Source organism: Proteiniclasticum sp. C24MP (genome assembly GCF_043951855.1).
In the GTDB taxonomy this organism is placed as follows: domain Bacteria; phylum Bacillota; class Clostridia; order Clostridiales; family Clostridiaceae; genus Proteiniclasticum.
Genome location: NZ_JBINJW010000007.1, coordinates 1 through 115,343 on the forward strand (window position 1 = coordinate 1; position 115,343 = coordinate 115,343).

At 44.3% G+C, this 115,343-nt stretch carries 102 protein-coding genes, 1 pseudogene and 1 riboswitch (1 of these 104 running past the window's edge); of the genes and pseudogenes, 73 read left to right on the forward strand and 30 right to left on the reverse strand.

Annotated features, from left to right (window positions below; translation table 11 throughout):
- The coding region (locus tag ACHAL6_RS07035) for a hypothetical protein (RefSeq protein ID WP_395269609.1) at positions 1-276 on the forward strand (276 nt) is incomplete at its 5' end.
- Positions 277-345: 69 nt separating this feature from the next.
- On the opposite strand, the gene lepB is transcribed toward ACHAL6_RS07035, so the two are convergent.
- Complete coding sequence (lepB, locus tag ACHAL6_RS07040) at positions 346-894, reverse strand: signal peptidase I (RefSeq protein ID WP_395269610.1); 549 nt, start codon at positions 892-894, stop codon at positions 346-348.
- Positions 891-1,055 (reverse strand): hypothetical protein, encoded by a 165-nt coding sequence (locus ACHAL6_RS07045; RefSeq protein WP_395269612.1) that lies wholly within the window; start codon positions 1,053-1,055, stop codon positions 891-893. The genes lepB and ACHAL6_RS07045 overlap by 4 nt, the downstream gene beginning before the upstream one ends.
- A gap of 216 nt (positions 1,056-1,271) precedes the next feature.
- On the opposite strand from ACHAL6_RS07045, the gene ACHAL6_RS07050 reads away from it, so the two are divergent.
- The 4 genes from ACHAL6_RS07050 (at position 1,272) to ACHAL6_RS07065 (ending at position 5,790) form a co-directional block, all read left to right on the forward strand.
- A complete protein-coding gene (locus tag ACHAL6_RS07050; protein ID WP_395269613.1) occupies positions 1,272-1,667 on the forward strand; it encodes a hypothetical protein in 396 nt (131 codons plus the stop codon).
- A 283-nt stretch (positions 1,668-1,950) separates the two neighbouring features.
- On the forward strand, positions 1,951-3,066 hold the full coding sequence (locus tag ACHAL6_RS07055; protein WP_395269615.1) for an aldo/keto reductase: 1,116 nt from the start codon (positions 1,951-1,953) through the stop codon (positions 3,064-3,066).
- 123 nt (positions 3,067-3,189) lie between these two features.
- Entirely contained in the window at positions 3,190-4,191 is a 1,002-nt protein-coding gene (locus ACHAL6_RS07060; RefSeq protein WP_395269617.1) for a hypothetical protein, read from the forward strand.
- A 90-nt stretch (positions 4,192-4,281) separates the two neighbouring features.
- Complete coding sequence (locus tag ACHAL6_RS07065) at positions 4,282-5,790, forward strand: gamma-glutamylcyclotransferase (protein WP_395269618.1); 1,509 nt, start codon at positions 4,282-4,284, stop codon at positions 5,788-5,790.
- A gap of 93 nt (positions 5,791-5,883) precedes the next feature.
- Here ACHAL6_RS07065 and ACHAL6_RS07070 read toward each other — a convergent pair whose 3' ends face one another.
- The 3 genes from ACHAL6_RS07070 to ACHAL6_RS07080 form a co-directional block, all read right to left on the reverse strand.
- Positions 5,884-7,209 carry an NCS2 family permease gene (locus tag ACHAL6_RS07070; RefSeq protein WP_395269620.1) on the reverse strand — a complete coding sequence of 442 codons (1,326 nt, stop codon included), beginning with the start codon at positions 7,207-7,209 and terminating at the stop codon, positions 5,884-5,886.
- A 234-nt stretch (positions 7,210-7,443) separates the two neighbouring features.
- A riboswitch (purine riboswitch) is annotated at positions 7,444-7,546 on the reverse strand.
- Between the two features lie 181 nt (positions 7,547-7,727).
- Positions 7,728-8,231, reverse strand: coding sequence for a 3-isopropylmalate dehydratase small subunit (locus tag ACHAL6_RS07075; protein ID WP_395269621.1), 504 nt, complete (start codon positions 8,229-8,231; stop codon positions 7,728-7,730).
- A gap of 2 nt (positions 8,232-8,233) precedes the next feature.
- The gene (locus ACHAL6_RS07080) at positions 8,234-9,490 is read right to left on the reverse strand and encodes a 3-isopropylmalate dehydratase large subunit (protein ID WP_395269623.1); all 1,257 of its coding nucleotides are present in this window, start codon (positions 9,488-9,490) and stop codon (positions 8,234-8,236) included.
- 507 nt (positions 9,491-9,997) lie between these two features.
- Between ACHAL6_RS07080 and ACHAL6_RS07085 the strand changes: the two genes are divergently transcribed.
- The 6 genes and pseudogenes from ACHAL6_RS07085 to ACHAL6_RS07110 all read left to right on the forward strand — a co-directional run.
- Positions 9,998-11,176, forward strand: coding sequence for an NADP-dependent malic enzyme (locus tag ACHAL6_RS07085; RefSeq protein WP_395269624.1), 1,179 nt, complete (start codon positions 9,998-10,000; stop codon positions 11,174-11,176).
- 100 nt (positions 11,177-11,276) lie between these two features.
- Entirely contained in the window at positions 11,277-11,540 is a 264-nt protein-coding gene (citD, locus tag ACHAL6_RS07090) for a citrate lyase acyl carrier protein (protein ID WP_395269626.1), read from the forward strand.
- Positions 11,533-12,399, forward strand: coding sequence for an HpcH/HpaI aldolase/citrate lyase family protein (locus ACHAL6_RS07095; RefSeq protein WP_395269628.1), 867 nt, complete (start codon positions 11,533-11,535; stop codon positions 12,397-12,399). Before citD ends, ACHAL6_RS07095 begins: the two co-directional genes overlap by 8 nt.
- Entirely contained in the window at positions 12,396-13,901 is a 1,506-nt protein-coding gene (citF, locus tag ACHAL6_RS07100) for a citrate lyase subunit alpha (protein ID WP_395269629.1), read from the forward strand. Before ACHAL6_RS07095 ends, citF begins: the two co-directional genes overlap by 4 nt.
- Before the next feature lie 45 nt (positions 13,902-13,946).
- Positions 13,947-15,236, forward strand: coding sequence for a 2-hydroxycarboxylate transporter family protein (locus ACHAL6_RS07105; RefSeq protein ID WP_395269630.1), 1,290 nt, complete (start codon positions 13,947-13,949; stop codon positions 15,234-15,236).
- A gap of 83 nt (positions 15,237-15,319) precedes the next feature.
- Positions 15,320-15,448 (forward strand): annotated as a pseudogene (locus ACHAL6_RS07110) (D-2-hydroxyacid dehydrogenase); the annotation flags it as partial.
- 164 nt (positions 15,449-15,612) lie between these two features.
- On the opposite strand, the gene ACHAL6_RS07115 reads toward ACHAL6_RS07110, so the two are convergent.
- The 3 genes from ACHAL6_RS07115 to ACHAL6_RS07125 form a co-directional block, all read right to left on the reverse strand.
- A complete protein-coding gene (locus ACHAL6_RS07115) occupies positions 15,613-16,107 on the reverse strand; it encodes a DUF1893 domain-containing protein (protein ID WP_395269631.1) in 495 nt (164 codons plus the stop codon).
- Positions 16,085-16,609 carry an ECF transporter S component gene (locus ACHAL6_RS07120; RefSeq protein ID WP_395269632.1) on the reverse strand — a complete coding sequence of 175 codons (525 nt, stop codon included), beginning with the start codon at positions 16,607-16,609 and terminating at the stop codon, positions 16,085-16,087. The genes ACHAL6_RS07115 and ACHAL6_RS07120 overlap by 23 nt, the downstream gene beginning before the upstream one ends.
- Before the next feature lie 166 nt (positions 16,610-16,775).
- Positions 16,776-18,089, reverse strand: coding sequence for a DUF362 domain-containing protein (locus ACHAL6_RS07125; RefSeq protein WP_395269634.1), 1,314 nt, complete (start codon positions 18,087-18,089; stop codon positions 16,776-16,778).
- 278 nt (positions 18,090-18,367) lie between these two features.
- On the opposite strand from ACHAL6_RS07125, the gene ACHAL6_RS07130 reads away from it, so the two are divergent.
- The 6 genes from ACHAL6_RS07130 to ACHAL6_RS07155 all read left to right on the forward strand — a co-directional run bounded on the left by ACHAL6_RS07130 (position 18,368) and on the right by ACHAL6_RS07155 (position 23,484).
- The gene (locus ACHAL6_RS07130; protein ID WP_395269635.1) at positions 18,368-19,351 is read left to right on the forward strand and encodes a dipeptidase; all 984 of its coding nucleotides are present in this window, start codon (positions 18,368-18,370) and stop codon (positions 19,349-19,351) included.
- Positions 19,352-19,453: 102 nt separating this feature from the next.
- Complete coding sequence (tsaA, locus tag ACHAL6_RS07135) at positions 19,454-20,155, forward strand: tRNA (N6-threonylcarbamoyladenosine(37)-N6)-methyltransferase TrmO (RefSeq protein WP_395269636.1); 702 nt, start codon at positions 19,454-19,456, stop codon at positions 20,153-20,155.
- Between the two features lie 113 nt (positions 20,156-20,268).
- Complete coding sequence (locus ACHAL6_RS07140; RefSeq protein WP_395269638.1) at positions 20,269-20,988, forward strand: DUF2249 domain-containing protein; 720 nt, start codon at positions 20,269-20,271, stop codon at positions 20,986-20,988.
- A gap of 171 nt (positions 20,989-21,159) precedes the next feature.
- Complete coding sequence (locus ACHAL6_RS07145) at positions 21,160-21,594, forward strand: NusG domain II-containing protein (protein ID WP_395269640.1); 435 nt, start codon at positions 21,160-21,162, stop codon at positions 21,592-21,594.
- A gap of 580 nt (positions 21,595-22,174) precedes the next feature.
- Complete coding sequence (locus tag ACHAL6_RS07150; RefSeq protein WP_395269642.1) at positions 22,175-22,750, forward strand: helix-turn-helix domain-containing protein; 576 nt, start codon at positions 22,175-22,177, stop codon at positions 22,748-22,750.
- Positions 22,751-22,827: 77 nt separating this feature from the next.
- A complete protein-coding gene (locus tag ACHAL6_RS07155) occupies positions 22,828-23,484 on the forward strand; it encodes a rhomboid family intramembrane serine protease (protein WP_395269644.1) in 657 nt (218 codons plus the stop codon).
- 275 nt (positions 23,485-23,759) lie between these two features.
- On the opposite strand, the gene ACHAL6_RS07160 is transcribed toward ACHAL6_RS07155, so the two are convergent.
- From ACHAL6_RS07160 to ACHAL6_RS07170, 3 genes are all read right to left on the reverse strand, one after another.
- A complete protein-coding gene (locus tag ACHAL6_RS07160; protein ID WP_395269646.1) occupies positions 23,760-24,095 on the reverse strand; it encodes a hypothetical protein in 336 nt (111 codons plus the stop codon).
- On the reverse strand, positions 24,095-25,423 hold the full coding sequence (locus ACHAL6_RS07165; RefSeq protein WP_395269648.1) for a DUF1576 domain-containing protein: 1,329 nt from the start codon (positions 25,421-25,423) through the stop codon (positions 24,095-24,097). The genes ACHAL6_RS07160 and ACHAL6_RS07165 overlap by 1 nt, the downstream gene beginning before the upstream one ends.
- Before the next feature lie 133 nt (positions 25,424-25,556).
- Positions 25,557-26,531 (reverse strand): alpha/beta hydrolase, encoded by a 975-nt coding sequence (locus tag ACHAL6_RS07170; RefSeq protein ID WP_395269650.1) that lies wholly within the window; start codon positions 26,529-26,531, stop codon positions 25,557-25,559.
- A 92-nt stretch (positions 26,532-26,623) separates the two neighbouring features.
- Between ACHAL6_RS07170 and ACHAL6_RS07175 the strand changes: the two genes are divergently transcribed.
- Complete coding sequence (locus tag ACHAL6_RS07175) at positions 26,624-26,926, forward strand: YciI family protein (RefSeq protein ID WP_395269651.1); 303 nt, start codon at positions 26,624-26,626, stop codon at positions 26,924-26,926.
- A gap of 155 nt (positions 26,927-27,081) precedes the next feature.
- Here ACHAL6_RS07175 and cls read toward each other — a convergent pair whose 3' ends face one another.
- The 3 genes from cls to ACHAL6_RS07190 form a co-directional block, all read right to left on the reverse strand.
- Positions 27,082-28,659, reverse strand: a complete 1,578-nt coding sequence (gene cls, locus ACHAL6_RS07180) for a cardiolipin synthase (protein WP_395269652.1) — start codon at positions 28,657-28,659, stop codon at positions 27,082-27,084.
- Between the two features lie 110 nt (positions 28,660-28,769).
- On the reverse strand, positions 28,770-30,155 hold the full coding sequence (locus tag ACHAL6_RS07185; protein WP_395269654.1) for a sensor histidine kinase: 1,386 nt from the start codon (positions 30,153-30,155) through the stop codon (positions 28,770-28,772).
- Positions 30,145-30,885, reverse strand: coding sequence for a response regulator transcription factor (locus tag ACHAL6_RS07190; protein WP_395269656.1), 741 nt, complete (start codon positions 30,883-30,885; stop codon positions 30,145-30,147). Before ACHAL6_RS07190 ends, ACHAL6_RS07185 begins: the two co-directional genes overlap by 11 nt.
- Positions 30,886-31,051: 166 nt before the next feature.
- Here ACHAL6_RS07190 and ACHAL6_RS07195 point away from each other — a divergent pair, with 166 nt between their 5' ends.
- Entirely contained in the window at positions 31,052-31,741 is a 690-nt protein-coding gene (locus ACHAL6_RS07195) for a hypothetical protein (RefSeq protein WP_395269658.1), read from the forward strand.
- 222 nt (positions 31,742-31,963) lie between these two features.
- On the opposite strand, the gene ACHAL6_RS07200 is transcribed toward ACHAL6_RS07195, so the two are convergent.
- Both ACHAL6_RS07200 and ACHAL6_RS07205 read right to left on the reverse strand, forming a co-directional pair.
- Positions 31,964-33,319 carry an alpha/beta hydrolase family protein gene (locus ACHAL6_RS07200; protein WP_395269660.1) on the reverse strand — a complete coding sequence of 452 codons (1,356 nt, stop codon included), beginning with the start codon at positions 33,317-33,319 and terminating at the stop codon, positions 31,964-31,966.
- Positions 33,316-33,801: a lipocalin family protein gene (locus tag ACHAL6_RS07205; RefSeq protein WP_395269662.1), complete on the reverse strand. Its 486-nt coding sequence runs from the start codon at positions 33,799-33,801 to the stop codon at positions 33,316-33,318. The genes ACHAL6_RS07200 and ACHAL6_RS07205 overlap by 4 nt, the downstream gene beginning before the upstream one ends.
- A 277-nt stretch (positions 33,802-34,078) precedes the next feature.
- On the opposite strand from ACHAL6_RS07205, the gene ACHAL6_RS07210 reads away from it, so the two are divergent.
- From ACHAL6_RS07210 to ACHAL6_RS07240, 7 genes are all read left to right on the forward strand, one after another.
- Positions 34,079-34,957 carry a hypothetical protein gene (locus ACHAL6_RS07210; protein ID WP_395269663.1) on the forward strand — a complete coding sequence of 293 codons (879 nt, stop codon included), beginning with the start codon at positions 34,079-34,081 and terminating at the stop codon, positions 34,955-34,957.
- Between the two features lies 1 nt (position 34,958).
- Complete coding sequence (locus ACHAL6_RS07215; RefSeq protein WP_395269665.1) at positions 34,959-35,528, forward strand: hypothetical protein; 570 nt, start codon at positions 34,959-34,961, stop codon at positions 35,526-35,528.
- A gap of 41 nt (positions 35,529-35,569) precedes the next feature.
- Positions 35,570-36,019, forward strand: coding sequence for a hypothetical protein (locus ACHAL6_RS07220; RefSeq protein ID WP_395269667.1), 450 nt, complete (start codon positions 35,570-35,572; stop codon positions 36,017-36,019).
- A gap of 51 nt (positions 36,020-36,070) precedes the next feature.
- A complete protein-coding gene (locus ACHAL6_RS07225) occupies positions 36,071-36,535 on the forward strand; it encodes a hypothetical protein (RefSeq protein WP_395269669.1) in 465 nt (154 codons plus the stop codon).
- A 372-nt stretch (positions 36,536-36,907) separates the two neighbouring features.
- A complete protein-coding gene (locus ACHAL6_RS07230; RefSeq protein ID WP_395269671.1) occupies positions 36,908-38,116 on the forward strand; it encodes a helix-turn-helix domain-containing protein in 1,209 nt (402 codons plus the stop codon).
- A gap of 201 nt (positions 38,117-38,317) precedes the next feature.
- Positions 38,318-40,090, forward strand: coding sequence for a beta-glucuronidase (gene uidA / locus ACHAL6_RS07235; protein ID WP_395269673.1), 1,773 nt, complete (start codon positions 38,318-38,320; stop codon positions 40,088-40,090).
- 153 nt (positions 40,091-40,243) lie between these two features.
- On the forward strand, positions 40,244-41,695 hold the full coding sequence (locus ACHAL6_RS07240; protein ID WP_395269675.1) for an MFS transporter: 1,452 nt from the start codon (positions 40,244-40,246) through the stop codon (positions 41,693-41,695).
- A gap of 190 nt (positions 41,696-41,885) precedes the next feature.
- On the opposite strand, the gene ACHAL6_RS07245 is transcribed toward ACHAL6_RS07240, so the two are convergent.
- A complete protein-coding gene (locus tag ACHAL6_RS07245) occupies positions 41,886-42,329 on the reverse strand; it encodes a pyridoxamine 5'-phosphate oxidase family protein (protein ID WP_395269676.1) in 444 nt (147 codons plus the stop codon).
- A gap of 314 nt (positions 42,330-42,643) precedes the next feature.
- Between ACHAL6_RS07245 and ACHAL6_RS07250 the strand changes: the two genes are divergently transcribed.
- Positions 42,644-43,696 carry a zinc-binding dehydrogenase gene (locus tag ACHAL6_RS07250; RefSeq protein ID WP_395269678.1) on the forward strand — a complete coding sequence of 351 codons (1,053 nt, stop codon included), beginning with the start codon at positions 42,644-42,646 and terminating at the stop codon, positions 43,694-43,696.
- Between the two features lie 120 nt (positions 43,697-43,816).
- On the opposite strand, the gene ACHAL6_RS07255 is transcribed toward ACHAL6_RS07250, so the two are convergent.
- Positions 43,817-45,655 carry a BCCT family transporter gene (locus ACHAL6_RS07255; RefSeq protein WP_395269680.1) on the reverse strand — a complete coding sequence of 613 codons (1,839 nt, stop codon included), beginning with the start codon at positions 45,653-45,655 and terminating at the stop codon, positions 43,817-43,819.
- Positions 45,656-46,316: 661 nt separating this feature from the next.
- Between ACHAL6_RS07255 and rsgA the strand changes: the two genes are divergently transcribed.
- The 7 genes from rsgA to ACHAL6_RS07290 all read left to right on the forward strand — a co-directional run bounded on the left by rsgA (position 46,317) and on the right by ACHAL6_RS07290 (position 54,530).
- On the forward strand, positions 46,317-47,441 hold the full coding sequence (rsgA, locus tag ACHAL6_RS07260) for a ribosome small subunit-dependent GTPase A (protein ID WP_395269682.1): 1,125 nt from the start codon (positions 46,317-46,319) through the stop codon (positions 47,439-47,441).
- Between the two features lie 59 nt (positions 47,442-47,500).
- Positions 47,501-48,397: an SDR family oxidoreductase gene (locus ACHAL6_RS07265; RefSeq protein ID WP_395269684.1), complete on the forward strand. Its 897-nt coding sequence runs from the start codon at positions 47,501-47,503 to the stop codon at positions 48,395-48,397.
- A 195-nt stretch (positions 48,398-48,592) separates the two neighbouring features.
- On the forward strand, positions 48,593-50,539 hold the full coding sequence (locus tag ACHAL6_RS07270) for a BglG family transcription antiterminator (RefSeq protein WP_395269686.1): 1,947 nt from the start codon (positions 48,593-48,595) through the stop codon (positions 50,537-50,539).
- 407 nt (positions 50,540-50,946) lie between these two features.
- Complete coding sequence (locus ACHAL6_RS07275; protein WP_395269687.1) at positions 50,947-51,264, forward strand: PTS lactose/cellobiose transporter subunit IIA; 318 nt, start codon at positions 50,947-50,949, stop codon at positions 51,262-51,264.
- A 25-nt stretch (positions 51,265-51,289) separates the two neighbouring features.
- Positions 51,290-51,592, forward strand: coding sequence for a PTS sugar transporter subunit IIB (locus ACHAL6_RS07280; RefSeq protein ID WP_395269689.1), 303 nt, complete (start codon positions 51,290-51,292; stop codon positions 51,590-51,592).
- A gap of 14 nt (positions 51,593-51,606) precedes the next feature.
- The gene (locus ACHAL6_RS07285) at positions 51,607-52,890 is read left to right on the forward strand and encodes a PTS sugar transporter subunit IIC (protein WP_395269690.1); all 1,284 of its coding nucleotides are present in this window, start codon (positions 51,607-51,609) and stop codon (positions 52,888-52,890) included.
- Positions 52,891-52,994: 104 nt separating this feature from the next.
- The gene (locus ACHAL6_RS07290) at positions 52,995-54,530 is read left to right on the forward strand and encodes a glycoside hydrolase family 1 protein (RefSeq protein ID WP_395269692.1); all 1,536 of its coding nucleotides are present in this window, start codon (positions 52,995-52,997) and stop codon (positions 54,528-54,530) included.
- Positions 54,531-54,765: 235 nt separating this feature from the next.
- Here the strand turns inward: ACHAL6_RS07290 and ACHAL6_RS07295 are convergent, their stop codons facing one another.
- Entirely contained in the window at positions 54,766-55,281 is a 516-nt protein-coding gene (locus tag ACHAL6_RS07295) for a GNAT family N-acetyltransferase (protein WP_395269694.1), read from the reverse strand.
- A 117-nt stretch (positions 55,282-55,398) separates the two neighbouring features.
- Positions 55,399-56,196, reverse strand: a complete 798-nt coding sequence (locus ACHAL6_RS07300; RefSeq protein WP_395269696.1) for a class I SAM-dependent methyltransferase — start codon at positions 56,194-56,196, stop codon at positions 55,399-55,401.
- Positions 56,197-56,487: 291 nt separating this feature from the next.
- Between ACHAL6_RS07300 and ACHAL6_RS07305 the strand changes: the two genes are divergently transcribed.
- From ACHAL6_RS07305 to ACHAL6_RS07315, 3 genes are all read left to right on the forward strand, one after another.
- Positions 56,488-56,805 carry a hypothetical protein gene (locus tag ACHAL6_RS07305; protein ID WP_395269698.1) on the forward strand — a complete coding sequence of 106 codons (318 nt, stop codon included), beginning with the start codon at positions 56,488-56,490 and terminating at the stop codon, positions 56,803-56,805.
- Positions 56,806-57,057: 252 nt separating this feature from the next.
- On the forward strand, positions 57,058-57,348 hold the full coding sequence (gene relB / locus ACHAL6_RS07310; RefSeq protein WP_395269699.1) for a type II toxin-antitoxin system RelB family antitoxin: 291 nt from the start codon (positions 57,058-57,060) through the stop codon (positions 57,346-57,348).
- Positions 57,348-57,593 carry a type II toxin-antitoxin system RelE/ParE family toxin gene (locus tag ACHAL6_RS07315; RefSeq protein WP_395269700.1) on the forward strand — a complete coding sequence of 82 codons (246 nt, stop codon included), beginning with the start codon at positions 57,348-57,350 and terminating at the stop codon, positions 57,591-57,593. The genes relB and ACHAL6_RS07315 overlap by 1 nt, the downstream gene beginning before the upstream one ends.
- A gap of 228 nt (positions 57,594-57,821) precedes the next feature.
- Here the strand turns inward: ACHAL6_RS07315 and ACHAL6_RS07320 are convergent, their stop codons facing one another.
- Complete coding sequence (locus ACHAL6_RS07320) at positions 57,822-59,825, reverse strand: methyl-accepting chemotaxis protein (RefSeq protein WP_395269701.1); 2,004 nt, start codon at positions 59,823-59,825, stop codon at positions 57,822-57,824.
- A 590-nt stretch (positions 59,826-60,415) separates the two neighbouring features.
- Between ACHAL6_RS07320 and ACHAL6_RS07325 the strand changes: the two genes are divergently transcribed.
- The 5 genes from ACHAL6_RS07325 (at position 60,416) to ACHAL6_RS07345 (ending at position 64,382) form a co-directional block, all read left to right on the forward strand.
- Positions 60,416-61,108: an Ltp family lipoprotein gene (locus tag ACHAL6_RS07325; RefSeq protein ID WP_395269702.1), complete on the forward strand. Its 693-nt coding sequence runs from the start codon at positions 60,416-60,418 to the stop codon at positions 61,106-61,108.
- Between the two features lie 468 nt (positions 61,109-61,576).
- Complete coding sequence (locus ACHAL6_RS07330; protein WP_395269703.1) at positions 61,577-62,230, forward strand: DUF4230 domain-containing protein; 654 nt, start codon at positions 61,577-61,579, stop codon at positions 62,228-62,230.
- Positions 62,231-62,232: 2 nt separating this feature from the next.
- A complete protein-coding gene (locus ACHAL6_RS07335) occupies positions 62,233-62,859 on the forward strand; it encodes a DUF4230 domain-containing protein (RefSeq protein ID WP_395269704.1) in 627 nt (208 codons plus the stop codon).
- Positions 62,860-62,921: 62 nt separating this feature from the next.
- A complete protein-coding gene (locus ACHAL6_RS07340) occupies positions 62,922-63,749 on the forward strand; it encodes a hypothetical protein (RefSeq protein ID WP_395269705.1) in 828 nt (275 codons plus the stop codon).
- A gap of 117 nt (positions 63,750-63,866) precedes the next feature.
- Complete coding sequence (locus tag ACHAL6_RS07345) at positions 63,867-64,382, forward strand: hypothetical protein (RefSeq protein ID WP_395269707.1); 516 nt, start codon at positions 63,867-63,869, stop codon at positions 64,380-64,382.
- Between the two features lie 239 nt (positions 64,383-64,621).
- On the opposite strand, the gene ACHAL6_RS07350 is transcribed toward ACHAL6_RS07345, so the two are convergent.
- Both ACHAL6_RS07350 and ACHAL6_RS07355 read right to left on the reverse strand, forming a co-directional pair.
- Entirely contained in the window at positions 64,622-66,481 is a 1,860-nt protein-coding gene (locus tag ACHAL6_RS07350; RefSeq protein ID WP_395269709.1) for an ABC transporter ATP-binding protein, read from the reverse strand.
- The gene (locus tag ACHAL6_RS07355; protein ID WP_395269710.1) at positions 66,478-68,283 is read right to left on the reverse strand and encodes an ABC transporter ATP-binding protein; all 1,806 of its coding nucleotides are present in this window, start codon (positions 68,281-68,283) and stop codon (positions 66,478-66,480) included. Before ACHAL6_RS07355 ends, ACHAL6_RS07350 begins: the two co-directional genes overlap by 4 nt.
- A gap of 599 nt (positions 68,284-68,882) precedes the next feature.
- Between ACHAL6_RS07355 and ACHAL6_RS07360 the strand changes: the two genes are divergently transcribed.
- Positions 68,883-69,599, forward strand: coding sequence for a uracil-DNA glycosylase family protein (locus ACHAL6_RS07360; RefSeq protein ID WP_395269711.1), 717 nt, complete (start codon positions 68,883-68,885; stop codon positions 69,597-69,599).
- A gap of 399 nt (positions 69,600-69,998) precedes the next feature.
- Here ACHAL6_RS07360 and ACHAL6_RS07365 read toward each other — a convergent pair whose 3' ends face one another.
- Positions 69,999-71,219, reverse strand: coding sequence for a helix-turn-helix transcriptional regulator (locus tag ACHAL6_RS07365; RefSeq protein WP_395269712.1), 1,221 nt, complete (start codon positions 71,217-71,219; stop codon positions 69,999-70,001).
- A gap of 246 nt (positions 71,220-71,465) precedes the next feature.
- Between ACHAL6_RS07365 and ACHAL6_RS07370 the strand changes: the two genes are divergently transcribed.
- From ACHAL6_RS07370 to ACHAL6_RS07420, 11 genes are all read left to right on the forward strand, one after another.
- Positions 71,466-72,986, forward strand: a complete 1,521-nt coding sequence (locus ACHAL6_RS07370; RefSeq protein ID WP_242694069.1) for a sugar ABC transporter ATP-binding protein — start codon at positions 71,466-71,468, stop codon at positions 72,984-72,986.
- Between the two features lie 9 nt (positions 72,987-72,995).
- On the forward strand, positions 72,996-73,955 hold the full coding sequence (locus ACHAL6_RS07375) for an ABC transporter permease (RefSeq protein ID WP_207599379.1): 960 nt from the start codon (positions 72,996-72,998) through the stop codon (positions 73,953-73,955).
- A gap of 17 nt (positions 73,956-73,972) precedes the next feature.
- The gene (locus tag ACHAL6_RS07380) at positions 73,973-75,247 is read left to right on the forward strand and encodes a hypothetical protein (RefSeq protein ID WP_207599380.1); all 1,275 of its coding nucleotides are present in this window, start codon (positions 73,973-73,975) and stop codon (positions 75,245-75,247) included.
- Positions 75,248-75,348: 101 nt separating this feature from the next.
- Entirely contained in the window at positions 75,349-76,623 is a 1,275-nt protein-coding gene (locus ACHAL6_RS07385) for a hypothetical protein (protein WP_207599380.1), read from the forward strand.
- Between the two features lie 26 nt (positions 76,624-76,649).
- Positions 76,650-77,684, forward strand: coding sequence for an ABC transporter permease (locus tag ACHAL6_RS07390; protein ID WP_207599381.1), 1,035 nt, complete (start codon positions 76,650-76,652; stop codon positions 77,682-77,684).
- Positions 77,681-79,435 carry a glycoside hydrolase family 3 protein gene (locus ACHAL6_RS07395; RefSeq protein ID WP_395269713.1) on the forward strand — a complete coding sequence of 585 codons (1,755 nt, stop codon included), beginning with the start codon at positions 77,681-77,683 and terminating at the stop codon, positions 79,433-79,435. Before ACHAL6_RS07390 ends, ACHAL6_RS07395 begins: the two co-directional genes overlap by 4 nt.
- Positions 79,436-80,275, forward strand: a complete 840-nt coding sequence (locus ACHAL6_RS07400; RefSeq protein ID WP_207599383.1) for an HAD family hydrolase — start codon at positions 79,436-79,438, stop codon at positions 80,273-80,275. It abuts the gene before it with no gap.
- Between the two features lie 129 nt (positions 80,276-80,404).
- Positions 80,405-82,618 (forward strand): glycoside hydrolase family 2 protein, encoded by a 2,214-nt coding sequence (locus ACHAL6_RS07405; protein ID WP_395269715.1) that lies wholly within the window; start codon positions 80,405-80,407, stop codon positions 82,616-82,618.
- Between the two features lie 56 nt (positions 82,619-82,674).
- Positions 82,675-84,141: a beta-xylosidase gene (locus ACHAL6_RS07410; protein ID WP_207599385.1), complete on the forward strand. Its 1,467-nt coding sequence runs from the start codon at positions 82,675-82,677 to the stop codon at positions 84,139-84,141.
- A gap of 85 nt (positions 84,142-84,226) precedes the next feature.
- Positions 84,227-84,466 carry a sulfatase-like hydrolase/transferase gene (locus tag ACHAL6_RS07415; RefSeq protein ID WP_207599386.1) on the forward strand — a complete coding sequence of 80 codons (240 nt, stop codon included), beginning with the start codon at positions 84,227-84,229 and terminating at the stop codon, positions 84,464-84,466.
- Positions 84,467-84,528: 62 nt separating this feature from the next.
- A complete protein-coding gene (locus ACHAL6_RS07420; RefSeq protein WP_395269778.1) occupies positions 84,529-84,882 on the forward strand; it encodes an SPASM domain-containing protein in 354 nt (117 codons plus the stop codon).
- Positions 84,883-85,302: 420 nt separating this feature from the next.
- Here the strand turns inward: ACHAL6_RS07420 and ACHAL6_RS07425 are convergent, their stop codons facing one another.
- A complete protein-coding gene (locus ACHAL6_RS07425; RefSeq protein ID WP_395269716.1) occupies positions 85,303-85,911 on the reverse strand; it encodes a TetR/AcrR family transcriptional regulator in 609 nt (202 codons plus the stop codon).
- A 244-nt stretch (positions 85,912-86,155) separates the two neighbouring features.
- Here ACHAL6_RS07425 and ACHAL6_RS07430 point away from each other — a divergent pair, with 244 nt between their 5' ends.
- The 5 genes from ACHAL6_RS07430 (at position 86,156) to ACHAL6_RS07450 (ending at position 96,268) form a co-directional block, all read left to right on the forward strand.
- On the forward strand, positions 86,156-87,904 hold the full coding sequence (locus ACHAL6_RS07430; protein ID WP_395269718.1) for an FAD-dependent oxidoreductase: 1,749 nt from the start codon (positions 86,156-86,158) through the stop codon (positions 87,902-87,904).
- A 597-nt stretch (positions 87,905-88,501) separates the two neighbouring features.
- A complete protein-coding gene (locus tag ACHAL6_RS07435) occupies positions 88,502-89,545 on the forward strand; it encodes a Wadjet anti-phage system protein JetD domain-containing protein (protein WP_395269720.1) in 1,044 nt (347 codons plus the stop codon).
- Positions 89,538-91,157: a hypothetical protein gene (locus ACHAL6_RS07440; protein WP_395269721.1), complete on the forward strand. Its 1,620-nt coding sequence runs from the start codon at positions 89,538-89,540 to the stop codon at positions 91,155-91,157. Before ACHAL6_RS07435 ends, ACHAL6_RS07440 begins: the two co-directional genes overlap by 8 nt.
- Positions 91,144-91,854, forward strand: a complete 711-nt coding sequence (locus ACHAL6_RS07445; protein ID WP_395269723.1) for a DUF6063 family protein — start codon at positions 91,144-91,146, stop codon at positions 91,852-91,854. The genes ACHAL6_RS07440 and ACHAL6_RS07445 overlap by 14 nt, the downstream gene beginning before the upstream one ends.
- A complete protein-coding gene (locus ACHAL6_RS07450; protein WP_395269724.1) occupies positions 91,841-96,268 on the forward strand; it encodes a hypothetical protein in 4,428 nt (1,475 codons plus the stop codon). The genes ACHAL6_RS07445 and ACHAL6_RS07450 overlap by 14 nt, the downstream gene beginning before the upstream one ends.
- 134 nt (positions 96,269-96,402) lie before the next feature.
- On the opposite strand, the gene ACHAL6_RS07455 is transcribed toward ACHAL6_RS07450, so the two are convergent.
- Both ACHAL6_RS07455 and ACHAL6_RS07460 read right to left on the reverse strand, forming a co-directional pair.
- Entirely contained in the window at positions 96,403-98,118 is a 1,716-nt protein-coding gene (locus tag ACHAL6_RS07455) for a DUF2075 domain-containing protein (RefSeq protein WP_395269725.1), read from the reverse strand.
- Between the two features lie 154 nt (positions 98,119-98,272).
- Complete coding sequence (locus ACHAL6_RS07460) at positions 98,273-98,608, reverse strand: nucleotide pyrophosphohydrolase (RefSeq protein WP_395269727.1); 336 nt, start codon at positions 98,606-98,608, stop codon at positions 98,273-98,275.
- 371 nt (positions 98,609-98,979) lie between these two features.
- Between ACHAL6_RS07460 and ACHAL6_RS07465 the strand changes: the two genes are divergently transcribed.
- From ACHAL6_RS07465 to ACHAL6_RS07475, 3 genes are all read left to right on the forward strand, one after another.
- Positions 98,980-100,350: an exonuclease domain-containing protein gene (locus tag ACHAL6_RS07465; RefSeq protein WP_395269728.1), complete on the forward strand. Its 1,371-nt coding sequence runs from the start codon at positions 98,980-98,982 to the stop codon at positions 100,348-100,350.
- 118 nt (positions 100,351-100,468) lie between these two features.
- Positions 100,469-100,876, forward strand: a complete 408-nt coding sequence (locus ACHAL6_RS07470; protein ID WP_395269730.1) for an HIRAN domain-containing protein — start codon at positions 100,469-100,471, stop codon at positions 100,874-100,876.
- A 34-nt stretch (positions 100,877-100,910) separates the two neighbouring features.
- Positions 100,911-102,530 carry a DUF2569 family protein gene (locus ACHAL6_RS07475; protein ID WP_395269732.1) on the forward strand — a complete coding sequence of 540 codons (1,620 nt, stop codon included), beginning with the start codon at positions 100,911-100,913 and terminating at the stop codon, positions 102,528-102,530.
- 115 nt (positions 102,531-102,645) lie between these two features.
- On the opposite strand, the gene ACHAL6_RS07480 is transcribed toward ACHAL6_RS07475, so the two are convergent.
- Complete coding sequence (locus ACHAL6_RS07480) at positions 102,646-103,044, reverse strand: 23S rRNA (pseudouridine(1915)-N(3))-methyltransferase RlmH (protein ID WP_395269734.1); 399 nt, start codon at positions 103,042-103,044, stop codon at positions 102,646-102,648.
- Between the two features lie 130 nt (positions 103,045-103,174).
- On the opposite strand from ACHAL6_RS07480, the gene ACHAL6_RS07485 reads away from it, so the two are divergent.
- Entirely contained in the window at positions 103,175-103,627 is a 453-nt protein-coding gene (locus ACHAL6_RS07485; protein WP_395269736.1) for a MarR family winged helix-turn-helix transcriptional regulator, read from the forward strand.
- Positions 103,624-104,634 carry an aromatic acid exporter family protein gene (locus ACHAL6_RS07490; RefSeq protein WP_395269738.1) on the forward strand — a complete coding sequence of 337 codons (1,011 nt, stop codon included), beginning with the start codon at positions 103,624-103,626 and terminating at the stop codon, positions 104,632-104,634. Before ACHAL6_RS07485 ends, ACHAL6_RS07490 begins: the two co-directional genes overlap by 4 nt.
- Before the next feature lie 146 nt (positions 104,635-104,780).
- On the opposite strand, the gene ACHAL6_RS07495 is transcribed toward ACHAL6_RS07490, so the two are convergent.
- Both ACHAL6_RS07495 and ACHAL6_RS07500 read right to left on the reverse strand, forming a co-directional pair.
- On the reverse strand, positions 104,781-105,176 hold the full coding sequence (locus ACHAL6_RS07495) for a hypothetical protein (RefSeq protein WP_395269740.1): 396 nt from the start codon (positions 105,174-105,176) through the stop codon (positions 104,781-104,783).
- Between the two features lie 206 nt (positions 105,177-105,382).
- Complete coding sequence (locus ACHAL6_RS07500; protein ID WP_395269742.1) at positions 105,383-105,721, reverse strand: helix-turn-helix domain-containing protein; 339 nt, start codon at positions 105,719-105,721, stop codon at positions 105,383-105,385.
- A gap of 156 nt (positions 105,722-105,877) precedes the next feature.
- Here ACHAL6_RS07500 and ACHAL6_RS07505 point away from each other — a divergent pair, with 156 nt between their 5' ends.
- The 9 genes from ACHAL6_RS07505 to ilvD (ACHAL6_RS07545) form a co-directional block, all read left to right on the forward strand.
- Entirely contained in the window at positions 105,878-106,081 is a 204-nt protein-coding gene (locus ACHAL6_RS07505; RefSeq protein WP_395269744.1) for a helix-turn-helix domain-containing protein, read from the forward strand.
- 275 nt (positions 106,082-106,356) lie between these two features.
- A complete protein-coding gene (locus ACHAL6_RS07510) occupies positions 106,357-107,286 on the forward strand; it encodes an AEC family transporter (RefSeq protein ID WP_395269746.1) in 930 nt (309 codons plus the stop codon).
- Positions 107,287-107,674: 388 nt separating this feature from the next.
- On the forward strand, positions 107,675-108,370 hold the full coding sequence (locus tag ACHAL6_RS07515; RefSeq protein ID WP_395269748.1) for a FadR/GntR family transcriptional regulator: 696 nt from the start codon (positions 107,675-107,677) through the stop codon (positions 108,368-108,370).
- A gap of 49 nt (positions 108,371-108,419) precedes the next feature.
- Positions 108,420-109,502: a TRAP transporter substrate-binding protein gene (locus ACHAL6_RS07520; RefSeq protein WP_395269750.1), complete on the forward strand. Its 1,083-nt coding sequence runs from the start codon at positions 108,420-108,422 to the stop codon at positions 109,500-109,502.
- A gap of 81 nt (positions 109,503-109,583) precedes the next feature.
- Entirely contained in the window at positions 109,584-110,117 is a 534-nt protein-coding gene (locus tag ACHAL6_RS07525) for a TRAP transporter small permease (protein ID WP_395269752.1), read from the forward strand.
- Positions 110,117-111,391: a TRAP transporter large permease gene (locus tag ACHAL6_RS07530; protein WP_395269754.1), complete on the forward strand. Its 1,275-nt coding sequence runs from the start codon at positions 110,117-110,119 to the stop codon at positions 111,389-111,391. Before ACHAL6_RS07525 ends, ACHAL6_RS07530 begins: the two co-directional genes overlap by 1 nt.
- An 83-nt stretch (positions 111,392-111,474) precedes the next feature.
- The gene (gene ilvD, locus ACHAL6_RS07535; RefSeq protein ID WP_395269779.1) at positions 111,475-113,190 is read left to right on the forward strand and encodes a dihydroxy-acid dehydratase; all 1,716 of its coding nucleotides are present in this window, start codon (positions 111,475-111,477) and stop codon (positions 113,188-113,190) included.
- Between the two features lie 30 nt (positions 113,191-113,220).
- Complete coding sequence (gene dgoD / locus ACHAL6_RS07540) at positions 113,221-114,369, forward strand: galactonate dehydratase (protein ID WP_395269756.1); 1,149 nt, start codon at positions 113,221-113,223, stop codon at positions 114,367-114,369.
- 16 nt (positions 114,370-114,385) lie between these two features.
- Positions 114,386-115,343, forward strand: the 5' portion of a protein-coding gene (gene ilvD / locus ACHAL6_RS07545) for a dihydroxy-acid dehydratase (RefSeq protein ID WP_395269758.1). The gene runs 713 nt beyond the window's last position; the window shows 958 of its 1,671 coding nt (coding positions 1-958); the start codon lies at positions 114,386-114,388; the stop codon falls past the right edge of the window.

Genomic DNA, 115,343 nt, shown 5'->3' on the forward strand with positions numbered 1-115,343 from the left:
GCTACTATGTTTGAAGAAAGAAATAAGAGAATATGGGAAAAAGTCAGACCCAAAGGAAAGAAGTCCTATCTGATTCGACAAGGGATCAAGTATGCACTTCTGTATTTCATTTTATTCTCATTTCTGGCGCCCCTCATTGATCACGGATTTTCAGAGATTTATTTTACATCCGAAGGCTTTCGAAACAGGGTGATCGTCATGGGTATTTTCACACCCGTGGCTGGATTATTTCTGGCTTACACTTCCTGGAGGTACCTGGAAAAGAAATACAGATAGAGCCAACAAATGTTACAATGAAAAGAGCTTCAGAAGAGATTTTCAGATCTCTTCTGAAGCTTTCTGATTTCAGTTTACGGCCAGTGCCACAGATTGAATGTGCTCCATATGGAAGGGGCCCCACGCGCGGGAATCGGAGCTGTACAGCCTGTTGTCGCCCATGAGAAAATATTCCTCTTCATCCAGGGTCATGACAAGGTCGTCTTCCCCGGGTCCGCTGTAGTAGGCATAGGGTTCACTGAGAAGTTCATGGTTGATGTATACCTGATCTCCATCTATGCGGATGGTTTCTCCAGGGAGTCCGATGATCCGCTTCACGATGATGAGAGGTACACCGGAATCTTCCACAGGGATTCCCTGGTAGATCACCGCAGCGCTGACGATGTCTCCACGTCTGATTTCCTTGAACTCCGGATCGATGTAGAGAATCCTTGAATCCTCTGTGACGGCTTCATGCATGGATTCTCCGACGATATTCGTGTTCACATAAAGGCCTAGATGCATGAGGATACTTAATGTGGTGATGAAGCCCAGAAGCAGGGCTAGAATCGTCAGAGAGGAAAGAAGAAAGACCAGATTTCCTTTAGACAGTTTCCTGTTCATCCATTTTGTGCTCATAGATAGAACCCTCTCAGCAGAAAGAGCAGCGTGCCCAGAATCCCAAAGAGATAAGCAGCTGGCAGAAGTCTAACCGCATATCTCAGGAAATCTCCATTGGTGTATGCTTTTGAGGCTGAAGCATCAGAGGTGCTTCCTGTAGGTGTTTTCTCTCTATTCATGGACTTCTTCTCCTCTCATGTTAAAAGAGTTATTTCATATAGTATCATTATTAAGCATTGCTATATGAAAATCAAGACGAATGTAAAAGAATCAGAAAGGAAGAGCTTTTGGCTAAAGAAACTTTTATGCTTAAAGCGTTATGATGTCTACTGTTGAAAGAAAACAGAAAACAGGCAAATAGAAGAAAGTATAGAATTTCAGGGAGCGGATGAAGGATGATGGAGAAAGTAAGAAGATTTATGCAGGGGCGCTACGGGGTGGATGAACTATCGAGGTTTCTGATGTTTTTAAGCATCGGGATGATTTTTCTGGGAGGAATCACGGGAAATGGACTTCTGAACCTATTAAGCGTTGTCTTCATCGGCATCGCCTATGCGAGGCTGTTATCCAGAAACTTCTACAGGTGCTCCTCGCAGAACCAGAAGTATCTCAAGCTCAGATATAAAGTCATGGGCAGATGGAGCGGATTTCTGACAAGGTTCAGAGAGAGAAAGATCTACAGGTTCTACAGCTGCCCGAAGTGCAGCCAGAAGGTGAGAATTCCCAGAGGGCAGGGAAAGGTGAGAATCACCTGTCCCAAGTGCAGCACTGAGTTTTCAGGAAAGAGCTGATAGGGTAATAAATGCATAGAGGAGGACATCGCTTTGCGGTGTCCTTTTCCATACCGCTGATTATTTCTGACATTCTGACAGAATATGCAGAACGCTTGTATCAGTGGAATGAAAGGAAAATTCAGACCTTTTTAAGCATATGGCGTTAAAGAGAGAACCGGTTATGGTAAAATACTTATAGGAAAAGAAATATTTATGTTAAAAAGTCATCATGCATCAGAGAAAAAGACTGAGTGCAGGATGCTCAGGGGAACACTTACGAAAAGCATTAGGGGGGTATAGTATGGAAAAGAGAAAATTTGAAAAACTGGGGGTTTCACCTTCACTACTAGGATACGGGTGTATGCGATTTCCGGTGAGGGACGACAAGACCATAGATGAGGAGAAGGCTCAGGCGCTTCTGGATCACGCCATAGAAAATGGCGTCACCTACATCGACACAGCCTATCCTTATCATGACCAGCAGAGCGAGACCTTTGTGGGAAAGGCACTATCAAAATATGACAGGGACAGCTACTACCTGGCCACAAAGCTTCCAGTCTGGATGGTGAAGGAGACTTCAGATGTCCGGAAGTACTTTGAGGAGCAGCTGCGAAGACTTCAGACGGACCATGTGGATTTCTACCTTCTTCATGCCCTGAACAAGGAAAGATGGGAAGACATCAAGAGACTGGATATGATCCGTGAAGTGGAAAAGCTGCGGGAGGAAGGAAAAATCAAGTACATCGGATTCTCCTTCCATGATGAATACCCTGTGTTTGAGGAGATTCTCACCTACAGAGACTGGGATTTCTGCCAGATTCAGCTGAATTATGTGGATACGGTGATTCAGCAGGGCATGAAGGGATATGAGCTCACCGAGAAGCTGGGTATTCCTGTGGTCATCATGGAACCCGTAAAGGGCGGAGCTCTGGCAAAGCTTCCTTCTGTCATGGAAGACATCTTCCATGAAGTGAGTCCGGAAAGATCCGTGGCTTCCTGGGCATTCCGCTATGTGGCGACGCTGCCCAACGTCAAGGTCATTCTTTCAGGTATGACGGAGATGAGTCAGCTGGAGGACAACCTTCAGACCTTTGGGGACTATAAGGCGCTGCGCTCTGAAGAGATGGAAGCCGTGGAGAAGGTCACGAAAATCTACAGAAGCAGGCAGAAAAATGAATGCACAGCCTGCGGATACTGCATGCCATGTCCCTTCGGTGTGAACATTCCGGGGAACTTCAAGATCTGGAATCATGGTGCCATTTATGAGGATCTGGCTGGAGCAAAAGAGAACTACAAGAACATGGACCCATCCAAACGAGCAGACATGTGTCAGGAATGTGGGGCCTGTGAGCCGCAGTGTCCTCAGTTCATCACCATCATCGATGATCTGAAGCGTGTGGCCCTGGAGCTGGGCTGATCGGTCACATTGCATGTGAGAAGAAGTCCATGAGGTCTTTAAAAGAATAATAATCTGAAGCCGTCTATCTCTTTTGGAGTGGCGGCTTTTATGCTATCAGAATGAAAGCCATGGAGGAAAAAGATGCCTGAATCAAGTGTAAATGAAGTTATTGAAAGATTCCTTTCCCAGCCCATGTACAAAAGATACTTTACCGGCAGTCCCTTTGCCAGAAAAACAATCCATAATCTCTTTCAGCTCCTGAAGCAGAACTATAGGGAAGAAGAGATTCTGGAAGACGTCATGGACGATGCCATGAAGGAAACGGTGAAGTCCTATACCAGTAGTAAAGGCAGTGCCATCCGCATTTTCAGGAAATTCCTGGAATTTCTGAAGGACGAGTACGGCCAGGAGCTTCAGATCTCTTTTCCGGAAATTGATATCTCCAGTTCCTTTGAACGGCAGATGTATCTGGCCAAGATGGTGCAGTTTGAAGCGCTCAATATGGAGGATCTGGCGGATAAGCTATGGGTCAGTAAAAGAACCCTGGAGGAGGACCTGGGCAGAATCCGTGGAAAAGGGACGGACCCCATCCGGGTCTGTGGAAAGACCTTTGAAGTGAAGGAAGTGGAGCGGAGAAACGGAAGAATCCACTTTGCCTCCACCGTCCATCCATTGTTTCTGACCTTTAATCTGACCCAGGTCATGGCTACGCTGAAGGGACTCCAGGCCATGTCCATGGAACCCGCCATGAAAACCTACGCCATGGAGTCTGCAGCCTCCATCTGGCAGCAGCTTTCAGTTTATGCAAAAGAGAGGATCTTCTACGTGCTGACGGAGATCATGCCTGAGGAAATTGTCTGGTACAAGGAGCTGGACCAGGTGGTGGCGGATCTTTTTCAGACGGAATATGAGATGGGGACAAAGGATCCATCAGCAGTCCTTATGGACTGCATCAAGAACGGGAAACCCTTCCATGTGGAGTACCTGACTGGGGAGGAGAAATCCGTCTTCTACACGGGCTGCACCGTTATTCCCAGATCCTTCGGAGAAGGTTTCTTTGCGGTGGATTCAGACCAGGGAAGACAGGTTCTGTATTTTGACAGGGTACTGAAAAGCGCCTATACGGAAGAAGGTCTCATCTAGAAATTGAAGCCGGGCTTCATTTCCCGACAGCCTGCTGTGTATTACGATGGTATCAGGATACAAACACAAATAAGCAGGAGGTACATTATAATGAAAAACACATTTTACAGACCACAGGAAGTCGATACCAGACGCTTTGAGGAAATCATGAAGGAAATGAAGGCAAATCTGAATCAGATCATTTCAGGAGAGGTGGAAAAAGAGGAAGCACGCTCCTATGCGGAAAACCTCATCAGAGAGGCAAAGCCACTTGAAAAGAATCCGGAGATGATGTTCTGGGGTTTCAGTGACCCGCAGACCATGCCCAGTGATTCCAGAGTGCGCTACTTCTATACCCCAAGCTATCTGGCGGTTTCCACTCTGGCATACATGAGGCTTTACGGACCAGAGGAAGCGCATCTTCTGGAAGGATTCCAAGAGACCCTGAGGAAAGGCCTTCTGGGAGCCACGGGCAGAGCCTTCAGCGGAGCTGGGCATGACGGCCTGAAAGGGATGATTGAAGCCTTCGATCTCTTTCAGGAAGCGAAGATCCACCACTTTGTGGATGCCTATCCGGAAATCTGCCCCGCCTTCACCAGTCTCTTTCTGAAAACCAGGTCCTACCTCACAGAGCTTGTGAAAAAGGACAAAGTGAGAAATGCCTATGGAGAAGCGTATACCGAGGAGGCGAAGAGCGTCCTTCTGGACATGAAAGACATGGAGACGGAAGCGGTGGTGTTTGTCTACGGAACGCTGCTTAGAGGAATCAGAAACCATGATGCCTATCTTCGAAGTGCGAAGTATCTGGGGGAAGCGAAGCTTAGTGGATATGGACTCTATGATCTTGGAAGCTACCCGGGCATCAGGAGAAAGCAAGGGAATCGGGTGAAGGGAGAAGTCTACGCAGTAGATCGGAAAACACTGGAGCGCCTCCATGAACTGGAGGGAGAAGGTAGCTTATATGCCTATGAGGAGGTCATGGTGGAAATGGATGGAAAGGAAATGCAGCATGTGGGTACCTACAGGTATCTTCATGAGGTGAAGGAAGAGAATCAGATTCCTTATGAGGAACAGCCCTATGGTAAAGAAAGGAAAGAGAAGAATCTTGTCTGGTACGCGGCCTATGGTTCCAATATGCTGGAGGAAAGGTTCCTGCACTATATCCATGGCGGCTGCTTCAGAGGAAAAGGCAGAAATCAGAAGCCCTGTGCGGATACCTCCAGTCCAAGAGCAAAGAGAGCCTATGTGTTTGATCACGACATGTACTATGCCAAAGAATCAGGAGCCTGGGAACATGGAGGCGTCTCCTTTCTGGATGTGACAAAACCTGGTAAAGCCTATGGCGTGGCGTATCTCATCACAGAAGAGCAGCTGAATCATCTCTGGATCGAAGAGAACGGGGGACATATTCCAACTCCGGGTATCAGCTGGTATGACCATAAAGCGGATCTCGGAACCATGGACGGATATCCGGTGATGACCGTGACAAACAGAAGGGTCCTTGAGAAGAATGAACCTGGAGAAAGATACAAGAATGTACTCATGGAAGGGCTCAGAGAAAACCATAAGGAGCTCAGTGAAGAGGAAGTCAGGGCATATGTAGAGTCAAGAAACAGATGAATGGAGTAAAATAAAAATCAGATCAGCGCCTTGGGGAGGCACTGATCTGATTTTTATTATTGAAGGGCTATGAAATAGTTCAGTTCAGATCCCTTATCTTGGCAGGAATGCCAGCTTCAGGACGAATATGATGGCCAGGAAGTAGACCAGAGGATGAATCTCCTTGGGTTTTCCTGCCGCAAGCTTAGTGATGGGGTAGAATATGAGTCCTGCACCGATACCGTTGGAGATGCTGTAGGTGAATGCCATGATCGCCAGGGTAAAGAATGCTGGGAGGGATTCTTCGAAATCATCAAAGTTGATGTTCTTGATGGTGGTCATCATGAGTACGCCCACGATGATCAGTGCTGGAGCAGTTGCCTGTCCTGGTACCATCAGCGCAAATGGAGCAAGGAAGATGGCCAGAAGGAAAAGGATTCCTGTGGTCACTGCAGTAAGACCAGTCTTACCGCCTTCTGAAACACCGGCTGCGGATTCCACGTAGGTTGTGACAGTGGATGTTCCAAGAAGAGCACCAGCTGCTGTAGCTACGGCGTCAGCCATAAGCGCTTTGTTCATGTTCGGCAGCTTTCCGTTTTCATCAAGCATACCAGCTTTTGCGCCAGTTCCGATGAGGGTTCCGATGGTATCGAACATATCCACAAGTACGAAGGATAATACGACAACAAAGATGCTGCTGGCCACAGCGACGAAGCCGCCGCCCATGCTTAACAGGTCTGAAAAACCTGGGTTCAATGCTTTACCGAAGGTAGGCATGATATTCAGGGAGAATGCATTCCATGTGGTATCGGTGACGCCCATGGGAATACCGATGAGTGTCGTGATGATGATACCAAGAAGCAGTCCGCCTCTTACTTTTCTGGACATAAGAACAGCTGTGATCACAAGACCGATGACAGCAAGAAGAACCGTTGGCTGTGTGAAATCACCAAGGGTGATTAAGGTAGCAGGTGAATCCACGACGATTCCGGAGTTCTGGAAACCGATGAAGGCGATGAAGAGTCCGATTCCGGCGCCGATGGCGTGCTTTAAGGAGTTCGGAATGGCTTCCACGATGGTTTCTCTGAAACCTGTGACGGTCAGGAGAATGAAGAATAGTCCGGAAATGAATACGGCAGCAAGAGCTGCTTCCCAGGTGTAACCCAGGGTCAGGACCACGGTGTAGGCGAAGAATGCGTTCAGTCCCATACCCGGTGCCTGTGCGAAAGGAAGTTTCGCATAAAGACCCATGATCAGCGTACCTATTGCTGCAGAGATACAGGTTGCCATGAATACTGCGTTGAAATCCATACCTGCTTCAGCAAGGTAGATGGGATTCACGACCAGAATGTAGGCCATGGTGACGAAAGTGGTGATACCGGCAATTACTTCAGTTCTGACTGTGGTGTTGTGTTCCTTTAACTTAAAGAAATCATTCATTGTTTGCCTCCTCGATTTTGCTTTGATTTGGTTGAAGTCTGAAAAACACTCTTATAACTTTATAAAAATCTAAACACATATATAATTTCTCCGGTTCAAAAAAATAGAGCTCGGAAGGATAGGCCTGTGATACAAGTGAAACCTATCCGTCCGGGCTTTTCTCCCATCGGTGTGACATTGAAGTCAATGTCTGTATCGCTCGGACCAGCTTCTCCGACGGACGAAGAACGGAACCCTAGATACACTTTCACTCATAGTAGGATATTTTACGGTCATCCTGTAGAGACTGTCGAACCACATTATCGGACATTATATGAGTTATTTTCATTATTCAATTCATGTGTTTATAATACCAAATGATACGGAACAGGTCAAACGTTTTTTAATAAAAATATTTTAATGTTCGTGTTTTATTTTTTGAAAGGAGAGGAAGAGTGTGAAGAGGGGATTCCTCTGCATGCGGAAGAAATGAAAAGAAGCCGCCGGAATCCGACAGCTTCTGAATATTTAATTGAGGCTTAAATGAGATCTCTTCCTTCCCGCATCATGTCCTTGATGCCTCCATGGGAGAGAATCTTCATGGCCATATCTCCAAGCATTTCCCCCTGAAGAACCTTTCCTGTGGAAAGTAAGGTTACGGTACCTTTTCTCAGGTCCACTTCAATTTCCTCTCCGTCTTTAAGAACCTTATAAAGTCCTTTGACCACCAGCAGGGGCAGACCAAGATTGATGGAGTTTCTGAAGAAGATTCTGGCGAAGGAGTCTGCGATGACCAGGGAAGCACCCATGTTAAGGAGCGCGATGGGGGCATGTTCTCTGCTGGAACCGCAGCCGAAGTTGCTTTCAGCAACCACGATATCGCCTTTCCTGAAATTCTTCGGAATTTCAGGATCCACTCCCTCCAGGCAGTGAGACCCGATTTCTTCAGGACTTACGATTTCAAGATATCGACCCGGATAGATCTGGTCCGTATCAATATTTTTTCCTAGAATGAGGACTTTTCCTCTTATGATTTCCTGCATGATTACACCTCCTCCAGATCATCAGGATTCGTCAGATATCCTGTCAGCGCAGAAGCTGCAACTGCTCTAGGTGATGCCAGATACAGGTCTCCTAGAGGACTGCCCATTCTACCAGGGAAGTTACGGTTGGATGCTGTAACGCATACTTCACCAGGAGCGATGACTCCTTCATGAGCACCCAGGCAAGGACCGCATCCAGGCGTTGAAATGGTTGCCCCTGCCTGCATGAGATCGGTGAGATATCCTTCTTTTATGGCTTCTTCCATGACTTCGCTGGAAGCAGGAATCACAAGAAGTCTCACATCATGGGCGATCTTCTTGCCACGCAGCACATCCGCCGCGGCTTTCAGATCCTCAAGTCTACCACCGGTACAGGTGCCGACGAAGCACTGATCCACTTTGATTTTCTCATCGGATGTGAGAAGGAAAACATTATCCACACTGGCAGGTCTTGCCACCTGAGGATGAAGTCCTTCCACGTCGAAATGATAGGACTCGGCATATTCAAAGTCCGGATCGGAATGTACCACTTCAAAAGGTGTTTTCACTCTTTCCTTCAGATAGGCCAGCACTTTATCATTGGGCTGCATGTAGGCGGTCTTTGCGCCCATCTCCACAGCCATGTTGCATAGAACCATTCTTCCTGGGACATCCAGTGTCTCCACGTAGTCTCCAGTGAACTCTATGGCCTTATACACCGCACCGTCTGCTTTGATCTTCCCCAATACATGCAGAATCACGTCTTTTGGCATGACGCTTCTGGAAGGATTTCCGGTGATTCTGATTTCAATGACTTCAGGTACTCTCATCCAGAGTTTTCCGGTCATTAGAACTGTTGCCATATCTGTGGCACCGATGCCTGTACCCAGTGCACCGAATGCGCCGTGTGTGGTTGTGTGGGAGTCTGTGGCAAGAAGAATCATGCCAGGATATATAAGTCCAGCTTCAGGCATAACCTGATGACAGACACCTGCATTGATGTCAAAATGATGGGTGAGATTCTGTTCCCTGGCAAAGGCTCTCATCTCTTTATGGATCTGAGCCGCCTTCATGGTGGAAGCTGGAGCATAGTGATCAAAGACGAAAGCGACCTTGTCCTTATCCCATACTGTGGTACCTTCCATTTCTCTGAATGAGTATACGGTCTGCAGATACAGATCGTTGATTTCCGCAAAATCGATCTTAGCCATGACAATCTCTCCGGTGGAGACATGATCCTTTCCGGCAGCCTTCGCCATGATTTTTTCTATAGCGTGCATAATTTTCCCCCTTCTATACGATACACTGCCAGAACAGGTGTCTGTTCCGGCTGATTTAAGAAGTAGTATATCATACCGGTAATTTTTAAGGTAGTCGATTATATGGATTTTTAGCAGACACTGCATAATTATCAGAATGATAAAATTTCTGGTGAAAAATCATAGAGAAATATTTAAAGGCTGAAAAATTGAATGTGAAAGAGACACTCCATACAAATTGTCTCATTTTATGTCGATTTCAGAATAAAGCTGCGAATCTTTTGTGAATCAAAGTAAAAATGAACATTGTGTTATAAGGCTGGATGGGCTCATGATCTGCAATGACGGGTTTTTATCCTCAATGTAAACCATACAGTGCTGAATTATCAGATTGATAACACGGATATATCAAAGCTGTTAATTCGTTTACACCTCCTGGAATATATGTTAATATTCTATTAATGATAATATTTAACAGGTGCGGAAGCACAGCATGTTATGAATATGATCGGGAGAGTGGAGGAAATAATGGCTAATTATTATGAAATTGCACTAAAAAAACATGAGGAATGGAAAGGTAAGATCAGTGTGGAACTGAAGGCACCTCTGGAGACGAAAGAGGATCTGTCTATTGCATATACTCCTGGTGTGGCTCAGCCTTGTATCGAGATTTCGAAAAATAAGGATGATGCATATAAATACACATGGAAGGGGAATATCGTGGCAGTCATATCTGATGGAACCGCCGTATTAGGACTGGGAGACATCGGACCGGAAGCGGCGCTTCCTGTCATGGAAGGAAAGGCAGTTTTATTCAAACGTTTCGCAGGAGTCAATGCAATTCCCATTGTGCTGGATACGAAAGATCCGAAGGAAATCATTGAAACCATAAAGCGTATTGCACCCACTTTCGGTGGCATCAATCTGGAAGACATCAGTGCACCCAGATGTGTGGAAATCGAAAGAACCCTGATAGAAGAGCTGGATATTCCGGTATTCCATGACGATCAGCATGGTACAGCCATCGTGGTCACATCAGGAATCATGAATGCACTGAAGCTTGTGGGAAAGAAAGCGGAGAACTGCACGGCAGTCATTTCCGGTACAGGTGCAGCAGGCAGCTCCGTCATCAAGATGATGAAGAATCTGGGCATTGCCAACATTTATGCCTTCAATAAAGAAGGTATCCTGAATAAGAGTCAGATGGAGAACTACAACTTCGTTGAAAAGGAAGTTGCAGAGATCACCAATAATGAGAATGAGAACCTGACCATGGCAGAAGCCATGACCAAAGCGGATATTTTCATTGGTGTCAGTGCGCCGAAAGTCATCACCAAGGAAATGGTCGCCACCATGAAGAAGGATGCCATCATTTTCGCCATGGCGAATCCGGAGCCTGAAATCACCTACGAGGATGCGGTAGCTGGTGGAGCGAGAGTTGTGGGAACAGGACGTTCCGACTTCCCGAACCAGGTGAATAATGTGCTGGCCTTCCCGGGACTCTTCCGAGGCGCCCTGGATGTGAGAGCAAGAAAGATCACGGAAGAAATGAAGCTTGCTGCGGCAGAAGGCATCGCATCTCTGATATCCGATGAGGAGCTGAGTGAAGAATATGTGATTCCCAATGCCTTCGACCCAAGAGTAGCTGAAGTGGTGGCCAAAGCCGTTGCTGAAAAAGCGAAGGAACAGGGCCTTGCCAGAATTTAAGAGGAACATGAGGATGAATTGAAATGATTCATCCTTCTCTTAGGAAAAATGTGAAACCGTTAACAAGTTAAACAGAGTAAGAAAGAGTGTGAGGTAGGAAATGGAAATCAGAAAACAGGCTATAGCCGGAACACTGCAGTCCAATGACTGTCAGGTTCGTATTGTGCCAGGAGAAGGTGGAATCGACCTCTCCATTGAGAGTTCGGTCATGGAGACCTTCGGGAAGCAGATTGAAAAAGTCATAAGAGAAACGCTTGCGAGACTGAATGTGGAGCAGTGCAGAATCCTCGTGGAGGATCGCGGAGCTCTCGATTACACCATAAGAGCAAGAGTGGAAACGGCGGTGAGAAGAGCGTATGAGTAGAAGAAGTTTACTGTTTATGCCTGGAAACAATCCGGGAATGCTGACTTCAGCAGATTGCCTTGAAGCGGACTCCATCATATTCGATCTGGAGGATGCGGTTTCCTTGAAGGAAAAGGATGCGGCAAGAATTCTTGTGAGAGAAGCTCTGTCCTTTCTGCCTATGCAGGGTGTGGAAGTGACTGTAAGAGTGAATCCGCTGGATTCACCGTACTGGAAGGAAGATCTGGAAAGCATCATTCCTGCAAAGCCTGACGGAATCGTCATTCCGAAGGCCAGCGTGGAATCGGTTCAGACCATGGCGAAGGAAATCGAGAGACTGGAAGAAGTCCATCATACAGGGAAGAAGACAAAACTGCTGCTGATCATCGAAAGCGCCATGGGACTCATCGATCTTAAAAACATCATCGAGTCCTCGGACCGTATCGATGCGATACTGCTCGGTGCAGAGGATCTCTCCAGTGACATGGGCATCAAGAGAACCAAGGAGAGCAAGGAAATAGAGTATGCCAGATATCTGGTGGCCACCGCTGCAAGAGCCTACAGGATCGATGCACTGGATACGCCCTATACGGATATTGATGATGTGGAAGGCCTGGAAGCGGATACAAGATTTGCCAAGTCCATCGGATTCGGCGGCAGACTGGCCATCAATCCCCGCCAGATCGTGACCATTCATGAGGTGTTCTCACCTACACAGGAAGAAATCGAAGAAGCGCAGATCATAATCTCAGAAGCGGAAGAAGCGGAGAAGAAAGGTCTTGGCGTATTCAGTTATAAAGGGAAGATGGTGGATCTGCCTGTGATTAAAAGAGCAGAGCAGATTGTCGACTCTGCCAGGAAATGGGGGTTAGTCAGATGAGAAATTCAATAGGAAGAGAAGGACTGGACAGACCATACGAGGGACCCTTCAAGAATGTGAAGGCTCACGAATTCGTCTCTCCGAAAAAGGATCTTGCGAAAAGACCGGTCTTTTCTGAAAACCTGGATGAAGTTCTGGACAAGCTGGATCTTCATGACGGAATGACAGTAAGTTTTCATCACCATATGAGAAATGGAGACTATGTGCTGCCCATGGTCATGGAAAAGCTTCATGAAAGAGGAATAAAGAACATGACGGTTGCAGCCACTTCACTGTTTCCCTGCCATGCGTGCCTTGTGCCCATGTTTGAAGATGAAACAGTGACCAAAGTCCTTGCATCCTATATCTCAGGACCTGTTGGCGTTGCCATCAGCACGGGCAAGGTGAAGGAAATCTGCCATATGACCACTCATGGAGGAAGACCCAGAAGCATGCTTGAAGGAGAAGTGGTTGTGGATGTGGCTTTCATTGCAGCACCTGCAGTGGATGCCAATGGCAGTCTTACAGGTTCCGAAGGACCTGCATCCTGCGGGGTGCTCGGTTATGCCCATGCGGATGCCGAAACGGCGAAGCAGGTGGTAGCCATCACGGACTACACAGCAGAGACTGTGAACCAGCCTGAAATTCCAGGACATCTGGTGGATTATGTGGTGAAGGTGGACTCCATAGGAGATCCTAAGGGAATTGTCAGTGGAACGACACAGATCACCAAGGATCCGGTGGGGCTGAAGATCGCACGTGATGCGGCGAAGCTCATAGAACACAGCGGACTGCTCAATAACGGAATGAGTTTTCAGACAGGAGCAGGGGGGATTTCCTTAGCTGTGGCCAATGAGCTGAAAAAGATCATGAAAGAAAAGAAGATCACAGGATCCTTCGCATCAGGTGGTATTACGGATTATCTGGTGAATCTCCTGAAAGAAGGTTATTTTGAAAAGTTGTATGATGTTCAGTGCTTCAATCTGGATGCGGTGGAATCCATCAAGGTCAACGAGAACCACATCAAGATGAGTGCGCATACCTATGCGAACATCAACAATCCGGATAACATCGTGAACAAACTGGATGTGGTGATTCTTGGGGCCAGTGAAATCGATCTGGATTTCAACGTCAATGTCACCACAGGAAGCGATGGCATCATTCTTGGTGGTTCCGGCGGACATGCGGATACAGCGGCAGGTTCCAAGCTTTCCATCATTGTATCCAAGCTTGTGAATTCCAGAATCAGCTGCCTTGTGGATGAAGTGACCACAGTAACCACACCTGGGGAAACTGTGGATGTACTGGTCACGGACCGCGGGATTGCCATCAATCCGAAGCACAAGGAGCTGATTGATAAACTGAAAGAGGAAACCAGTCTGAAGATCATGGATATCCACGAACTGAAGAAGATTGCGGACTTCTATACAGGAATTGCGGAAAAAAGGGGAAAGAGCGACCAGATTGTTGCGGTCAGTGAATACCGTGACGGAACCATTCTGGATGCGATCTACAAGGTATAGTCACTCAAAGAGTGTTTATATAATATTATATTAGGGGGAACTTATATGAAAGACACAAAAATCATGGGACTCAGCATCCCAGTCTACTTGGCCTTACTGGTCGTAGTAGTGGTCGGAATTATTCTTGATGTATTACCTGGCGGTATGATCGGTGCTTTCGCATTCATGATGGTGGTAGGCGCACTGCTGAACCTCATCGGAAACAAGACACCAATCATCAACACATTCTTCGGAGGCGGACCAATCGTTATTATCTTCGGTTCCGCAGCACTTGTTTATTTTGGTATTCTTCCTGAGTCCGTGACAGAGAATGTGAACACCTTCATGAAGGGTGGCGGATTCCTGGACTTCTACATCGCAGCACTCATTACAGGTTCTATTCTAGGAATGAGCAAGAAGCTTCTTATGAAAGCAGCCATCAGATACTTCCCAACCATTTTAGGAGCAGTTGCGGTGGCACTTGCACTGGTTGGCGTCGGCGGTCTGATCTTCGGATACACCTTCTTTGAATCCATGGCTTATATCGGTATTCCGATTGTAGGTGGTGGAATGGGCGCTGGTGCCGTTCCGATTTCAGAAGTATTCGCATCTGCCATGAATGTTCCAGCAGAAGAAATTCTGTCAAGACTGGTTCCTGCAGTGGCTCTTGGTAATGCCATGGCCATCGTTGCAGCTGGTCTTCTGGACAAACTCGGAAAGAGCAGACCTTCCCTATCCGGTAACGGTAAGCTCATGGAAATCGGAGAAGATACAGATCTTCATGCAAAAGATGAAGTATTCACACCTTCCCTGACAGACTTCGGAAAAGGTATTGCCATCGCTGTGGTATTCTTCGTATTCGGTAGAATCGTCGGATGGGGATTCGAAACCGCATTCGGACTGGATATCCATTCCTATGCATGGATGATCATCTCCGTAGCTGTAGCCAAGGCAATGAACCTTCTTCCACGTGAACTGGAACAGGCTTGTGCTTCCTGGTACAACTTTGTGGCCAAGAACTGGACATCCGCGCTGCTTATGGGTATCGGTATCGCATACACGAACCTGGGACAGGTTATTGATGCATTATCCCTGCAGTTCATCGTTCTTGTTGCACTTGTCATCATCGGAGTCATCATCGGATCCATGGTGGTTGGTAAGATGGTTGGGTTCTATCCAATCGAAGCTGCCATCACTGCAGGACTATGTATGGCGAACATGGGAGGAACTGGAGACGTTGCTGTTCTTACAGCAGCAAACAGAATGGAACTGATGCCATTTGCCCAGATCTCATCTCGACTCGGAGGAGCCTTCATCATCCTTCTGGCCACTCTACTGGTGCAGATGTTCTTCTAAAAAAGCAGTTCAGAAAGTCTCCGATTTTTCGGAGGCTTTCTTTGTCTTTAGCGATAATCGTATATGAGGAGGAAGTGGAGAAAGCGAAGAATCTATTCATCGCGCCTCACATCTCCTGGGCACCCAAAGAGACAAGGAAGCGGCTCATGAATCTTGCAGTATTAAATCTGAAGTCTTATCTGGAAGGCAAGCCGGTGAATGTGGTTTCCTGATCTTCCGGTCCTGATGCAGTAAGGAAGGTTTAATGAATGATTTCAAAACAGAAAAGGAAGAAGCGCACCTGTTTTGATGCGCTTCTTCCTTCTTTTTCTTAAGAATAATCCGGATCTTGTGATCGGCCTTTAAAATATTGACTGGTTAATGCGGAATCACGGTGTCAGTGATGATAATACGGCGCGGCTTCCAGAGCAGAAAAGGATATATCGTTATCGACGGTCTTTTTACCTGCCATGAGTATTCTTATGGCTGCTCTGATGTTCTCCAGCGCCACCTGGGGATCATTGGTGTCCAATACGGATTGCTCCAGCGGACACATTCCGTTTTTCTCCCTGTTTGTGATATAGGGAACCACGGTTTCTGCATGGAGCATTACACCATGAATTTTCGCAGCCTCCACCGCAGCTTTACTTGCCACAGGCGTATGGATGGTTTTAATGCCCAGCAGTACAGACAGGAGAAGGGCGGCTTTTCCGATGACCTTGTCGATGAGCAGAAGATCATGCGCAATAGATCCTTCCGGATATTTCTCCATGAACTCCAGCAGCGGCTTTACGCCGATGCTTTGGGAGCGGTGAAGAAGCTTCTCCCCACGGTAGATGAGACATGCGGCATTTTTTTCTTCCAGAAGTCTAAGCATTGTTTCTGACAACATGTTCACCCGCCTTTTCAAGAAGTCTGATCATTGCAGGGATGAAGAGAAGCTGAATCAGCATTCCAGGGATTCCAGTCAGGAGTGCTCCTGTGAAATAGGCAGCAGGTGAGATTTTCAGTCCCAGCAGCGGCTGCAGTGTAAACACCGTCAGGGCAAGAAACACTCTTCCCACGATCATGGAAAGAATGAGTGAAACATAGATATTCAGTTTCTTCTTCTGATAGAAGAAGCCTGCAGCAAATCCATAGACGGTGACCTCTACAATCATGAAGTATAGAATGGGGATCACCGGCATACCTGTAAGGAAGGAGCTGAAGATCGGTGCCAGAAAACCGATGAGTGCACCCTGAATGCCACCCAGATAAAGCCCCGCCAGGAGCACTGGAATGTGCATGGGCAGGAAGACCGGTCCGGTTCCTCCGAACAGATGGAAGATCTGGGGCAGCAGGATACTGAAAGCCAGAAATAGAGCCGTATAGGTTATTTTTCTCGGATTTGACATAAGTACCTCCATGGATTCTGATTCCGGAAAGAGCGTTTTTGCTCTGTTCCAGATCGGGGATAATCGGATGTTATGATTTCCATAAATAAACATTCTATCATATTTCTGTAAATGTCATTACAGGAAGGAAAGTCTCAGCTTTTACAGAGAGACTTTCCTTTTTCCATTATCTCACGAGTTCCTTTTCTTTTGCAAGGCTCTGGAGATCTTTGTTCAGCTGAGAGAAGATATAGACAGGTGCACAGCCGGGATAATAGGTGACACTCTTGGCCAGTTCTGCTGCCTGCTCCACTTTTTCTCTGCTTGGGAAGTATTTCCAGCAGTCTCCTGTAATGAAGAGGTTCTTGCCGATGGCCATTTCTGGTTCAAAGTCCGGTACGCCACCACCGATGACCATGACAGCTCCGTTCTCCTCTACAAACTTCTCCATGTCGATTCCAGTGTTCACGAAGGAGTCCAGTGCGCCACGAACGTTGACATAGCAGCCTGGGCAGGTCTGCTGCGCAAATACGGTGATGTCTTTATACATACCGATGGGGTCTCCATTGGGACGTTTGAAGAATCGTTTCACGGATGCTACGGATTCACCGACCACTTCAATCCTGTTCAGGTCGATTTCACCCAGCTTCTCGGTTCCTGCACACCTGATGGCAGGAACTTCCATGGGTTCGAACCCCATGATGGTTGCGCTCACAGCATCCACTGCCACAGTATCCGTACCTGCAATGACCAGATTCATTTCCACTGGGGTTCCGGCATGAGGACCCTGGCCTTCCATACCGATGAGTGCGTCTACAATGGTGAGATCCGCTTTTCGGATTCTGTACATGTCGGCCATTTTCTGTCCCAGATCCACACGATGCACGCCCTGCTGTTCTCCGGATGGATGAACATTGGGCACAATGCCGTTCCAGTTCTTGAGTCCTAATGTCACCGTTCCGGCCAGATGGACCTTAAGTTTCGGAAGATTGATGACTACATCCGCATCAAGGAAAGGCTTGAAGACTTTAGCGTGCCGGAAGAAGGTGGCTCCTTCAATATCCACATCCACAAGAGGTTCCTCATCGAAATAGATGATCCGGTCTGCTCCACCAGCAATGGCAGCGGCGGTCATGCCGGCGGCTTCCAGAGCGGGTCTTGCTTTTCCTACATGCATCCCTAAGGAAGGATTGTCACCGATCCATACAGCTTTCGCTTTGGAATAGGTCTTGAAATACCAGACCACAGCTTCGATCATACGGGGATCCACCACGGCAAAACTTTCAGGTGGGGCAAGGAAGGCGATGTTCGGCTTGATGAGGACGGTCTGCCCTTCCTTCACAATGGTGTCAATAGAACCGACAGCCATCTCGATGGATTCCTTCACCGCTTTCTTGATCAGTTCCAGATCATCCTGTCTACGTTCGAATTTTCCAGCCAGAAAAGATGCATTTCCGGGCAGGTGACCACTTTTCACTACAGAAACAACGGGTTTTGACATGATATAAACCTCCTTGTTTTTCTATCACATTGGAAATACTACGAAAAAACACCTGACACTTATACCTTCACTATAGCAATAAGGAGTCTGGAATCAACTGGTGTACAATGTGAATTGAATGCGAGAGGAAATCTGTTAACTTCGTGACAAAGGTTTAAACAATCTGATAAAGATATGAACAAGAAAAAAGAGATTTTCTTCAAGAAAGGCAGGTTTATTTGTTCTATTTAATTCAGTAGGACTATAATAGAAATAAATAAAGCAGCAGGAAAGAAGGGATGAAGATGAAAGCAGTGGATCTCCATTGTGATACGCTCATGGCACTGAATAAGGCGAGATTAAGCGGCATTGAGAAGACATTCGGTGAGAATGATCTCCATGTGGATCTCGGAAAGCTGAAGAAAGGCGACTACCTTCTTCAGTGCTTCGCGGCGTTCACAGACGCCAGAAACAGCCATTCATACCCCCTTATGGAAGCGCTGCAGGAGATTGATGTCTTTCATCAGATCATGAAAGAGCATGTACATGACATGGCACCGGTCTACCGTTTTTCCGACATAGAGAGAAATCGTGAAGAGGGAAAGATTTCAGCCCTTCTATCCATCGAAGACGGAGGCATCACGGAGGGAGATCTTTCGGTCCTTCGCATGGTCCATCGTCTGGGTGTCCGCATGATCACCCTCACCTGGAACTATGAGAACCCCATCGGGTATCCAGCCACGAACTTCGGGAAGGAAGAGTCCGGTTCATCTAAAGGACTGAAGGAACAGGGGATAGCCTTCCTTTCTGAAATGGAAAGGCTGGGCATCATGGTGGATGTGTCTCATCTCTCTGATGAGGGCTTTTATGATGTGGCAAGGTATGCCGGAAAGCCCTTTCTTGCCAGTCATTCTGATGCAAGAAGTCTATGCAGTCATCCGCGAAACCTCACGGATGACATGCTGAAGGTTCTGGCGGAAAAAGGCGGGCTTGTGGGCATGAACTACTACTTCGGCTTTCTGGATGAGGATAGAGACAGGCTTCAGGGCAGAGGAACAGCGGAAACGGTGGTGGATCATATAGAACATGTCCGGAATGTGGCAGGCATTGATGTCATCGCCCTGGGCTCGGATTTTGACGGCATCGAGGAGACGCTGGACCTTGAGGATGCATCGAAAATGCATCTTCTGGTGGCTGCCTTGGAGAGAAGAGGGTTCAGGACTGGTGAAATCGAGAAGATCTTCAGCCTCAATGCGCTGAGGTTTTTCAGAGAACTCCTGTGAGCGTGAGCGGTAATTGGGAGAACTGGCTCGTCTACGAGGGAGTATCATAGTGCAAGGAAACAGAGGACAGAATAGAGAGACATGAACAGAAGGGGTATGAAAATGAGTACAGAGAAGAAAAATATCATAGAAATAGAAGTCATTGCGAGGATTCAGACGGATTTTCCTTCTAAATTCGGTATTCCCAGGCAGAGCGGTCTGGTGAAACACCTGGAAGGAAGAATCGTTTTTGAACCGGAGTACAGAAGTGAGGCGGCGGTGAAGGGCATCGAGCACTATTCCCATCTGTGGCTCATCTGGCAGTTTTCCGAGAATACGGAGAAGGGATGGTCCCCAACGGTGCGTCCTCCCAGATTAGGAGGGAATACCAGAATGGGGGTCTTTGCCACACGCTCGCCCTTCCGGCCCAATCATCTGGGTCTTTCTTCCGTGAAACTGGAAAGAGTGGAGATGGATGAGAAACTGGGGCCTGTTCTCTATGTAAGGGGGGCAGATCTTATGGATAACACGCCTATTTTTGACATCAAGCCCTATATTCCCTATGGCGACAGCCATCCGGATGCCACATCAGGCATCTTCGAAGAAGTGGAAAAGGTGAGGCTGCTTGTGGATATTCCAGAAGCGCTTGTGGACAGAATCCCTTCCGATAAGTTGGAGACACTGAAGGAAGTACTGGCGGAAGATCCGAGACCTTCTTATCAGAAGGACCCGGACCGTATCTATGGTCTTTCCTTTGCAGGGAAGAATATCCGGTTTCGCGTGGAGGAAAGGCGGCTTCTGGTGGTGGAAGTGGAAGATCTGTAGGGCATGGGAGCTAGAACTCCGCTAAGGGGGGCAGGTTGAAGAAATGAGAAGAGAGAAGTATGTGCTGGATTCACTCAGAAGGAAATGAAAAACCGAAAACTGGAGGGAGTATCATGAAACAGGAATGGGAAGATCGGATCAGTACATTCAAAGTGCTGGATGTGAGAGAACTGGAAGGGAATATTCTGCCTATGATTCTGCATCAGGCGGAGTCTGTGGAAGTGGGGCAAGGCATCACCATCATTCAGAGTTTCGAGCCGAAGCCTCTGTATGCTTCCATGGAGAAGCTGGGATTTACTAATCATCTGGAGAAAGTTTCCCCAAGTGAGTACAAGGCAAGCTTTTTCAGAGTGAAACTCGGTGAGAAGATCTATCCGGATGGATCGGACATGCCTCTGAAGCCTACGGCGCTTCTCAACTACAAGGCGGTGAGTGAGGAAATGGCGGAGACAGCCGTGAATTTCTGGCAGATGATCTGGGACAAGGAAGAAAGCGCCCTCTCCCAGAGAATGAAGCTTCTTCTCTCCATGAGCAATGCCGTGGGCGCCGGAAGACTGAGACAGGCCACCCGGGAACTGATCAAATCCTATGCGCTGGGCACCAGCGTGGCGGAGCTGGATGAGATTTTCGAGCTTTTCGCCTGGAACCAGGGCATCGGGCACTTCTCTTCTGAAATAGGACCTTCTCCCTTATTCAATGCGTACCGTCTCATCAAAGAGAAGGAAAAGGAAGGGCTTTCACGGGAAGAAGTGGTGAAGGCTGTCATGGAGAAATTCGGGGAGGCCAATCCAAGTGTAAGCACTCTGAGCAGGCTACCCAGGAAGGATCCATAAAAGGGGCCTGTGATAATGTGAAATATCTGGCAGAATGGTTGTGCCTCAGCTGAAGATACTGTATAATTTCTAGATGCGAATGATTTGCGTTTAGCGCGGATCTGTTCAGAAGGAGTGAGAAGAGACTCTCACTGTCGCACTTCTTTTCATAGAACACCATGGGAGGCCAATATGCTGAGAAAACTTCACGGGAGTGGAATAGCACTCCAAGCAAAAAAGTGGGATGTGATCATCCTGTTCTCACTGATCCTGATCAGTTTTGTTCCTGCACTTCTGTTTCATTTCACTACTTCTACAGGTGGCGGAGAAAAGCGCATCATTGTGGAGAAGGATGGCAGAGAAATCTTCAGTCACAGCCTGGAGGAGGAAGGACAGAAAAATATAGCTTTTCCGTTTGAACACAATGGGATAACCTACGAAGGAAAGCTGGAGATCAAAGACGGATCTGTGATGCTGCACAGACTTCCGGAAGAAATTGTTCCTCTATCCATTCATGAGGATATGGGCTGGATCAGCAAGTCCTATGAAATCATTGTGGCACTGCCCATTAAGCTGGTCATAAAGATAGCGGATGATGTGTATAATGAGATTGATGTCTCCACCTGATGAAAAAAGCTCAGAACTTGAGAATTGTAATATTGCAGGATTTCCTGATGAATCAACCCCGTAATCCATGGATGAGAAGTGGATTACGGGGTTTGTGTGTTGATATTCAGCTCGAAACTCGGGAAGGGTAAATTGGATTTTGATTAAACCCTGCAGTGAGGGAAGGTTTTTCTTTCAGTTCTGATTATTGATATGGTATACTTTGCATATATAATATTTGTCTGATCGCCTGCTGAAAAGTAAAAGGCCATGAACAGCCTGCTGGTGATGATCTTAAGTCGCCATACAATAGGCCGGACTATGGTGAAGACAGGTAGAATTACGAAATCACTTTCAGATGATCTGTTCGATGGGAAGACTTCTCTGAAGAAAAAGACTTCTTCAAGGTAGACCGCAATGTCGTCGCGGATACTTTGTGATCAGGATCTGAAATCCCTGCAAGAACTGTGACAGCTAGATCCTAAGCACCTGTCAAAAACCGTTGACAAAGAAAAAAAGGGCAAATATAGAGCATGTAAAAGACTTTTGATGGCGAAATCTCATGAATTTGAGTAGAGTGGATGATGAAGGAGGGGAAGAAATGGAACTCGGAAAACAGATCAGGAAATATCGCAACGAAATGTCCATATCTCAGGATGGACTTGCTGAGAGAATTTTTGTATCCAGGCAGACAATCTCTAACTGGGAGAATGACAAAAGCTATCCCGATGTGAACAGTCTTATACTTCTGAGTGAAGTCTTCGAAACCTCCATCGACAATCTAATCAAAGGAGATATTGAAGTTATGAAGAAACAGGTACAAAACGAAGATCAGAAGAAGTTCGAAAAACTGAGCAATGTATTTGGAATACTGCTTGCTCTAGTGATCCTATCACCCGTGGCGCTTGTCCATTACCTGGGCGATGTGGGCATAGTCATCTGGGTGGTTCTGGCGGGGGTCACATTCTATGTTGCAGTGAAAGTGGAAAAAAAGAAGAAAGAGTATGATATCCAGACCTATCGTGAAATCATCGCCTTCACACAAGGAACGGGGCTGGATAACCTTGCAAAGGCAAGGGAAGAGGGGAAAAGACTGTATCAGAAAATCCTGCTGGCTTTAGGAGCAGGTCTAATGACGCTGATCATTGCAGGTATATCTGCAATGCTTCTGAAATGAAAACCGAAGGAAAGCATACAGGGGTTAAAAAAAGAAATGCAAAAGCTTAAGATGCGCTGTGAATTGGAGGGTGCGGAATGAGACTTAGAAAATATCTGCTGAATAATCAGGCTGTGGTGACATTGGTTCTGATCAATCTTGTCGTTTATATCCTATTGAATGCGTTTCCTGGCCTATCTGGCGTGTTTCTCCTTGATCCGGACCTGTCCATGGTCATGGAGAAACCCTGGACTGTAGTGACGGTGTTTTTTTCTCATGAAATTCATATTCATGTTCTGCTGAACATGCTGCTGGTCCTTGTTTTCGGGACACAACTGGTTAGGGAGACCCATGCGAAAGTCATTTACTTCATCTATATTCTATGTGGCTTGATTGGCAGCTGGACGATTCTAGGGTATACCTCTTTTGTGGAGTATACTGGTGGACCCATCGCAGGAGCTTCTGCTGCATCTTTTGGAATTGTTGCTGCGTATGCAGCGATCCGACCTGATACAGTCATCTTGCGATCCAAATCCAAGTATTGGCTGATTGCATTATTTATTGTGAATGCAGTTCTGACAATCCAGAATCCATCAGTTTCAGTCGGCGGACCTGCTCATGCAGCAGGTATTGTACTAGGATTCATTATTGGCAGGCTGCTTCTGAGAAAATTGAAACCCTTGAAGAATGCAGGTCAAAGCAGCCCGGACGATAAAAGCATGCAAGAGGATCGAAGAGAGACCGTCTCAAAATGAATTCTTTGTTTCAGGTCCTGGCTTGACGGCGCTTTCATACTGATTGATTAGAGGGGACCCTTTCCACTGGTGTGCAGTGACTTTGCGGCTGGAAAGGGTCTTTTTTGCGTTCTTCCAGGAAATCCTGTAGAGCACCCATGAGCGATCAGCTGCACCTTTGTTCGGGCACCTTTATGCGGTCAAACCATGTATAGAAGAAAGGAAACAAGAGGATCTCTGTGCATCCTTTTGTTTCCTTTACATGTGCTGTTATTTCGAATAAAAAGAGATGTTTTTCAGTAGCTTCTTTTCACGTTCACTGTGAGCACTCCATTTTCATAGACTGCGGTGCCGCTGTCCACAAGAGAACCCAGAAGTCGAAGTTCCTGACGTTTTCCTGTGGCACCCAGAAGTCCCCAGTAATATTCTTCGTATTCCTGCTTCCGAGGTTCATTGAGAAGACTTTCCAGACTTTCGAGATCTCTGGGAGGCGTATCTGTTGTTCCGGTAACGGTGATATCCATTTTTTCATCATCTGCAAAGAATTTGATGTCCATCTGGTCGATTTCATGATGGATGAAGTATCCGATGACTTCTTCCAGTATTTTTACGGATCTGATTCTGTTCTGCATTAGCGTTCATCCTCCCAGGTATTCGTGTTGATTTTCAGAGAATCCAGGATGGGGACCAGTATTGCGGCCACAAATCCACCTGAGAATCCGTTGTTGTAGAGGTTCATGCCTCCATGAAGATAGCCCACATTCATGACCACGGCCATGTGGAGAAATCCTGCCAGGATTCCGGGCACAATGCCGTAGGCACCGGCGATGGGGGCAAGGGTTGTGGCGAAAAGGGCTGCCAGGAGAGAACCGATGGACGTCACTTCCCACATGAAGACGAGATTGGCCAGATAGATTCCTGCCATCACCGGAAGCACGTTCTTCACATGCTTACCGAAGGCGCCAAAGCCCACCACCGTGAAGATTCCGCCCAGGATGGGACCGTTCAGTGTTCCTCCAGTGAGAATCACATACCCTGTGGAAATGAATCCCAGAAGCCCCATATTGATGAGGGTCACGGGAAATCCGTCTGATGCCACAAAGTCGGATACCAGCCGTCCGGGGTGGGCGAAGAGATGACCAAGTCCCTTTCCGATATCCTGACAGGTTTCGAATCCATAGAGAACCATGGAAAGAAACAGGATGGTGAGATACACCGCAAGTCCCTGCATATGCCCTTCAAGAAGAATGGCCGTGGGCGGATTGTTGAGGTTTATTCCACGCAGAAGACTCATAAAGAGAAGTCCCACGATGCCGGAGGTGAATCCGATGTTGTAGAGGTTATACCCTTGGTGGAATCGTATGAAATGGTTGGCTAAGGGCGGCAGGATGAATCCTGCGGTGACTCCTGCAAGAATCCCCAGAGGCAGACTAAGGACGGGGTCCAGAGCGAAGTCGAAGGAGATCTGGCTCACAAGAGGGCCTAATGCAGTACCGAAAAAGGCAGGCAGAATGAATTTACCGAAGGGCTCCTTCTGATACTTCGAATATAACATAACGCCTCCCATGATGGGCCATATGTTATAGAGATTCTTTCCGAAGAAAGCAAATCCTCCTATGGTGAATACAGCTGCAATCAGCGGTCCGCTGACGGAGGTATTGCTTCTCATAGCGATGAAGATGGAAAGAAGCATGAGGATACCGCTGTTTACAAAGGCGGAGCCGATGTTTCCCACTGCCATGTAGTCGGTGAGAAGAATGCTGGATGAGGTCATAATTCTTCCGAGGCCTGACAGAATCTCCATGGGGCTGTTGAACAGGAACCCTGTGACTAAAGTCATGAGGGATACGAAGACCAGGTAGCGGATTCTATGCTTTTCTGGAATGTCCGGAACATTTGAACGTGCTCCAGGATGTTCCATGGATGAGGGATTACGAAACAGAGATGATAAAAACGGCAAATGGACTCCTCCTTCTTTGGCTGAAAGTTTTTTTCAGTATACCAGAAAGGGGTATCTGGGAAAAGAAAAAAATCCACGCAGCACGTATAATTTACACAATGGAAATATCTCCTCCCTGATTTCCTGCAGGGAATCAGGGCTGCGCAGCGGTATAATGGTCTACAGCATAGCCGAATCCATCCAGAAAGAAGGTGGTGGCCTCTTCACTGATGTTCGCTCTGGGACAGATGAGGTCGAATCCGTGGTAGCAGCCCTTATAGAGCCTGAAGCTTACTGGAACACCGGCGTTTCTGAGATTCTCCATATAGGCTATGGTTTCATCTCTGAACGGTTCCAGGTCTCCCACAAAGGATAGTGCAGGAGGCAGAGCGGAATAATCCCTAGCCAGGGAAGGAGCCGCGTAAACTGGGAGCACTTCCCCGTAAAGATCGCCCAGATAGCGCTTCCATGCAAAGGAATTGGTCTTCTGATTCCAGATGGGTGCATTGTTCTCCTTTGCGGATTCTGTGGTCCCGGAAGGGTCGATCATGGGATAGAGGGGCATCTGAAACGCGATGTTCACTTCTTTCCTGTCTCTTGCATAAAGTGTAAGGGCTGCTGCAAGACCGCCTCCAGCGCTTTCACCACCCACCATGAGCTGATCCCTTCGGATGCCGAGCTCTTTTGCATGGTCCTTCATGTAGAGAAGTGTAAGATGGGCATCCTCCAGAGCAGCTGGATAGGGCGCATCTATGGAGAGGCGATAATCCGGTGCGAGGATGACACAGGGCTTTGTATCCATAAGTCTTTTGCAGGTGCCTGCACTCTGCTCCGGAATGCCCTGGGCATAGCCTCCCCCATGAAGCCAGAGTACACCCGGCACCAAGCGGCCTGGCTTTTCCATGGGCTCGTAGATGCAAAGACGTAGCCTGGAGCCGTTTTTACGAAGGAGATGCACTTCCTTCTTCTTCAGTCCTTTCTTTCCTCTTCCTTTCAGGAGGGAAGTGAGTCTTCTGGCCCGCTTCATGGACCGGAGAAAGCCTCCTTCACTTCTGCTCCTCATGAAAAGATCAAAAAGATAGCCTCTTCTTCTCAGCTGGGGATCAATCATTTCTCTGTTCACTTTCATAGGAACTGCTCCTTTTCATAGCCGTGTGAGGCTGTTTCTTACTTCAGATGATATACTAGAAAGAAAGCGAAAACAATCGGAGGAAGCAGAAGATGAGAGAATATATCTATGTGCTGAAACTGAAGCCGGAGTATCATGATGAAAAGAGCTGGACCGGAGAACATCATGAGATCATCCAGGACCACTTTAAGAGGCTGAAGAAGCTCTGTGAGGAAGGAGTTGTGGTCACAGCAGGAAAGACAGACGCTGTAGACGAGAATGGATTCGGGATTGTGATCTTTCAGGCGGATAATGAGGAAGAAGCCCGAATATTCATGAAGAAGGATCCGGCAGTCATGAAGGGCATGATGACAGCGGAGGTGTTTCCCTACAGAACCGCGCTGCTGAAGAAGTAAGGTTTCAGAAAAAAAGAAAAGACGCCCATGAAATTCCTGCCTGGTCATGAGCCAAGCGGAAACAACATGGGCGTCTTTGAGACGAATAAAACAGGTCCATGGTATGCATAAGGTGACAGTAAATGGGCACTTCCGGAATAAGGCGATCTGCCTTTCTAAAGAAGAGGGGCAATGGCTTTCAATATGATGCCGGTGGCTTTTCGGGTGAGCTTTTCCTTTTTCATGGTTTCTCTTGTCACCATCTTGCAATTTGGCAGAAGCTTCAGAAAATCCTCTTCGATTTCTCCGATGCAGTCCACACCATACATGTATGTGGCGCATTCAAAATGGTGATACAGACTGCGATAATCCAGGTTGATCGTACCCACGACGGCTTCCTTATGGTCCGCCACGAAGCTTTTGGCATGGACGAAACCGGGGCTATACTCATAGAGCCGGACACCGGCATCGATGAGGGCTCCGTAGTGCGTAAAGGCCAGAGCATAGGGCGTGAACTTGTCAGGGATTCCTGGCAGAATAATTCGGACGTCGACCCCACGCTTTGCAGCAAACATCAGGGCGTTTTCAAGCTCTCCGTCCAGAATGAGATAGGGTGTCATGATGTAGACATATTTCTGAGCCCGGTTCAGAATATCGATATAAACCTGTTCTCCCACTTTTTCACCATCCAGAGGCAGATCTCCGTAAGGAAGGACAAAGCCTTTTGCATCTTTCCTGGATTTTGTGGGGAAAGTCAGAGAATAGTCGAATTCCTTCGTTTTCTCTCTCAAGGACCACATCTGCAGAAACATCAGGGTGAAATTTCTGACAGCATCTCCCTGAAGCATGATGGCTGTATCTTTCCAGTGCCCATACTTTTCGATTTCATTGATGTATTCATCGGCCAGATTGACTCCGCCGTTAAAGGCGGTATGACCATCGATGACCAGAATCTTCCTGTGATCTCGATTATTGTAATGGGTGGAGACGAAAGGGGTGATGGGCGCAAAAACTCTGCACTGGATGCCCAGTTCCTCCAGGCGCTTGGGATAATCACTGGGTAGAGTGGAAAACTCACAGGTGCCATCGTACATGACACGCACATCAACACCCTCAGCGGCTTTTCTGGCCAGTACTTGAAGGATCTGACCCCACATTCTTCCTTCCTGAATAATAAAATACTCGAGGAAAATGAAGTGCTTTGCCTGCTCCAGCTGAAAAAGCACTTCTTTGAACTTGTCCTCTCCAAGGGGAAAATAGGTTACTTCTGTGTTGCCGTGAACGGGATAGCAGCCGCTTCGCGCGACATATCTGGACAGGGAGGCAGCACCTGGACTGGCGAAATGCAGATCATCAGAGATTTTTTTGTTCTGTGGAATCTTGTCTCTTGTCTCCTCAACAGACTTTGTAGTTCTGGATTTCAGCGTGCGATGACCGATGTCCCTCTGCGTATACAGATAAAAGAGTGCACCGAAAATCGGCAGCAGCATGATGATGATCAGCCAGGTGATCTTTCCGGTGGGATCCAGACGGGAATTCAGAAGGTATAATACCATGAGCAGCGTAAAAAGGAATGTACCACCATAGATCTCAGGCAGGAAATTTTCAAACCACCTGAACAGGCTGAACAGCAGGAAGAGCTGAAGCAGAAACAGGACCAGGATAATGCCTAGTCTACTGAAAATCGTTGAAAAAATTCCTTTTCGTCCCTGTTCCACCAGGTGAATGCCCATACCTTCGTTTTCATTTATCATAATATCACCTTCTTTGTATAGAATTAAAATCGTACTTCTAGATTACCACATTATCCGATTCAGTTTAGAGTTCCTGTTGAAGAAGGTGACTCCATAGAAAGAATGCAAGTTCATTTTTTAAGTTTCAGTATGATTTTCAGTCCTCCCTGAGGGCTGTTTAGCACATCAATGCTTCCTTCATGTGCAAGGATGATGTCCTTTGCGATGGCCAATCCAAGACCGCTTCCTTCACTCCTTTTCTTTGTGTGCGTTCCGCGGTAGTATCTTGTGAATAGTCTGGGCAGCTCCTCTGGATCCACACCTATGCCATCATCTTCAATGGTGAGGGTTACCCAGTGGGGATCAACAGCTTCCAGATGAACCAGAACGGACACAGGCTTCTCATTGTGCACAATGGCGTTGTGAATGAGGTTCAGCAGCACTCTCTTGAACAGCCTTCGGTCCAATGACAGATGGACTTCTTGTGCTGTATGTGTGAAGGATAAATCCAGTTCGTTGAACTTCGTGTTCAGCACATCAATGAGAATGGTCTTAATTTCGGTAATCAGATCCACGGACTCTAAATGCAAGGGCAGCTGATGATGCTTCAGTCTCATGGCGAGATTCAGATCGTTCAGAAGATTTTCTATGTACGTTCCTTTTTCCAGGATGATGTTTCTGTATTTTTCACGCTCTTCAGCGCTCAGAAGGTATTCGGAATCGCCAAGAAGATCTCCATACCCGATGATGGAGGTCAATGGGGTCTTGATGTCATGGGACAGGTTAGAGATCCACTCTTCTCTTGTGACCTCTGCCAGAGCTCTTTCCTGATTGGATGTTTCAAGCTGGGTGGAAAGGGTATTCAAGGCTATCTCCACGGTCTCAAAAATACCTTTTCCGGATTCATCTGTCTCATAGTAGCCCTTTGACAATCGGATGATTCGATTCCCTATGAGGTTCACGGGCTGACTGATCCGGAGTGCGTAGATATAGCTGATGAAAAGGAGCAGAATGAGATTCATGCCGACAAGCCAGATGGGATTATAGGCCAGGTCCACCAGATCCACGTTGTAGGTGTACTGCTTTCTGCTTACTACATCCGGATCCATGAACAGCAGAAAGGTGTAGTCTCTGTCATCGATTTTCTGTGCACTGATGAAAGCGGTTGTGGATGGACTCTCATAGAGGCGGATCAGCTCTTCAGGGCTGTAGGAATTCTGTGTGTCTCTGAAATGGTTGTTTAACTGAAGAACCTCCTTCAGTTCCTGATCGATGAGCTGAAATCCGATTCCTTCGTTTTCGAGATAGATAGCCAGATCGGGATCCGCAACGATTTCGGAGGAGGCGTCCGCGTATATACCTTCCGTAATTCGGTTCATATAGGGATCGGGATTGAAATGGTAAAGCTCCTCATTCTGGTAGACTGAGTTACTCATGTACAGCACGTTGATCAGCACGAGAATAAGCGCAGCGATAAAAAAGGAAACAGCATAATGAATCATGATTCTACGCTTCATACTTCCTCCGATCCAGGACAAATTTATAGCCTAAGCCGATGACAGTCTGAATCCACTTTGGCTTCGATGGATCTTCTTCAATCTTCAGACGGATTTTTCTGATGTGCACGGAAATGGTATTGTCGAATCCTATGAAATCTTCCTCCCATACATCCCGGCAGATCATTTCCTTGCTGAGGATGCGATTCGGATTTTCAATGAAATAGAGCAGCAGCTTCAGTTCCTTTGCTGTAAAATCAAGCAGCTGACCTTTCTTCCAGACCTCTCCAGCATCCGGGTCTACGCAAAGATCACCGAAACAGTGTTTTTCTTTTCTCTGCGGTTCATGTTCCGGAATTGGATTTGCACTCAGATGTTTCAGTCTTGCTTTGACACGGTAGGCAACCTCTTTGGGGCTGAATGGCTTTGTGATGTAGTCTTCAGCCCCTAGGGCAAATCCCAAGAGGCGATCCATTTCTTCATCTTTTGCGGAGATGAAAAGAATCAGCGTGGACTTTATTTTCTGAAAGGCACCAAACAGTTCAAATCCGTCTCCGTCTGGAAGCATAATGTCCAGAAGCACCAGATCAGGATGGATTCTTTTAAATGTATCCAGGCCGCTCTGGGCCGTAGATGCTGTAAAAATATGCTCGAATCCTTCTCGCTTTAATACAGCTGATAAGAGATCGGCGATTTCCTCTTCATCATCGATGATGAGTATTACGGGTTGTTCTTTTCTCTGCATCATCATTTCACTCCTCGTATTTTTCTGCAATTCTATCATACCCTTTTTTCATCCCCTCTAAACAGAAATATGGAGATTTAAGATGGATTTATGACAGGCGTAACGTGAGCTTCACCATGGGATAGTATACTGATGCTGTTGTCACAAAAGTATACCTACGAAGGAGAATACCATGCAGGCTATTATGGAACCAATTTTTCATGTCAGTTATCTGTCCAGCGTAATCATCATTGGAATGATCATGCTCATAAAGTCCGAAAAGAATCCGTATTTCAGATGGTTTGGCATCATGGCGATCACCCTGGGCTTTGGGGATGCGTTTCACCTGATTCCAAGAATCATAGCACTTTGGACCACAGGCTTTGAAAGCCATGCGATATCACTGGGGTTCGGCAAGTTCGTCACCTCCGTCACCATGACGATTTTTTATCTGATTCTGTACAAGCTCTGGAAAATCAGATATGAGGTCAGGAATGCACATAGACTGGATATCGGGATGTGGAGTCTTGCCACACTCCGGGTCGCTCTTTGCTTCTTTCCTCAGAATCAGTGGTTTGTCTATAACCCACCCGTCTCATGGGGGATTTACCGTAATATTCCATTTGCTGTCATGGGGATCATCATGATCATACTGTATTACAGAAAAGGGAAAGAACGAAAAGACAAGGAAGCGCTGAAGATCAGTGCGGCAATTATCCTGTCATTCGGGTTCTATATTCCCGTGGTGCTCTGGGCACAGGTGAATATGCTCATCGGTATGCTGATGATTCCCAAGACGCTGGCCTATCTTTGGATTGTGTTTATCGGCTATGCTCAGTTCAGGAAAGAAGTTAAGCCGGACGCCCAGAAAATTGCATCCTGACCGCACAAGTCACACCGTTCTCTTCTGGCTTTCATGCAAGAGGATTCCTGTGAAAGAGATGCAGAGACAGAAAGTGCACTTCACAATGAATCAGTCAAAGAACAGAAAACACCTCCGCGTTTTATGGAAACTTACGCGGAGGTGTTTTCTGTTTTGTCACTTCAGGGTGTGTCAGGTTCGCCGGAAAGAGCTTTTCTGGTTTTCTATAGACGAGCGCTTCCTTTACCGGATGCCCACAGGTATAAGGCTGTCATTACTTTCCATGATCTCCTCCAGATTCAGAGACTCCAGTCCGCTCTGATTTCTGAGGCTGGCATCAAAGAATTCCAGGAGAAGCTTCTTCTGGAGAGAAATGGCTTCTCTGCCACCCATGTCACCGGAGAATCCGACATACTTGGCCAGAGGGGAGTACATGTAGGCCATGGAGAAGTCCACATGGTTGGTCTTGTTCATCTGCAGGAAGGTTCCTTTCTCCGAGGCGTAAAGCAGAGCGCCTAGCGCCACGTTGTTTGGCCCCTGACTCCACTGCTCACTTCGGATGAAGAGGGCAGGTATGGAAAGTCCCTGGCTGAGCACTTCCTTGTCCAGAGGATTCACCCAGGCATCCAGTCCCAGAAGGGCTTTGATGCGGTCGTCTTTCAGCGCTGCATGAACATCACCGCCACCGCCGGTGGAGTGCCCCATGACGCCGATGGAGGACAGATCCATCCGGTTTCTGAAGGTTTCATCTTCGCTGTTTCTCTTCTCCAGATCATTCAGCACACTGATGACGTCTTCTCCATAGGTTGTCACCAGAAGATTGGATGCTTCTGCAAAGCGCTCCTCACCGTATTCTCCTGGAAGGGCATCAGGATCCAGATAGGCCACGGTTCCGTCAGGCAGTCTCACAGCCTGGGATCCGTAGGTATGGTCGATGGAGACGGCGATGAATCCGTTTGAAGCCAGCTCTTCCGCAAAGTCCGTATGAAGCTCTCTGAAACCCTGCCATCCATGGGAAATGATGACGACAGGGTAGCTTTCTCTTTCTTCGCTTAAGGGTGCACTCAGGTAGGAATTAGACTTCATGTCTGCCGTATGATCCAGCATGAAGAAGGGGAAGCGAAAGCTACTTGCCAGCTGCCTGGTGAGGACAGTGCCTTCTGTGATCCATCTTGCTTTTTCATAGCCTGTCGTCTCCTCCGCTGGATACCAGATCTGATACTTGATTCTTCTGAAGTCCTCCGCTTCTTCCGTGTAGTGTTCCGCTCGGGAACGGTCTTCCAGATCGTAGATTCTGGTTCCGATCGCAAAAGGACCGGTGGGAAGAGGAAGGGCATCCTTCGGAAAAGAGACGAGAGAAATAATGGACAGTATGATGAGGAAAAGTCCCATGCCGATCATCCATCTTCCACCTCGTGCACCGATTTCCACTCCCCTCCAGTGATGGAGTGCAGAAAGGATGAAGTAGAGGGCTATGGTGAGATAAAGGGGATACAGCTGCCATCTGGGTTTCATGATGAAGAGCTGGAGAACAAGGAGGAGAATCAGAAGAAGGCCTATGATTTTCCATTTTTCAAGAAGAAACGTCAGCGTGTTCATGATGCATCCTGCCCTTTCTGGTTTGTCTTTCTGATGTTCTCCACGGGAAACCCATGGTGCTTCAGAAAGCGAAGGATTTCCATGAGATCTTCTTTTCTCATCTGGGGTGTTCTGGACAGAATCCACAGACTGCTTTTCTTCTCCCCCATGACCACAGCATAGCGGTAATCCTCAGCCAGTCTGATGACGTTATAGTCCCCTTTGAAGGGCCAGAAGAACTGCACATGCAGGCCTCCGGTGCATGCTTTGTCTCTTGGCCAGGCTTTTCCCTTGATGCCTCTTTTCTTTCCGTTCTTATAGCCTTTGTTCTCCACACGGATCTTTCCGTCATTCCCCATGCGATAGGTTGCCGTGACATGCGTAAGACCCATTTGGCCTCTGGCTGGCAGCTTTCCGATTTCATACCATAGCCCCAGATATTTATGAAGATCCAGGCTGCACAGAAGAGGAATCTTATTTGTATCCTGTATTTTTCTCTTCACTGATTTCACCTTCCTTGTATATTGAACTGCTTATGAAATTCTATAGGATATTTTCTTCATGTTACCACAAAATAATGACGAGGAAATGAAATATGGGAGAATCATTTCAGATTGCAGTGAACCCGGTTTTCATTGTATCTCATAGGAAAACATATTATAATTTCAATATAGAAAGAATAAATAAATTAAATGGAGTATAGTTCTATTAACGTAATACGCTCACGTAAATATCATAATAGATATAGCGTGTTTTCAGTATAGAAAAGGTGGGTGAAAAATGGAGAAGAACAACAGAATCTTTAAGGGCATACTGATTCTTGCTGCAGTGCTGGTTCTTGCAGGATCGGGTAGCTTATATTACTTCAGGCTGGATACGCCTGTTTTCTTTTCGCATTACTATGATCTCAGGGTCCAGCGGGAGAATATGTATGCGGAGGACATTGTGCTGAGGTATGTCACCAACGCCTACGACAGAAGAGTCGTTACAGCAGTGGAGATCCCGGAGATGCCGGGCGTTGCGCTATGGGCATCGGAAGGGGAGCAGGCGCAGTTTCAGTGGGAAATGGATGAGAAAAGCATCCCGGGTGAAATCATTGGAAGATACAGCGTCCGAAAAGTATATGTGCGAAACTTCTCCATTCCGGAAGAGGTGGAGGTGGATGGAAAAGTCATCCGAAAACTGAAGGTGCAGTTTGATGATGGCAGCGAAATGATGGTGGATATCGGAGAGCTTCATCTGTATGAGCATCAGCGGAAGGAGGAAGAAAGTCCCTATGAACATGTCTCTTCTTCCGGATCCTCCGATGGTACTTCACTGACGGTCTATAGAATCCTTGAGGAGCTCACCCTCACGGAGGCGAAGAGTTTTCTGGCGGAAAAGCTGAAGGATCGTCTGGACTGGAGAATCGACGAGAAAGTGCCAGAGGAAGCCGTGGGTCATGTCTATGGAGAAAGAAGCATCCTGAATGTATCCTCTGAAGTTCTGGCTGGAGAGAATATACAGGACGCCTATGCGGTTTTTGATGTCCAACCGGTGCTCACCTTTATCGATGGAGAAGGGAAGCTCTATACTCAGAGATTTTATAATATGAGAAGCCAAGAGGAAAACTACAGCTTTTCGGGGCTTCGGGCGTTCATCCGAGAAAGGGGGAGATGAGATGAGTAAGGGATACAGAAAAATATTCTGGGGCACGATCCTCGTGAGCTTTCTATCCCCTGGGGGAAGCATCTCCCTGGTCTTTGTACTGATCGGATGGACCATACTGATATCGGGTATCGGTGCCCTTGCTGAAAGCTCAGCCTCTGGCAGCTTTAAAAGACTGGAGAAAGTCGCCATTGCGGCAGCTGCAGTATCCCTCTTCGGTGGGGTCTTATATGAGCTGCTGCTCATGAGGTTTCCGCCAATCGTCTATTATCCTATTGTGGTGATGTCCGTCGAGCTCATCCTCTTTCATGGAATCTTTGCCGCGTCTTATGAGCATTTCAGTGGAATGGAGGATGCAGGCACTGCCAGGATGATTCAAGAAAAGGACCGAAGCTATATGGTTCTTATGGGCATTGCGCTGGTCGTTCTTTCCGTCTTCTATACATTCAATCATTCTATCACAGGGATTCTTGGATTTTTCGCATCGCTCATTTCTAAAATCTATCTCCTTGGCGGTATGCATGAGCTGAAGAAAGCATGTGAAGAGGAGAAAAGCATTGAAGAAGAGCAGCCGACAGCGTAGTGACAGGGCGTGCATTCCAGATCATCAAGGAGGAAGAACTTTTGAAGAGAAAAAATATCATTCTACTTAGCATAGCCATCATCATTATTGTCATCATAGGAGTCTATGCACTTTATCCTCAATCGCTGGAGGATGTGGTTTCTTCTGAGGAACGTCTCTATGTGCTTCATCATTTTCATGATGTGGAGGATGGTGAGCCTATAGTGGAATTCAAGGAATATGAATTCGAGAAGGGATCGGAGAAAGCTCTGAAGATCAGGGAAATCCTTGGAGGATATACTTATCACAGAGGACTTCGGGTCCTTTCCTGGGATAATGACTTGGGCATCAGCAGAGAAGGAAACTTCATTCAGATCCTTTCCGGCAGCAATACCCTTTCCTCTGGCGGTACAGGTGAAATTTTGATGAATAGCAGGATCTATTCTATAGATTACTGGGGAAGAAAGAAGAACAGAGCGCTTCTGGAAGAGATTCTTGATGTGCTGGAGTAAGAGTATAGAGGCAGGGCGCATCCCAGCCGATAAAAGGAAACTGGAGGGCGTATGAAAAGGAAAGTGGAATATATACTGATCACACTGATTCTCATGGGCGTGACCTACTGGGTTTTCTTCGCAGTACCGTTTAAGACGGATATGGAAAAGAGGATTCCTGTAAGGATTTATGAAGGCGGGGAGCATGTCATGGATTCAGAGGTGCTGATAGAAGGGGAGATCGGGAAGTATCTCTTTTCAGGCAAGCAGCATTTCACTGGAAAGTTTCATCTGCTGGAGCTGCCGGAAGAGACCACAGACAGCTACATCACCTGGATGGTGAACTCAGACATTCAGAAGATACAGTCCACTTCCGCACCCAGAGGGGAGACCATCCGAATTGATAAATGGATGTTCATCGACAAGGAGATGGATTCCTTTGTGTTCTATTTTGAGGATGGAGAGAAGATGGCTGCCACATCCGGAGAACTCATGGAGTGGTTCAGGGAGAACTTCAGATTCAGCAAGGAGTCATAAACAGGATAACTCTGAGCATAGAGTATGGAAACGGTGATACGGTGTCAGGTGCGTGCAGATCAGTCCACGTACTGAGAAATTCATGAAATACAGGGAAGTGAAAGACCTGGAAATGTATATGCCATGGGCAAAATGGCTGTAGTTTCCTGGTCTTTATCAATTTTAATGGAGTTATGCTATCCGCGGCAGAGCGTAAGCGTTTTTACTGTACTCAGTCAAGTCTTTATGATAGCAATAACATCAGGCACTCTTGTGCGATGAATAGGAAGCGATTATCATAGAGGAATATACAGGAAAAGAGTTCGAAGCTGGAGGAGATTCGAAATGGAATCTGACGGATAGCTGAAAAGATACGTAAGGGAGTGAATAAGGATGTATGTGATGGAGGAGCTGTATGACGTATGCACGTCACTGGGAAAGAGCATTGGCATAGAGTTTGCCCTGGTTGATGCCAAGGGGAAGGCAAAGTTTCGAATGGCCATACGAAAAGACGTGACGCTGTTCAAGTATCGAAGTCAGTATAAAGAGCAGATCATAGAAGCATTGACCGAAGCCGATGAAAATGTCGTACTTGTTTTCACCGACAATCTAGGCGCCCAGTACCTTGCGGTAGGCACTTCAGTAGAAAACATGCCTTATTACCTTATTGGAGGACCTTTTCTGTCCATGCTGATCACTGAAGAGAATCAGCACAGAATCATTCAGGAGAATCAGATTCCTCTAGAGGACCAGCATTATCTTTATGAGGCCATTAAAACCATGAAGATCCTCAATCTCGAAGAGTACACATCCATAGCAAAAATCATGCTCTGGATTATAAGAAAAAATCATTTCGACGCAGAACTGATCTACAGTATGAGCAGCAAGGTGAACTATGACAGGGAAAGACCCAGAGAGATTGAAGAGTCCTTTACCATAATCGATGAAAGGTATCGTATGCAGAATAAAATGATGCATTACGTTTCCATGGGGGATGGGGAAACGGCCAAGAAAATGGGTGGAAAGACGGTGTATGACTTCAGCTATCGTGTTCCGGGAGATCCCATGCGTGCCATGAAAAATCAGTATCTGACCTTCAATACGATTCTGAGAATAGCCTTGGAGCGCGTCGGTGTCACACCACTTTCCCTGCACCAGCTGTCTGATAATATGGCCATCCTCATTGAAGCAACCAACAGTGTCGATCAGATCATGTCCATGGGAAACAGACTCATCGATGAATACAGTAAGCTGGCCAAAAGGCATCATACACGAGGCCTGACCAGAAACATCCACAATGCGCAGCGATATATCGATAACCATCTGTCAGAAAAGATTCATCTAAGTGAGATTGCAGAAGAGATCGGAGTAAATCCGTCTCACTTGTCCAGACAGTTCAGGAAGGAAACAGGAAAGACCATAACTCAGTTCATTCACTCCAGAAGAGTGGAGAAAGCGAAAACCCTGCTGCGACTGAATGAGTCTAGTATCACAGAAGTAGCGGTGAAATGCGGATTTGAAGAACTGAATTATTTTTCGAGAGTGTTCAGACAGAATACAGGCTGCACACCGATGGAGTACCAGAAGCAGCATAAACGATAAAGAAACCGAGTCATGAGCCCCTAGTAGCAGGATTGTTCTCAGGGGAATTCATGGCTCTTTTTCTTATGTATTTTTCAGAAAAAACTGAAGAAAAGAGCAAAATAAGGCTATAAATGCAAAAATAGTACAAACGGGAATCGTTATCATATCTTATAATCAGTTCAGTTAACTAGAATATGTAGAAAGTGAGGAAGTCAGTTTATGCTATATCCTATCTCAACACAAACAAGAACAGTGATGGATCTTTCCGGTATCTGGAAGTTCTCTCTGGAGGAGAATCATGATCCTAAGATTCCTCTGACTGCTGACGAAGTCATGGCGGTACCAGGGTCTTTTAACGAACAGGGCGTGATCAGAAGGATCAGAAATCATGTGGGGTCCGTATGGTATGAAAAGGATTTTGAAGTGCACCAAACGCTCCAGAAGGAGCGGCTGGTGCTTCGATTCGGCAGTGCGACCCATCAGGCCAAGGTTTATGTCAACGGAGAGCTTGTCATGGAACATAAAGGCGGATTTATGCCTTTTGAAGCAGAAATCAATGCATTTCTTCAGCCAGGCAAGAACAGGGTCACCGTCGAGGTGAATAACATTCTGGATTATACGACTCTGCCTGTGGGAAACTATTCGGAGAAAGACGGAGTGAAGAAAAACGCACCGAACTTTGATTTCTTCAATTACGCCGGCATTCACAGACCGGTGAAAATCTATTCCACGCCGAAGAGTCATGTGGAAGACATCACCATCACCTATGAGGTGAAGGGAGAAGATGCTGAGGTTCATTTCAAAGAGACTGTTCAGGGAGACCATGACCGTGTAAGATTTGTGGTAAGAGATGAAGAAGGCGCAGTGGTCTGCGACACCTATGAGAAGAGCGCTGTGATTCCAGGGGCGAAGCTGTGGAATCCACTGGCGGCTTATCTCTATGAGGTGGAAATCCATGTGGAGAAAAACGGAGAGACGGTGGACCTCTACAGAGAGTCCTTCGGCATAAGAACCGTGGAGGTGAAGGACAATCAGTTCCTGATCAACGGAAAGCCCTTCTATTTCAAAGGTTTCGGCAAGCATGAAGACTTCTTCGTCAATGGAAGAGGACTTAATGAAGCATTGAATGTGACGGATCTTAATCTGATGAAATGGCTTGGGGCCAACTCCTTCAGGACAGCTCACTATCCATATTCCGAGGAAATGATGAGACTGTGCGACAGACAGGGCATTGTGGTCATCGATGAGACACCTGCTGTGGGCATCATGCATGGATTCAACTTTGCGCTCTTTGGCGGAGATGGTGAGAAGAAGAACACCTATGATGTGATGAATACCACAGAAGCCCATGAACAGGTTCTGAGAGAACTGATTGCCAGAGATAAGAATCTGGCATGCGTGGTCATGTGGTCTGTAGCCAATGAAGCAGCTACACAGGAAGAAGGAGCTGATGCGTATTTCGCGCCGCTCATCCAGCTGACAAGAGACCTGGACCCTCAGAAGAGACCTGTGACCATGGTTCTCATCATGATGTCCATGCCCCATAATGACCTGGTATCCAAATACCTGGATGTCATCTGTCTCAACCGGTACTATGGCTGGTACATCAATACCGGAGAGCTGGAAGAGGCCAAAGCGGCTCTGCGCAAGGAACTTTCGGCCTGGAAAACAGCTTATCCGGATACACCTGTGATGTTCACAGAGTACGGAGCGGATACAGTGGCAGGATTCCATGCTGTGGATGACATTCCCTTTACGGAGGAGTATCAGGTCAGATATCTTCAGGCCAATCATGAAGTCTTTGACGAGTTTGATCATGTGATCGGGGAACAGATGTGGAACTTTGCGGATTTTGAGACCTCCGTTGGCATCATCCGCGTCCAGGGGAACAAGAAAGGACTCTTCACCAGGCAGAGACAGCCGAAGATGGCAGCCCATACCGTAAGAGAAAGATGGATGAAGATTCCGGATTTTCACTATAAGAAGAGATAGACTATAAATTCCTACACCATGACAGGAGAGAAGAGCAGTGCATCTTGCCTTCTCTCTCCATGAGTGTTCCTGTTCATTGTGTGTTATCCTATTTTTCAATATTTTTTATCATTGAAGTAAACGTTTAAATCATATATATCGGGAGGAAATAAAATGGAAACCAGAAACCAGGTCATATACAACAGATCCTCAAATCTTCAGATCGGACTTTTTGTTTTAAATAATACCGCGACAAATCTCTATATGTTCTTCATGATGTTTGTATCCTACTATGCCACAGGTGTAGCGGGACTGCTAGTAGTGGCGGTCACAAGCATTATGACCGCCATGAGAATTTTTGACGGATTCACGGATCCGCTCATCGGCTTCATTATCGACAAGACGGAGTCCAAAATCGGTAAATTCAGACCCTACATGGTCCTTGGAAACATCATCCTGGCTGTCAGTGTGATTCTTCTTCACGGGACAACACATCTTGTGCCTCAGAACATGAGACTGCTCTATTTCGTATTGATCTATTCCATATACATCATTGGATATACATTTCAGACAGCCTGCACCAAGGCTGCACAGACCGTTCTGACCAATGACCCGAAGCAGAGACCTCTGTTCACACTCTTTGATGGAATTTTCAATACCGTTGTTTTTGTGAGCGGACAGTTTCTGGTATCAGGTGTCCTGGTTCCAAAGCACGGAGGATTCACGGAAGGATTCTTTAATGAAATGATGATCGGCATTATTTCAATCTCAGCCCTGTTCACCGCTTTATCAGTGCTTGCCATCTGGAAGAAGGACGTGAAGGAGAACTGGGGAGTTCCCTCTGATGTGCAGATACGACTGAGAGACTACTGGCCCATCATTAAGGGAAACAGACCTCTTCAGATGCTGATTGTTGCGGCTTCCACGGATAAACTGGCAGCTACCGTAAGACAGAACTCCGTAACAGTCATCATGCTTTACGGCATCCTTCTAGGAAACTATGCCCTTTCAGGGACACTTGGCCTCATCATGACTCCGCTTACCATCGTCTTGACTTTTGTTGGTATCGGATATGCCAGAAAGCTGGGCCAGAAAAAGGCTTATGTCACTTCAACCTGGATTTCAGTGGCACTGAGTATTCTTCTAGTCATATTCTTTGTGACAGCGGATCTTACGACCATTTCTCTGTCCAATCTGAATCTAGCAACCCTGATCTTCATGGCACTGATGGTTCTGCAAGCAGGCGCCATGTCCATCGGAAGCAACATCGTCATCCCAATGATTGCAGACTGTTCCGACTATCAGACCTATAAGACCGGTCAGTATATTCCTGGGATGATGGGCACCATATTCTCCTTTGTGGACAAGCTGATTTCAGCCTTCAGTGCCAGTATAGTAGGCGTCATGGTGGCTTTCATCGGATTTAGAGATCAGCTGCCCACTGCAGAAACTCCTCTGACAGGTCCCATTTTCTGGATGACCCTGTTCTTCTTCGTAGGTGTTCCAGTACTAGGCTGGCTGGCATCTCTAGTATCCATGAAGTTCTATGATCTGGATGGAAAAAAGATGGAGGAAATCCAGCAGGCCATTCACGATATGAAAACAGCAGTAGAACCTACTGCATAAACATACTACCCAAAAAAACTGTCAGCTTCTTCAAAAGAGCTGACAGTTTTTTTGGGGTAAATAGAAAAAGTAGATTCACTGATTTTCTGAAAGAAGCTGCTTTGACTTCTGAATTCAGCATACGATGAGTTTCATAATGCGAAACCCATTCTGAAAAGGAATCGCAGAAAATGGTTGGACAAGTTATCTGCTAGTCATCAGATAGGCTCACATATCTGGCATCGCTTACGCCATCCAGATAGAGGAAGTTTGTGATGTCCACCTGCACGATGCAGGAGTCATCCATTTCCGTCAGCGCGCGTAGGCTGGGATGCTTCCGGACCAGTTTTTCGATGATCTCAAGTGACCAATCTCTGTCCTTGATGATGCTGGCATGACCGTAAACGGTCAGAGCCTTCACCTGGGGCTGCCTTTCGGTGATCTTCTCTCTGGTGTCAATAAGAAGGCTCACTTCCGGATTCTCCACGATGCTTGCATATTTCGTGCTTCCTTTCAGTGTGACCATATAGAGCTTTTGTGCATCCTCGTCCGTCATGTAGAGCATCAGGGAACTGTTGGTTCGCAGGTCCTTGCAGGTGGACAGCACGCAGAAGTTGTTTTCCTTCACCATGGTTTTGCATAGACTGATATTCATGATACACCCTCCATTCTCAGTTTTCTTTTTCTAAGTATAGCATGCAGATGTCCGGTGACAGGTGGTCTAAAAGAATATTTCCTGAAAACTTTATGATCTCTTCACTCCTTGTGATCGAACCGATTTGATGAGAAGAAGGTTCTTAGAAAGAAAAAGGGTCTATTTAGCTGAGAGAAGGTTTGCGGTCCTAAGCCATACAATCCTGAAAGTTGATTTTCAGCTGATTTTGCAATATAGTGTGAGCATAAAAGAAGAATGAAAGTCTTCGTCAGAAATCGTAATGATTCTAGTCATACCGAAGGGAGAAGATAAAAATGAAAGCAGTACAGGTTACAGGATATGGAGACATAGACAAGCTTCACGTGGTACATATCGAGAAGTCACAGCCTAAGGAGAATGAGGTGCTGATCAAGGTCAAGGCCTGCGGCATCAACAATACGGAAATCTGGATGAGGGAAGGTGCCTACGGGGCGGATAAAGAATCCGGATGGAGACCGGAAGGTGTCCAGTTTCCTAGAATTCCAGGCTCTGATATCACAGGTGTCGTCGTAGAGGCGGGAAAGAATGTGGATAAAAGCATCCTTGGAAAGAATGTGGTGGTCTTTCCCTTCACTTCTTCAGGGGAGGAAGGGACGGAGCACTATGCAGAAGACATGTCCTTCATCGGGTCGGAATATGACGGCGGATATGCAGAGTATGTGGCCTGGCCGGAAAGCCTATGCTTTCCCATGCCTCTTCAGGACTTCAGTCAGAGCGCCGTGTTTTCCGTCAGCGGCCTGACGGCCTGGCATATGGTGGAGCAGATCAGACCGAAGAAGGAAGAGACCATTCTCGTCACAGGCGCCAATGGAGGCGTAGGGTCCATGAACGTGCAGATTGCTTCGAAGATCCATGGGGCAAAGGTTATTGCTCTGGTGGGAGACCCCAGTCTGAGAGACCGGATGAAGGAGCTTGGTGCTAGCCATGTGCTTTCCTATAAATCAGCGCATCTTGCAGAAGAAATTCTGGAGCTGAATGGAGGCCCTGTGGATTCGGTGCTGGATGTGGTGGGAGATGCCTTATTCAAGACTGTGATCAAGGTTCTGAAAAAAGGAGGGAAGCTCTGCATCTCAGGGTCCATCGGCGGACAGACCACCCATGTGGATTTAAGAGACATCTATCTCAAGCACATCACCATTTACGGCTCGGTGCTGGGCACCAGAAAAGAGTTCAAAGACATGCTGGATGCGGTGGCGGAAGGAAAGCTGAAGCCCATCATCGATAAGACCTTCCCCCTGGAGAAGGCTGCGGAAGCCCAGACCTATTTCAAGCAGTCGGGTAAGCTGGGAAAGATCGTGCTGCTGCCGGAAGAGGAAAGCGAAGCGTAGAGCTTACGATTTTTTCTGCTCAGTTTTCTCTATCAGCTCTATAGCAGAAGAGAAAAAAACAAGTATTTTAAAACTCCTGATCCAAGCGCGGATCAGGAGTTTTTTAGTTTCTGTCAGAGACTATTTCGGTTCATCACCCTTTTCAGGTTCCTTAGGAGTATCCTTCTGCTCCTCCTTATTGACCAGTGCATGGTCCTGCACCACGGTATTGATGACTTCATTGATGATGTGGTCTTCTCGGACTTCCCGTACTTTTCTACGCACGATTTCCTCCACTTCGAATTCCTGCTTCAGACCTTCTCTCAGGGAGTAGATCATGAGCATGAGAATGATGGCGAAGGGAAGACCTGTGATGACGGAAGCTGTCTGAAGGGCTGTGAGGCCACCTCCGATGAGAAGGGTTGCGGCTACGACGCCTTCCATCACGGCCCAGAACACTCTCTGAGGAACAGGAGAGTCCAGTTTTCCTCCGGAAGTCAGGTGATCCACCACAAGGGATCCGGAATCGGAGGATGTGACAAAGAAGACGGTGACAAGGACGATTCCGATGACGGAAAGTATACTTGCCAGGGGCAGTGCATCCAGCATGGCAAAGAGGGCCAGGGACTCATCGATCTTCACAGCCTCAACGATCTTTGCCAGACCGTTTGACTCCAGAAAAATGGAGGTTCCTCCGAACACGGACATCCAGAAGAAGGACAAGAGGGAAGGAATCAGCATGACGCCAAGGATGAATTCCCGGACGGTTCTGCCTTTGGAGATTCTGGCGATGAACATGCCCACAAAAGGCGACCAGGAAATCCACCATGCCCAGTAGAAGATGGTCCATCCACCCTGCCAGTTGGTGTTTCTGAAGGTCTCGGTCCACATGCTCATTTCAATGAAGTTGGACAGATAGTAGCCCAGATTCTGTGTGAATCCGCTCAGAATATAGACCGTAGGCCCAGCGATCATGATGAATACGAGGAATACCCCAGCCAGGATCATATTGATCTCACTGAGACGCTTGACGCCTCCGTCCAGTCCCAGGACAACCGAGATAGTGGCCAGGGCTGTGATGCCGATGATGAGCCCCACCTGCACGGGTACACTGATGGTGATGCCGAAGAGATGGTTCAGTCCTGCATTGACCTGGGACACGCCCAGTCCTAATGAGGTGGCAAGACCTGTAAGGGTAGCCATGACGGAAAGCACATCAATGAGGTTGCCCCAGAATCCGTAGATTTTGTTTCCGATGATGGGATAGAAAATGGAACGGATGGTCAGCGGCAGTCCACGGTTATAGGCAAAGAAGGCCAGGGACAAGCCGACGATGGCATAGATTGCCCAAGGGTGAATACCCCAATGGAAGAAAGTGGTGGCCATGGCAGCCTGGGCAGCTTCCGCTGAACCTGCAGCCATTTCTCCGAACATTGGGGAGGGGGAATTCAGGTGCGAGACCGGTTCTGCCACGCTCCAGAAGAGAAGTCCGATGCCCATACCGGCGCTTAAAAGCATGGCATACCAGGCGAATTTGGTGAATTCGGGCTGCGCTTCGGCACCACCGATTTTCAGATTCCCGTAGCGTCCGAATGCGAAGAGAAACGCCGCGACCACAAAGATATTGGCTGCGGTGATGAAGAACCATCCCGCATTCTTCGTGATCCCTGCCAGAAGATTTTCGAAAAGGCTTTCGGCAGAGCTTGGAAACAGCAGTGTTCCTGCAATGAAGACGATGAGCAGAATGACAGATACAATGCTTACCTGGGGATGAAGGTCAAATCCGAATCCTGCCCAGTTGTTTTCTCCGGGTTCCTGCCGATCTGCCTCATCAAATAAGGAAACGGTAGGACGGATCTGGAGTCCCTTGAAAGGCTTTCTGTTTTTGATGGCTTTGATTCGGGCTTCCCTTTCCGCTTTTTTCAGTCTTTTGGCCAGCAGCTTTTTCTTGGCCAGTTCTTTTTTCTGATCCTCGTTCATAGTAATGCTCTCCTTCTCTGGTGAATTAAATAAATAAAATGAATGAATGTGGAATGAAAATAAATGGTTCATTTCTGTCTCATAGACAGTACTAATTATGACTCAATTATACCATCATTCAGCGAAACTGAAGTTGGCGGTCTTGTCTATTGTAAAAATTATTGGAAGAAAAAGCAACGGAAAAAGGCAATTCCCTGGTGAAACGGAATGAAACAGGGAAAAACAAGGGTTATTTCGATGAATCCCATGATTTTCATTGCACTTGTTATATCTGTAACGTATAGTTATAGGTAATGAGAGCTTAATGGAATAATCCATGGAAGGAGTGAGTACTAGATGCAGAAGTTATATGAGGTGATTTTCGTCTAATTGCATATCGCTCAGAAGATCGGATGAAGCGGCGTAGCCTGTTTCTCGTCCTCTGAGACACTCAGAATTGGCCTTCGAGGAACTTTTCTTAAGCTGATTGCTACGCGCTGAAATGGCAGCGTCTGTTTCAGCTACGAAGAATGAAGTATACCCACAGCAGGTTGATCTTGCTGTGGTATTTTATTATCCTTTTTGAGAATACTGCCAGAAGCCTTATGTAACCCCACTTGACCAGATTAAGCTTTTAGAGCGTAACTGCAGCTGATTTGTTGAAAGAAAAAGGGGATTAGAAATGATGAGTCTAGAAAAATTCGGGTTTGATGCCGGTTTCAGAGAACGCTTCAGACCCTACCAGAACAAAGGATATGTGCCGGCTAGAATCGTGGCGCAGCATAAGGGACGATACGTGGTCCATACGGAGAAAGGAATGTTGAGCGGAAAACTGAGCGGAAAATTCATCTATCAGTCGGATGTCAGAAAAGATTATCCCGTGGTGGGGGACTGGGTAGCCGTGAAGATCATTGAGGAATCGGAGTCGGTGATTTATGCCGTTCTGCCGAGGAAAAGCAGCTTTTCCAGAAAAATGGCCATATCCGGTGGAAGAAAGATCAGAAATGGTGTCATCGTCGGGGGAAACATCGAAGAGCAGGTGCTCAGTGCCAACATCGATACGGCATTCATCGTCACAGGTCTTGATGATAATTTCAGTATCGGGAGAATCGAGCGCTACATCACCCTGGTGAAAAGCAGCGGGGTGCATCCTGTGATTCTTCTCAACAAGTGCGACCTGGTAGAAGATGCTTCCTGTTATAAAGAGAAAGTGCGCTCTGTGGCAGAAGGAATCGAAATCCATTCCATCAGTGCTTCCGCCGGGATCCATATGAACGTGCTGGACCCCTATACGGGTCCTGGTCAGACCATCGTCTTTTTCGGTTCTTCGGGCGTGGGAAAGTCCACCATCGTCAATTATCTCTTCCATGAGGATGTGCAGAAAACAGGTGCCACCAGTGAAGCCAATGGAAAGGGCAGACACACGACCACCGGAAGTCAGCTGCTTTTTCATGAAAGCGGATGTGCTGTCATCGATACACCAGGTATGAGAGAGCTTCAGCTGTGGGCGGATGAGGAAGTGCTCATGGAGAGTTTCCACGATATCCATGTACTGGCAGAAGGCTGCAGGTACAGAGACTGCAGACATGAAGAGGAGGACCAGTGCAGAGTCAGGGAGGCCATTGCCGAAGGGAAACTGGATGCTGAAAGGTTTCAGCACTTCAAAAGTCAGCAGAAGGAGCTTGTGGCACTGAAATCCAGCAGGGAATCCTACTATAAGGATCGAAGCAGTCACAAGAAGAAAAAGAGCGTGAGAAGAAATGGCGTGGACCGGTCCTTCTACTTCTCGAGGGAGAAGGAGGAGTAGTGCTGTCTATCAGGAATGGATGATCAGAAGAATGGACAGAAGGAAATCATGAGAAGGGAATGGGAGAGAAGATGAGCGTAAATGGAAAGACCGCGGTTATAACAGGCGCCAATTCCGGTATGGGGAAGGCATCCGCCGGAATGCTGGCAGAAAAAGGCTATCATGTACTGATGCTTGTGAGAAGCAGAGAAAGAGGAAAAGAAGCCCTGGAGGAGCTGGAAAAGGACTTTCCGGGAAGCTTCCATATGATTCTGTGCGACCTTTCGGATGGAGAGTCCGTACGCGCTGCTGCAGAAGAAATCAGCAGGAAGTGCAGCGGCCTGGATATTCTCCTGAATAATGCCGGGCTCATCACTACAAAGAGGGAGCTGAATGAAGCGGGTCTTGAGATGCAGTTTGCAGTCAATCATGTGGGACATTTCATTCTGACGCTGATGCTTCTTCCACTGATGCACGAGGGGGCAAGAATCATTCAGGTGGCTTCCGGTGCCCATAAGTGGGGAGAAATCCATTTTGACGATCTGACCCTTGAGAAAAATTTCAGACCTTTCAAGGCCTATGGACAGTCGAAGCTTGCCAATGTGCTTTTTGCCGAAGCGCTTTCAAGAAGACTGAAGCCCTATGGAATCACCGTGAACAGCTGTCATCCGGGTGCAGTGGGCACCAATATGGGGGTGAACCGGGAGACCGGCTTTGGAAGAGGAATCATGAGGATGCTCAAACCCTTCTTCAGAACACCGGAGGAAGGGGCGGATACGGCAATCTTTCTGGCCACAGACCCGTCCGTCTCGAAGATCACCGGTAGATACTTCTATAACAGGAAGCCCATGGCGGTAGCAAGAAAAGCCCAGGATCAGACGCTTTCCGAAAAGCTCTGGAAATGGACGGAAGAGTTCACAGGAGTTTCCTTTCAGGAGATGGAGAAGAACATGGTTAATTCTTCAGCCGGAGAATAGAATCGAAAAATCCACCAGCAGGGCAGAATCTATATCTGTATCCTGAAGGTGGATTTTGTTCAAATCTTAGCTATATTAAATATCATACTATTCTTAGACTAATTTTTACCTTGAAAAAATAGTAAAATCTTGTTTGGAGATTGTACTGTTACTATAGTATCCTATATTTATTGAAGGAATGATGAGGTGAATTTAATGGATGATAGTTCAAGAGTAATTTTAGAAATATTAGTTAATAATATGAATAAAAGTATGACATCGTCTGACATTTCATCATTAGTTCATCTTAGCGAAAAAACTGTTCAAAACCGAATAAAAAAAATTAGAAATATATTAAAAACTAGTGGGGTAGAACTTGTATCTAAACCAGGTGAAGGTTACACATTATTAATACCAGAAAAAGATGATTTGAATAAAATAAAAGATATTTTAACTGTAAATGAAGATTATATCCCGGATACATCAGAAGGAAGAATTAATTATATATTGAAGTTTCTACTTAATCAACAAGAATATGCGAAAATCGATGACTTGTCAGATTCCTTATATGTTTCAAGAAATACTATTACTTCAGATTTGAAAGAAGTAGAAAAAATATTAAGTTTATATGATTTAAGCATAGATAGAAGACCGAATTACGGCATACAGATTTATGGTGAAGAGTTTAATAAACGGGTGTGTATAGCAAATTGTATTTATAAGAATTCAATGAGAGACGCCAAATCTTCATTACAAATAGATGAAGGTTTATTAATCGCGCAAATGCTTACGGCAATAAGAAAAAAGTATCGACTTCAAATTCAAGAATACTTATTTGAGAACTTAATAGTACAGGTATATGTTGCTATAGAGAGAATAAAGAATGGAAATTCTATAGCTTTCTCTTCAGAAACTAAAAATGAAATGCATCAATTGATTAGTGAATTTAATTTTCAGATTGCAATTGAAGTAACAAATAAAATCAAAGAGATTTTCGATGTAGAAATACGAGAAGATGATACATTGTATCTGGCATTACATCTAAGTGGAAAGGTTAGTAATCAAACAAATCTTAGAACTGGAAAGAATCTGATTGTATCTCAATCAATAGATAAACTTGTCACTGATATGGTAAATGTAATATATAATACCTTGAGGATTGACTTCAGATCCAATTTAGACTTAAGGATGTCCCTTATACAACACATGGTTTCTTTTGATATCAGAATGCGATATGACTTAACAATTAAAAATCCAATCCTCACTAAAGTGAAAAAAGATCATGCATATGCATATAATATTGCTTTATGCGCAAGTATCGTATTGAATAGATATTATGAGAAAGATGTTCCTGAAGATGAGTTGGGTTTCTTTGCAATCCTATTTGCATTGGGTGCTCAAAATAATAATATACCACTAAAAAAGTATAATATTGTAATAGTATGTGTATCAGGTCGAGGAACTTCACAGTTGTTTATTCAGAAATACAAACAGACTTTTTATGAGTACATAAATAAGATTTATGACTTGACTATGTTTGATTTGGAGAAATTTGATTTTAGAGGTAATAATATTGATTTTGTTTTCACAACGGTTCCTTTAAATGTAACTCTTGAAGTGCCAGTACATGAAGTATCAGTACTATTAAATCATGAAGAAATCGCTAGTTATAAAAGATTGTTTGAGTATGGCGACAGCAGCTTTCTTTATAAATATTTTAATAAAAGCCTGTTCTTTCCAAATCTTAAGGTTTCATCAAAGGTTGAAGCTTTAAAAAGTATCTGTGATTTAACCGATAAATATGTTAAGCTGCCTGCTGATTTCTATGATTTAGTTATGAAAAGAGAAGAAATGGGGCAAACTGATTTTGGGAATCTCGTTGCTATACCTCATCCCTATAAAATCATCACTAATACAAGTATTATTGCATGTGCAGTTTTACAGAATAGTGTTTTCTGGGGAAAGCATAACGTTCAAGTCGTCTTTCTTGTTTCTTTTGGATTACACGAAGATGAAGAGGTAGAAAAATTCTATCATGTAATCACAAACTTCTTATCAAATGAGGAATTAGTTAAGAATGTTATTGAAAAGCCTACTTTTGAAAATCTAATTGAACAGTTAACAAAAGCGAATAGAATGAAATATGAAAAATTATCTCATTGAATAATAGACAATGAGATTAGAATTATATTAATGCGTTTGGTTAAATAAGTATTTTACGGGTAGTATTTTTCTCTATTAATCAGAGAGAGTAAAACAAATCATGGGAACCCTTAACCTATTGAAATAAAATAGGTTAAGGGATTTTTGTTTACGAATAGTTTGATTAATAAGCTTAAACATTTTCTTGGTGTCTGAGGAGAGCGTTATCTGATTATATTTAGCGATGATAAGTATTATTATGCTCGTTCTCAGTAAATTATTCTGTACAATTGAATTTCAAAGATTACCTTAGCGAATGAGGAAATAATGAGTATAGAGTGGCAGGGGGTTCGGTGATAAAATTCAATTATGAAAGAATATATGCATATAAATACTTTAAGAAATTAATTATGAGAGGAAGTGAATGAATGGAGGATTTAGAAGTAATCATAATGCAATTAATAACTTATGCTGGTGATGCAAGAAGTCTTGCAATCGAGGCAATTAGAATGGCTAGAAAAAGTGATTTTCATAAAGCTGATGATTTACTAGTAAAATGCAATGAAACAATTATTAAGGCACATAGTTTTCAAACTGAACTAATCATCGCTGAGAGTAATGGTAATAAAATGTCAATGACATTATTAATGGTACATGCCCAGGATCATGTAATGAACGCATTGACAATTAAAGAGATCGCTTTCGAAATGGTAGAAAATATGAAACAGCTAAAAAACAAGAATTAAAATATACAACAAGAGGAGAAGAAACATGAAAACAATTATACTGCTCTGTGCACAAGGAATGTCCACAGGTATGTTAATGAGAAAGATGCAAGCAGAGTCTGAAAGAATCGGCTATAACTGTACTATAAAAGCGATGCCGGTAAGTCAAGCGAAAATGGCGGCTAAAGAAGCAGACTGCTTATTTCTTGGACCTCAAGTTAGGTACGAGTTAAGCCAAGTTAAGGTTGAATGTCCAGATGTTCCTGTTGAAGTCATTGATATGATAGCTTATGGTCGTTTAGATGGAGCAGCTGTTCTTAAGTCCGCGCGTAAATTAATGAATGACTAGAGAGGAAGGTAAATATGAGTAAAATAGAACGATTTTCAGAGAAAGTTATGAAGTTTGCACAGCTACGGTATGTCAAAATAATCATGAATTCATTTTTAGGAATAGCTGCTTTTTCTATTGGAGCATCTCTATTTTCCCTGGTGCGCTCAATTCCAATTCCAATATGGCAGGAATTTTTAAATAATACTGGATTAACTAGTATCTTGAATATACCAATCAGTATGGTTTCAAACTTATATGCAATTATGGTAGTAATATCTATTGGCTATGAAGTAGGAAAATCCTTTGGACAGAGACCTCTACCTGCAGCAATGGTTGCGTTCGGATCTTTTATGATTCTGACTCCATTTGTAGCGAATATATCCTTAACTAACGAAGCAGGTGAAGCTGTGTCAGGTTTAGCCCAAAATGTAATTTCAATTGGTGTATTGGGATCACAGGGTATATTCTTGGCGATGATAAGTGGTTTAATTGCTGCAAGGCTTTATGTGTTTCTGTTAGAGAAAAATGTGAAAATCAGAATGCCTGATTCGGTTCCACCCTCTGTTGCTGGAATGTTTGAAACGATGATTCCTGCAGGATTAGTTTTCATTATTTTTATTGTATTTAGAGTTGTATTCGAACATACTTCTTTTGGAACAATGCAAACATTTATTTATACAATTCTTCAAAAACCGATTGTTGGTATTGGAGCAAATCCAATAGGAGCAGCACTATATTTATTTGTTGGGAAATTCTTGTGGATGTTTGGAATACATGGCGATTTGCTTACCTACGCAACTTTGGGTTCGGTAAGGCAGGCAGCAACACAAGCAAACATGGCAGCGTTTGCAGCAGGAGAAGCAGTTCCATATCTGGAATGGGGGCTATTAACACCATTTGCAAATATTGGCATTTTTGGTCTCACATTACTACTCGTGTTTTCCAAGTCAAAACAATACAAAAGCTTAGGTAAACTAGCTCTTCCAACATCAATTTTCAATATCACAGAACCAATAATGTTTGGATTTCCGATTATATTAAATCCAATTATGGCTATTCCATTTGTTTTAACACCTGGTATAAGCGTTGTTCTTACTTCATTATTAATGAATATTGGAATTGTTGCTCCACTAACTGGAGTTGCACTTTCTAATGTTATTCCAGCACCAATCTATTTATGGATGGCAACAAATTCAATCACTGGCTTAATCTGGGGTGTAATTCTAGTGCTAATTAATGCAGCAATCTTCTTTCCTTTCTTTAAAGTTGCTGAAAGGACAGCAGTGAAAGGAGAAAACGAAGCTGAAGTAAAATAAGAAAACTGATTATTCAACAATAAAAACATGCTTAATAATAATCACAGTGGTTAAGGATGTTATAACAATTTAGGTTATAGCATCCTCAAAGATTAGGAGGTAATATGAAAGGGTTTCCTGATGATTTCTTATGGGGTGGAGCTACGGCTGCAAATCAAATAGAAGGTGCTTATAACGAAGATGGAAAAGGTTTAAGCACTGCAGATGTTCAGACATGTGGAGGAATAAGTGGATTTAAAGTGGAAATTCCAGGATTAGATCCTAAATATAAGTCTGCATATGATAAACTACGACTTGTCACATACAAAGATAATGGACATTTTGGAGCAAGCATACTGGTTAAAATGAATACATATCCTAAACTTGGATCACCGACAATTATTGATAATGAATACTATCCCAATCATCATGCAATCGACTTTTATCATAATTATAAGGAAGACATAAGATTGTTTGCAGAGTTAGGATTTAAAAGTTATCGAATGTCAATTGCATGGACTAGAATATTTCCGACCGGCATGGAGGAGGTACCAAATGAGAAGGGGCTTGAGTTTTATGACAATGTTTTCGATGAATGTTCTCGATATGGAATCGAACCCGTGGTGACCCTTTCCCACTATGATATGCCATTAGAGTTGTCAAAAAAATGGAATGGATGGGCTGATCGTAGAACCATAGAGCTTTTCCATAAGTATGCAAAAACAGTTATTGATCGGTATCACGAAAAGGTGAAATACTGGCTGACATTCAATGAAATTAATGCAATTATTCATAGTGGATTTATGACAGCAGGAGTATTTGCTAATGATGAACAATTATTAGAGCAAGCATCCTATCATCAGATGTTAGGTTCAGCACTAGTAACAAAATATGCACATGACTCATACCCTACCTTACAGATAGGATGTATGATCTCCTATTCTCCACCGTATCCGTATTCTTCTAAACCGGAGGATAATTTAGAAGCCATAAGAACATTCAATTTAAGAACTAATTATTTTGGAGATACTATGGTGAGGGGATATATCCCAGAGTATAAAAAAGCTGATTTTGAAAGAAGAGGCATAGATTTAGATTTTCAAGAAAATGATGTAAGAACGCTTGAAGAAGGTGTAGTAGACTATATTGCAATTAGTTATTACCAAACCAGCGTAGCAATTGCGAATCCAGAAAACGAAAAATTTACTCAAGCCAACTTAACACAACACTACTTCAATCCACATCTGAAAAAAAGCGAGTGGGGGTGGCAGATTGATCCAATTGGATTAAGGTATGCACTCAATTTATTATATGATCGTTATCATAAACCCATCTTCATTGTGGAAAATGGACTAGGTGCATTTGATACTTTGAATGATAATGGAACAGTCAATGATCCTTATCGAATTGACTATCTTAGAGAACACATCAAAGAAATAAAAAAGGCAATCACTGTAGATGGTGTAAAAGTAATGGGATACACACCATGGGGTTGTATTGACTTGATAAGTTGCTCTACGGGACAGATTTCTAAACGATATGGATTTATTTATGTTGATTATGATGACTTGGGCAATGGTAGTGGTAAGCGTTATAAAAAAGAATCTTTCTACTGGTATAAAAAAGTGATTTCATCTAATGGTGAGAATCTGGGAGAATAATAAAAATTTATATGTGATATAAAAAATATATTTAAGTGTAAATCATAGTAATAAGTTTAATTAATTAAACTTATTAACTAGAATATGAAGAGAAGACGAGAAATTCTAATAAAGCATTAATTGTACCCAAAAGCTGAATCCACCAGCAGGGCAGAAACTATATCTGTATCCTAAAGGTGGATTTTCTCTTTTACATTAAGATGTGTAGACTTTGTGAAGACTCGAGTTTCTGTGCCTATAGAGAGTACTTATACTTTACGATTTCCTGCGTCTTCCCCTGATATGGGCTCATTCCCTTATACTCCAGTAGGAAGCCTGTTTTCTCAAGAACTCTTTGTGATGGGACATTTTCTCCATGACATATGCCATAGATGCGCTCAATACTCAGCTGATCCATGATGACGGGAAGAAAAGCCTGGAGTGCTTCAGTTGTATAACCTTTTCCTCTATGGGCCTCTGCCATGTGATATCCGACTTCGTAGCCATCTTTTATGGGGACAGCTTGAACATATCCGATGTTTTTTCCGTCATGGAGAAGAATCGGATAAACAAAGGGGCCGGAAGTGCTTTCATAGGCAGAGATGAGAAATTCCACTACCTCACGGGCATCTTCGATGGTTTCGAAGACCTCATCGGGTACAAAGCGCCGGGTTTCCTCATCCTGAGAATGGAGATGGACGCTTTCGATCATGCTTTCATCAAATTCAGTGATGAGGAGCCTTTCTGTTCTGATTTCCATTCTGTTTTTCAATCTGTTTCCTCCGAAAATTCATACTGTTTATCGAATGGCCTTATCTGACTATTTTCAGTATCCATGATTTCATAAAAGTTAATCTGTTCCTGATTTCTATCTGCATGAGAAATGTGCTTAGGGAAGCTTCTTTGCAGTGAGACTCATGACCAGAGGGAGCTTTCCTTCCAGTTCCGGATAATAGCAGAGGCCTCTATCATCAAGTTTGGAGCCACCCATACCAGGGACGCATCGGTCATATTCCCTGAAGTCCGTCAGGTAGAGTCCTGCCTGGATAAGGCCTTGCAGGATGGTGGATAGAGTATGGCCGAAGAAATAGTTCTCAGCGATTTTTGGCTTGGAAGCGTACCCTCCAATAGTGGTATCACGCTCGGGAGCGGTATCGAAATAGGGATAACTGGGAGAAAGGTTTCCTTTAGTCAGTTCTTCTTCATCAAAGATCATCATGAAGGGATGGGAATCGTGAAGGAAGAAGATGCCATCGGGCTTCAGAAAATGGGCGATGACCTGTCCCCATATCTTAAGGTCTGGCAGCCACCCGATGGCTCCATCTGAGGTCAGGACAATGTCGTAAGCCCCTTCATGGACCTCTCTAAGCTTCAGCACATCAGACTGAATGAACTGAACGGAATCCATGCCGGAATCCTGTGCCAGAAGGGTGGCATAATGAATATTTTCATGCGAAAGATCCACGCCTGTGACGGTAGCCCCCATTCTGGCGAGTAGAATGCTGTCTGCACCGGTGTTGCACTGCAGATGCAGAATCCGTTTTCCTTTGACGCTGCCTAGGCCTTCTATGACCAGCGGGTTCAGTGTAAAGTTCTCGTCTTTGAGAAACTTGCTGAAATGCTCGTAGTGATCTTTGGAAAGGGTGCTCCATGCTGCCTGGTTGGCAGCGATGATTTCTTCATGCATGAGGTATCCTCCTTCATTGAGAGCGTAGTTCAGTTCCATTCATTTCGTTACAAACTCCATATAGATAGATTAAAAGGTGTTAGTATAGAATATGTTTCAATCATCTTCCTATATTCTATCATCTGTGTGATAACCTTTTCAATAAGAATAAAAGGAAGATTCTTAATTAGATCATGTCTGAAGAGGGATCGTATCAGCAGAAATTCCGATTTTCTCCATAATGTCTCCACAATTGTCCGCTACATTATAGGTAACACCCCAATCTATATATATGGAAGGAAGACAAAGAACATGATCAGAAAAACGCTAGGAATGGCAATAGCCATTACACTACTCTCTGCTACACCGGTTTTTGCAATGTCACAGCCAGTGGTGGAGTATAAGGCGGCACCAGCTCTTGCGGTAGAGATACTGGAAGCGCATGGAGAAATCCCTTCAGGAGAAGTTCTGAAGCAGGTGGCACAGAATGTTGGGCTAAGAGGTTCATTCATGGGCGTTGAAAAAAACGACCCTATGTATGAGCATGAAGTGATGCATTATCTGCATCACACACTGAATGCCATCGACATGGACCATGATGCATGCATGCACCATGGCATGATGGAATAGGATTTCAGCACAGGAAGACAGAAGAAGCAGCGGATCAGGATAATGAAGATTATTCTGATCCGCTGTTTCTATCTTGTGATCACTGTCTGGAGTTCATCTACTGAATAGAGAAATGAAGTTTTCCTATAATAGAAGTGAGTGAGTCCAGCTTATATCTGTTGTTCTAATTGGAAAAATGAAGATCATTAAACTTCATGGACATTCAGCAGAAGAAGTGTTAATCAATAAATAAGTATTAAGAAGGAGATTTGTATGAAAGAAGCAGTCAGTCAACAAAGAATGCTTTTTGTATTACAATGTAAGACAAAAGGGGGTGTAAGCATGTCTATTTCACTTAGATTAAACAATGAAGAAGATGCACTATTTCGTAAATATGCAGCAATGAAGAAAATGTCTGTTTCTGAAATGATCAGGGAGACTGTTCTAGAGAAAATCGAGGATGAATATGATTTAGAAGCTTATGACCTGGCTGTGGAAGAATACCGTAAAAATCCAGTTACCTACACTCATAGAGAAATCATTGAGCAATTGGAGAATGAATAATGTATTCTGTTTTATATACTCAGTTGGCTGAAAAAGAACTGAAGAAGCTTGAGGGGGAAACCAGAAGATTCATACTTGCCTGGATCGGGAAAAATCTCGAAGGATGTAAGGATCCAAGACAGTTTGGCAAAGCGCTATGTGAGAACAGAAAAGATCAATGGAGGTATCGACTAGGAGATTATCGTATACTGGCTGAAATTATTGAAGATGAGATTGTTATTCTTATTCTCACAGTGGGGCATTGAAGAGAGATATATAAAAAAATGATCAGTCAGAATGAGTTCTGAGTGAACGAAAAACTCCCCTTAGGGTAGACAGTGAAATAGCATGGCTGTCTACCCTAAGGGGAGTTTTATTGCTGGAAGAATAAGGAGATTCTAGAAGACGAGATTATTGAAATAGAAGAAACTGGTACATCATGATGTTCATTCACATTGATGTACCAGTTCAGATTATATTATCATGTGCATATTCTACGCCTTATAGCGACTCAGTTCTTCTTGTATGCTGCTGATGTCAGCGTTAAGTGAGTTCATAGCTTCTCCGATTTCTGTAATTTGTGCATACTGCTCTTCGGATGAAGCGCTGATTTCTTCTGTGGAGGCAGCTGATTCTTCACTGATGGCGGCCATGGCTTCCAGAGAAGCAATGAGATCATTCTTCAGTGTATCCATGTTTCCGGTTTCCTTGATGAAGTCCTTCAGGATGCTCTCCAGTTCATTGACGTTATTATCCACCTGGTCAAAGACCTGAACTGTTTCTGTGATATTCCCTTTGGCGGATTCCACAGAAGTTTTGGTTTCTTCCACAGTTTTCGTGGTGACGGAAACGATGGAGACAATGCCTGTGATGATGGTGTTGATTTCCTCAGCGGAGTTGGAGGACTGTTCAGCCAGTTTTCGGATTTCCTCCGCCACCACGGAGAATCCTCTTCCAGCTTCTCCTGCTCTTGCTGCCTCGATGGAAGCATTCAGAGCGAGAAGGTTGGTCTGATCGGAGATGCCCTTGATGGTGCTCAGAATATTCTCGATGGATTTCGAGCTTTTACTGAGTTCATATACATTTTCTGCCACTTCGTTGGTGTTTTCAACGGTCTGAGTGAAGACGCTCTGAAGATTTTCGATCTTCTGTCTTCCCGCTCTGTTTGAGGAGACCATGCTCTCGGAAATCTTCTTTGCATCTTCCAGGCTTCCCGCAATGACATTGATGCTTCTGCCCAGGTCCTGTCCGGCACTGAGGCGTTCATTGACTCCAGTTGCTGTTTCCATGGCTCCCTGGGCGATTTCTTCCACAGCCCTTGTGACCTCTTTGCTGGAGGACATGAGTCCATCCACGTTTTCCATCACTCGATCGGAGGTTCCAGCCACGGAGTTAAAGCTTGTTACGGTGCCCTTGATGAGTTTTCGGACATTCTCCACCATGGTCATGAAGCGCTCACTGAGAACTCCGATTTCATCCTTGGAAGCATAGTTCATGGTGGCGGTGAAATCACCTGCACCTACACGCTCCATGGCCTTTTCCATCATGGCCAGAGGTCTGGAAACCCACTTCGTGATGACGAAGGAAATGACACTGACCAGAATCAGAATGGACACGATTACTGCCACTGCATTGTTGATGTTGTTGGTTCTGATGATTTCCTCAATAGCTGCTCGAGGATAAGTCGCAATGTAGGTGCGGACTTCTCCATCACTTGCCATGGCATAGTTGGAGATGCCGTCCACGGTGACGGTCTGAATGCTTTCTTTTTCTGCCAGCACCTCTTTCATCCAGGACACATCTGCTGCGGTCTGTCCAATCAGCTCAGTATTCTTGTGGTTTATGATTTTTCCATCGGTAGATAAGATGACCCCGAAGCCGCCGTCTCCAATGTCCAGTGTATCGATGGTTCTCTGGATGTCGAGATTCTCCAGAAGCGCCTGGATGGCTTTAGGTTCTAGACCGATCTGTATCACTCCTGGCGTATCCAGACGTGAGACGCCGAAGTACTGGAAGAGGGTTCCATCGGTTCCTCTTGGTGAGGGTTCCTGCACCAGCTGGCCGTTGCTCTGGCCGATCAGCTCCATAAAAGGCTGGGTCTGTTCTGATTCTCTGAAATCAAAGTTGTAGAACCCTGGAATGTTTCCATAGAGCAGGATTCCATCACCATCTGTGACATGGATTTCATCCACCTCGAGTATGCTGGCCAGTTCCACCATTCTTTCTGTCTCCAGGTAGGTCTGATCCTCACGGATCATCACTGCGATGCTGCGTGCCAGGGAAATGATTTTTTCGTTAAGCGCTTCTTTTGTGATGTCCACCACTTCTTCGGCAGAAAGATATTCGTGTTTGAGGTTCTCCACCTGATCCTTCAGCTGCATTTCAATGACCCGGTCCAGGGACCTGGTGGTGGTGATGGTGCTCATCAGGGATTGTGCACCGATGGCGAGTACAATGATCAGACTTGTGATGAGGACAATTTTTCCTTTTAACTTCATTTTCATGAGTCTCCTTTGTTTTTGAGATTGCGTGTGCTGCATAAACGCTGAAGAAGTCTTCAGCGTTATTAAAGGTATCTTTGACATTTTGGTTATCAAAGGACATACTTTCTATTTCGGTTACTTCGTCTTTGTATTAAGGTGTTCAAATGATAAAAAGCAGCTTATTTTGACTTTTTTCACAGAAATGAAGCACTCTATGAACCTTTATTATTTCGTTATTCTATGGGTATATACAGGCATGTATCTTTTTTTACTACACGTAAAATATGGAATTACGATATCAATGTTGAAAATGATCAGAGAACTGAAATAGACAGTTAAAAGAATCGGGAATTCAATTGTGATGAGGATTTTTAAAAGAGTTTGAACTCTATTTTGCAGCATCGAATACTTCTGGAATCAGATAAATGCTGAGAATCTGAGTAGAAGAACAGTCCGTATTTATGTACATTAATGGGCTTATACTACCTATACAGTTAGCGATAAAGAAATCGTCTTACAGATTCATGGAGCGCCGGGAGTTATTGGAAATGCTGTAACTTAAACCACGAAAACACATTGTCATAAAAATGAAGAAGGAGGAAATCATGATGAGAGGAAAAACAGGTAAGCCGTTCTACAAGAAATGGTGGGTATGGCTATTGGCTGTAGTTGTCATCGGTATAGCGCTCAGCGGTGGAGAAGAAGAGGGGAAAAGCGTTGCAGGTGATGTATCAGAAGGCAATCCCGTAGTATCACAGCCTATTGAGGAAGAACCAGAAGAGGTTTTAGTGCATGAGGATGAGGAGGTAGAAGAAGAGCAGCCAGCTGTGACAGAGCCTGATCCGGTACCGGAAGAGAATGATGGAGCAACCTTAGGCGAGAAGAATGCTGCAGGCAGTGCAATTCAGTATCTCAATTTCACAGCATTTTCCTATGATGGGCTTGTACAGCAGCTTGAATTTGAAGGTTATTCCCATGAAGAAGCCATCTATGGAGTAGATAACAGCGGAGCAGACTGGTATGAGCAGGCAGTTTTGAGTGCAAAGAACTATCTGGATTTCACTGCATTTTCTTATAAAGGTCTGATCCAGCAGCTGGAGTACGAAGGATTCACAAATGAAGAGGCAGTGCATGGAGCTGATTCCTGTGGTGCGGACTGGAAGGAACAGGCTGCTGTAAAAGCGAAGGATTATCTGGATTTCAGCTCATTCTCTAGGTCGGAACTGATTTCTCAGCTCGAATTTGAAGGCTTTACCAGTGAGGAAGCGCTTTATGGAGTAGAAGCGGTCGGTTACTAGGTCATACGATTTAAGACAATTTTAGATGTTAAAGATAAGAACTCTTCTCTCTATGGAGGAGAGTTCTTATCTTAAATAGGGTAAAATATATCTGAAGAAATTGTCATATATTAGTATAGATATAACTTTAGTGCAATCGTTTATTGTATTTGATTTTAGAATATTCTATAATCTTTATAGGTGTAGAAATTCATATTTAGAAATACATAAGATATTTTGAGAGTATATACAATACTAATTTTATATTTATGTGATTCATTTATACAACATTATTATATTAGGAAATGAAGGGTGAAATATGGAGATTCTAAATATTATTTGTTTTATTCGCAAGAAAAACAGATCCCTTGATGACAGCTGCTGATATGCATACGTGAAGTGGGGGATAGTCTAATATCTTACGGTTCGTGTCACTTAAAATCAATTGCTGCAAAATCATAAATAATAATTTTGAGGGGAGAAAATGGGATGGATGATAAGGATAATAAATTGAATCCTAGTGAAAAGGAAAATAAGGATGAGAAAGTACAAGCAATTGCTAAATTCAAAAAGATAGGTTTGATTGGTAAGATACTTTTACTGGTAGTGCTTTTAGGGATTGGATTTGTAGGAGCGAAAGTGCTGGGTAAGGATGAAGGAAAGATGGAAATAGTAACTTTATCCGACCTTCAGAAAATAATCGATATCAGTGAGTTTCATACATTTCAGGCTGTGTACAATGGGATAGCAGAGGTGAAGAATGAAAAGGACACGGAGAAAACTGATTACTACGTATCATACAATGCTAAAGTAAATGCAGGATTTGATTTCAGTGAGTTGATTATTGAACAGAAGGAAGAAAGTATACTTGAGATTCAAATTCCTGAAATCACCATTCAGGACGTAATTGTGGATATGGGATCTCTGGATTATATATTTAAGAACGAAAAAGTCAATAAAAGTGGTATTTCTGATAAGGCATATGATGCTTGTATCGCAGATGTGACCTTAGAAAGCAGTCAAGAAGATTCCATCTTAGAACTTGCACAAATGAATGCGGAGAACACGATGAAAGCTATTATGACTCCATTTCTAACAAATACAGAATATCAACTAGAAGTGGTCTTTGGAGGTGCAAGGTGAGTATGTTAAAGAAGATTACGACAATGATACTAATTGTAGGATTATCCTCTATTCTTTATTCATGTTCAAATCAGCAGTCTCTGTCAGAAAAACCGGAAGAGATTGAAATGAAGTCTATCACTAAGCTTGCAACGCTAGAGTGCTATTATCATAATGTCGCAAAAGTGAAAGAAAAAGATGCATCTAAGTTTCTGTTCTGGTCTAAGGATAAGAATTTCTGGATAGAATATAGCGGCATAGTTAAGATTGGAATTGATCCGTCATTGCTCGATATTGAAGTGAATGAGGAATATGTCACAATACAAATACCAGAGGCAAAAGTGCTCGAATATAAAGTGGATCCTGACTCTCTAACGGATGCTTCTTATATAGTAGATGCGGACTCTGCTAAAATTACTGCTGAAGATGAATCTAAGGCCTTTGATGCAGCTCAGGAGAATATGGTAAAGACTGCATCAAATGATAGAACTCTTCTGGCAAGCGCTCAGGAAAGAGCGAAGAGACTAATTGAAGAATATATAATGAAAATTGGAGAGAAAACAGAAAAAGAGTATTCAATTGAATGGATTTATATAGAGGATAACAATGAGGATGTTGATCCAGCTGATACTGAAGTGGAAACACCATAGTGAAAGATGTATATGCTTGGATAAGTGCATTTTAATGTCAAAAAGAGTGTAAGGAGAAAGATATGAAGGAAATAGCTGTACAAGATAATATGGAACTATTTCAAAATGTGCTTGACGCTGCAATGAAGATTCCTGGCGTAAGAATTAATCGAGAGCAATTTCTTCGGAGAACTCTATCCAAATATTACAAAGAGGATGTCGTGAAAACCGCCATAGAGTATAATCCTGCCAGGGCGGGCATTTCATCAGATGAACTGAATAATATTGCTAGATCGTGCATTGATTTTGAAACAAAAAAGGTTACTGCAATTTCTGCAGCGGCAGGTGTCCCTGGCGGGTTTGGAATGGCTGTTACTATTCCTGGTGATCTGGCGCAATATTTTGCCCACGTTATCATCATCTTGCAGAAGCTGATATACTTATTTGGATGGAGAGATCTTTTTAGAGAAGATGAAGATTTTGATGATGAGACATTTTCACTTATTACAGTCTTTCTTGGTGTTATGTTTGGAGTCCAAGCGGCAAATAAGGTAATGGCTAAAGTAGCTGCAGCAGCTGCTGCGAGGGCAAATAAAGTGATAGCAGCAAAGCCATTAACCAAAGGAGTGTTATATCCTATCATCAAAAAAATTGCAGTAGCCATTGGAGCTAGAATGAATAAAGGAATATTTGCCGGTGGAGTTGCAAAAGTTATACCCTTTGTTGGCGCGTTAACTTCAGGTGGGGTCACGTTTTTTACTTTCAGACCTATGTGCTATAGACTTAAGAGACATCTGGAAACACTTCCTATTGCCAATATAAGCTTTTATGAAAACTCAGAAGTGATGTCTCATTATAATACGGATATCAATGAATTAACTCAACAAGATTTTGATGTTGAGGATATATAGGACTTTATGGAGATAAAATCAATGAGTTCTTAGTATGGTTATTCAATATTCTATCTGAATGAACTGCTCATTGATGTATACTACTAAAGCAATAAATCTAGACTAAGGAGAAATCTAATGTCAGCAGACTTAATCACTGAAATTCAGATTCGCGGAACGAAGGAAGAAATTATGGAAATACTTCAGGTTGTGAGATATTTTGAAAATGAGAAGTATGAACAGTATAAGGAAAAGCGCGACTGTCCATATATCCAAAGTGTAAGAATCAGCAGCAATGGAAAAAGCCTTATGACGAAGAGGATGTCAGATAATGATATTGATACATTTATATCTGATAGCGGTAACGAAGTAAATATTTCAGCAAATGGTCCTTTCGGAGTATATTACATGCTGGAAGATGTAGGATTGTTTGAAGCGATATCAGTAGCTGCTCCAACAGCTGCTTTTTCTGGATCAAGCGATGGTTATATCACAGGAGCTTCTGTGGCACTTACTGGAGAGCTACTGAATGGCACATTGTATCTCCGGAATTATTATGAAGCGGATGAAGATCAGAATGAAGAACCTTCTGAAAATATGGAGTTTTGGGATCCTGTAAAACGTTATGATCCTAAGGCTAACAAGTATTTCTGAGTCAGCTTCGGTATCTTATTATTGTGTGATACCTATTAGTGAATGATATGCGAGTGTTGCACATCAAAGTAAATTGATACAGAAGAAACTTAGACTGCTGGAGCAGTTGCAGAAAAAATAAGCTTTGTTAAGCCAAAAACAGTGTCATTCAAGGGTTTCTTGAATGACACTGTTTTTGCTTATGCATTTTTTTATAATGCCAAGGACAATTTACAAAGAGAATCTGCTGCGATTACCTATTATTCATAAACATAATGATCGGCCTGTGCAAACCACAGCTCATGATACTTTCCTTCTTTATCAGAAACCAAGGAAGTATGATTTCCAAGCTGTACGATTTTTCCTTTATGAAATACTGCGATGTTATGACAGAACTTGCAGGAAGAAAGTCTATGGGAGATGAAAACTGCTGCTTTGTCTTTTACCAGTGCGTCGAATTTCGAATAGATTTCAAACTCGGCTATAGGGTCAAGGGCTGCTGTGGGTTCATCCAGTACCACGATGGGTGCATCTTTATATAACGCTCTTGCAATGGCCAGCTTCTGCTCTTCTCCACCGGAGAAGTCTCGGCCTTCTTCATCAAAATTCTTCCCAACGGATACCTGGTAATCAGGAACCGATGCATGCACCATATTTTCTAAACCAGCGTGCACGAGGCAGTCCTCCAGTTTTTCCATGTCAACATCTTCGCTCACAGTAACGTTCTGATCCATGCCGAAAGAGAACAGTTTGAAGTCCTGGAATACAACAGAGAAAAGCCGGATGTACTCTTCATAGTCGTATTCTCTGATATCTATACCATTCAGTGTTATGGTTCCTTCTGTAGGCTCGTATAGTCTGCAGAGCAGTTTGATCAGTGTGGTTTTTCCGGAGCCATTCATGCCGACTACAGCCAGTCTTTCCCCTGAATGTATGGTGAGGTTGATATGATCTAAAACGAGCGTTTCCGATGAAGGGTACTTAAAGCTGACGTTTTTGAATTCGAACAGGTAGCTATCCTGGCTGCTGATCTGTCTTGACCCTTCTTTTTTCATTTCAGGTAAGTTGAAGTAGGTGATGCTGCTTTGGAAGTGATCACAGGCAGCGACCAGCATATTGTACTGCTTCAGAAAACTGCCGATGGCCTGATATAATCTCATGATGGCATTGATCTGTATGAAGATGACACCTATGGTTATAGCGCCTACGTAGGCTTTCAGAACAACGAATGTGTAGACTGCCACCATCATGAAGACATTCACCAGGTTCAGCAGGGAGTAATGCCGGATATTGGGTTTTACAAAGTTCACCAGGCAATCATTGCAGTTGGGCTCAACAAAGTCCATGATCTTCTCATGGAGGAGGTTCTGTGCATTGTATAATCGGATGTCTTTGCCATTTGCATAGTTGTAGCTGATATGGAAAAACAGATAACCGAATATCCTGTTGGCACCAACCCCACCCTTTGCGCTGTTAGCTACAGTCTCCCCTAACTTTCCCTGGATGATACTGGAGAGAAAAATGCCGGTGAGGAGCACCACAACCATTGCCATAAACACCAATGGTGATTGAATGAAGGCAAGGCTTCCTGTCACCTCCACCTGGCTGCCGTTTGTGAACATGGTCAGGATCAGGCCAGAAGCGATAAGGATCTCCAGGATGGCCAGTGTTCCCAGCTGCAGAAACTCAGCGATATTCCAGATGCCCATGTAGTTATTTCCGCCTTCCTGGATGAATTGGAGTAGATCCATGGTTTCCGTTTTTTCAATCAGGGCATAGTCCAGTTTCATGGTTTTCTTTGACAGCTCGAACTCATAATTGAAGATCAGATGGTTGGTTTCATCCTTGTACCTTTTGGTGAAGTATCCGCTCAGAATATGCAGGATGAACATGAGGCCGACGAGGAGCGCTGCCAGCGTGATCAGGGTTGTCTGGTTTCTGTCTCCTAATAGTTCATCCAGGATTCTCGCTGAAAACACGATGGGCACAAAGGGTTTTATTGCCTGAAGAATGGCACTTACGAAGAGTACTGGCAGATACTGCTTGCGCAGGGTATGGATGGTCTTTAAGGCCATCTTCACGGAAGTCAGGTTCAGTCTGGGTTTACGGTCTTTTTTCATGATGCCACCTCCGCTTCCTCGTTATAGTACTGACTCTGGACTTTGAACATATGGGCATACTGCTTGCCTGCTTTCATCAGCTCTTCATGGGTACCGCGCTCAATGATATGTCCTTGATCCAGGAGCAGCACTTCGTCACAGAATTTTGTGCTGGATAAACGATGGGAGATATAGATGGATGTCTTGTTTTTGGTCATATCATGATATTTCTCATATAACTGCGCTTCTGCGATGGGATCCAGTGCAGAAGAAGGCTCGTCCAGAATCAGAACCGGAGCATCTTTGTATAAGGCTCGTGCCAGAATCAGTTTCTGACGTTCTCCACCGGATAGTTCTGTGCCTTCACGGTCCAGATATTTTTCAGCGCTGGTGTGTTTTCCGTTAGGAAGGCTGCTTACTTTCTCCAGAAGCCCTGCCATCTTGATCACTTCATCCACTTTCTGCTGATCTGTTTCTTCCCGAGGCTTCATGGAAATATTGACGTCGATTCCGTAAGCCAGTACCAGTGCATCCTGAAATGCCACGGAGAACTGATCGAAGTATCTGTTTATGTCGATGTCTCTTGAATCAATGCCATTGATGAGAATTTCTCCGCTGTCGGGCTTTAGAAGATTCAGAATCAGTTTGATCAGTGTGGATTTACCGGCACCGTTGATACCTACCAAAGCGATTTTCTTTCCTTCTTCGATTTTCAGATTGAAATGATCAAAGATGACCTTTTCGCCATAGGAAAAGCAGATATCCCGTAATTCAATGGAGATAGGTGTTTCGATTTTTCTGTCAGGCAGGTTCGAGTTGGCATTCTTTTCCACCTGATCCAGAAATACACGGTAATCCGAGACTTCAAGGGAGTCTGCCGACAAGATGATGGCATTGTTGACGAAGTTACTGATCCACATGGAAAAGCCTGTGATGGAGCCGATATAGAGCACAAACTCTGAAGCGGAAAGAGAGCCCTGCAGGACCAGCATGATCAGATAGATGTAGGCGAATCCATCACGCAGGAAGGCTATAAGGCCGTCCACTGCAGCGCTTATGAATACTCGGAACGAGATCTTCTTTTCCCAATCCATTTCCTCATTAATGTACTTCTGACCTAAGGAAACAAGCCACTGGAACATACCATACATTCTCACGTCTTTTGCATACTTCACGTCTTTTGAGGCATCGATGACGTAGGACTGTTTCTTTCGGATCTTGTTTATGGCATCCTTGTTTCGGATTCTGAATTTATTCACGCTGTTTCCTGCGAGGAAGCTGAAGATGCCGCAGAGCACAAGTAGAAGTATGATGAGTGGATTCAGCCAGGATAAGATGATGATGTAGACGAGGGCGCCTAAGAGATTTGCGCTGCACTCGACGATTCTAGTGACCATGTCCTCCACACCGGTGGAAGGTCTGCTCATGGCATGGCGTGCCTTACGCATTTCCAGCTGTCCCTGCTCGGAGGAGAGGTATTTATAGTGGACATTCAGTGAGGCCATGCACATCTCAGAACCCAGGTTCATGCTTCTGAAATGGGATTTTCTTCTGGGAAAATATCCATCGGCAAAACTTCTGATCTGGCCGACGAGTAAGGAAACTATACCGAATATGGCGATGAGAAGCAGCAGTTCTCTGACTGATCTGCCTTCTTCAGAGTACTGAATGATGAACTTCGGCATGTAGATGCCGATCAGAGGCTGCACCACCATGGCAAAGACCAGTGCCACCATAGATAGAAGGAGTACGGAATCGATTCTCCAGATGTTTTTCAGCGTATAGTTGATATTACTCCATACGCCATAACGGGGTTTACTCATAAAATAAGTCCTCCTGTAACAGTATAAAATATGATAATGAGGCAGATGGATTGAGATTTGAAGGAAAGCGTGAAGAGTCGCAGAGGCATCGCAGTGAAAATAAGAAGAGAGTTGGCTCAGCGAGAGAGAAATGCTCAGAAAAAAGCAGTAGCGCTAGGCAGAATTTCGTTTCATAGATAGTTCCCTGTGATGACGATGATGAAGATGTGATAAGATCGGAATTTGCTCCAGATTCGGTATGGGAATATTGATTTGGTAGCTTTTCTGGGTAAGTCAGAATAACTATATTATTAAGGATTGAAAACGATAATCAAAACATAGTATTATTTTAAACGATGATTACACTTTATTACAATAAAATAATGAGAAATTATTATGTTTTCTAAGCTTTCTCTATTTGACATAGAATCTTATTGAAATATCAGTTTTAAGATTAGTTGAAGAATCAATATTGGTCTTAATAGGTCGGAGAAAATGAATAATAAATGGTTGATTGTCAAATATGTTGTGATAATTATCTCTAAATTATATAATAAGGCTTAAGTAGAAAACTATAATATATAGATGATTATATGAAAATTTCTGTTTTGAGGTGATTTATGAATAGAAGACAGTTATCAGAATTTTTATTTAGCAAAATGAATATGGTTGAACCTTATCCCGATAAAGTAAAGCCTGTTTCTGAAATGATGGAGCTTACTGCCTTTTTTCCTGGGGGAATGGAGCTATGGTTAGAGGAAAAATCAGAGATAATTCCAGATATACTTGTTCTTGGACATGATTTCTCAACTGTTCTAGAATACAAAAAAATGGTGGATAGTATGCAGAATGAGATTAATGGTCCTACTTGGAGAGAATTGAGAAAACTCTTTAAAACAGCAGAGATTGATCTTAACCGATGCTTCTTCAGTAATGTTTACATGGGGCTTCGCGATGTGAAATTGATGACTGGTACATTTCCAGGATCAAAGGACAAAGCATATGTTCATAGAAATTTAGAGTTCCTCAAGCTTCAGATTGAAACAATAAAACCAAAAGTAATCATCACATTAGGAAAGCCAGCCTCAATTAATCTTTCCTTACTCTCTAAGGAACTGAAGGAGTCATGGGCAGGTGGTAAAGCCCTTAGTATCCCGAACAATGGGTTGAAAAATAATGTTGTGATTCATGACCATAACTACATTTGTGCAGCGTTAGAGCATCCATCTATGAGAAATCAGAATGTGAAGAGAAGAAGACACCAAAATGAAAGTGGATGTTATTCAGGTAGTCATGCAGAAGTTGAATTGCTGAAAGATGCGATGCAGTTCACGTAACGGATATTTGTATCGATTACTAATTCATCCAATATCTTTTATGCGTTAAAGAAATGAACTATTAAATACATAACATAGTTTCAGAAGTAGCATCCAAGGTTTCATTACCGATATATGTTTTTAGAGAATCAAAAGAATATGCTGATGAATCATACATCGATGTCTTTGCAGATTTCGAAGGAATAATTGAATTTAATCTGATCGTAAAGACAGAAATTCCAGAGATGAAAGAGTAGAGAAAGTTTAACTAAAAACACACCAAAACACTCGCGAGTGTTTTGGTGTGTTTTTTGAATGTGTTCGAATGATAAGTCTATTGGGGAGAAGCAGACTTTACCTGTTCATGTTCAGATTATTCAAAGCAAACTGCTGAAAAATAGAAGATATTATGCACCAAACCTATATCTTCTCCAGGTAGGCATTGTTTCGGAAATCCGTCGGCGCAACACCCACTTCTTTCTTAAAAACCTTCGTGAAGTAATTATGGTCATAGATACCCACGTGGATTGCAATATCCTGTATGGAAAGGGAGCTGGTGTTCAGCAGGTTTTTTGCTCTTTCAATTCTTAGCTTGTTGATGTATTTGATAATGGTTGTGCCAACCTCTTTTTTAAAGAGATTGGAAAGGTAGGGCACGGAAACGTTGTATTTTTCCGCTAAATCAGAAAGGCTGATTTTTGCATCCAGATTGAAATCGATGAAATACAGGGTCTGCCTTACACAATGGGAATACTGCCTGGTGGATTTTGTCTTCACAAGAAGACAGTATTCCCGAATCATTTTCTCATATAATTGGTCTAACGCTGTCTCACTAAGGGCGTTTTCAATGTAGTTCACAAACTTGCTTGAGATCTCGTGTAGAAATATCGGATGAATCTCATTGGGTTCAATGGCTTTTCTGAAGAGAGTATTTGCTGTGATAAGCAATGATTTCTGCTCTCTTAAAGTGCTTGTCAATCGAGGTTCAAAGGGTGCACTGATGAACTTTCTTGCGGACTCCAATGCGGCTTTGCGGTCTCCTGCTGATATATGCTGCAGAAGCTCTTTCTCAGTGCGGTACCTCAGCTCTACTTTTCTGGAGTAGGCATCAAAATCAGTTTTTGGCTGATATAGTATTCCTGATTTTGACACATTGGACAGGTCATGGTACTGAACAGAAAAAGGCGTGGCATCGGGATTGATGTAGTTCACGATATTACCAATGGTGGAGATGATCTGGAGATTGGTGTTAATGACGGGTATACCATAAATGAAACTTTTCAAGTGCTGCACATTTGAAATGGTAAGATTGTGCTGCTCTGTTAAATCGTGCCAGTATTTGTCATCGACGGTTTTATTAAAATATGGTCCGATGGTAATGAGCTCATTTTTGTCCTCATAAGGATAGAAAAAAATATAGTTCAGCATATAAGAGTCGGTGACAATGTGAAATGTATAATGGTCCATTTCCTTGATAAAGCCACGAACATCATCATAAAGATCATGAGATCTCTCCAGACTATCCCGAAGATAAAGGTCAAATGCTGGTAAATCATTATAAGGCTCAAGAAAATAATGCATGTCCAGTTTCAATGTGTCTTTTAGTAGCTTGGTTATGAAATCTAGTGTTCTGCTGATCATAGGATACTCCTTTATTACGAAACTGACCTTGATTAAAGAATTGCGATTAAGTATATCTTCTTCGAGTGAAAATATAGTTATTTGAAGAAATTATAACTAAGACACAGGAATTAATCAACGAAAACATGCAATTTCATGCAATTACTTTAAAATAATACTAATACCAAAGTTTTTTTTTCTAACTGAATAGAAAAAAACGTGATACATTGATTATGTTAACGAATACAGGGGAGGAACGTGTATGTTATGGAAATGGTAAAGCGTGACGATTTCAATGATCGGTTTATTCAAGTCAGCAATGTATCCAAGCATTTTGGCGTAACCGTTGCATTGAACGAAGTATCCTTCACCGTGCCAAAAGGCTTGGTGTGCGGACTCGTTGGAGAAAATGGAAGTGGAAAATCCACATTTGCATCTATACTTGCAGGGATTACACAAGAGACAAGTGGAGAGATTTTTCTGGATGGTCAGAAGTGGAAGCCCGGGAATGTGCTGGAAGCACAGAAGAACGGAGTGGCTATGATTGTTCAGGAAACAGGAACCATTGAGAATATTACTGTGGCAGAGAATATATTCTTAGGTCAAGAAATGCTGTTTTCAAAAGGAATATTCATCAGCCGAAAGAAGATGTTTGTGGCTGCTCAGAAAATACTGGATGAACTGAAGATCACTTCATTCAATTCTGAAACCCCTACATCCAAGCTGGATCTTCAGGATCGCAAACTGGTTGAGATCGCCAAAGCAATGTACTGGAATCCTAAAGTGTTTATAGTAGATGAGACAACAACGGCCTTATCCCATATTGGGCGTGAACTCCTCTATGCGCTGATGAAGAATCTGACATCAAAGGGGACAACGGTTCTTTTTATCAGTCATGACCTGGAAGAGCTCATGGAACAGTGTGACATCATTCATATCCTTCGTGATGGGGATTTCATTGGAACGCTAGAGAAAAATGAGTTCGATGCAGACCGCATGAAAGAAATGATGATCGGACGAAATCTTGAAGGAGACTACTATCATGCAGATGAGGAAGGCTATGCAGACGAAGTGGTTCTACGGGCGGATCAGATTACTACGCTGGAGGATTTGCTTTGTTTCAGTGTAGAGCTTCATCGAGGTGAGGTGCTGGGCATCGGAGGATTATCGGATTGTGGCATGCACACTCTGGGGAAAGCCTTATTCGGTGCGGAGAAAGTATTGGATGGAAAAGTAACTCTGTCAGATGGCACTGTCATTGACAATACGAAGAAAGCAGTCAAGCATAAAATGGCTTACCTTTCGAAAAATCGAGACCGTGAGTCTCTGGCTCTGAATGCCACTGTGAAGGAAAATATTGTCAGTATTGCCCATGATATCAATAAAGTTTTCGGACCCATCCTGTCATTCAGGAAAGAGTCCCAATATGCAAAAAAACAGATCGAAGACCTGTCTATCAAATGTGCATCAGAGGCTCATCTAGTGAGTACACTATCCGGTGGGAACAAGCAGAAAATTGTTTTTGGGAAATGGATTGGCGTTGACTCCGATATTCTCATCATGGACTGTCCCACACGAGGTGTGGATATCGGGGTTAAAGCAGCGATGTACAAACTGATCTATGAAATGAAGAAAAGCGGAAAGGCCATTCTACTGATCAGTGAGGAGCTTCCGGAACTGATAGGGATGAGTGATCGGATCATCATCATGAAAGACGGCGAAATCAGTGCTGAGATTCCCAGGAGTGAAGGATTCAGCGAACATAAACTGATAGATGCCATGTTGTAGGAGGAAGAAATGAAGGAGAAATTAAAACGGTTAAATGAACAGCAATTCTTCATTCGTCTGATGCCGATCTTTCTGTTGGCTGTCATGGCCATTGGATTCAATATCGCTACGGATGGAAAATTTGGAGATGTTCGAAATCTCAAACTCATCGTCACCCAGGCGATAATCATTGGTACGGTGGCAACTGGTGCGGTGTTTATATTTGGAACGGGGAATGTGAGTATTGCTCTTGGAGCTACCACTGCAATAACAGCTGCCATCATGAGTAAGGCATACCTTGCAACAGAATCCGTGCCTGTGATGATTCTTTCTGCGATTGTTGTCGCTACATTGATTATGGTAGCAACAGCAGTACTGAGTACAGTGCTGAAAGTTTCTGTCATGTTTGTATCTATAGTGGTCATGGTTCTATTCCAGGCAATTTTGCAGACAATACTGGGTGCTGGAACCTTAACACTGCCCTATGAGATGACATCGGCGCTTACCAGTGCGAATTTTCATTACATAGCCTTTGCGGCTTACTTCATTCTGTGTGCGGTGCTCTTTCACTTTACTGGAATCGGACGTTCCATAAAGTTTCTAGGATCAAATAAGATCTGTGCTGAGCAGAGCGGAATTTTCATGAACAAGTACCTGATGATTGCTTTCGCTGTATCGGGTATAGGAATCGGTCTTGCGGCCATCATGACGGGCATCAGAACGGGTACCATAGGTGTTGGAACGGCTTCAAGCCTTAATATGGATGTAGTGCTAGCCATTGTCCTCGGAGGCATGTCTGTGTTTGGCGGAACAAGATCTTATATCTATGCAGGAGCCCTTGGGGCGGTTACTGTCACACTCTTAAACAATGGATTACTTATGGTAGGTATCAGTCCAACAGTTCTTCAACTGGTCAGAGGAATATTCTTTCTGACATTTATCTTTGCAGGTCAGAAACGGCCGGATCGATTACCAGACAACGAAATATAAATATTGGGGGAATTGAAATGAAAAAGAAAATTGCATTATTACTGGCAGCCATGATGATGGTGGTAGGCCTTGCAGGCTGTGGGAGTAAAGAGACGCCGGAACCGTCTGCTCCTTCCTCACCGGAAGCAGGAAATGAGACACCTGCTCCATCAGAAGAAGAGAACATCACCATCGCTGTAGCCTGGAATGCCATCGATGCAACAACTCAGACGAGAATGACCTATCTGGAGGATCATCTGGGACCTGCGCTGGGCATTGACTTCATCTTTTCGGAGGCCATTTCTGATACAGCGCAGCTCATGACGTTCCTTGAGAACTCTTACGCAGCTGGCGCTGACGGGTTACTTTCTCTTATTACAGACGGGACGGAGCAGCTGGTATCCAAAGCAGACGAGCTTGGTGTGTATACCGCAGTGGTATCTTCCACGCTCTACGAAGAAGTAGCCGCAGTTCCGACCTACATGGGCATTACCGGAATTGATTTAAGCAAGGTTGCAGATGCCTATGGTGAACTGATGGATGCGCAGTTTGATTCTGCTGAACCTGCGAATTTCATTGTGATTTCCGGTGGTTCCGCCATGGGCGTTGCATCTCATCGTGAAGCAACAAAATCCATGCTCAAAACATTTCAGACGAAATTTGATTTGACTTATGATGCGGACATCACAGAACTTGCCACACTGAATGCCACCACGGAGATCAGCACGGGTAATGAGGAAGTGAAGATTACTATCGTGCCAGGATTCCCCAATATGGACGGATATGTCTCTGGTGTTTCAGGACTGCTGCAGACAGGAGATTATGATGCCATCGTCTCTGTGTATCCTACAGCTGAAACCTTCGGCACCGCCATCGACGAAGTGGAAAAAGCACTGGGCAAGAATGTCAAGCTTCTTTGTCAGGCAAACTTTGGAGAAAATACCAAGAAGGCATTTAGCACCTTGGACTCCACAGGAAACCCTACACTGGATGGGGCTGTCATCAACTCCGGATCCGCTTCGGATGCTTATGGTGTAGTCCTTCTCTATAACGGCATCACTGGACATGGGGATGCCTTCAAGCCGGAAGGCAAGGCCATCACCATGGCGCCAGGACCACTTGTTGCCAGTGGCGCAGAAGCATACGGCAAACTGGAGCAGCTGGATACCAGCGATGAGATGTATGTGTACACCTCCGATGAGATCAAAACCCTTCTGAAAAAATATAACGATGCTGCAGATTATGATCTGCTTATGGAAACAAGCCGAAACTTCACCACGGAAAATATTCTGGAAAGACGTGGACTGAAGTAGAGTGCAAAAAAAGGGAAGGAATCTACAACTGGAGATTCTTCCTCTAAGAATCATTGGAACATGACACTGAGGCAAAGAATAAAAATACTGGGGGAAATGAAATGAAAAAGAAAATTGCATTATTACTGGCAGCCATGATGATGGTGGTAGGCCTTGCAGGCTGTGGGAGTAAAGAGACGCCGGAACCGTCTGCTCCTTCCTCACCGGAAGCAGGAAATGAGACACCTGCTCCATCAGAAGAAGAGAACATCACCATCGCTGTAGCCTGGAATGCCATCGATGCAACAACTCAGACGAGAATGACCTATCTGGAGGATCATCTGGGACCTGCGCTGGGCATTGACTTCATCTTTTCGGAGGCCATTTCTGATACAGCGCAGCTCATGACGTTCCTTGAGAACTCTTACGCAGCTGGCGCTGACGGGTTACTTTCTCTTATTACAGACGGGACGGAGCAGCTGGTATCCAAAGCAGACGAGCTTGGTGTGTATACCGCAGTGGTATCTTCCACGCTCTACGAAGAAGTAGCCGCAGTTCCGACCTACATGGGCATTACCGGAATTGATTTAAGCAAGGTTGCAGATGCCTATGGTGAACTGATGGATGCGCAGTTTGATTCTGCTGAACCTGCGAATTTCATTGTGATTTCCGGTGGTTCCGCCATGGGCGTTGCATCTCATCGTGAAGCAACAAAATCCATGCTCAAAACATTTCAGACGAAATTTGATTTGACTTATGATGCGGACATCACAGAACTTGCCACACTGAATGCCACCACGGAGATCAGCACGGGTAATGAGGAAGTGAAGATTACTATCGTGCCAGGATTCCCCAATATGGACGGATATGTCTCTGGTGTTTCAGGACTGCTGCAGACAGGAGATTATGATGCCATCGTCTCTGTGTATCCTACAGCTGAAACCTTCGGCACCGCCATCGACGAAGTGGAAAAAGCACTGGGCAAGAATGTCAAGCTTCTTTGTCAGGCAAACTTTGGAGAAAATACCAAGAAGGCATTTAGCACCTTGGACTCCACAGGAAACCCTACACTGGATGGGGCTGTCATCAACTCCGGATCCGCTTCGGATGCTTATGGTGTAGTCCTTCTCTATAACGGCATCACTGGACATGGGGATGCCTTCAAGCCGGAAGGCAAGGCCATCACCATGGCGCCAGGACCACTTGTTGCCAGTGGCGCAGAAGCATACGGCAAACTGGAGCAGCTGGATACCAGCGATGAGATGTATGTGTACACCTCCGATGAGATCAAAACCCTTCTGAAAAAATATAACGATGCTGCAGACTATGATCTGCTTATGGAAACAAGCCGAAACTTCACCACGGAAAACATTCTGGAAAGACGTGGACTGAAGTAAGACGGTAGTGTAAAGGAGAACTGCAATTGAATGTTAAACAATTCGTCAATAAGGCCATCTATTTAATTTCAGTACCACTGGCTGTTGGTCTTTTCATGGAACTGCTGGTGTATGCACAGACTGGAGGCCATCTGGTTTCTTCGGTGCTGGACCTCCGGAACTTAGTACGAGATCTCGGAGTCACAGCGGTTATCGCTTTTGCCTTGTCTTTAAATCTAGGCAGTGGAAGATTTGATTTATCTTTAGGAGCTCAGAGACTTGTAGCCACCATCATTGGTGGCAACATCGCTGTGAGTCTTGGCTTTAATGGCATTGGACTGCTTATCATGGCAATTCTCATGGGACTCCTGGCAGGATTTGGTGTTGGGATGGTGTTTAGTGTCTTCAGGGTCCCACCTGTGATACTAGGTCTTGGCATGGCCATGATCTATGAAAGCCTGGCTTTTGCAGGTTCTGATGGAAAAGGGCTACAGCTCTTTGGTGTTCCTGATATCGAAATGCTTGTGAACCCAAACTTTACCCTGCTGGTTCTTGGGCTGGGCACACTGTTTGTTTTTATCCTATTCACATTCACAAAGTTCAGATATGAGATGCAAGCGATGAGAGGCTCTCAGAAGATCGCGAAGACATCTGGAATCAATGTGTTCAGACATGTTGTGATCTGTTACACATTGGCCGGGGGACTGGTTGCGATTTCAGGAGTGTTCAGTGCTTCTTTCACTGGAGCTCTTGCACCGATGCTCGGCATGACCAGCAACAGTGCAGTGATCGCCATGACTTTCCCGATGTTTCTCGGGACTTATCTGGCACGAAGAACGAACATCGCCGTGGGGATCATCAGTGCTTCTTTGACCATAAAGCTCTTTGGTATTGGAATGGTAGCATTAAAAGTCTCCAACTCACTGAATACCGTCATCAATATGCTGGTGTTCATCGGATTCCTTGCTTTTTTAGCCAATGAAAGGATTCCTGCTTTACGAAGGAGACAAAGAGCACGCATTAAGGAAGCGAAGGAAAAAAGAATAGAACTTGAAAGCGTTACAAATGTAGGGAGATTATGATGGTCAATTTAAGAACGAAACCATATCTGCTCAGTGAAGAAAAAATCACTTGGGTCACAGAGACACTTTCTGGAATGTCTTTGGAAGAAAAAATAGGTCAGCTGTTTATTACGCTGAAGAGTAAACCTGGTGTTGATGAAAAAGAAATTGAAGAGACCTTGATGAAATATCACCAAGGTGGGTTGCGTTGGCAGGGAGGAGATATGGAAACAGTCCATCTCCAGAACACCACGTATCAGAAGCTCTCTACAGTACCACTGCTCATTGCTGCAAACTGTGATGAAGGTGGCAATGGATGTATACCTGAGAAAGGAACATTTGTAGCAACAGCTGCCCAGGCTGCAGCCCATGAGTCCCCTGATACTGCCTATCATATGGGACTGGTCTCCTCACGTGAAGCGACAAGCATCGGCTGCAACTGGCTGTTCAATCCGGTGGCAGATATCTACATGAACTGGAGAAACACCATTGTCAACACAAGATGTTTTGGCTCTGATGCAGATGTAGTTCTGAAAAACACCAGAGCATTCATCAAAGGCGTGAAAGATGGAAATCCCAACATGGCCTGCTGCATCAAGCATTTTCCAGGAGATGGTGTGGAGGAACTCGATCAGCATCTGGTATTCGGAATCAATAATCTGAGCGTAGATGAATGGAACGACACATTTGGCAAAGTATACAGAAATCTCATAGAGGATGGTGTTGAAACCATCATGGTAGGCCATATTGGGTTACCTGAAATGAGCAGAAAACTAAGACCGGGTATTAAAAATGAAGAAATCATGCCGGCCACCATCGCACCAGAGCTTCTAACAGATCTTCTCAGAGGAGAAATGGGATTTAATGGTCTGCTTCTTACAGACGCCACCCATATGATCGGACTTTCTGCAGTAAAGAGTAGAGAAGAGGCGCTGCCTCTGGCGGTGGCTGCAGGTTGTGATATGATCTTATTTGCAAATGATCTGGATGAGGACATGGCATTTATCAAGAATGGAATTGAAAAGAACATCCTGTCAGAAGAGCGCCTTAATGATGCGGTCACAAGAATTCTAGGGTTGAAAGCAAAGCTCAATCTGACCGATGAACGTGTGGCCATCCCTGAAAAAGAGCTTCTCTATACCAACGTGAATACAGAGGAGCATCAGAACTTCAGAAAACTGGCAGCAGAAAGATGCGTGACTCTGGTAAAGGATACGGCAAATCTGATTCCAGTGGATCCAGATAAGAGGAAGAAGGTCTGGCTGGTTTACGTACAGTCTGCGCCTACAAGCATTGCCTACAGACCAGACCCTCAACGACTTGTTATGGTGGAAGAGCTCGAAAGAGCTGGATTCCAGGTGGAACTGGCACCATGCTTTTATGATCTGGAAGCGGAAAATGGTCCAGGCATGATGAATTTTGTGAAGATGCTGAACAAAACCAGCAGAAAAGAGTTCAAAGAAAAGTACGATCTGGTTCTGGTCGTATTCAATATCAGCGGCTATGCTCAGGAAAATATTGTCCGCGTTAAGTGGAGTCAGCATCACAGTGTGGAACTGCCCTGGTATATCTCAGAAGTACCTACCATCGGTATCAGCCTGAATTATACAAATCATCTGATTGATATACCTCAGGTAAAGACATTCATCAACTCCTTTGGCAGTTCGAGAGATCATATCAGAGCCACCGTGGATAAACTCTGCGGGAAGTCCAGCTTCACTGGAGATGTTAAGGAACATTATTTCTGCAACAGGTGGGAAACGAGGTTATAAATGAGTACTTTTAAAGAAAACAGATACTTGGTCTGCATTGATTCTGATGGCTGCGCCATAGATTCCATGACGGTAAAACATGAAAAAGCCTTTGGACCTGCGTTGATTGAGATTTGGGATGTTCCTGATGAAAGGCATCAGGAGATCCTTACCCTGTGGAATCAACTGAATCTCTATACAAAAACCAGAGGAATCAACAGATTTCAGGGACTTTCTGCAATCTTATCCTACTACCCGGAGCTTTCCGATCCCATGGAACTTAAGAGCTTTACCGCATGGGTTGAAAATACGAAGGTTCTATCACCGGAATCCTTGCAGAAGGAATATGATAAAACCGGTCTCGAGATCTTATCCAAAGCCCTTGCGTGGTCTAGACGAGTGAATGTGCTTATAACTTCGCTGCCCTTGGCGCTTCCTTTTGAGGGAGTGAGAGAAGCAATGGTGCGAATCGGAGAGATGGCGGATATAGCTGTGGTATCTTCTGCGAACAAATCTGCGATTCAGGAGGAATGGGAGACGAGTGGATTATACAATCTGGTGCAGTATTTTTTTGCACAGAATGATGGAACCAAAAGTGAATGCATCAGAAAACTCATTGATTCAGGGTACAGGCATGAAAATAGCATCATGGTCGGAGATGCCATCGGTGATTATATAGCAGCCGAAAAAAACAACATCAGGTTTTATCCCATCATGGCTGGCAAGGAAACTTTTTCCTGGCAGGCATTTAAGGATAGATACTTCCAGATGTTCATGAATAGAGATTTTGATGAGCATATTCAAGCTGAACTTTTAAGAGCAATGGATGATAATCTAGCAGATTCCATAAGTAAATCTTAGAACATTGAAGGCGTATACGATACCAGGAGAGACAAGCAATCCATGCCTTGTCTCTTTCGTGTCAGTATAAAAGAATCTTCAGTTTTATGACAGATTTTGGTGGATGAGCATAGTCATACGGAGGTAATTATGAGAGAAATATATCCATTAAATACAGGATGGATGTTTGAAAAAGCAAATACAGTACTTGAGAATAATAGTTACATAATGTCATCCCACGAGGTGGTGAATCTGCCCCATACCTGGAATGCAGATGACAACAATGACAGGGGGAAGTATGTCTATCAGAGGAATTTCTCTTTGGGAAGTAAGCATGCGGACCAGGAGATATACATTGAATTTCTTGGAGCAAACTCCGTATGTCAGGTGTATCTAAACAGCACTTATCTTGGAGAGCATCGTGGAGGATATTCTACATTCCGATTCTGCATTACCCAGCTGGTAAGATGGTATGATGACAACGAATTGACCGTGTTTCTGGACAACAGTCCTACAGAAGATGTCTCACCCTTGGCGGGAGACTTCACGATCTACGGTGGACTTTACAGAGGTGTGAATCTGATCTGCACAGATAAAAACCATTTTGATCTGGGTTATTATGGCACCAGTGGCGTGATTCTTCGAAGCGAAGTGGATGAGAAAGAAAATGGAATCCTTCATCTGGAGCTGCATGCGAAATGTGATGAAGGTGTCAGGGTTCAGGTGTCGGTTCTTGATGAGAATCATGAAACCATAGAGACGAAAATTGCAGATGCATCAGAAAAACACATTTCAATGAAAGTGGAGAGACCAGACCTATGGCAGGGCAAAGAGAAGCCATGCCTGTATGAGCTGAAAGCAGAGCTTGTGGGAGAAGATACAGTTTATGATGAGGTCAGCCTGAAATTCGGATTCAGGGCGTGCTCTCTCCATGCAGAAAATGGTTTCTATCTCAATGGAAAACATCTGCGGATCAACGGTGTAGCAAAACACCAGGACTGTGAAGGCTATGGCAATGCGGTGACACCAGAGGTCATAAGAAGAGATTTTGATCTGATCAGAGAAATCGGTGCCAATGCTGTGAGACTCTCTCATTATCAGCATGATCAGCTCGTCTATGATCTCTGTGATCAGGAAGGATATGTTGTCTGGGCTGAAATTCCAATGATGTCCATGCCGGATTCACAAAGCGTTCTGGAAAACGCAGAAGAACAGCTGAAAGAGCTTGTACTGCAGAATTGTCATCATCCATCCGTATGTTTCTGGGGTATTCAGAATGAGATTGCCATGGGCGGGGAGTCCATCAGTATGTACAGATCTGTGGATGAACTGAATGATGCTGTGCATAAAATTCTGCCTAAGGCACTGACTGCCAGTGCCAACATGTACTATGTCAAAAATTCCAGCCAGCTGAATCAGATCACCGACATGACAGGATATAATCTCTATTACGGGTGGTACTATGGAGAGACGAAAGATCTTGAACTGTGGATTGAAGAGTTTCATAAAGATAACCCCCAGGTTCCGTTGGGGATTTCAGAATATGGTGCAGATGCCAACCTTGCCTTCCATTCTGAACGGCCGAAAGTGAAAGATTATACGGAAGAGTTTCAGAGTATCTATCATGAAGAGACCTACAGGATAATCAGCGACAAGCCTTATCTTTGGGGCAGTTTTCTCTGGAATATGTTTGATTTTGGCAGCGCTATACGAGATGAAGGTGGAACCAAGGGGAAAAACTGTAAGGGCCTGGTCACTTTTGACAGAAAAATTAGGAAGGATGCGTTTTATTTCTACAAGGCCAACTGGTCCAAGGAACCTTTTATCCATATCTGTGAAAAGCGGTTCATAAACCGGCATGAAGATTTGATGGATATTAAAGTTTATTCCAATTTATCTAAAGTTACAGTATCCGTCAATGGTGTTGAGATGGAACCAGTTTCTGGAAGTGTTGTATTCATCTTCAAGAATGTAGCTTTAAAGCCGGGGCAGAACATCATCAGAGCGTATCAGAATGGAGAGGAAGACCAGGTTGTCTTTGTGAAAGTAGAGGAGCCTGACCCTTCTTACGTCTTTGTAGATCCTCACCCGGAAATCAATGTGAAGAACTGGTTTACTCAGGAACAGGGTGAGGTGGATGTTTTTCCAGAGAACTTCTTTTCCATCCTGGATTCATTAGACACCTTAATGGCCAACGAGGCAGCCTGGAATATTGTGAAAAAGTTCGCGCCGAAACTTGCCGAACGTGCTGTGCCTGGAGCGGTTACCCTACTCTGGGTCTGTAATAAAATGAAAAGCGTTCTCTCGGAAGAAACGGTGAAGAAAATGAATGGTGAACTTATCAGAATCCCTAAAGAACAATAATTTTTCACATTCTAAAATAATTCTATATAAGGACAGAATGGAAAGGCAGGAGAAAAATGATCAGATTTACATTACATAGTGACCAGCTACATCCATTTCCGCACTACTGGGAACATTGCATCGGCAGCTGCAATGCTTATACGGCACTGAGAGAGGATTACAGAACACAGCTGAAGCGGGCTCACGACGAACTGGGGTTTCAATATGTACGGTTTCATGGCATTTTCGATGATCGGATGAGTACACTTCTCATGAAAAAAGATCATCAGGGCAATGAATACGGACTTGTATATAATTTTACCAACATCGATAATATTTTTGATTTTCTTCTCAGGATTGACATGAAACCTTTTATTGAGTTGGGCTTTATGCCTTCTGCCATTGCCCGAGGTGACAAAACGATTTTTCATTATAAAGCAAATATCACTCCGCCAAAATCTTATGAGATGTGGGGGGAGCTTGTTCGAAGATTCGTGGAGCATCTTGTGGACCGCTACGGGATTGAAGAAGTTAAAAGTTGGTTTTTTGAGGTCTGGAATGAACCGAATCTGTTCTTCTTTTTCGATGGAACGAAGGATGAGTATTTTAAACTCTACGAAGTTTCAGCAAGGACGATCAAAGAAGTCCATCCTGAGCTGAAAGTCGGTGGCCCAGCTACCTCCTGTAATTCCTGGATCAAGGATACGGTGGATTTTTGCAGCGTTCATGATGTTCCCCTGGATTTCATTACAACCCATCATTACCCTACAGATGATCCTCTCTGGAAATCAGGCATGGATATCATGGATTTTTTTCAGTCGGACTTGGCTGGAAACCGCACCTATGAACGTGGTGTACTGACGAAGATGGCAAAAAGGGTTCGTGAAGAAGCTGGCGACTATCCGGTGTACTTCACAGAGTGGAACACCTCTGCCATGCAAGGTGATGCGAAGCGGGATGAACCCTTTGCCGCTGCCATGATTGCCAAGACACTGGCGGATCAGGATGGACTGGTTCAAGGATATTCTTATTGGACCTTCTCGGATATTTTTGAAGAGAGCGGACAGCTGCCAGGGGCCTTTCATGGTGGATTCGGACTGCAGACCTGCTATGGGATTGCAAAGCCATCCCATAGAGTCTTTCAGCTGTTTCATGGACTCGGAGATCGGAGAGTGGGGATTTCTTCAGATGTTTCACATGCCACAGTGGAGGCAATTGCAGCAAAAACAGATTCAGGGTACCGAATCATTTTCTATAATCATACGATTCCAGGAGAAGCGATTCGTGAGGAGACGATATCTTTAATGGCTGTATCAGTTTGCACCCTGAAAAATGTGGTTGTGTATCGAATCGATGAGAATCATGCAAATCCCAAAAAGCTCTGGGTGAAGCTTGGAGAACCGGAGTATCTGAAAGAGAGAGAGCTTCAGCTTCTTCATGGGGAATCCGAGCTCATTCCTGAAATCATGGAGATGGATTCGGAGCTGATACTGAGTATTCCTGCACATAGTGTCATTGCGGTAGATCTGAAGTGTAAAAACTGATACCAGGGTGACAATAATCGGATAATAAAGGATATGTTATGTAGCTATCAGAAATACAGTTTTATATACAGGTAAGGAGGCAAAAATGAAGAAACCGCATATCATTATATTTAATCCAGATCAGATGCGAAGTGACAGTATGGGGCATCTTGGGAATATCGCAGCAAAAACTCCGTTTTTAGACCGTTTTGCATCCGAGGAAGGTATCTCTTTCAGAAACACTTTTTGTCAGAATACGGTTTGTGTCCCCAGCCGTGCAAGTTTTACAACAGGCTTATATCCGCATGTGCACGGGCACAGAACCATGAACAGAATATACCTGTGAGTGTCAGAATGTTTGATAATCTGATCCAGATCATTCTTGGTTATTCCCCTGAGAGCTGTGATATGGCGGGGGTATGTTCTGTGAATACAGTCATAGAAGCTGATGGCTCTATGTATCCCTGTGACTTTTATGTGCTGGATCAGTGGAATCTGGGCAATATTACACAGGATGATTTTTCATCGCTGAAGAAGAAGGATCGAGCTCTTCAGTTCGTGAATGAATCCTATCCTAAAAATAAGGAGTGTGTAAGCTGCAGTTACTTGAAGCTGTGCAGATCAGGGTGCAAGCGCCATTATGTTCAAAATGGAACAATCAGTCAGAATTACTTCTGCAGTTCATACAAGGAGTTTTACAGTCATGCTTATGAAAGGCTGAGAGAAATAGCACAACTCGTGAGATACTACAAAAAAATCTAAGTGTTGCACAAACCACTGGATGGAGACATTTTGATACAAGGTGACGTCTCATATTCAGGTATAATCAAGCAATCTGATGAAGAAAAGCGGTTTTCCGAAGTGAAGGAGAATCGCTTTTCAGATAGGCGTGTTTCGTATGATACAGGTTTATACTTTTCAGCACTTCCTTCAGAGCTTCAGTTCTAGCATCATTTGTTATAGCTAATTTCAATGGCTAGAAGTTGATTGAGCTGCCTACCCTTTCTATTGACAGATCTATTATTCTTAAGACCATTTTAGAAGAACAGAAAGAGACCCTTCCAATCTCATGTTTACTAGAGATATCGGATGGGTCTCTTTTCAAATGATTTTATAGCAGTGTGATGGTTTCTCGATTGGAAGGGAATATAAAGTGAGTGAGTATGTTGGACCCGTAATAAACTACCTCATGGCATTCAAATGCTTAGGCAGATCCCCAATCATTTTTATTACAACATCAATATACCCACTGCGCCTGTCCTGATCCAGTAAATAGTGATCGGTTTTATCTTCAGCGACGATTCTCTCCAGTGGATGGACAATACTTGCAATTAGAATCGTGTGTGGCACTTCAATGTCTTCAGGACTAAGTTTAAAAGCTCTTGCGAGAACCTGATCCAGAAGCTGATTCATGTTCTCTGTCACACGAACAATTTCTTTAAATAATGAATCCGGGTTCTTTGCTATCCGGGCTTCCTTCGAGAGGATGGTGATCCCTGGGAACCGGATGCAGTAGTCCATGACACGTTCTGAGAAAGCTTTCAGCTTTTCCATGTCAGTGAGTGTGTCATCTTCTAGAGGCTCGATGGTGGACTCTACATTTTCGATATAGAACTCTTTCGTTTTGTTGATGAGCTCTTCTTTGGAGCGAAAATAGTAATTGATGGAAGCCACGTTCACATCAGCTTCTTTTGCGATGGCACGTACAGGCACGCTTATGGTGCCTGTTTTTCCAATAAGGTACAAGGTTCTATCTAGTATTTTTTCTTCTACACTGTTGAGTTCTCTCATGGCGGCTCCTTTGAAAGTTCTTGTTTTGTTATTAGTATAGCATGATTTTCTTCAGTATATTTGAAAGGTCTTCTTCAGTACTTAAAAATAGTATTTGGATATCGATCAAGGGGAGAATAAAGCAGATGTTCCATTGAAATCGAGATAGAAATAAAAAAAGTTAAACAAAACGTTTAAAACATATTGATTAAAGCGATAAAATCTAGTACAATTTGTTTGTGAAATAACGAACCAGGAGGGAATTATGAAGAAACTGATTGTACTACTACTTACCATGATGATGCTTGTGAGTGCCGGCTGTGGAGCAAAGAACGAAGCCCCAAAGGAAACGCCAGGCACCGCCGCTGAAAGCCTCTTTACAGAAGGAACCTTTGAAGGAACTGGAAAAGGGCACAATGGAGAAATCAAAGTTGCTGTCACCTTCACTACAGACCGTATTGAGAAGATCGAGGTGCTGGACCATAAAGAATCTCTAGGGATTTTCGAAGCGCCTGTGGACAAGATTCCAAAAGAAGTTCTCGAAGAGCAGAGCCTGACGGCTGACCTTGTGGCTGGAGCGACCGTAACGTCCGAAGGTCTACTCGAAGCCATCGAGAATGCCTGCATTGCGGCAGGAGCGGATATCGAATCCCTGAAGAAAGCGGAAGCAGGCCAGGAAACAGAAGGCGAAGTCGTTACGCATGAAACGGACATCGTTGTTGTGGGTGCAGGCATTGCAGGACTATCTGCTGCCATGGAGGCTGTAGAGCAAGGCGCTAAAGTAATACTGGTGGAAAAGATGCCTATTGTTGGTGGAAGTACCATAAGATCTGGTGGCAAGATCCTTGCAGCTGGAACGGACATCCAGAAGGCCCATGGGATTGAGGACAGCGCAGAAGCCTTTGGTGATTTCCTCATGGAGGTCGGAGAGAATCAGGTGGATGAGGACTATGTGAGACTCATTGCAGAGAAGTCCAATGAAAATCTGGAATGGCTGATCGAGCATGGCGTTGAGTTCGCTGATGACATCGAGCCTCTGCATTCCACCATCAGTCCTGCCAGAGGACACTATACAGCAAACCTATCCGGTGCAGGCATGATCACCCCTCTGGAAGAAGAATTTCTTGCAGCAGGTGGAACCATTCTGTATGAAACACCAGCGGTAGAGCTTCTGACCGAAGGAGACAAGGTCATCGGTATTAAAGCGACCAATCCTGACAAGGATGACATTACAATAAAAGCGGAGTCAGTTATTCTGGCTACTGGCGGATTCAATCACAATGAAGAAATGATGGAGACCTACATTCCTTTCCTGAAAAACTATACCAGCAATGTAGGTCTGGGGAATTCCGGTGACGGTATCACCATGGCCAAGGCTGTAGGTGCAAAGCTTCTGATGAGAGAAGCTGGAATCAATCTGACCGTAAATGGTGGAACCTACTACGGGTATGGGGAAGAATTTAAGGGCCTCTTTGTGAATCCTGAAGGAGAACGTTTCATGGATGAATCTGTCTTCCACTTCACAAGAACCAGAATTCTCATGGATCATGGCATCAATGAGATGTACGCCATTACAACTGAGTACAATGACCGCATCGGGAAATCCATGGAAATGGGACTTGCGTTTGAGGCAGACTCTGTGGAAGCGTTAAGTGAACTCATCGGCGCTGAGAAGCTCAGCGAGACCGTGACCAGATACAATGAACTGGCAGAAGCTGGAGATGATGCGGACTTCGGCAAGGATGCATCCTTCATGAAACCTGTTGAAGGAGAGAAATACTACGCGCTGTATATGGGCATGAGCAGTTCAGGTACCTTCGGCGGTATCGATACAGACCTTCAGGGACGAGTCTACAGCGAAGACGGGTCCATCATCGAAGGACTCTATGCAGCGGGAGAGACTGCATCAGGACGTGTTCTGTACAAGGAATACCCAGGTTCTGGTACTGCCATCATGTGCTTCCTGACCTTTGGCCGTGAGGCTGGACGTCATGCAGCAGAAGCATTGAAATAAACTTAAACTTAAAAAGAGGAACATCGTATTTGAAGATGTTCCTCTTTTTGAGTTCAGCAATAGATGAGATGCAACACGCTGACTGTGGATGCTGTCCAACATCCGACCCAGTGCCAGAATGGATTGTTTGCAGTAGGCGAGTCAGATGCTCATGTGGTTATATTTGTAATAGATAGTATAATCTATCTTCGCTCTACATAAATGACAGTATAGAAACCTATGAGAACACTCGAAACACTCGAAACACTCGAAACACTCGAAACACACGTAAACACTCGCGAGTGTTTACGTGTGTTTATAACTGATACGATTAATCAGATGAAGTTCATCTCACGCATTATAGAACATTCAGAGCAGTAAACTGAGAAAAGTCGTCATCCAATTGCCACATCCATAGACAGAAGAGATATGACGGTTGGATCTGGATGAGACCATCATAATAAGCCTAGATTGTTCGATTCGTTAGCAGGAATCTGTTTCTCTAAATGAAAATACTTTAAGCTATGAATTCATTCATTTATATGTTTTGATTTGATTACAGCTATATTTGTGAATATTTTGATATAATGTAAGAGAATTAGTGTCTCGGAGGATAATATGAAAGTAAGGAAGTATATTGAAAAGTTTCCGAAAAGGATCATAGGTTCTGCAGAGCTCATGGAGAAGATCCTTTCACCCTATGGTCTTCTTGTGGATGAGGTGAGCCAGCTGGTCTCAGAAGGTCTACTTGAACCAGTAAAATCATCTGGACTCAATGGAAGAAGACCGGTGCTTTATAACAGGTACCGCATTCTAAGAAATGAGAAAGACTACTCCGATGTCTATGGAAAGATCCGCCTGCTACATGGGAAATTCGACCATCAGTACTATCTGAACCATCCGGAAAGTTATCTGGAGCAGGAGGAGGACATCAGAGCGCTTAGTGACTTCCTGTGGCATAGAGCAAAGGAGCTGGAGACACCCATGTCCATCAATGAGAGATCCTTTTCCATCTTCGGGAAAGAGAAACTTCTGAAATCCGTGGAGAAGAAGTTTGGCAGCTGTTTTCATCTTCGGGATTTCACTTGGGATGATCTGAACATCTATGCCACACCGGAGCCCTTTTTCGAATACATCCATCCGAATATTTCTGAAGGAGACATTCTGGTAGTGGAGAATAAGGATACCTGGTACACGCTGCGAAAGATCATGCGTGAAGAGGACAAGGTGCGTCTCTTCGGTATTGATTTCAAGGTACTTCTATATGGAGAAGGAAAGAAGATTACAAGGCAGTCCGGAAGACTGCGGGAATACAGTGAAGAGGTGCTGGGAGAAGGCGATCACAGATTCTATTATTTCGGCGACCTGGATTATGAGGGGATCTCCATCTTTCAGGAAGCGAAACAGAAGAATCCGGAAATCCAGATGTCGCTACTTACACCAGCCTATGAACTGATGCTTTCGTTCGGTGAGAATATGAAGTATCCCATGACCAGAGATCACAGAATGCCAAGAGCAGATCTAACTGCTTTTCTTGCTCTCTTTTCAGAAGACCATCAGAAGAAGATACTGGACATTCTGGAGGGGGGTTACTATATACCTCAGGAAATACTGAACTATTCGACGTTTAAGTCACATATGAAAGGAAACAGCCATGTATGAATTTCTGGAAGGATTCCACAGGCGGATGCAGCTCATCGGTGTGGTGGATGCCCTGATCAATCGAAGAAATAAGAAATCCGAATTGGAGGCGCCCATCGGAGACAGGCAGTTTGAAAACCTGATCTTTTCGGTCCTCGTCTTCATCATGGAAAAAACCCTCACAGAGGAAGAAGAATGCACCATGAAGACCATAGCCGCATTTGTCGAGCAGCTGATGATAGAGGAGTATCAGTATCCCAGTCCTACAGAAATGGCTCTTCCGGTCAGTGAATACATCGTGAAGACCATTCTGCAGTTTGATGGGAAAAACACCTATTATCCGGTGATGAATTATGAGACAAAGGAATGGACGGAGCTTAGAATCAAGCTTCTGGATGAAAAGGTGGAAGACCGTCCAGGAGGATATGTCAGCATCTATTCCCTGACGGATCAGGGCTATGACTTTCTTTTTAGAACCAAGGAAGTGGATAATGAAATCAGCTTCTCTGTGGAGGAGTTCAAGCTTCGAGAACTCATCAAGCGTAAAAACTACAAGAAGGCCCTGCAGCAGAGCAACAATCTGGTGCAGATGGTCAGACAGAAGAAAAGGGATCTGGAGCAGTTCATTCAGACCGCCAAAGGAAACATTCTAGAGCTGGATCTGTCCAAGTTTGATGAGCTTATCAACAGCACCTATAAGCTTCTCCGGGATGAATACGAGATGCTTGGGGAAATACTAGGGATGGTGAGAAAGTCCGAAGAAAGGCTGAAGATGGAATACAGCCTTCGTGGAGAGCTCACGGAGGACCTGAGAAAGGCGCAGATGGAGCTCGGTAAAATTAATCAGAACCTGGCTTCCGCCAGGAAAGAGCAGATGAATCTCATCAACGAGAGAGAAGGGTCCTATCAGATCCTGAAATCCACACTGGCGGAAAGCTTTCAGTACACCCGTCAGAAGCGCTATGACTTTGAAGCGGAGATACTTCGGCGAATGGAAACTGCTGGAGAGGAATCCGTGAAGAACCTCTGGCGACTCTTCAATCCTCTTTTCCATGTGGAGCCGGTGCGTCATCTGCCAATCAGTCTCTTCTATCAGCGCCAGGGAAAGCTGATAGATCAGGACGAAGCACCTGAAGCCGGATTTCTTATGGATGAGCTTCAGGAAGACCTGGAGAAGAAACAGAATGAAAAGACCAACCTCAACTACCTGAAAATCATGAAGAGCATTGCTGAAATCGCCATGGAAAAGGACGGAGAGACGGATTTCAGAACCCTCTGCCAGGAGCTGAAGAAGGAAGAGGAAACCTGGGCGCGTCTCATAGAAGGGAATCTTCTCTTCATCACCATGCTCAAGCTCTATGAGTTGGAGAAACTGGATGTGGAAGCCTGGAGGCGGTCTAAAAGCACTTTCCTTGGTAATCCCACCAGCGAGTTCAATATCGATGCACTCCTCTATCAGCTGAATCAGGGTGGATTCGGTTATGAGCAGGTCGATGAGATTCATTTCTCTAAGATTGAAGGAGAAAGCTTTGAAATGATACTGGAAGAACAAAGAGAAAGCATGCTCATCCGAAATAAGATTGAGCTGGACAACATACGGATAAAGGTGGTGAAAAGTCTTGGAGAATATTAGAACAGCCTCTCAGATTCTTCGTGTGATGATGGAGGAAGGGAAACTGGAAAGAACAGGAAATAAGGACCTTTTCATGAGCTATATCAGTGAACCTGGTATTCAGGAGGTCCTCCATGCCATGACGGAGGAACTGGATGCCCAGGTGCTTCGCATCAACAATATCCTCTATCTGATTCCTTCCACGGAGAATCAGCTTCTGGGATTTCGGAACAAGGATGTAAGGGACTGGCTTGGCAGCAATGTGAGGCAGGCGGATGCGTTTCTTGCCTACTACATCGTTGCGGTAATCTTCAATCTCTTTTACGGAGGAAAAAACCGAGATCCCAAGCAGAGAGAGTTTCTCTCTCTGGTGGCGGTCATGGAAGAGATGGATCGAAGAACCAGAGATTGCCTGGAGCATCCTGAAAAGACGGAAGAGCTGGAACAGGAATACAGCATGAACTTCATGAACATTGCCCAGAACTGGGACATCAAGAAAGGATTCGAGGAAGGAAGCAGACTGACCACGAAGATGGGATTTCTTTTAAGGGTCATGAGGCTTCTGCAGCAGGAAGGGCTGCTTCGCATTTCAGAAAACGAGAAGGAAATCCGTACAACGGACAAGCTGGACGATCTCATGCTGCACTATTACCTGAACGATGACCGCGTAGAGGAGATTCAGAGGATTTTCAAGGAGGAGCACCATGCCGAAAATTAATCGGATCCGTATCATCAATTTTTCCTACAATGGCGATAAAAGACTGATTCTGGATGAACAGTTCAATTTCCATCAGGGTGAAAATGCGCTCATGAGTCTCAAGAACGGGGGTGGGAAAAGTGTCCTGGTTCAGGCCATCATGCAGCCGATTCTTCCTGCTCAGACTCTCCAGAAGAGAAAGATCAGCGACTTTTTCGTGAAGAAGAAGCTACCGTCCTATATCCTCATCGAGTGGAAACTGGATGGTGATGGAGGGTATCTTACCACAGGTATCTGTATGGAAAACAAGGAAAGGCATCTTCAGGATCAGGAGGAACAGGGAAACTCTGTGAGGTACTTCACCTTTACCACCAGTTACAGAAGACCAGACACCTTTGACATCCTGAGAATTCCGCTGGTGGAAAAATCGGACAACAGAGTGATCATAAGGACCTTTAAGGAGTCCTATGATCTGCTGCAGGCGGAGCGTAAGGAGCGTCCCAATGTGGTGTCTATATTTCCGGAGCACGAGAAGAAGGCCTATCAGGCGCATCTTCTGAGCTTCAACATCAACAGCGATGAATGGAAAACCATAATGGTACCCATCAACTCTGAAGAAGGCGGCATCATCAAGATCTTCGAGAAGTGCAAGACTTCCAGGCAGCTCATGAGAGACTGGATCTTAAAGACTGTGGATAAGGTGCTTTTTGATGACACCAGAGAATCCCAGAGTCTTCATGAAATGATGGGGAATCTGGCTCAAACCATGATCGACAACGAAGAATACATGGTGGAAAGAGACCTTCTGAAAGGTTTTTCGGACAATCTCAGAAGAATCAGCGACGAAGTGCGAAAGGTCGCTTCCACCTATGGAGATCAGATGGAGGTGGAAGGAAAGCTTCTTTCGCTAGACCGGTATCTGGAAGAGGAGATTCTGAGAATATCCGAATCCATAGAAGAGGATCTTGTGAAACTGGATCTTAAGGAAAGAGAGAAGGTGCGAATCGCTCAGGAAAAGATCTCTCATGATTACTATGAAGCTGAAAACAGGCATGAGAAGAGTAGAATCAGGGCAGAGGAGCTGAAGAAGGTTTTTGAGGAGCTGAGCGCAGAGAAAGAACGTCTTTATCACCGCATGGCTGTGATGGATGCGGCAGAGATCCATGAAGAGCTTCTTGAGCTGGAGACAAAGCTCGCAGGTGTAGAAACAGATCTGAGAAGAGTGGAGGATCAGTCTGAGGATCAGATGATGATCGAAAGGCTCTCCTACTCTATTAAGCTTGCCTATAAGGTGGAGCTGGAAGATCTCAGGCAGAAACTTGACAAGAAAAGGCACCAGGCAGAATCACTCAAAGAAGAACAGCAGAAACTGAAAGAGGAGATGAAGCAGAAGGAGGAGAAGCGGAGTACACTCAAGGAAAGAGTGTTCTCCCTCAAAATTCGAATAGAACAGTATCAGCAGAAAGAGGAGAACCTTTCTGCAAGAATCCGCATGGTCTTTCAGAGAAATCTCATGGGTGGACTGGATCTGAAAGAAGCGGGCAGAATGGAAAAGCATCTCGAAAAACTTATGACGGAAGCCATAGGAGAGATAGACAGACTGGATGCTGAGATCACAAAACGCAATGAGGAAGAGGAAGCCATACAGAAATCTATACCTGAAATCACGGAAGAGAAAGGGATAACAAGACTCCACCATAAGAAGAAGGAGGATGAAATAGAGATCTTCCTTAAGAAAGAGGAAGTGTTTATCCGTTGCCTTGAAAAGTACAATCTCAACCAGGTGAAACGATTTGACCAGGAATATGTAGCGATGGAATTCCAAAAACTCCTCCTTTCCGCTCAGGAGAAGCTGGATGGACATAAGGAGGAAATCAGAAGTCTCAGAAAGCGCGAATCTGCCATGAAGAACAATATCCTCCATGTATCCAAAGAGTACTGGGATTATCTCATGAACAGCGGCATCATTTTCGAGACGGGAGAGTCTTATCTTCAGAGGCAGACCGCTGAAATCAGAGAAAAACTGATGCAGTCAGCGCCGCTGCTCCCCTATGCATTTCTCATGACGGAAGAGGAGCTTCTGAAAGCGAAGAGTCAACGTCCTCTGAGACCCCTTCTTCAGCCCATACCTGTGATGCTGTATCAGTCCTTGGAAAGTGAAGAAGAAAACGGAGAAGCATCCATCGATCTTGGAAAAGGCATGAGTATTTTCTGTTATCCGGATCGGAAACTCTTTGAAAGTGATGGAATCGAGTCCTATAAAAAGGACCTGGTGATGAGGCTCGAAAGTGAGGAAGCCAGCAAAGCCCATTATGAGGAGCTTCTGAAAAGCATTCGGGCAGATGAGTCCATGGCAGAAAACTTCGAGTATACGGAAAACTGGCTCAAGGAAGCAAGGCTTGAAGAAGAGGCGTTATCCGAAAAGCTGAGAATGCTGATTGAGAGGGAAGAGGAACTTCAGATCAGAGTGAAGAGGCTGAAGATAGAGCGTAGGGATCTGATGGAAAAACGAAGATCAGAAGAGAAAAGCAGAGAGCATCTGGAAAGAAATCTGGAGGATTTCAGGCTGCACCTTTCGGAGAATGAAGAATGTGAACGTGATTTCAGGGAGAAGACCAGCAGAGAAGATGAGCTGAAAGAGCTGGAAAGATACATGGAAGTGTTAAGTAGACAGCTTGAGAAAGTGGAAAGCGATGTTATCAGTGAGCGTAATGAAGTCTATAAAATGGAACTGGTAGAGGAAGCAAAAGCCAGTGAGGCCAGAGTCTATGATTCTTTCGAAGAAAGACCCCTTGTGGAAGGGACTCTTTCATCGCTTCTGGTACAGCTAAAGAAATACAAAGATTCGCTGGATGGTAATGTTCTAAGGCTCACCAGTGAGAAAGAAGAACTCCATAAAAGACTGGATAAGGCCAGAGGGAAGCTTAGGGATACTGGAATCGTAGAAGAGGAATATAAGGCAAGGTCCTTTAGTCTATCGGAAAAGGCGGTTATGAAGGAAAATCTGAAGAACCTGGAGCCAAAGTTCACCTCAAGCGTGGAGCAGCTACGAGAAGCGGATAATGAAGCTTTCCGCAGATCAGGAATGCTTGAAGGTAAGTTAAATGAGCTACAGAAAATGATGCCGGAACCACTGGATAAGGAAGAAATACGGGGACATTATGTGGAAAGAACCGCTGCGTGTGAAACAGCAATCAGAAGCATTAGAGTGAAAGTGAAAGATTCAAACGGAAGAATCGATGAATACAGAAGACTGCGAGACCGGATAAAACTCATTATGCCTGATAGGAACCGTGCGGAAGCAGTTAAGAAATGGATTCCGGAGAAAAATGCCAGTGAGAGCTTTGAAGAGCTGGGAAGACGACTAAGCCAGCTGAAGAAGCTTATGAGTGAGCAGAGAAGTGAAGTGCAGTCATCATATCAGAATCTGAATTACCAGTATCAGGGGAAGAACTATAATCTGAGCTCCATACTGGAAGCATTCCAGAAAATGCATCAGCAGGCGGAGAAGGATTATGAGAAGTACTACTATCTGTATGAACATACGGAGAATCATCTGGAAAGTCTCAATCATCTGATTCATGTGAACGAGCTGCAGCTGGAGACCATGGAAGAGAACTTCAAGGATACGGTGACCATGAGTTACAATCTGGCCAGAGAAATCTATGACCATGTGAACAGAGTGGCCGATGATTCCAGCATCATGCTGGATGGTCGCAGCAGAAAGGTGAAGATGATAGAAATTATTCTTAAAGAGCTGGAGCCCCAGGAGAAGGGCTTTGAAGCCATGAGGCAGTATATCACAGAGAGAGCGGATGAAGTGAAGCAGCAGCTGAAGAGCGGCAAGACGAAGAAGGACCTACGTGAAATGATAGCAAGATTCATGTCCAGCGAGGAGCTGCTTAATGTGGTCTCTGATCTGTCTGATCTCAGAATCAAGGCATTCAAAATCGATGTCAATGCAAAGCACAGCCAGGCGAAAGACTGGGAGAAGGTCATGAGGGAAAACTCCGGGGGAGAGCGGTTTGTATCTTTCTTTGCCGTCATGGTGGCGCTGATGTCCTATTCCAGAAACAGCCAGAAGCTGATTCAGGAATACCATAAGATCAAGGATACAAAAGTGCTGCTTATGGATAATCCTTTCGGTCCCATTTCATCAGAGCATCTCCTGAAGCCTCTGTTTGAGATTGCGAATAAGTATGATACGCAGCTGATCTGTCTTACGGATCTGAAGCAGAACTCCATCATGAATCAGTTCAAGGTGATCTTCATGCTGAAGATCATGGGCAATACTACAGGAACTATGGAATATCTGACGGTGGAGGAAGAACCTTCTTCAGACTATCAAGATGAAGTGAATGAGAATCTTGAAATGGTGAATTATCACTTCAAGGAGATGGAGCAGATCAGTCTTCTGGATGGGATTGCTGAGTAGGTATAAGTACCCGATAGTGAATAAATACTGTTGTATGCAAAGCTGAAAACTTCAAACAGTGATTGAATTTTATATTTACAATAAAAATAGGCATCTTGATTCTACTCTGCGGTAGCAAGATGCCTATAAGTATCTTAAATTTTAGTATTTAATAATCGAGATTTTAAATATTCTCTAAGATTCTCATCCTGGCAGAATACATAACATCCTTTCATGCCTCTACTCAAGAGAACTCTATAGATGTTCTGAATATAGTTTGTTAGCTCGGTTGGTTTATTCTTTAATCCCTTCTTTCCTGCAGAGTCCTTATAGTCATCGTAGGAACCATAAACCTTCATAGATATGGGGTCATATTTCAGATCGTTACCGATGATGACTCCCACATAATCAAATTCAAGGCCTTGGGATGTGTGAATACAGCCGATCTGTCCAGACTTATCTGGGTCGACTGCCCAAGAATAGGAATTGTTTCTGCTGTTCCATGGCATGCTGAAATTGTATTCTTCCATGACGATGTCATCTATCTCTGCATTAGAGTTTCCTTCTTTTTCTGAAGTCCAGTTCCATGCGTAACCAGCTAGAAGTCTTGCTTTAAAGCCTTCTTCAATCCTCTGATCTACAACGTCCTTCAGGCCATTGGGGGTGTCGACAAGTTTGAATTCAAAAGTCTCCTGATCCCAGCCGTCAAAATTCGCTGTATCTGAAATGCCTAGGGTATGCTCTACCCAGTTAAGAAAGCCTTCTGCACCAGCACATCTGAACTGTGCAATCAGATCTACCTTGACCACTTCAGACCCATATTTATCTGCAACCTCGATGATCTTTTCTACAGTACCTTCGTCATTGGGCCGGATTCTCTGGAAATCATCAATGAAGAACACATTGCATCTCGAGGATCGAATCATGTCTTCCACCTGACTCTCACCTTTGTACATATAAGTGCCTTTTCCTTTTAGTCTATGTGCTTCATCCACGATGAGCATATCGAATTCATCGTCTAGAGCATTATAATATTTTCCGGAACCGGAAAATATCGCACTTAATCTCTTCTTAGTATATTTCCTGCTTCCACAGAGGGAAGAAATAAGTGCTTCTTTGAAGGAAGCATTCGGTGCTATAAACTGGATGTTCATCTCTTCGTTTAGCAGCTTAACAAGAGCGTTCATTGCAACAACGGACTTTCCGGTGCCTGGACCACCATTAACGATGATTGTCTTTTTGCCTTCAGCATTCAGCGCATGTTCTATGATGTTTGCATAAGCCACCTGCTGTTCATCAAGTAGGGTATATACCTGATTTCCCTGAAACATGCTAGTAATATATTCCACGAATTTCTTAGATGGTCTAATTTTCCCGTTTTCAATCTGATAGAGGATTTCTTTTCCGCTTCCCCTTCCTACATACTTTCTGATGAATGCTTCCAGTCTGTTTACGTCTCTAGAGAAGAAAACAGGTGTGTCTTCTATGATTTCAGCATATTGCGAGCTAAGCAAGGGTTCTGGGTCACGCACCTGATAGTTATGCAGGTATGCACAGGAGTAGGACTGGATGTTCTTTGTGTAGACAGCTTCATTCATATCAGTAATATATTTTTTGTAGGAATAAGCCTGATAGGAAGGATGAGGCACATCGCGAACTGCTCCGCCTACGTAAGTTGCGACTAGTTCTTCCTTGTTTGTTGCATGAGCAGATTCCCATTGTTTAAGTTCTACAATTACAAAGTTTGCTTCATCCTTTTCATTGTGGCCTGTTACAATGAAATCAATTCGCTTGCTTGTTGAAGGAATATTATACTCTACAAGTACGCCACAATCACCAGGTATGTCAGCTTTTCTTAGGGCTGTTTCCATGAAACGGAGTGAATTGTTCCAGGACCTTTTTTCGTTGCTGTTGACCTTGCGTCCGAATTTCTCTCGAAAGCCTTTTTCGATGTCGGAGACGATGGCATTACTATCAACAGCATTTCGGAATCCTTCCACATCATTCTTGTAGATAATCATGTAATCACCTCAACTCTGTATATTTTTTGCTTGTCCCATATGCTTTGTCTTTCTGATACTTTTCTCCATTCTTATTTAGCTTATGCTCAATAATTTCTGAGATATCTAAATTCAGTTTCTCTGCAAGTAGTATGGAGTAGATCAATACATCGGCTAGCTCTTCTTTCATGTTATCGAGCTTGTCGATTTTCTCTAAGTCTGCTCCTGACCATTGAAATATCTCAAGGAGTTCCGCAGCTTCGAGACTGATTGAGATGGCTAAGTCTTTAGGATTATGAAACTGATCCCAGTTCCTTTCATCTCTGAACTTTATTATCTTTTCTATTAAATCCTGATTCATATATCCTCCAGTGAACAATAAATTATCTAATAATTCTTATTATAACTTATTTATCGAAAAATGAATAATTTAGAAAGAAATACGTATAATATAAATTTTATAGTGTAAAGAAAAAATCTATTAATCTTGATATTTGATTAGGTCGGAATGTCAAAGTATATAAAGATAAATATTCAGAAAGTGAATATTAAAATAGAATAATTATGATTAAAATATTATTTCCTATATATTGTATTAATTTTTAGAATATTCTATAATATTTTTGAGCATAAGATTTTGATGTGATTTGATAATCATCATAGCTGATGATGGCTAGAAGTATTACTAAGTGCAATTTTGCCGCGAGATGTATTTTGAGGATGGAGGTTAACATGAAAAAAATCACATATTTTGATGTGGAATATGCAAATCCTAAAAATAAATCTATTTGCCAATTAGGATTATTATGTGAAGATTATGATTCTGGAAAGCCATACTATCCAGAACAGAATCTCTATTTAAATCCACAAGATGGTTTTGACGATATTTGTGTTAAGATTCATGGAATTTCCTTTTCTAAAGTTAAGGATGAACCCTTTTTACCTGAGGTGTGGTCTGATATAAAAAAATATTTTAATAACACAGTTGTTGTTGGGCACAATTTAGCTAATGCAGATCTTAATGCATTGGCAAGAAATCTAAAACGCTATAGTTTAGAGATTCCTGAGTTTTACTATATTTGCACCCTTGACCTCGCTAAGAAATATGTGCCACCTTTTACTGTGGAAAACTACCGTATGGGTACACTTTGTAAGTGCTTTGATATCGATATAGATTTTGAGCATGATGCTTTTGCTGATGCAAGTGCGAATGCAAACTTATTTAGAGCGTTGGTTAAAAATTATGATATTTACATAGAGGAGCATATTAGAAGATATGATCCGATTGAAATAAAAGATTTTGAACAGTTCATGGCTACTCCAGTAATCAGAAAGGCAATAGTTGAATTTTATGGTATGGTGAAAGGGTTTTCTATTGATAATAAAATCACCTTCACCGAAGCGAATTACATTAGAAATTGGAGAAATCAGTACTGTCTATATACTGGAACAGAGGAGTTAGCCTCTATTATTGATGTCATTGACCGTATTCTAGAGGATGGAGTCGTTACGCTTGAAGAATCTTTTGAACTTCAGAGTATCGTTAGACAATATATGGCTATCACCTCAAAATCTCCTGTTACTTTAGGTACGCAGGTACTAAATGGAATCATGAAGGGTATAATTATTGACGGCGAAATATCTACTGAAGAAAGTGAAAACCTAAGAAATTGGTTGAATGAAAATAGTTTTCTCTCCGGGCATCATCCTTTTGATAAAGTTATGTGTATGCTGGAGGAAGCTCTTACTGATTCACTAATTACTGAAGAAGAATCGGGATATATTACTGAATCGATACAAAGCATTCTGAATCCAATTGAAGCGTTGAAGGTACAAGTCAATTCAGTTGATGGGAAACATGTCTGCCTTTCAGGTAATTTTGTCTTTGGAAGTAAGACTGATGTAAGCCAATATATTGTAAATCGTGGCGGAATCATTGATAACACAGTAAAGAAATCAACGAATATTTTGCTGATTGGAAACCTTGAGTGCCAAGCATACTCTAACGGAACTTATGGTAGTAAAGTGATAAAAGCTATTGAATATAATCAGAAAGGATGCAGTATTCAAATAGTGAAAGAGAAGGATTTAATTATTAAGTAAATGAATTAACAACAAATTGAGATTTATTAAATTTGATGATCGAAAGTGAAGCTCATAGTAGTTAACTCCAGTTTAACTACTTAAGAGAAGAGGCTGCTTAATAGGGGGAGATGCATGGATGCTAATCAATCAAAAACGCATAATAGTAATCCTGGTTTTGATTTCTGTTTTTCTTGTAGCGTGTACACCTAAGTATGTTTTACAAGACGAAATATATTCAAAGGTGGCAGGTGTAACATTTGAAAATGAAGATGGAGTGAATCGTCAAGAACTACTCTCCGAGCTGAGTTCAGGAGAGGAACTGGAACTTAGGTTGGAGCCGGAGAACCGTTATGATAAAAATGCTGTTGAAATCTATTCATCATTAGGGAAAATCGGATATATTAATAGAGAATTAGCACCTTATATATCAACATTGATAAATGAAGATGTGCGAGTTGATGTAGTAGTAAGTGAAATTACAGGTGGTGGACCTAGTCTGTTTTATGGATGCAATATCAAAATTTCTATTTATGATAAGAGTTAATGATAAGTTGTCTGAATAGTGAAAGGATGAAGAGATGGATATAATAAAATGGATCTTTTTTATGGGACTAGGCACATTTATAGGATCATTTGGTGTAGTACAGCTACTTATTTTGGTTTTATATTCTCTGCCAACTAATAAAGCTCTGAATGAAAAAGGTTTTGTTACAAATGTTCAAGAGATGGAAAAGTCAGACAGATCTTCGATTTTGTTATTATCACTTATTACTCTGACAATATCTTTCCTAGTATTTAATTATACATCAAGCAATAATTTGACGATTTACATTAGCGCTATTCTACTGATGGTATTTGTTGGGAGGAAACAGTTAAAAGGAAATAATGATAATATTTCAGATTATTTAAGAAGCCATCAGAGATATTTTGTCGATATTAGTATGCTTGATGAAAAAGAAACGAATAACTTAATTAGTATTCTCCAAGGTCATTATAGTACACAGAAGCAGGGCGTTGGTGGGTTTCTTCTCCTCTATATTTGTGCTATTGCTTATTATTCATATAGAGCATTAACTTCCATCTTCGATTTAATGAGATGGTTAAGTAACTCTGAGTTAATCACTTACATGGTAGAGACAGATTCCAAATTAATTCCTTTTTCAGTCCTTCAAATAATAGCAGCAATAGGAATTATTTCATTTGGGATTTACGTTGTATATAGTATCTACAAAAGAAAAAGAACAATAAAGAATATAGTCAGAAATTACCATATCTTATTGATAACTGTAAGTGTTGTTACATTGTTTATGGCAAGTCTCATACCATCAATTCTACAGGAAGAGATGATATATGTAATTTTTATAGAAGTGGTTATCACCATATTTTTTGCGGTCTGGGGGATTCAGTTTTTTAGCAATTCAATCAGGGTTGGATTCACTTTTGGGTTTAATAATTTAAAGCTCAATAGGGATAGTGTTGATGATCAAAATGATCTAAAAGGTCAAATCGAGTTTCAGATTAAGAATAGCATCTCAATCTCTAATCAAATAAGTAATGCAGAAATTGAGAAGAAAAAAGCAAAAAGGAGAGAATTAATAGGGAAAAGGTTAAGTCAATTTACAGCAGTACTTCTAGTGGGGGTTTGTATTTTAGCATTAGTAATTTGGTTCAGTGTTAACTACACTGCATTTGGGAAATATATGAATGCAAATGCGCTGTATCAATTAGGTAGATATGATGAGGCCTGTACCGTCTATGAACAGTTGGGGGATTATAGAGATGCAAAAGAAAATATTAAAATAGTAAAATATGGGATGGCTGTTGATGAATACACACTTGGGAATTTAATGAAGTCACATAAATTATTCCAATCAATTGAAGGCTATCGGGATTCTAAATCTTATATAGATAATATTAAGCCTTATCTTAGGCACGCTGGGTTTAGTTTAGAAGGGAGATTTTCTTCGAATGGGAAGTACTTTGAATATATTGAACAAGGAGATAATGTAGAAGTGAATTCAAATATACCGTCATTTGATGGAGAATACTTTCAACTAACTGATTTTGGAACAATAATGCAATTTGGAAAGGATGATAGTTATTCTGATTCGTACAAATTCTTTTTTGTGAATGAAGATATTCTTTATGTAACTTCCTTGAAAAACGGTGCTACCTATAAATTGCATAGAGAAAAATAAATGAATTTTTTCGAGATAATGGTGATAGACGACGTGAATTTTGTTAGGAGGAAGTTACTCTAGTTGACTAGACCAAGAGTATCTTTATCAACTTAATGACTAAAGAAAACCGCACTTATTTATGATATGGTTCACCGTACCATATCCTAAATGCCCTATAAATCTGCTCCAGCATACAGACGACAGATAGATCATCACTCATATCAAGAGTGGTAAGACTTAGTGTGTCATCTGTATCTACCTTCATATTAATCACAAAGGCGATCTTAGAATGTCCGTTTAAAGTGAGCTCCTGGATCTTTTCCGAAAAGGAAACAGAATCCAGGGCTTTTCCTTTTGCATATACTCTGAAAGTATAGCAGGAAGAAACGAGAGGAAGAACATCACTTTGGTTTTCCACTTCCTGCAGAATCAGATTGCAGTACCTCTTCAGTCTTTTACTGTATTCCTTAATGGCACCCAGATAATAATCTGGGATTTCATTCTTCCTATAGATAACAAGCAGTGTAACCATAGTTTCGCCTCCCTTGTATTACTATAATCATACCATGATTTTTTCTAGGTATAGGATGAAAATAACATATCTCCATTTAAATAAATTGAGTGCAATTGAAATTTAGGCCGTTATCTATTATAGTAGTAATATGGATAAGAATAGAATAAGCTATGGAAAAGAAAACGACACAAACCTAAAGCTTCTGATCTCTCTGAGCAGAGGCTTATCGAATATCAGTAGAGAGACCATGAGAAACATTAAGGAATACGGCATTACCCCCTCCCAGTTTATGGTTCTGGAAGTCTTATATCACAAAGGAGAGATGAGAGTCTGTGATATTACAGAAAAAATACTGTCCACTGGGGGGAATATGACTGTGGTCATCAACAATCTGCTGAAAGAAGAATACATTGAAAAAATACCGACCCCAGGGGATCGCAGATCCTACAGCGTCAGGATCACGAAAAAAGGAGAAGAGCTCATCAGTGCGCTTTTTCCCGGACACCTTGAGATTCTGGCGCAGTCCATGGATGGACTGAACCATGAGGAGAAGCAGGAGATGATCCGCCTACTAAAGAAGATGCAGAGGATCGAAGAATGAAGACGCTGAGAAAATATGTGGGATACCGCACACTGAAAACAGCCATCGGCGCAGCTGTCGCCATCATCATCGCAGAATACATCGGGCTCAGCTACGCCGTATCGGCTGGTGTCATCACCGTTCTGAGCGTGCAGAGCACCAAGAGAAAGTCCATCGAAATCGCCATAAGAAGACTGGGGTCTACAACCCTAGCGATTATGGTGGCCGTTGTGGTCTTTCTTCTCATGGGCTACTCCGCGGTGAGTTTCGGAATCTACCTACTCCTCTTCATACCCATTGCGGCAGCATTTAATCTCAATGATGGGATTGTGCCCAGCACGGTGCTTGTAACCCACCTGCTGGTGGAAGAGTCTGTAGCTCTTTCCTGGATTCTCAATGAATACGGCATTCTCATCGTAGGGGCAGGAATTGCGCTCCTCTTCAACATATACATGCCCAGTGTGGAGAAGGATATTAAGGAGGCGCAGAAGGATGTAGAACGACTCTTCAAGAAAATCCTTGCCAGTTTCTCGGAAGACATTCTATCCCAGTCTGTGAACATAGAAGAAGAGAAGATGTTCAAGGAACTGGATGCCACCCTGACGAGAGGATTTGAAAAAGCCCACAGGCTTTCCTCCAATTATCTTTCGGAAACCTTCCTCTACTATGTCCGGTACATGGAGATGAGAATCAAGCAGTACGAGATTCTCAAGCAGATGAGAGAAGACCTGGGCAGGGTGGACAGCTACTACGAGCAGAACCGTCTTGTTGCCTCTCTGACGGAGCTTGTAGCTCATCAGTACAATGAGCTCAATACAGCCAGAGAACTCATTGACGATCTCAATGGTTATATGGAAATCTTCCGAAATCAGGACCTGCCGAAAACGAGAGAGGAATTTGAAAACAGATCCTCCCTCTATCAGTATGTCCGGGATCTACAGACCCTTCTGGAAATCAAGAAGGAATTTGCAGACTCTCTAACTGAGTATGACAAGAAAACATTCTGGAAAAAAGAGGATGCAGCATAGATCCACTACAACTCAAGGTATTTCAAAAGGGGTTCGCCAGAACCCCTTTTAGTATGGAATGGATTATGTTTAGAAACCCCAGAAAATAAGATTCATGCGCAGTCTGACCAGGAGGGAACTTGAGCGGTCTACTGCGTGAAAGAAAGCTATCTGTTCTCTTCAGCAGGGAGCACTGTAAGCTCATATCCTTTCACGAAGAGAAGAAGTAGTGTGAACAGTAGTATCAGCAGAAGAGAGGTGTTCATGAGCTTCTGCTGCGTATCAGGAAGTAAGATTCGCAATGAAAAAAGTATAATCAGCACGGGTAAACTCCATCTGGTCCATAAGGTGGATGTGACTTCCACCTGGTCACCATCTTTTACGGTTACTCTATTACTTCTCACCCCGAACTGCATCACTTTCAGCTGTACCTGCTCATGAGGGATTTCGACCTCCACTTCTTTCTTATGGAAAACCGTACCGATCTTTTCTCCATTGGCATAGATATTTAAATTCGAACCGGACCCTTGCCAGCCTGTGTTTCTTTTCACTCTGATCAACATAGGAAGCCTCCTTATGAGATGGATTAAGAGAATATAGTGTTTAGTAAGTGGAGAAGTTAAAATATCAATAATTAAATCTTTTCATTATAAATTTATTATATATCATTCTAAGTGCTAATACTATTACCACTAGCATCTGATGCGAAGCTGCATGAAACAAAGAGGCAGGGACACTATTAATAAGTGTTCCTGCCTTCTGGGCTTCTCTATTCTTTTTCCTCTCTTGCAGTCTTCTTCACCCTCAGGTAGGCGATGAGCTCTTCCTGGTCTCTTACATCCCACTGATCAAAATCCCTGATCAGCTCATAGAGCTCCACGCTGATGTGCTTTTCCATAAGCCGCATATCCTCCGGTTCTGCCAGAACGGAATAAATGGAAAGATCCAGCGCTCTGCAGAGACTGGTCAGCGTATCCACTGGTGGCGTGCTGTTTCCGTTTTCTATATCGCTGATATAGGAAATGGACAGATTTGTAGCCTGAGCAACGTCTTTCAGGATCATATTCTTCTCTAGTCTTGCTTTCTTCAGCTTTTCTCCAATATTCATGTCCGCTCCTTAATTCCGTATATAGTAGTAGTTTAGCAAGTATTGGAGAAAATAAAAACTATCCCAAAGACCAGAAGCAATATATTTCGATAACAGCGTAAATGAATTGAATTATTTCGATAGTAACGTATAATTGATATCATAGGAGGTGCTGATTTGGTTAGTATCGGCGATAATATACGTAAATATCGAAAAAGTGGACATCTCACGCAGAAAGACCTGGGGGAAGCCATAGGCATTTCCAATACCTATCTTTCTGATATAGAAACAGGAAGAACGAATCCGTCCATCAAAACCCTGAAGAAGATTGCAAAGGCTCTGGATATCAGCTATATAGAGCTTCTGAAAGACACGGAGTAAAATGAAACAGAATAAGTGGAAAAACGTAAGCAGGATGAGCATCCTGCTTCATTTTTTCGATGATGAGTTTTAATTCCCCCAGGAGAACAGAAACCTTGTGAAAGGGAGTTGTGCTGCCTGATCGGAAAACATGAACCGAACTCTTGCTTCACGGGAATTTCCTGTAGAGAGGAAGATTCATAAAAGCTGGATAAATGAAGTGCACTTGTGTATTGAAAAGAAATATCCTAGAATAGAGAAGATTATATAACGACTGAAAAGATGTGAGGATAAAGATGAGTATTAGAGTTTTACTGGATACGCTGGTTGTTCTGTTTGGGATCATTGCTGTGGGATATATTGTGACGAAAAGAGGGTGGATGAATCCTAAAGTGAATCCGAAAATATCAGAGCTGATCATCAAGCTGATTCTTCCGGCGCTGATTTTCGGATCCGTGTTCACGGAAGAAAGCACTTTTTCCCAGAAAGAAGTGATGAATATCCTGCTCTGGGGGTTTGTTCTGTATTTTGTTCTATTCATGCTTTCTTTTCTGACCATCTACCTGATCAAACCCTCAGAGAAGGACTCGGGCATCTATCAGATTCTTCTCATCTACGCCAACACAGGATTCATGGGGTATCCGCTTTTCGGTGCGCTGTTCGGACCAGAAGCGATCTTCTACGCAGCGGTGCTGCATCTGCCCTACAATATCTTCTTCTTTACCATTGGTGTGTATATCATCAGAAAAAGCATGAAAGTGGAGAAGAAAGAAGAAAATGTCTGGAAAAGCATATTCAGTCCGGGAACCATAGCATCCATGCTGGCGATCTTCTTCTTTGTGCTGAACCTTACACTTCCGCAGCCCATGGTCGATATGGTGAAGATTGTGGGCAGTGCTACGACGCCCCTGGCGCTTCTCATTATCGGATCCTCCCTTACAGTGGTTCCCTTTGATGCACTGTTCAGGAACAGGAAGCTTTATTTCTTCACCTTCATCAAGCTTCTCCTTCTGCCGCTCTTCATCAGTGTACTCATCAGGCCATTTCCCATCAGCGATATGATCCGGATCATGATCATACTTTCCACTGCTCTGCCATCGGGCTCCCTGGTGGTGATGATGGCTTCCCAGTACGGAGAGGATACGGAGCTTGCCTCTTCGGCCGTTTTTCTCACCACCGTCCTTTCCGTTCTCACCATGCCGCTTGTTTCGGCTATGATTCTATAAGGTGCTCATCAAAATTTTAACGGGATAATTTAGCTTTAGAGATGCTTCCTGTATGACTCATCAGAGAGATGAATCATGCAGGAAGTTTTTCTTCGGGTCAGCATCATCAGATGTCGGGCCCTTTTCATGCAGACAAGTGCGCTTTCAAAACACAAGTGTGCTTCATTCCTGAACATAATCATGCTTAGTTGTATGACAAGTTGATTCTAAAAATAAGATAGATTGCTTGAAATATGACAAAAACATAACGATTTCACCTGAAATTTATATGGAAATTCACTTATTTTCCTATTGACATCCCTGTAAACGTTTATTACAATCTAGTTAAACCTTGTAAGATGTCAGACGACTAAACGATGTTTTGCAAATCTGAAAAGGAGGTTATCACTTGGAGAAAAAACATGTGGCCAGTGAGCAGGTGTTTAATTACATAGAAGATAAGATTTATACCAAGGAATGGGTTTCCGGTATGAAGATCGCATCAGAAAATCAGCTCAGTGCAGAGCTTGGTATCAGTAGAATGTCTGTCCGTGAAGCCATAGAAAAGATGGTTGCACTCAATGTGCTGACAAAGAAGCAGGGGGAAGGTACTTTCGTCAACGATCTGACACCGGGAATCTATCTGAACAAACTGATTCCGCTGGTGATCCTTAATCCGGACAATCTACTTGAGGTTCTGGAGTTCAGGCTGGTGATTGAACCGGAGAGCGCAAGACTCTGTGCAGAGCGCCGAAATCAGGAAACCATAGATGCCCTTGAAGAGTGCCAGAGAATCATGGAGGCGCATAACAATACATCAGACGAATTCGCGCAGGCGGATTACAGAATGCATATGGAGCTTGCCAAAGGAACCGGAAATTCACTCATCATCAAAGTGAACAGTGTGCTCACCAATATCTGGGAGCATCAGCAGAAAGAGCTGAACAAATATCTTGGACCCAGTCAAGGGGTCATCGAACACAGACCGATCATCGATGCCATCAAGGCGGGGGATGGAGAACTGGCAGCGCTTTATATGAAGCGACATGTCCTGAGAACCTATCATCAGATCGAAGAGATTGTAAAGAAAGAAAATCAGGTGTGAATATTTTTCTGCAAAGCAGAATGATATAGAAAATTTAGGGGGAAAAACAATGAAAAAATCTAAGTTAATTGTTGCGTTATCACTGGTGTCCATGATGCTACTCTCAGCTTGCAGCACAGGGGGTACTGCTACAACTCCAGATCCGGAGCCAAACACTCCAGCAGAAGAAGAACCAGCTGAAGAACCGGCAGGAGAAGAAGAGAAGTTTGTCATCAGAGCAGGTATCGGTCTGAATGATCAGCATCCACAGTTCAAGGGGCTTGAAGTCATGAAGGAATACGTGGAGAAAGAAAGTAACGGAAGAATCGAAATGCAGCTTTTCCACAGCAGTCAGCTGGGAGACGATATTCAGATGATGGAAGCACTGCAGATGGGAAGCCAGGAAGTTACTTGTCCTTCCACTGCACCAATCACATCCATCGACAACAGATTCATGATATTCGACCTTCCTTTCCTGTTCCCAACCGAAGAAGTCGCATCCGATCTTCTTGATGGAGATCTTGGACAGGAACTTCTGGATGGACTTTCAGATCATGGTCTGATCGGCCTCGCTTACTGGGAAAACGGATACAGACATCTTACAAACAGTGTAAGAGAAGTGAAGTCACCTGCAGACATGGAAGGGCTTAAGATCAGAACAATGGAGAACGAAGTTCATCTTGACTTCTTCAGAGCGCTGGGTGCAAATCCTACGCCAATGCCATTTGGTGAACTATTCACAGCGATGCAGACTGGTGTTGTAGATGGACAGGAAAACCCTGTACCAACCATCGCACTTCAGAACTATCCTGAAGTTCAGGACTACACAACACTTACAGGACATGTGTACAGCCCATTCGTACTGCTGATGAGTAAGATCTTCTGGGACAAGCTTCCAGCAGAACTTCAGACAGTAGTTGAAGATGGAGCGATTCTTGCAAGAGATGAGCAGAGAAGAATCAACCGTGAGTACACAGAAGAACTCAAGGGTGATCTGGTAGATGCCGGAATGACCGTGACAGAACTGACAACAGAAGAGCTGAAAGCGTTCCAGGATGCTACAAAGCCAACCGTAGAGAAGTTCAAATCTCAGATCGGTGAAGATTACGTCAATCAGGTACTGGAAGAAATTGAAAATCTGAGCGGAAACTAATAGCTGATTATTATTACAATAGGAAAACACAAAAAGGAGTTGTAATGACTCCTTTTTGTATATTAAGGAGGAAATTTCAAGATGGAAAAACTGCTGATAGTCCCCAAAATGTTAGGGAAGCTCAATCTTGCAATTATGAAAGTGGTTCGATGGCTTTTGGTCGTGACTATGATCGTGCTGGTGGTCGTTGTATTTTACGCGGTGCTTAGCCGTATGGTACTGAACGCATCCATTGCATGGGCAGAAGAGCTGACAAGAATCCTGTTCATATGGCTGGTGTTCATGGGAGCGGTTCTGGCGCTTCACACCAGAGGGCATCTGGGGCTTACAATCATCATCGACAGAATCAGTCCGAAGAAACAGCTGTTTCTTGATATCATCGGCTGGATTCTGATCATTTTAGTAACCTATGCCATGATCAATGGCGGAACAAGAATCGTGGAAGTGGTGAAGAGTTCAAGAACACCCGCACTGGGTCTTCCAGGACACCTGAAGTACCTGGCTGTGCTTGTGGCAGGGTATCTTATGATCCTGACATCGGCGGAGCATCTGCTGATGTCTGTGGGTAAATTCGTGAACAGTTTACGTGGAAAGAATGAGGAGGTAGAAAACTAATGGATATGCTTTATATTTTCCTGGGAGCGCTTTTCGGATTCCTTCTTATCGGTGTTCCCGTGGCCTTCAGTCTGGGTCTGGCGGCGCTGATCATGATGAATCTCCAGGGCTTTGCCAATGATGTTCTGGTTCAGAAGATGGTGGGCGGTATCGACAGTTTCCCGCTTCTGGCAGTACCCTTCTTCATGCTGGCGGGTGAGATCATGAACAGCGGAGGCATTGCCCGGCGCATCATCGATTTCTCCAATTCCCTTGTAGGACATGTTACAGGTGGTCTTGGACTTGTTAATATCGTAGCCAGCATGTTCTTCGGTGGTATTTCCGGTTCCTCCGTAGCCGATACGGCGGCCATCGGCGGTCTGCTCATTCCTGCCATGACAGAAGACGGATATGATGCGGAGTTCTCCGCAGCAGTAACGGCATCCTCTTCCACCATGGGTATTGTCATTCCTCCTAGTATTCCGATGATTCTCTTTGGTCTCATCAGCGGCGTGTCTGTCGTGAAGATGTTCATGGGAGGGATCATCCCTGGAATACTGATCGGCCTTTCCCTTCTTGTGCTCACCTATGTGATCTCCAAGAGAAGACATTATCCCAAGGGAGAAGCCTTTTCACTGAAAAGAGTATTCACTACAGGTAGAGAGGCGATCTGGGCCATCTTCCTTCCGGTCATAATCATCGGAGGAATCGTGTCCGGTAAGTTCACACCCACCGAGGCTGCGGTCATCGCGGTGGTCTATGCACTGGTTGTCTCCCTTGTCATCTACAAGGAAATGACTGTGAAAGATCTTCCTAGAATTCTCATTGAAACAGGAAAAACCACGGGCATCGTCATGTTTGTGGCAGGTTCAGCCATGGTCGTTGCCTGGCTTCTGACTGTCGTGCAGATTCCGCAGAGTATCGCCACGACGGTTCTTGGCATCACAAGAAATCCGCTGCTGGTACTGCTCATCGTGAACTTCTTCCTGCTTCTTGTGGGTATGGTCATGGACCTGACTCCGGCGCTTCTGATTCTTGCACCGGTGCTGCTCCCTGTGGCGCTTGAGGTAGGCATCAATCCGATTTTCTTCGGTGTCATGATGGTCATCAATCTGGGTATAGGACTGGTCACTCCTCCAGTAGGAACCATTCTCTATATCGCCTGCGGTATCGCAAAGATCAATCTGGAACAGATCACAAAAGCCATGCTGCCGTTTCTGGCTACGCAGGTTGCGGTTCTGATCCTGATCATTCTGTTCCCTCAGCTGGTGCTCTGGATACCAAGTCTCATGTAATGAAATGACATATAGATTCTTTAAAAGATGGCAGGGAAACGTATCCTTAAATGCCGGAAGATAGTGGAGGTAAAGGAATGAAACTGAAAAGTCAAATGATGAGAAGCGTGGCCGTGGAGATGGATGCGCTGAAAATGGGAATGGGCTGGAGTGTGGAGGATCTCTCCAAGATGCAGATCATCATCGAATCCACCTATGGAGACTCCCACCCGGGATCGGTCCATCTGGACCGCCTGGTCCATGCATCTGAAGATGCGCTCAATGGTATAGGGGTGAAACCCGCCAAGTATTTTGTGACGGACATATGCGATGGTATCGCTCAGGGACACGATGGAATGAACTATTCTCTTCTGTCGAGAGAGATGATCTGCAACATGATCGAAATTCAGGCTACCGCAACCCCTTTTGACGGAGCGGTCTTCATCAGCAGCTGCGACAAAGGTGTACCTGCGCATCTGAAAGCCATCGCAAGGCTTGACATCCCTTCGATCATGGTGTCGGGAGGCATCATGAAGGCAGGCCCGGACATGCTGACGCTGGAGCAGATCGGAACCTACAGTGCACAGCTGAAGACAGGAAAAATCACGGAAGAGGTTTTCCGGGAGAAGCAGCATAGCGCCTGCCCCACCTGCGGCGCCTGTGCATTCATGGGAACCGCTGCAACCATGCAGGTCATGAGTGAAGCATTAGGTCTTGCTCTGCCTGGCACGTCACTCATGGCGGCGGTGAGCTCGGAGATGGAAGAGGTGGCCAGCCGTGCTGCGGTGCAGCTGGTGGAACTGGTGAAGAAGGACATCAGGCCTTCTGACATCCTGACAAGGAAGGCTTTCGAAAATGCCATCATGGTCCATGCGGCCATTGCAGGCTCCACCAACAGCATGCTGCACATTCCGACCATTGCGCATGAAATCGGCGTGGAAATCGACGGGAATCTCTTCGATGAGATTCACAGAAAGATTCCGTATCTGGTCAATGTCAGGCCCAGCGGAAAGTTCGCGGCAGAGTACTTCTGGTATGCAGGAGGGGTGCCTGCGGTCATGCGTGAGATCAGAGCGCATCTCCATCTGGATGTCATGACGGTCACAGGGAAAACCCTTGGCGAGAATCTGGATGAGATGGAAGAAAACGGGTATTTCGAACGGATGGAAAGCAAGCTCAGAAAGCTGGGTTACGAGAGAGAAGAAGTGATCCGAACCTATGCGGACCCTATCCAGAAGGAAGGTGCAGTGGCGGTTCTCTACGGAAATCTTGCACCTGAAGGTGCAGTGGTGAAGCATTCGGCGCTGCCTCAGGAAATGCGTGAGGTTGTTCTGAGGGCAAGGCCCTACAACAGTGAAGAGGAAGCTCTGGAGGCGGTTCTTACAGGAAAGATCACTCCCGGAGACGCCGTGTTCATACGTTATGAAGGACCCAAGGGCACAGGCATGCCGGAAATGTTCTACACCACGGAGGCCATAGCGGCAGATGAGACCTTAAGCTCCACCACAGCGCTCATTACGGATGGACGCTTTTCCGGAGCCACAAGAGGTCCGGCCATCGGTCATGTTTCTCCTGAGGCTTCTGATGGAGGCCCCATCAGTCTTGTGGAAGAGAATGATCTCATTGAGATCAGCATCGAAAACCGAAGTCTGAAGATCGTCGGTGTGGAGGGAGAAAGACGCTCCGAGGAAGAGATGGAGAAGATCCTTCTGGAAAGAAGCGTCCAGTGGAAACTGCCTCCCATGAAGAAGAAGACAGGAATTCTGGCAACATACAGCCGTCTGGCGGTATCACCCATGAAAGGTGCATACATGGAGTAGAAACAGGCGGCATGAAGAGGAGTGTTCGAAGTGAAAATTACAAATATCAAGCTGTATCAGGTTCCGCCTAGATGGCTGTTTCTGAAGGTGGAGACCGATGAAGGCATTTCCGGATGGGGAGAGCCTGTCATCGAAGGCCGCGCCCAGACGGTGAAGGCGGCTGTGGAAGAGCTTTCACAGTACATCATCGGAAAAGATCCCATGAAGATCGAAGACATCTGGCAGGTTCTTTACAGAGGAGGATTCTACAGAGGCGGACCGATCCTCATGAGCGCCATGGCTGGTATTGATCAGGCGCTCTGGGACATCAAGGGCAAGTTCTTCAATGCGCCGGTGTATGACCTTTTAGGGGGACAGGTGAGAGACAAGATCAAGGTGTATTCCTGGATCGGCGGAGACAGACCCAGTGATGTGGCCGAAGAAGCGAAGAAGAAGCAGATGCAGGGATTTTCAGCCATCAAGATGAACGGCACGGAAGAGCTGCAGTACATCGATTCCTACGCGAAAGTGGATGCGCTTCTGGAAAGAGTGGATGCCATAAGAAAAACCGTGGGCAAGGATTTCGGCATCGGTGTGGATTTTCATGGTCGTGTGCACAAACCCATGGCGAAGATTCTCATGAAGGAGCTGGAACCCTATCGGCTGATGTTCATTGAAGAGCCTGTTCTCGACGAGAATCTGGAAGCGCTGAAAGAGCTGTCAAGACATACCTCCACGCCCATAGCGACGGGAGAAAGAATGTATTCGAGGTGGGATTTCAAACAGCTCCTTTCCACCGGATACATCGACATCCTCCAGCCGGACCTCTCCCATGCGGGAGGCATCACGGAATGCAGAAAGATCGCCACCATGGCAGAAGCCTATGATGTGGCTGTGGCCTTCCACTGTCCACTGGGACCTATTGCGCTGGCGGCCTGTCTTCAGGTGGATGCGGTTAGCCATAACGCCTTCATCCAGGAGCAGAGTCTTGGTATTCACTACAACAAGGGAAATGACATTCTGGATTATCTCAAGGACCCTGAAGTCTTCCATTATGAGAATGGATTTGTGAAGATGCCTGAAGGTCCAGGGCTTGGCATTGAAGTGGACGAGGAAAAAGTGAAGGAAGCTTCCCTGGGCAGCCACAACTGGAAGAATCCGGTATGGCGGCATGAGGATGGCAGTGTAGCAGAGTGGTAGAAATCGGAGGATGATTATGAGAAGTCAGGATATACTTGTCGGACCGGAATGGGCCAATGTCAGGTCCCTCTATAAAGCCAGTGGATTCACGGACAATGAGCTGAAAAAACCCCTCATCGCCGTGGTGAATTCCTTCAACTCCATCTGTCCGGGCCATACGGTTCTGAACCAGATGACGCAGAAGGTGAAAGAAGGCATCTACGCCAATGGTGGAACGCCTCTGGACTTCGGCACCATCGGAGCCTGCGACGGCATTGCCATGGGGCATAAAGGAATGAAGTACGTCTTACCTACACGGGAAATGATCGCCAATGACATCGAAGCCATGGTGGAGGCGCACAGACTGGATGGTCTGGTGATTCTGGGGTCCTGCGACAAGATCATTCCAGGCATGATTCTAGGCGCACTTCGGGTGAATCTGCCTACGGTCTTTGTCAATGGGGGTCCTGCTTTACCGGGAAGGATGCTGGAGAACAATCCCTACGGGGGAGAATACATCGATCACTCCATCATCCAGCAGTCTGAAGGCGCGCTGAAGTCCGGGAAGATTTCCATGGAGGCGTTCACCTGGATCGAGAACAACGCGGTGCCCACCATCGGTTCCTGCGCCATGCTTGGAACGGCCAATACCATGGCCTGTCTGGCTGAAACCATGGGACTCTCCCTACCCGGATCCGCAACCATTCCTGCTGTGTATTCCAGAAGGATCCAGGTGGCTTTTGAAACAGGAGAAGCGGTCATGGACCTTGTAAGAAAGAATGTGGTGGTGAAAGATCTCCTGACGAGAGAAGCCATCGAGAATGCGATCCGTGTCAATGCGGCCATCGGGGGATCCACCAATGCGGTGCTGCATCTCCTGGCCATTGCCAGAGAAGCGGATATCCCGCTGGATATATTCGAACTGGGGGCCATCAGTGATGAGATTCCGCATCTGGTGCCGATGATTCCTGCCGGTTCTGCCACGCTGCTGGATT

What these genes read in the sequence shown, in the direction of transcription:
- rsgA (WP_395269682.1), top strand. Translation starts at nt 46,317, where the DNA reads ATGATGAGTCTAGAAAAATTCGGGTTTGATGCCGGTTTCAGAGAACGC.
- ACHAL6_RS07305 (WP_395269698.1), top strand. Translation starts at nt 56,488, where the DNA reads ATGATCAGAAAAACGCTAGGAATGGCAATAGCCATTACACTACTCTCT.
- ACHAL6_RS07475 (WP_395269732.1), top strand. Translation starts at nt 100,911, where the DNA reads ATGGATATAATAAAATGGATCTTTTTTATGGGACTAGGCACATTTATA.
- ACHAL6_RS07115 (WP_395269631.1), bottom strand. Translation starts at nt 16,107, where the DNA reads ATGTTGTCAGAAACAATGCTTAGACTTCTGGAAGAAAAAAATGCCGCA.
- ACHAL6_RS07480 (WP_395269734.1), bottom strand. Translation starts at nt 103,044, where the DNA reads ATGGTTACACTGCTTGTTATCTATAGGAAGAATGAAATCCCAGATTAT.
- ACHAL6_RS07085 (WP_395269624.1), top strand. Translation starts at nt 9,998, where the DNA reads ATGGCTAATTATTATGAAATTGCACTAAAAAAACATGAGGAATGGAAA.
- ACHAL6_RS07470 (WP_395269730.1), top strand. Translation starts at nt 100,469, where the DNA reads ATGCTAATCAATCAAAAACGCATAATAGTAATCCTGGTTTTGATTTCT.
- ACHAL6_RS07280 (WP_395269689.1), top strand. Translation starts at nt 51,290, where the DNA reads ATGAAAACAATTATACTGCTCTGTGCACAAGGAATGTCCACAGGTATG.
- ACHAL6_RS07375 (WP_207599379.1), top strand. Translation starts at nt 72,996, where the DNA reads ATGAAGGAGAAATTAAAACGGTTAAATGAACAGCAATTCTTCATTCGT.
- ACHAL6_RS07385 (WP_207599380.1), top strand. Translation starts at nt 75,349, where the DNA reads ATGAAAAAGAAAATTGCATTATTACTGGCAGCCATGATGATGGTGGTA.
- ACHAL6_RS07160 (WP_395269646.1), bottom strand. Translation starts at nt 24,095, where the DNA reads ATGCAGAACAGAATCAGATCCGTAAAAATACTGGAAGAAGTCATCGGA.
- tsaA (WP_395269636.1), top strand. Translation starts at nt 19,454, where the DNA reads ATGAGTACAGAGAAGAAAAATATCATAGAAATAGAAGTCATTGCGAGG.
- ACHAL6_RS07185 (WP_395269654.1), bottom strand. Translation starts at nt 30,155, where the DNA reads ATGAAGCGTAGAATCATGATTCATTATGCTGTTTCCTTTTTTATCGCT.
- ACHAL6_RS07315 (WP_395269700.1), top strand. Translation starts at nt 57,348, where the DNA reads ATGTATTCTGTTTTATATACTCAGTTGGCTGAAAAAGAACTGAAGAAG.
- ACHAL6_RS07120 (WP_395269632.1), bottom strand. Translation starts at nt 16,609, where the DNA reads ATGTCAAATCCGAGAAAAATAACCTATACGGCTCTATTTCTGGCTTTC.
- ACHAL6_RS07365 (WP_395269712.1), bottom strand. Translation starts at nt 71,219, where the DNA reads ATGATCAGCAGAACACTAGATTTCATAACCAAGCTACTAAAAGACACA.
- ACHAL6_RS07175 (WP_395269651.1), top strand. Translation starts at nt 26,624, where the DNA reads ATGAGAGAATATATCTATGTGCTGAAACTGAAGCCGGAGTATCATGAT.
- ACHAL6_RS07530 (WP_395269754.1), top strand. Translation starts at nt 110,117, where the DNA reads ATGGATATGCTTTATATTTTCCTGGGAGCGCTTTTCGGATTCCTTCTT.
- ACHAL6_RS07095 (WP_395269628.1), top strand. Translation starts at nt 11,533, where the DNA reads ATGAGTAGAAGAAGTTTACTGTTTATGCCTGGAAACAATCCGGGAATG.
- ACHAL6_RS07080 (WP_395269623.1), bottom strand. Translation starts at nt 9,490, where the DNA reads ATGCACGCTATAGAAAAAATCATGGCGAAGGCTGCCGGAAAGGATCAT.
- uidA (WP_395269673.1), top strand. Translation starts at nt 38,318, where the DNA reads ATGCTATATCCTATCTCAACACAAACAAGAACAGTGATGGATCTTTCC.
- ACHAL6_RS07140 (WP_395269638.1), top strand. Translation starts at nt 20,269, where the DNA reads ATGAAACAGGAATGGGAAGATCGGATCAGTACATTCAAAGTGCTGGAT.
- ACHAL6_RS07070 (WP_395269620.1), bottom strand. Translation starts at nt 7,209, where the DNA reads ATGAATGATTTCTTTAAGTTAAAGGAACACAACACCACAGTCAGAACT.
- ACHAL6_RS07200 (WP_395269660.1), bottom strand. Translation starts at nt 33,319, where the DNA reads ATGAACACGCTGACGTTTCTTCTTGAAAAATGGAAAATCATAGGCCTT.
- ACHAL6_RS07380 (WP_207599380.1), top strand. Translation starts at nt 73,973, where the DNA reads ATGAAAAAGAAAATTGCATTATTACTGGCAGCCATGATGATGGTGGTA.
- lepB (WP_395269610.1), bottom strand. Translation starts at nt 894, where the DNA reads ATGAGCACAAAATGGATGAACAGGAAACTGTCTAAAGGAAATCTGGTC.
- ACHAL6_RS07050 (WP_395269613.1), top strand. Translation starts at nt 1,272, where the DNA reads ATGATGGAGAAAGTAAGAAGATTTATGCAGGGGCGCTACGGGGTGGAT.
- ACHAL6_RS07510 (WP_395269746.1), top strand. Translation starts at nt 106,357, where the DNA reads ATGAGTATTAGAGTTTTACTGGATACGCTGGTTGTTCTGTTTGGGATC.
- ACHAL6_RS07055 (WP_395269615.1), top strand. Translation starts at nt 1,951, where the DNA reads ATGGAAAAGAGAAAATTTGAAAAACTGGGGGTTTCACCTTCACTACTA.
- ACHAL6_RS07195 (WP_395269658.1), top strand. Translation starts at nt 31,052, where the DNA reads ATGCAGGCTATTATGGAACCAATTTTTCATGTCAGTTATCTGTCCAGC.
- relB (WP_395269699.1), top strand. Translation starts at nt 57,058, where the DNA reads ATGAAAGAAGCAGTCAGTCAACAAAGAATGCTTTTTGTATTACAATGT.
- ACHAL6_RS07430 (WP_395269718.1), top strand. Translation starts at nt 86,156, where the DNA reads ATGAAGAAACTGATTGTACTACTACTTACCATGATGATGCTTGTGAGT.
- ACHAL6_RS07170 (WP_395269650.1), bottom strand. Translation starts at nt 26,531, where the DNA reads ATGAAAGTGAACAGAGAAATGATTGATCCCCAGCTGAGAAGAAGAGGC.
- ACHAL6_RS07405 (WP_395269715.1), top strand. Translation starts at nt 80,405, where the DNA reads ATGAGAGAAATATATCCATTAAATACAGGATGGATGTTTGAAAAAGCA.
- ACHAL6_RS07335 (WP_395269704.1), top strand. Translation starts at nt 62,233, where the DNA reads ATGTTAAAGAAGATTACGACAATGATACTAATTGTAGGATTATCCTCT.
- cls (WP_395269652.1), bottom strand. Translation starts at nt 28,659, where the DNA reads ATGATAAATGAAAACGAAGGTATGGGCATTCACCTGGTGGAACAGGGA.
- ACHAL6_RS07155 (WP_395269644.1), top strand. Translation starts at nt 22,828, where the DNA reads ATGAGACTTAGAAAATATCTGCTGAATAATCAGGCTGTGGTGACATTG.
- ACHAL6_RS07485 (WP_395269736.1), top strand. Translation starts at nt 103,175, where the DNA reads ATGGATAAGAATAGAATAAGCTATGGAAAAGAAAACGACACAAACCTA.
- ACHAL6_RS07425 (WP_395269716.1), bottom strand. Translation starts at nt 85,911, where the DNA reads ATGAGAGAACTCAACAGTGTAGAAGAAAAAATACTAGATAGAACCTTG.
- ACHAL6_RS07340 (WP_395269705.1), top strand. Translation starts at nt 62,922, where the DNA reads ATGAAGGAAATAGCTGTACAAGATAATATGGAACTATTTCAAAATGTG.
- ACHAL6_RS07240 (WP_395269675.1), top strand. Translation starts at nt 40,244, where the DNA reads ATGGAAACCAGAAACCAGGTCATATACAACAGATCCTCAAATCTTCAG.
- ACHAL6_RS07225 (WP_395269669.1), top strand. Translation starts at nt 36,071, where the DNA reads ATGAAAAGGAAAGTGGAATATATACTGATCACACTGATTCTCATGGGC.
- ACHAL6_RS07490 (WP_395269738.1), top strand. Translation starts at nt 103,624, where the DNA reads ATGAAGACGCTGAGAAAATATGTGGGATACCGCACACTGAAAACAGCC.
- ACHAL6_RS07285 (WP_395269690.1), top strand. Translation starts at nt 51,607, where the DNA reads ATGAGTAAAATAGAACGATTTTCAGAGAAAGTTATGAAGTTTGCACAG.
- ACHAL6_RS07075 (WP_395269621.1), bottom strand. Translation starts at nt 8,231, where the DNA reads ATGCAGGAAATCATAAGAGGAAAAGTCCTCATTCTAGGAAAAAATATT.
- ACHAL6_RS07350 (WP_395269709.1), bottom strand. Translation starts at nt 66,481, where the DNA reads ATGAAAAAAGACCGTAAACCCAGACTGAACCTGACTTCCGTGAAGATG.
- citD (WP_395269626.1), top strand. Translation starts at nt 11,277, where the DNA reads ATGGAAATCAGAAAACAGGCTATAGCCGGAACACTGCAGTCCAATGAC.
- ACHAL6_RS07150 (WP_395269642.1), top strand. Translation starts at nt 22,175, where the DNA reads ATGGAACTCGGAAAACAGATCAGGAAATATCGCAACGAAATGTCCATA.
- ACHAL6_RS07500 (WP_395269742.1), bottom strand. Translation starts at nt 105,721, where the DNA reads ATGAATATTGGAGAAAAGCTGAAGAAAGCAAGACTAGAGAAGAATATG.
- ACHAL6_RS07210 (WP_395269663.1), top strand. Translation starts at nt 34,079, where the DNA reads ATGGAGAAGAACAACAGAATCTTTAAGGGCATACTGATTCTTGCTGCA.
- citF (WP_395269629.1), top strand. Translation starts at nt 12,396, where the DNA reads ATGAGAAATTCAATAGGAAGAGAAGGACTGGACAGACCATACGAGGGA.
- ACHAL6_RS07455 (WP_395269725.1), bottom strand. Translation starts at nt 98,118, where the DNA reads ATGGAAACAGCCCTAAGAAAAGCTGACATACCTGGTGATTGTGGCGTA.
- ACHAL6_RS07495 (WP_395269740.1), bottom strand. Translation starts at nt 105,176, where the DNA reads ATGTTGATCAGAGTGAAAAGAAACACAGGCTGGCAAGGGTCCGGTTCG.
- ACHAL6_RS07525 (WP_395269752.1), top strand. Translation starts at nt 109,584, where the DNA reads ATGGAAAAACTGCTGATAGTCCCCAAAATGTTAGGGAAGCTCAATCTT.
- ACHAL6_RS07125 (WP_395269634.1), bottom strand. Translation starts at nt 18,089, where the DNA reads ATGTCAAAACCCGTTGTTTCTGTAGTGAAAAGTGGTCACCTGCCCGGA.
- ACHAL6_RS07250 (WP_395269678.1), top strand. Translation starts at nt 42,644, where the DNA reads ATGAAAGCAGTACAGGTTACAGGATATGGAGACATAGACAAGCTTCAC.
- ACHAL6_RS07400 (WP_207599383.1), top strand. Translation starts at nt 79,436, where the DNA reads ATGAGTACTTTTAAAGAAAACAGATACTTGGTCTGCATTGATTCTGAT.
- ACHAL6_RS07190 (WP_395269656.1), bottom strand. Translation starts at nt 30,885, where the DNA reads ATGATGATGCAGAGAAAAGAACAACCCGTAATACTCATCATCGATGAT.
- ACHAL6_RS07355 (WP_395269710.1), bottom strand. Translation starts at nt 68,283, where the DNA reads ATGAGTAAACCCCGTTATGGCGTATGGAGTAATATCAACTATACGCTG.
- ACHAL6_RS07300 (WP_395269696.1), bottom strand. Translation starts at nt 56,196, where the DNA reads ATGCATGAAGAAATCATCGCTGCCAACCAGGCAGCATGGAGCACCCTT.
- ACHAL6_RS07450 (WP_395269724.1), top strand. Translation starts at nt 91,841, where the DNA reads ATGCCGAAAATTAATCGGATCCGTATCATCAATTTTTCCTACAATGGC.
- ACHAL6_RS07370 (WP_242694069.1), top strand. Translation starts at nt 71,466, where the DNA reads ATGGAAATGGTAAAGCGTGACGATTTCAATGATCGGTTTATTCAAGTC.
- ACHAL6_RS07130 (WP_395269635.1), top strand. Translation starts at nt 18,368, where the DNA reads ATGAAGATGAAAGCAGTGGATCTCCATTGTGATACGCTCATGGCACTG.
- ACHAL6_RS07360 (WP_395269711.1), top strand. Translation starts at nt 68,883, where the DNA reads ATGAATAGAAGACAGTTATCAGAATTTTTATTTAGCAAAATGAATATG.
- ACHAL6_RS07420 (WP_395269778.1), top strand. Translation starts at nt 84,529, where the DNA reads ATGGCGGGGGTATGTTCTGTGAATACAGTCATAGAAGCTGATGGCTCT.
- ACHAL6_RS07330 (WP_395269703.1), top strand. Translation starts at nt 61,577, where the DNA reads ATGGATGATAAGGATAATAAATTGAATCCTAGTGAAAAGGAAAATAAG.
- ACHAL6_RS07325 (WP_395269702.1), top strand. Translation starts at nt 60,416, where the DNA reads ATGATGAGAGGAAAAACAGGTAAGCCGTTCTACAAGAAATGGTGGGTA.
- ACHAL6_RS07290 (WP_395269692.1), top strand. Translation starts at nt 52,995, where the DNA reads ATGAAAGGGTTTCCTGATGATTTCTTATGGGGTGGAGCTACGGCTGCA.
- ACHAL6_RS07265 (WP_395269684.1), top strand. Translation starts at nt 47,501, where the DNA reads ATGGGAGAGAAGATGAGCGTAAATGGAAAGACCGCGGTTATAACAGGC.
- ACHAL6_RS07270 (WP_395269686.1), top strand. Translation starts at nt 48,593, where the DNA reads ATGGATGATAGTTCAAGAGTAATTTTAGAAATATTAGTTAATAATATG.
- ACHAL6_RS07230 (WP_395269671.1), top strand. Translation starts at nt 36,908, where the DNA reads ATGTATGTGATGGAGGAGCTGTATGACGTATGCACGTCACTGGGAAAG.
- ACHAL6_RS07105 (WP_395269630.1), top strand. Translation starts at nt 13,947, where the DNA reads ATGAAAGACACAAAAATCATGGGACTCAGCATCCCAGTCTACTTGGCC.
- ACHAL6_RS07410 (WP_207599385.1), top strand. Translation starts at nt 82,675, where the DNA reads ATGATCAGATTTACATTACATAGTGACCAGCTACATCCATTTCCGCAC.
- ACHAL6_RS07320 (WP_395269701.1), bottom strand. Translation starts at nt 59,825, where the DNA reads ATGAAGTTAAAAGGAAAAATTGTCCTCATCACAAGTCTGATCATTGTA.
- ACHAL6_RS07045 (WP_395269612.1), bottom strand. Translation starts at nt 1,055, where the DNA reads ATGAATAGAGAGAAAACACCTACAGGAAGCACCTCTGATGCTTCAGCC.
- ACHAL6_RS07145 (WP_395269640.1), top strand. Translation starts at nt 21,160, where the DNA reads ATGCTGAGAAAACTTCACGGGAGTGGAATAGCACTCCAAGCAAAAAAG.
- ACHAL6_RS07435 (WP_395269720.1), top strand. Translation starts at nt 88,502, where the DNA reads ATGAAAGTAAGGAAGTATATTGAAAAGTTTCCGAAAAGGATCATAGGT.
- ACHAL6_RS07415 (WP_207599386.1), top strand. Translation starts at nt 84,227, where the DNA reads ATGAAGAAACCGCATATCATTATATTTAATCCAGATCAGATGCGAAGT.
- ACHAL6_RS07065 (WP_395269618.1), top strand. Translation starts at nt 4,282, where the DNA reads ATGAAAAACACATTTTACAGACCACAGGAAGTCGATACCAGACGCTTT.
- ACHAL6_RS07465 (WP_395269728.1), top strand. Translation starts at nt 98,980, where the DNA reads ATGAAAAAAATCACATATTTTGATGTGGAATATGCAAATCCTAAAAAT.
- ACHAL6_RS07345 (WP_395269707.1), top strand. Translation starts at nt 63,867, where the DNA reads ATGTCAGCAGACTTAATCACTGAAATTCAGATTCGCGGAACGAAGGAA.
- ACHAL6_RS07255 (WP_395269680.1), bottom strand. Translation starts at nt 45,655, where the DNA reads ATGAACGAGGATCAGAAAAAAGAACTGGCCAAGAAAAAGCTGCTGGCC.
- ACHAL6_RS07275 (WP_395269687.1), top strand. Translation starts at nt 50,947, where the DNA reads ATGGAGGATTTAGAAGTAATCATAATGCAATTAATAACTTATGCTGGT.
- ACHAL6_RS07460 (WP_395269727.1), bottom strand. Translation starts at nt 98,608, where the DNA reads ATGAATCAGGATTTAATAGAAAAGATAATAAAGTTCAGAGATGAAAGG.
- ACHAL6_RS07440 (WP_395269721.1), top strand. Translation starts at nt 89,538, where the DNA reads ATGTATGAATTTCTGGAAGGATTCCACAGGCGGATGCAGCTCATCGGT.
- ACHAL6_RS07215 (WP_395269665.1), top strand. Translation starts at nt 34,959, where the DNA reads ATGAGTAAGGGATACAGAAAAATATTCTGGGGCACGATCCTCGTGAGC.
- ACHAL6_RS07520 (WP_395269750.1), top strand. Translation starts at nt 108,420, where the DNA reads ATGAAAAAATCTAAGTTAATTGTTGCGTTATCACTGGTGTCCATGATG.
- ACHAL6_RS07395 (WP_395269713.1), top strand. Translation starts at nt 77,681, where the DNA reads ATGATGGTCAATTTAAGAACGAAACCATATCTGCTCAGTGAAGAAAAA.
- ACHAL6_RS07245 (WP_395269676.1), bottom strand. Translation starts at nt 42,329, where the DNA reads ATGAATATCAGTCTATGCAAAACCATGGTGAAGGAAAACAACTTCTGC.
- ACHAL6_RS07060 (WP_395269617.1), top strand. Translation starts at nt 3,190, where the DNA reads ATGCCTGAATCAAGTGTAAATGAAGTTATTGAAAGATTCCTTTCCCAG.